The sequence below is a fragment of the Psychromonas aquimarina ATCC BAA-1526 genome (genome assembly GCF_000428725.1).
GTDB classification, from domain to species: Bacteria; Pseudomonadota; Gammaproteobacteria; order Enterobacterales; family Psychromonadaceae; genus Psychromonas; species Psychromonas aquimarina.
Genome location: NZ_AUAM01000011.1, coordinates 57672 through 150629 on the forward strand (window position 1 = coordinate 57672; position 92958 = coordinate 150629).

75 protein-coding genes (1 of these 75 cut by a window edge) are annotated in these 92958 nt (G+C 44.4%); 33 read left to right on the forward strand and 42 right to left on the reverse strand.

Going from position 1 to position 92958, the window contains the following annotated elements:
- A protein-coding gene (locus G337_RS0103900; protein ID WP_028862710.1) for an oligogalacturonate-specific porin KdgM family protein crosses the window boundary here: on the reverse strand, positions 1 to 595 show its 5' portion. 173 nt of this gene lie to the left of the window's left edge; the window shows 595 of its 768 coding nt (coding positions 1-595); the start codon lies at positions 593 to 595; its stop codon lies beyond the left edge, outside the window.
- Positions 596 to 972: 377 nt separating this feature from the next.
- On the opposite strand from G337_RS0103900, the gene G337_RS0103905 reads away from it, so the two are divergent.
- Entirely contained in the window at positions 973 to 2256 is a 1284-nt protein-coding gene (locus G337_RS0103905; protein WP_028862711.1) for a phosphatase PAP2 family protein, read from the forward strand.
- Positions 2257 to 2297: 41 nt separating this feature from the next.
- Here G337_RS0103905 and G337_RS0103910 read toward each other — a convergent pair whose 3' ends face one another.
- Genes G337_RS0103910 through G337_RS28545 form a run of 4 tightly spaced genes read right to left on the reverse strand, consistent with a single transcriptional unit; the run spans position 2298 to position 5021 of the window.
- Complete coding sequence (locus tag G337_RS0103910) at positions 2298 to 3284, reverse strand: metal ABC transporter solute-binding protein, Zn/Mn family (protein ID WP_028862712.1); 987 nt, start codon at positions 3282 to 3284, stop codon at positions 2298 to 2300.
- On the reverse strand, positions 3277 to 4167 hold the full coding sequence (locus tag G337_RS0103915; protein ID WP_028862713.1) for a metal ABC transporter permease: 891 nt from the start codon (positions 4165 to 4167) through the stop codon (positions 3277 to 3279). Before G337_RS0103915 ends, G337_RS0103910 begins: the two co-directional genes overlap by 8 nt.
- On the reverse strand, positions 4164 to 4871 hold the full coding sequence (locus G337_RS0103920; protein ID WP_028862714.1) for a metal ABC transporter ATP-binding protein: 708 nt from the start codon (positions 4869 to 4871) through the stop codon (positions 4164 to 4166). Before G337_RS0103920 ends, G337_RS0103915 begins: the two co-directional genes overlap by 4 nt.
- 9 nt (positions 4872 to 4880) lie before the next feature.
- A complete protein-coding gene (locus tag G337_RS28545; protein ID WP_157619203.1) occupies positions 4881 to 5021 on the reverse strand; it encodes a hypothetical protein in 141 nt (46 codons plus the stop codon).
- Between the two features lie 202 nt (positions 5022 to 5223).
- On the opposite strand from G337_RS28545, the gene G337_RS0103930 reads away from it, so the two are divergent.
- The gene (locus tag G337_RS0103930; protein ID WP_157619205.1) at positions 5224 to 7020 is read left to right on the forward strand and encodes an ABC transporter ATP-binding protein; all 1797 of its coding nucleotides are present in this window, start codon (positions 5224 to 5226) and stop codon (positions 7018 to 7020) included.
- 68 nt (positions 7021 to 7088) lie between these two features.
- Here G337_RS0103930 and manA read toward each other — a convergent pair whose 3' ends face one another.
- From manA to G337_RS0103975, 9 genes are all read right to left on the reverse strand, one after another.
- Complete coding sequence (gene manA / locus G337_RS0103935) at positions 7089 to 8279, reverse strand: mannose-6-phosphate isomerase, class I (protein WP_028862716.1); 1191 nt, start codon at positions 8277 to 8279, stop codon at positions 7089 to 7091.
- Positions 8276 to 9469, reverse strand: coding sequence for an MFS transporter (locus G337_RS0103940; RefSeq protein WP_028862717.1), 1194 nt, complete (start codon positions 9467 to 9469; stop codon positions 8276 to 8278). Before G337_RS0103940 ends, manA begins: the two co-directional genes overlap by 4 nt.
- A 53-nt stretch (positions 9470 to 9522) precedes the next feature.
- Positions 9523 to 12018 carry a phosphoenolpyruvate--protein phosphotransferase gene (gene ptsP, locus G337_RS0103945; RefSeq protein ID WP_028862718.1) on the reverse strand — a complete coding sequence of 832 codons (2496 nt, stop codon included), beginning with the start codon at positions 12016 to 12018 and terminating at the stop codon, positions 9523 to 9525.
- Positions 12019 to 12020: 2 nt separating this feature from the next.
- The gene (locus tag G337_RS0103950; RefSeq protein ID WP_028862719.1) at positions 12021 to 14615 is read right to left on the reverse strand and encodes a glycoside hydrolase family 38 N-terminal domain-containing protein; all 2595 of its coding nucleotides are present in this window, start codon (positions 14613 to 14615) and stop codon (positions 12021 to 12023) included.
- 99 nt (positions 14616 to 14714) lie between these two features.
- Entirely contained in the window at positions 14715 to 15830 is a 1116-nt protein-coding gene (locus tag G337_RS0103955) for a PTS fructose transporter subunit IIC (protein ID WP_028862720.1), read from the reverse strand.
- Positions 15830 to 16138 carry a PTS fructose transporter subunit IIB gene (locus tag G337_RS0103960; protein WP_028862721.1) on the reverse strand — a complete coding sequence of 103 codons (309 nt, stop codon included), beginning with the start codon at positions 16136 to 16138 and terminating at the stop codon, positions 15830 to 15832. Before G337_RS0103960 ends, G337_RS0103955 begins: the two co-directional genes overlap by 1 nt.
- Positions 16139 to 16148: 10 nt before the next feature.
- Positions 16149 to 16577, reverse strand: coding sequence for a hypothetical protein (locus tag G337_RS0103965; RefSeq protein WP_157619207.1), 429 nt, complete (start codon positions 16575 to 16577; stop codon positions 16149 to 16151).
- A 190-nt stretch (positions 16578 to 16767) separates the two neighbouring features.
- A complete protein-coding gene (locus tag G337_RS0103970) occupies positions 16768 to 17877 on the reverse strand; it encodes a carbohydrate porin (RefSeq protein ID WP_028862723.1) in 1110 nt (369 codons plus the stop codon).
- A 99-nt stretch (positions 17878 to 17976) separates the two neighbouring features.
- The gene (locus G337_RS0103975; RefSeq protein ID WP_028862724.1) at positions 17977 to 18444 is read right to left on the reverse strand and encodes a hypothetical protein; all 468 of its coding nucleotides are present in this window, start codon (positions 18442 to 18444) and stop codon (positions 17977 to 17979) included.
- Positions 18445 to 18829: 385 nt separating this feature from the next.
- Here G337_RS0103975 and G337_RS0103980 point away from each other — a divergent pair, with 385 nt between their 5' ends.
- The 4 genes from G337_RS0103980 to G337_RS0104000 all read left to right on the forward strand — a co-directional run bounded on the left by G337_RS0103980 (position 18830) and on the right by G337_RS0104000 (position 24074).
- Entirely contained in the window at positions 18830 to 19525 is a 696-nt protein-coding gene (locus tag G337_RS0103980; RefSeq protein WP_028862725.1) for a hypothetical protein, read from the forward strand.
- Positions 19526 to 19528: 3 nt separating this feature from the next.
- Complete coding sequence (locus G337_RS0103985; protein ID WP_028862726.1) at positions 19529 to 21601, forward strand: metallophosphoesterase family protein; 2073 nt, start codon at positions 19529 to 19531, stop codon at positions 21599 to 21601.
- Between the two features lie 68 nt (positions 21602 to 21669).
- Entirely contained in the window at positions 21670 to 22530 is an 861-nt protein-coding gene (locus G337_RS0103990; protein ID WP_028862727.1) for an endonuclease/exonuclease/phosphatase family protein, read from the forward strand.
- Positions 22531 to 23105: 575 nt separating this feature from the next.
- Positions 23106 to 24074, forward strand: a complete 969-nt coding sequence (locus G337_RS0104000; protein ID WP_028862728.1) for a porin — start codon at positions 23106 to 23108, stop codon at positions 24072 to 24074.
- Positions 24075 to 24135: 61 nt separating this feature from the next.
- Here G337_RS0104000 and G337_RS0104005 read toward each other — a convergent pair whose 3' ends face one another.
- From G337_RS0104005 to melA, 5 genes are all read right to left on the reverse strand, one after another.
- Complete coding sequence (locus G337_RS0104005; protein ID WP_028862729.1) at positions 24136 to 25305, reverse strand: cyclic di-GMP phosphodiesterase; 1170 nt, start codon at positions 25303 to 25305, stop codon at positions 24136 to 24138.
- 353 nt (positions 25306 to 25658) lie between these two features.
- Positions 25659 to 26903 carry a carbohydrate porin gene (locus G337_RS0104010; protein WP_028862730.1) on the reverse strand — a complete coding sequence of 415 codons (1245 nt, stop codon included), beginning with the start codon at positions 26901 to 26903 and terminating at the stop codon, positions 25659 to 25661.
- Positions 26904 to 27064: 161 nt separating this feature from the next.
- Positions 27065 to 29599 (reverse strand): hypothetical protein, encoded by a 2535-nt coding sequence (locus G337_RS0104015; protein ID WP_028862731.1) that lies wholly within the window; start codon positions 29597 to 29599, stop codon positions 27065 to 27067.
- Positions 29600 to 29772: 173 nt separating this feature from the next.
- Positions 29773 to 31155, reverse strand: coding sequence for a melibiose:sodium transporter MelB (gene melB, locus G337_RS0104020; RefSeq protein WP_028862732.1), 1383 nt, complete (start codon positions 31153 to 31155; stop codon positions 29773 to 29775).
- 46 nt (positions 31156 to 31201) lie between these two features.
- Positions 31202 to 32551, reverse strand: coding sequence for an alpha-glucosidase/alpha-galactosidase (gene melA, locus G337_RS0104025; RefSeq protein WP_028862733.1), 1350 nt, complete (start codon positions 32549 to 32551; stop codon positions 31202 to 31204).
- 394 nt (positions 32552 to 32945) lie between these two features.
- Here melA and melR point away from each other — a divergent pair, with 394 nt between their 5' ends.
- From melR to G337_RS0104080, 9 genes are all read left to right on the forward strand, one after another.
- On the forward strand, positions 32946 to 33950 hold the full coding sequence (gene melR, locus G337_RS0104030) for a transcriptional regulator MelR (protein ID WP_028862734.1): 1005 nt from the start codon (positions 32946 to 32948) through the stop codon (positions 33948 to 33950).
- A gap of 77 nt (positions 33951 to 34027) precedes the next feature.
- Complete coding sequence (locus G337_RS0104035) at positions 34028 to 34489, forward strand: GNAT family N-acetyltransferase (RefSeq protein ID WP_028862735.1); 462 nt, start codon at positions 34028 to 34030, stop codon at positions 34487 to 34489.
- Between the two features lie 166 nt (positions 34490 to 34655).
- Entirely contained in the window at positions 34656 to 35324 is a 669-nt protein-coding gene (locus G337_RS0104040; protein WP_028862736.1) for a hypothetical protein, read from the forward strand.
- Positions 35325 to 35514: 190 nt separating this feature from the next.
- Positions 35515 to 38496 (forward strand): hypothetical protein, encoded by a 2982-nt coding sequence (locus G337_RS0104045; protein WP_028862737.1) that lies wholly within the window; start codon positions 35515 to 35517, stop codon positions 38494 to 38496.
- Positions 38497 to 39420: 924 nt separating this feature from the next.
- The gene (locus tag G337_RS0104050) at positions 39421 to 39660 is read left to right on the forward strand and encodes a hypothetical protein (RefSeq protein ID WP_028862738.1); all 240 of its coding nucleotides are present in this window, start codon (positions 39421 to 39423) and stop codon (positions 39658 to 39660) included.
- The gene (gene yidZ, locus G337_RS0104055; protein WP_028862739.1) at positions 39635 to 40600 is read left to right on the forward strand and encodes an HTH-type transcriptional regulator YidZ; all 966 of its coding nucleotides are present in this window, start codon (positions 39635 to 39637) and stop codon (positions 40598 to 40600) included. Before G337_RS0104050 ends, yidZ begins: the two co-directional genes overlap by 26 nt.
- Before the next feature lie 72 nt (positions 40601 to 40672).
- The gene (locus G337_RS0104060) at positions 40673 to 41728 is read left to right on the forward strand and encodes a hypothetical protein (RefSeq protein ID WP_028862740.1); all 1056 of its coding nucleotides are present in this window, start codon (positions 40673 to 40675) and stop codon (positions 41726 to 41728) included.
- Between the two features lie 193 nt (positions 41729 to 41921).
- The gene (locus tag G337_RS0104070; protein WP_028862741.1) at positions 41922 to 43718 is read left to right on the forward strand and encodes an ABC transporter ATP-binding protein; all 1797 of its coding nucleotides are present in this window, start codon (positions 41922 to 41924) and stop codon (positions 43716 to 43718) included.
- Positions 43719 to 43902: 184 nt separating this feature from the next.
- Positions 43903 to 46077, forward strand: coding sequence for a TonB-dependent hemoglobin/transferrin/lactoferrin family receptor (locus tag G337_RS0104080; RefSeq protein WP_028862742.1), 2175 nt, complete (start codon positions 43903 to 43905; stop codon positions 46075 to 46077).
- 196 nt (positions 46078 to 46273) lie between these two features.
- Here the strand turns inward: G337_RS0104080 and G337_RS0104085 are convergent, their stop codons facing one another.
- Complete coding sequence (locus tag G337_RS0104085; RefSeq protein WP_211235777.1) at positions 46274 to 46672, reverse strand: hypothetical protein; 399 nt, start codon at positions 46670 to 46672, stop codon at positions 46274 to 46276.
- Between the two features lie 783 nt (positions 46673 to 47455).
- Between G337_RS0104085 and G337_RS0104090 the strand changes: the two genes are divergently transcribed.
- The 3 genes from G337_RS0104090 to G337_RS0104100 all read left to right on the forward strand — a co-directional run bounded on the left by G337_RS0104090 (position 47456) and on the right by G337_RS0104100 (position 49680).
- Positions 47456 to 47896 (forward strand): hypothetical protein, encoded by a 441-nt coding sequence (locus G337_RS0104090; RefSeq protein ID WP_028862744.1) that lies wholly within the window; start codon positions 47456 to 47458, stop codon positions 47894 to 47896.
- Positions 47897 to 47994: 98 nt separating this feature from the next.
- The gene (locus G337_RS0104095) at positions 47995 to 48702 is read left to right on the forward strand and encodes an AraC family transcriptional regulator (RefSeq protein WP_028862745.1); all 708 of its coding nucleotides are present in this window, start codon (positions 47995 to 47997) and stop codon (positions 48700 to 48702) included.
- Positions 48703 to 48801: 99 nt separating this feature from the next.
- Positions 48802 to 49680 carry a DMT family transporter gene (locus G337_RS0104100; protein WP_028862746.1) on the forward strand — a complete coding sequence of 293 codons (879 nt, stop codon included), beginning with the start codon at positions 48802 to 48804 and terminating at the stop codon, positions 49678 to 49680.
- Between the two features lie 61 nt (positions 49681 to 49741).
- Here the strand turns inward: G337_RS0104100 and G337_RS0104105 are convergent, their stop codons facing one another.
- Entirely contained in the window at positions 49742 to 51586 is a 1845-nt protein-coding gene (locus tag G337_RS0104105) for a leukocidin family pore-forming toxin (protein WP_211235778.1), read from the reverse strand.
- A 475-nt stretch (positions 51587 to 52061) separates the two neighbouring features.
- On the opposite strand from G337_RS0104105, the gene G337_RS0104110 reads away from it, so the two are divergent.
- Complete coding sequence (locus G337_RS0104110) at positions 52062 to 54290, forward strand: transporter substrate-binding domain-containing diguanylate cyclase (RefSeq protein WP_028862748.1); 2229 nt, start codon at positions 52062 to 52064, stop codon at positions 54288 to 54290.
- A 22-nt stretch (positions 54291 to 54312) separates the two neighbouring features.
- On the opposite strand, the gene G337_RS25565 is transcribed toward G337_RS0104110, so the two are convergent.
- Complete coding sequence (locus tag G337_RS25565; protein WP_084605274.1) at positions 54313 to 54444, reverse strand: winged helix-turn-helix transcriptional regulator; 132 nt, start codon at positions 54442 to 54444, stop codon at positions 54313 to 54315.
- Between the two features lie 231 nt (positions 54445 to 54675).
- On the opposite strand from G337_RS25565, the gene G337_RS0104125 reads away from it, so the two are divergent.
- Positions 54676 to 55347, forward strand: a complete 672-nt coding sequence (locus G337_RS0104125) for a glutathione S-transferase family protein (protein ID WP_028862749.1) — start codon at positions 54676 to 54678, stop codon at positions 55345 to 55347.
- A 73-nt stretch (positions 55348 to 55420) separates the two neighbouring features.
- Here G337_RS0104125 and G337_RS29010 read toward each other — a convergent pair whose 3' ends face one another.
- The 6 genes from G337_RS29010 to hutW all read right to left on the reverse strand — a co-directional run bounded on the left by G337_RS29010 (position 55421) and on the right by hutW (position 61386).
- Entirely contained in the window at positions 55421 to 57130 is a 1710-nt protein-coding gene (locus tag G337_RS29010; RefSeq protein WP_028862750.1) for a hypothetical protein, read from the reverse strand.
- Positions 57131 to 57332: 202 nt separating this feature from the next.
- Positions 57333 to 57887, reverse strand: coding sequence for a hypothetical protein (locus tag G337_RS0104135; protein WP_157619209.1), 555 nt, complete (start codon positions 57885 to 57887; stop codon positions 57333 to 57335).
- A 65-nt stretch (positions 57888 to 57952) separates the two neighbouring features.
- The gene (locus tag G337_RS0104140; protein WP_028862752.1) at positions 57953 to 58717 is read right to left on the reverse strand and encodes a type 2 periplasmic-binding domain-containing protein; all 765 of its coding nucleotides are present in this window, start codon (positions 58715 to 58717) and stop codon (positions 57953 to 57955) included.
- Between the two features lie 221 nt (positions 58718 to 58938).
- Positions 58939 to 59475: a heme utilization protein HutZ gene (hutZ, locus tag G337_RS0104145; RefSeq protein ID WP_028862753.1), complete on the reverse strand. Its 537-nt coding sequence runs from the start codon at positions 59473 to 59475 to the stop codon at positions 58939 to 58941.
- A gap of 5 nt (positions 59476 to 59480) precedes the next feature.
- The gene (gene hutX, locus G337_RS0104150; protein WP_028862754.1) at positions 59481 to 59990 is read right to left on the reverse strand and encodes a heme utilization cystosolic carrier protein HutX; all 510 of its coding nucleotides are present in this window, start codon (positions 59988 to 59990) and stop codon (positions 59481 to 59483) included.
- 13 nt (positions 59991 to 60003) lie between these two features.
- Complete coding sequence (gene hutW, locus G337_RS0104155; protein WP_028862755.1) at positions 60004 to 61386, reverse strand: heme anaerobic degradation radical SAM methyltransferase ChuW/HutW; 1383 nt, start codon at positions 61384 to 61386, stop codon at positions 60004 to 60006.
- A gap of 137 nt (positions 61387 to 61523) precedes the next feature.
- Between hutW and G337_RS0104160 the strand changes: the two genes are divergently transcribed.
- From G337_RS0104160 to G337_RS0104185, 6 genes are read left to right on the forward strand one after another with little or no spacing between them, the layout of a single operon-like run.
- On the forward strand, positions 61524 to 62240 hold the full coding sequence (locus tag G337_RS0104160; protein WP_028862756.1) for an energy transducer TonB: 717 nt from the start codon (positions 61524 to 61526) through the stop codon (positions 62238 to 62240).
- Between the two features lie 2 nt (positions 62241 to 62242).
- Complete coding sequence (locus tag G337_RS0104165) at positions 62243 to 62944, forward strand: MotA/TolQ/ExbB proton channel family protein (protein WP_028862757.1); 702 nt, start codon at positions 62243 to 62245, stop codon at positions 62942 to 62944.
- On the forward strand, positions 62941 to 63360 hold the full coding sequence (locus tag G337_RS0104170; RefSeq protein WP_028862758.1) for an ExbD/TolR family protein: 420 nt from the start codon (positions 62941 to 62943) through the stop codon (positions 63358 to 63360). Before G337_RS0104165 ends, G337_RS0104170 begins: the two co-directional genes overlap by 4 nt.
- Positions 63360 to 64205 carry a heme/hemin ABC transporter substrate-binding protein gene (locus G337_RS0104175; protein WP_084605276.1) on the forward strand — a complete coding sequence of 282 codons (846 nt, stop codon included), beginning with the start codon at positions 63360 to 63362 and terminating at the stop codon, positions 64203 to 64205. The genes G337_RS0104170 and G337_RS0104175 overlap by 1 nt, the downstream gene beginning before the upstream one ends.
- Positions 64206 to 64238: 33 nt before the next feature.
- Positions 64239 to 65273, forward strand: a complete 1035-nt coding sequence (locus G337_RS0104180; RefSeq protein WP_028862760.1) for a FecCD family ABC transporter permease — start codon at positions 64239 to 64241, stop codon at positions 65271 to 65273.
- Positions 65274 to 65275: 2 nt separating this feature from the next.
- Positions 65276 to 66079: a heme ABC transporter ATP-binding protein gene (locus G337_RS0104185; protein ID WP_157619211.1), complete on the forward strand. Its 804-nt coding sequence runs from the start codon at positions 65276 to 65278 to the stop codon at positions 66077 to 66079.
- 14 nt (positions 66080 to 66093) lie between these two features.
- Here the strand turns inward: G337_RS0104185 and G337_RS0104190 are convergent, their stop codons facing one another.
- Entirely contained in the window at positions 66094 to 67134 is a 1041-nt protein-coding gene (locus G337_RS0104190) for a LacI family DNA-binding transcriptional regulator (protein WP_028862762.1), read from the reverse strand.
- 409 nt (positions 67135 to 67543) lie between these two features.
- Here G337_RS0104190 and G337_RS0104195 point away from each other — a divergent pair, with 409 nt between their 5' ends.
- The 3 genes from G337_RS0104195 (at position 67544) to G337_RS25575 (ending at position 72190) form a co-directional block, all read left to right on the forward strand.
- Positions 67544 to 69337 carry a glycoside hydrolase family 36 protein gene (locus G337_RS0104195; protein WP_051302938.1) on the forward strand — a complete coding sequence of 598 codons (1794 nt, stop codon included), beginning with the start codon at positions 67544 to 67546 and terminating at the stop codon, positions 69335 to 69337.
- 111 nt (positions 69338 to 69448) lie between these two features.
- Positions 69449 to 70837 (forward strand): melibiose:sodium transporter MelB, encoded by a 1389-nt coding sequence (gene melB / locus G337_RS25570; protein WP_037027062.1) that lies wholly within the window; start codon positions 69449 to 69451, stop codon positions 70835 to 70837.
- Positions 70838 to 70954: 117 nt separating this feature from the next.
- Complete coding sequence (locus tag G337_RS25575; protein ID WP_051302939.1) at positions 70955 to 72190, forward strand: sugar MFS transporter; 1236 nt, start codon at positions 70955 to 70957, stop codon at positions 72188 to 72190.
- Between the two features lie 168 nt (positions 72191 to 72358).
- On the opposite strand, the gene add is transcribed toward G337_RS25575, so the two are convergent.
- Positions 72359 to 73354 (reverse strand): adenosine deaminase, encoded by a 996-nt coding sequence (gene add / locus G337_RS0104210; protein ID WP_028862764.1) that lies wholly within the window; start codon positions 73352 to 73354, stop codon positions 72359 to 72361.
- A gap of 185 nt (positions 73355 to 73539) precedes the next feature.
- Between add and G337_RS0104215 the strand changes: the two genes are divergently transcribed.
- Positions 73540 to 74205 (forward strand): Crp/Fnr family transcriptional regulator, encoded by a 666-nt coding sequence (locus G337_RS0104215; protein WP_028862765.1) that lies wholly within the window; start codon positions 73540 to 73542, stop codon positions 74203 to 74205.
- A gap of 30 nt (positions 74206 to 74235) precedes the next feature.
- On the opposite strand, the gene G337_RS0104220 is transcribed toward G337_RS0104215, so the two are convergent.
- Genes G337_RS0104220 through G337_RS0104230 form a run of 3 tightly spaced genes read right to left on the reverse strand, consistent with a single transcriptional unit; the run spans position 74236 to position 76078 of the window.
- Entirely contained in the window at positions 74236 to 74466 is a 231-nt protein-coding gene (locus G337_RS0104220) for a hypothetical protein (protein ID WP_028862766.1), read from the reverse strand.
- A gap of 15 nt (positions 74467 to 74481) precedes the next feature.
- Positions 74482 to 75090, reverse strand: coding sequence for a short chain dehydrogenase (locus tag G337_RS0104225; RefSeq protein ID WP_028862767.1), 609 nt, complete (start codon positions 75088 to 75090; stop codon positions 74482 to 74484).
- Positions 75091 to 75103: 13 nt separating this feature from the next.
- Positions 75104 to 76078 (reverse strand): haloalkane dehalogenase, encoded by a 975-nt coding sequence (locus G337_RS0104230; RefSeq protein ID WP_028862768.1) that lies wholly within the window; start codon positions 76076 to 76078, stop codon positions 75104 to 75106.
- Positions 76079 to 76184: 106 nt separating this feature from the next.
- Here G337_RS0104230 and G337_RS0104235 point away from each other — a divergent pair, with 106 nt between their 5' ends.
- The gene (locus G337_RS0104235) at positions 76185 to 77036 is read left to right on the forward strand and encodes a LysR family transcriptional regulator (RefSeq protein WP_028862769.1); all 852 of its coding nucleotides are present in this window, start codon (positions 76185 to 76187) and stop codon (positions 77034 to 77036) included.
- Between the two features lie 126 nt (positions 77037 to 77162).
- Here the strand turns inward: G337_RS0104235 and G337_RS0104240 are convergent, their stop codons facing one another.
- From G337_RS0104240 to G337_RS0104255, 4 genes are all read right to left on the reverse strand, one after another.
- The gene (locus G337_RS0104240; protein ID WP_028862770.1) at positions 77163 to 78368 is read right to left on the reverse strand and encodes a hypothetical protein; all 1206 of its coding nucleotides are present in this window, start codon (positions 78366 to 78368) and stop codon (positions 77163 to 77165) included.
- Between the two features lie 12 nt (positions 78369 to 78380).
- Positions 78381 to 79205, reverse strand: coding sequence for an outer membrane lipoprotein-sorting protein (locus tag G337_RS0104245; protein ID WP_028862771.1), 825 nt, complete (start codon positions 79203 to 79205; stop codon positions 78381 to 78383).
- A gap of 17 nt (positions 79206 to 79222) precedes the next feature.
- Positions 79223 to 81568, reverse strand: coding sequence for an efflux RND transporter permease subunit (locus tag G337_RS0104250; protein WP_028862772.1), 2346 nt, complete (start codon positions 81566 to 81568; stop codon positions 79223 to 79225).
- 86 nt (positions 81569 to 81654) lie between these two features.
- The gene (locus G337_RS0104255; protein ID WP_028862773.1) at positions 81655 to 81936 is read right to left on the reverse strand and encodes a hypothetical protein; all 282 of its coding nucleotides are present in this window, start codon (positions 81934 to 81936) and stop codon (positions 81655 to 81657) included.
- Between the two features lie 159 nt (positions 81937 to 82095).
- On the opposite strand from G337_RS0104255, the gene G337_RS0104260 reads away from it, so the two are divergent.
- Entirely contained in the window at positions 82096 to 82989 is an 894-nt protein-coding gene (locus G337_RS0104260; protein WP_028862774.1) for a LysR family transcriptional regulator, read from the forward strand.
- Positions 82990 to 83094: 105 nt separating this feature from the next.
- Here the strand turns inward: G337_RS0104260 and G337_RS0104265 are convergent, their stop codons facing one another.
- From G337_RS0104265 to G337_RS0104285, 5 genes are all read right to left on the reverse strand, one after another.
- Complete coding sequence (locus tag G337_RS0104265) at positions 83095 to 83673, reverse strand: DJ-1/PfpI family protein (RefSeq protein ID WP_028862775.1); 579 nt, start codon at positions 83671 to 83673, stop codon at positions 83095 to 83097.
- A gap of 56 nt (positions 83674 to 83729) precedes the next feature.
- The gene (locus G337_RS0104270) at positions 83730 to 84692 is read right to left on the reverse strand and encodes a sugar kinase (RefSeq protein ID WP_028862776.1); all 963 of its coding nucleotides are present in this window, start codon (positions 84690 to 84692) and stop codon (positions 83730 to 83732) included.
- Positions 84693 to 84842: 150 nt separating this feature from the next.
- A complete protein-coding gene (locus G337_RS0104275) occupies positions 84843 to 86324 on the reverse strand; it encodes a DUF2264 domain-containing protein (protein ID WP_028862777.1) in 1482 nt (493 codons plus the stop codon).
- 291 nt (positions 86325 to 86615) lie between these two features.
- Positions 86616 to 88220 (reverse strand): sulfatase family protein, encoded by a 1605-nt coding sequence (locus tag G337_RS0104280; protein ID WP_028862778.1) that lies wholly within the window; start codon positions 88218 to 88220, stop codon positions 86616 to 86618.
- Positions 88221 to 88237: 17 nt separating this feature from the next.
- Positions 88238 to 89488 carry an anaerobic sulfatase maturase gene (locus G337_RS0104285; protein ID WP_028862779.1) on the reverse strand — a complete coding sequence of 417 codons (1251 nt, stop codon included), beginning with the start codon at positions 89486 to 89488 and terminating at the stop codon, positions 88238 to 88240.
- 262 nt (positions 89489 to 89750) lie between these two features.
- Here G337_RS0104285 and G337_RS0104290 point away from each other — a divergent pair, with 262 nt between their 5' ends.
- Positions 89751 to 92819 carry a chondroitinase family polysaccharide lyase gene (locus G337_RS0104290; protein WP_028862780.1) on the forward strand — a complete coding sequence of 1023 codons (3069 nt, stop codon included), beginning with the start codon at positions 89751 to 89753 and terminating at the stop codon, positions 92817 to 92819.
- Positions 92820 to 92958: the final 139 nt, after the last annotated feature.

Below are 92958 nucleotides of genomic sequence, written 5' to 3' on the forward strand. Positions count from 1 at the left end.
ATTCACCACGGCCGCTCATATCAACTTTACCGTCTCTATGAATCCAGTTTAGCGACACATCAACTAAGTCAATAGCATAACCAACTGTTAAGTCAGTACGGTGAACACCGTTTTTAAACTTAATTTCATCTGTTTGACCCTTTTCCGTACCAGTCAATGTATCTTTCTGGTAGTCATAACGGTAGCGTGCTGCTGTGTATAAACCGAAATCAAAGTCATAACCGCCCTTCAGGCCCACTTTATAAGTATTACCTTTGTCTGCATTAAAGTTAATACTGCCAATCTGCAGATCATTAATGATTGTACGGTCTGACGGGAAAGTCACAGCAACTTGAGGCTGAATCCAAAGATTATCGTTTAAGTCGAACTTCCAAGCTGATTCAAGTGTTATTTCTTTGCTTTGATTCTTAGCATTGTTTTTATTGGCATGTGCATAAATATACTCAGCGCCAAAAGATAGTCCGTTATCTAACGCATAACCCGCTTTAAAAGTAGATTCGTTAACACTGTCTTGTGAGATTTCAGTTTGGATTCCAGCAACCGCTGATGCAGAAAATAGAGCAGAAGCGATAGAAACAGCTAGTAGTTTTTTCATATTTGTTACCTGACAAGTAAAAAGAATTAAGGTTTGATGTGGAACGACCGAGATAATATTGAGTTCAACATCAAACGTCAAGAGTTACTTTCAAAAAAGTTCAATTTATTTTCGATCTTTTTTAATCTCACCTTGGCAAAAACCTTATCTAAAACCCCGTCACACAAGAGGTCTATATACATATTCTCTTCTTAAGTAACCTGCTCTGTATTTTCATATAATCACCAAACAATTAGTTTGACATTAAATCGATTATTATTTAACCTCTCGCAACTTAATTTGGTGTGACATAAAACGTTAATTTAAAGACTCACTGAACTACAAAATAAACTAGTGATATTTCCACTGTGGCTAAAACAAAACATCCAGGGTTGTTTATGAATAAATTTTTTACTATCGGTCTATTGACCTCTGTTATCTTTCCCTCCGCGGCCTTCAGCGCAAATAACATTGAATACTCAGTTAATGATTCAATTGTTGAAGCAGGAGATATGGTGCAGATACTGGTTCCTGTGACCGGTTTATTTGCAGCCTGGATGCACGACGATATGGAAGGAGCAAAGCAGTTGACCTACTCAACGTTCAGCACGCAGCTGATTATTCACGGAACAAAAAATACGGTCGGCCGCAAACGCCCTAACGGCAGCAGCTGGAACTCATTTCCTTCAGGACATACTGGAGCGGCTTTCTCCGGCGCTGCTTTTTTACAGTCAAGATATGGTTCTGAATGGGGGATCCCGGCTTATGCGGCCGCGAGCTTTGTCGGCGCCAGCCGTATCTACGGGAATTATCATTTTGCAGGAGACGTAACAGCGGCAGCCGGAATTGCTTTTTTAATGAATCAGTATTTTGTTTCACCTTATCGGATGGAAGGTGTTTATTTTAATGCACAGCCCACTAATGACGGTTTTGCGCTTGGTGTTACAGTAATGAATAACGCTTTTGACAAAAAAGAAAGCAGGAAAGTAAATAAACTGAGACGCACTCCAATAAAGCATCGTCTTGAATTAGGTATCGGCGCCAATCTGACTGACAGCGCTGCAGAATCCGGGGTTGATCAGTATCTATATGATGCACAGTTAGTAGATAAGCTGCAGCCCTTTGCTTATGTTAATTATCAGTATGCCTTAGAGAATAATAATGAGTTTGAACTGGAGTTTAATCCTAACGAAACCAGACGCAGCGGCATAGTCAGTGAAGATTTTGAATTTGACGGACAGTCATTTTCCAGAGGCCAGGAGGTCTTCAGCGCATTTCGTCACTGGATGCTCGGCTCTAATCTTTATAAAGGGTTACAAGTAACGGATAATTTAGAAATAAATGTCGGTTTAGGTATGTATGTACATATGTTTGGGTTTGACGCATCAAAGGAAGGCTCTACAGAAACGGCATCGGATCAATATTGGCGGGCAATGCCGAGCGGCACGCTGAAAGGAAAATACTCAATAACACCTGCATTGTCGACTCTGGCTAAAGTGCAGTGCCAGTTTTGGGAAAATGACAGTTATCTTGCCGCTGAAGCAGGTATCAATTATCAGATAAATCGTGAATGGGATATGGGCTTAAAATACGCTTATTCAAAAACAACACTGGAAAACAGCCAGGCCAAAAGCAGCTATAGCGGTAATGCAGTCATACTTACCTTTGCCAACCATTTTTAAGCAGCAGAAAAGATCCTGCTGCTCTTATTATTTATTATTTATTATTTCAATGCCTTAACCAGTGAGGATGCATTATGTTCCATCAGTTCCAAATAACTGGAAGCCCCCTGACCTGGATTAGATAACGCATCCGAGAACAATTTTCCGCCAACCTGCGCATCTGTATCTGCACTTATCTGTTCGATAAGACGGTTATCACTGATATTTTCCACAAAAACCGCTTTGATTTCATTTTTACGAATCTGATCAATCACAGCGGCAATATCAGCCGCACTGGCTTCAGACTCAGTACTTGTTCCCTGTAATGAGTAAAAACTTACTTTATAGTCACGCTGAAAATAAGCAAATGCATTATGGGGAACAATCACCTTTCTCTGTTCCTGCGGAATAGAGGCAAACATCGTCTTTATTTTACTGTCCAGAGCATTAAGTTTCTGCTCATACACAGCTAAATTGTCCTGGTAATAAGAAGCATTATCGGGATCAATGGAGCTTAAAGCGTGGCTGATATTAGCCGCATATATTTTTACATTTTTGATACTGTGCCAGGAATGAGGATCTATATCATGATGATGCCCATGACTGTCTACATGCTGGTGCTCATGTTCGTGGTCATGATCGTCTGCATCTTCATTCTCATGGTGTGCCTCATGTTCCTGATGCTTGTCATGGCTGCAGGCGCCTTCAAGAGGTGAAATACCATCTGATGCATTGATCTGCAGACCCGAGAAATGCGAAGATTCCAGTAACCGCGGCAGCCAGCCTTCAAAACCAAGGCCGTTTAATACCACCAGATCTGCAGCGGCTGCTTTTTTTACATCATTAGGTGCAGGGTTATAGGTATGCGCATCACCATTATTTCCCACTAAAGTGGTCAGCTCGATTTTATCACCGCCAATCTGCGCCGTAATGTCGCCGAGAATAGAAAAGCTGGCGACAACAGATATTTTCTCCTCAGCAGCCGCATTAACCGCGCTTAAACTTAATAACAAAGGAAGCCAGATAAAGGTTTTAATATGTTTAATCATTAGTTTGTCCCGAAAATGAAAGAGAGGTATGTTTTTTTGAAAATAAATCACGCTGCTTAACCATAATAATGGAAATGATATACAGCCCGCCGAGAACCAGAATAATTGCCGGACTGGCAGCCAGAGCAAAATGATAAGAAAGTAATAAACCGCCTAAGCAGCTGAGTGATGCACATAAAAATGCAATCAAAATCATCGACCCCAGCTGATTAGTCCAGAAGCGGGCAACTGCAGCCGGTAAAATCATTAAACCCACGGACATTAATGTACCTAACGCATGAAATCCGGCTACTAAATTTAAAACCACCAAAAGGAGGAAAATATAATGGACGGCCTCCCCCATGCGGCTTACCGTTTTAAAAAAATCCGGATCAACACACTCCAGAACTAAAGCACGGTAAATCAAAGCCAGCGCCAAGGTTGAAATGCTGGCAATAGTGGTCAGTAAAAGAAGGGCTTCATTATTCAGAGCAAGCGTGGATCCGAAAAGAACATGCAGCAGATCTACACTGCTGCCTTTAGAAGAGATAATAAGCACCCCCACCGCCAGTGATAACAGATAAAATGCAGCCAGACTTGAATCTTCCTCTGCCCTGCTGTGACGTGCAACAAAACCCGATAATAAAGCCACAATGCAGCCGGCAATAATACCGCCTATGGTCATGGCAAAAATAGAAAGCCCGGAAACCAGGAAACCGACAGCTGCGCCGGGTAAAATAGCATGTGCCATTGCATCCCCGGTTAAGCTCATTTTTCTTAAGGTAAGAAAAACACCAATCGGCGCAGCGCTAATACTCAAAACCAGACAGCCCCACAGGGCTCTGGACATAAATGAATAATTTGAAAAAGGTTCGATAAATAGTTCAAAAAGTATGTTTATCATAATTCATTAACCACGGCGGGATGAAAACCGGCTTTACACATATTATCCTGCGTTAATACCTGCTCAGTCGGCCCTTTGGCGATCAGCCTGCCGGCAAGCAGCAGAGCTTCCGGGAAATACTGCTTTACCAGGTGCATATCATGGATCACAGCAATCACCGTTTTACCTGCAGCATGACAGGCCTGGATAACAGCAGCCAGATCCCGGGTAGTGTGCATATCAACCGAGTTGAAAGGTTCATCTAAAATTAAGATCTGTGCATCTTGAATCAGCATTCGTGCAAATAACATACGCTGAAACTGCCCGCCGGAAAGCTCGCCAATCTGCTTATGTTCACTGTTTTTAAGCCCCACCTGACTTAAACAAGCCGAAAGCTGTTTATTTAAAAGCGGTGTAAACGCCCGCCAAAGTCCCGTTTTTCGCCATGTCCCGGCGGATACAAACTCTTTAACGGTAATAGGGAAACTGCGGTCGACTTTTTGACTCTGCGGCAGATAAGCAATATTTTTCAAACCGTATTTTTGAAATTCAACGCACCCGGCGGCAGGTTTTAATTGACCCATAACTGCTTTAAGCAGAGTAGATTTTCCAGCACCATTGGCGCCGACAACTGCAAGCATCTCACCTTGGTGAATCTCAGTGTTAATATTTTCCAGCGCAGGAATATTTTGATAGTGCACTGTTAACTGCGATATTTTAATCACTTGCTCAGCCTAAAAATAGATAAACAAAGTTGACCAGAGCACGGACAGCAGGCTTAGAGCAATGCTTAAGCGAAAAACAATACCGCTTAATAAAATAGAGCCGGCCCCTGCTCTGCCGAAGTGATTAAACAGATTATTGAAAAGTTTCATAATATTGACTTCTTGGTTAATGATAATAGATCTCGTTTGTTATGTTATAACATAACAAGCAATGGCGCTATGGTTAATATGATTTAAAATAATAATCATCTCTCCCAAAAACCTGAATTTATCCATTATGCTTTTAACTTTATTGTTCATAGAAAACAGAATCTAAGTACAATGTGGGCAAAAAACAGGAATCATTCTCACTTTGACAGACTACAAAAATGAATTTATTGACCGGAACTGGCTGTTAAAAAAAGCCGGACAGCATAAAAAACGCCTGATCAGCGCCAATTTCATCGCAGTTATCGCGACCCTGATCAGCGTACCTATTCCGTTACTGATGCCGCTGATGGTAGATGAAGTCCTGCTTCATAATCCAGCCGGCGGCATAGCTTTTATGAATAACTTCCTGCCGGGCCAGTGGCAGCAGCCTGCAAGCTATATTGTGGTTATTTTCCTGTGCGTAATTGTAATGCGTACCACCAGCCAGGTGCTTAATATATTACAAAGCCGCCAGTTCACTCTGGTATCAAAAACTATTACTTACACCATCCGCAGCAAACTGATCGATAAACTAGGACGGATCAGTATCCGTCAGTACGAAACACGCGGCAGCGGCGGTATCAATGCGCATATTGTTACCGATATCGAAACTATCGATCAGTTTATCGGCACTACCCTGAGCCGTTTTTTAATAAGCTTTTTAACTGTGCTGGGCACGGCAGTTATTTTATTGTGGATAGACTGGCGTTTAGGTTTATTTATTCTGCTGGTAAACCCGCTTGTGGTGTTTTTCTCACGTAAATTAGGCTCTCGGGTAAAACATCTTAAAAAGAAAGAGAACCAGTCCTTTGAGAAATTTCAAAACCGTTTAATCGAAACCTTAGACGGCATCTATCAGCTGCGCGCTTCTAACCGGGAAAAAGAGTTTCTTAACCAGCTTAAGAATCAGGCCGATGATATCCGCAGCAGCGCCGATAAATATGCCTGGCAGAGTGAAGCTGCCGGTCGTTTCTCCTTTTTACTGTTTTTATTAGGTTTTGAACTGTTCCGGGCCGTCGCTATGTTAATGGTATTAATGAGCGATTTAACCATAGGTCAGATTTTTGCTGTATTCGGCTACTTATGGTTTATGCTTTCTCCGGTACAGGAGCTGCTGAATATTCAGTTTTCCTGGTACGGCGCAGCTGCCGCCATCAAACGTATTAACTCATTGTTACAGTTAGAAGAAGAGCGCCGTCCGGTTAGTAAAGTAAACCCGTTTATTAACAGCCGAAGCATCGATATAAAAATTAACAATCTTAACTTTTCTTACGATGCAGAAAGCCGGGTATTAAATGATCTGTCCCTGCATATTCCGGCGGGAAAAAAAGTCGCACTGGTAGGATCCAGCGGCGGCGGAAAATCAACGTTAATTCAGTTATTAATCGGTGTTTATCAGCACAGCGGCGGTGAGATTCTGTTTAACGGTCAGAAAAGCACTGAGATAGGTTTTGATATAATCCGCGATAATATTTCCGTGGTACTGCAGCAGCCGGTCCTATTTAACGACAGTCTGCGAAATAATTTAGCTCTGGGAGCAGCCTACGATGACTCACAGTTATGGCAGGCGCTGAATGTTGCGCAGCTCAGTGATCTGATGGAACAGCTGACCGAAGGGTTAGATACACAGCTCGGCCGTCAGGGCATACGTCTTTCCGGCGGGCAGCGCCAGCGTGTTGCTATAGCACGAATGGTATTAAGCGATCCGCAGTTTGTGATTTTAGATGAGGCGACTTCAGCACTGGATACCGCAACCGAAAGCGCCCTGCATCACGCCTTAAATACCTTTTTAGCAGGCCGCACCACTCTGATTGTGGCGCACCGTTTATCGGCAGTAAAACAGGCCGATATTATCTATGTATTAGAGGAAGGCAAGGTCACGCAGTCGGGTACACATATTGATTTAGTTGAGCAGGACGGTTTGTACCAGACCCTGTACGGCACGGTTCAGTCTCACTAGGTTTAAGCACAGAAGAATGCAGTTGAAATTTGCATAAATTTCAACTACATATAATACAATACGGTCGTTTAATTATAGGCTCGAGCTAACTGCCCGGAACTGCTGACCTGATAATCAACGGCATAAGCAGGTATAAACAGCGATTCACCTTTATTAATTGTTATTGTACTTCCATCCCCGTGATTCACTCTAAGCGGCGCATCAACCGCAAAGATAATTTCGGCACTGTTAACCTTTACACAAAGATCCTCTACGTTATCTGCAATACTCAACTTAAAATCGGCGGCAGGAACGATATAATTCTGCCAGCCGGCATCTGCCTGCGGTTTTAATAACAGCTCCTCAGCCGCTTTGCTGCAGAAAAGAGTATTAGCCAGCAGTTCCGGCACATCAATATACTTAGGAGTTAAGCCCGCCCGCAGTACATTGTCGGAATTTGCCATAATCTCCAGCCCGGTTCCTTTAATATAAGCATGCGGTGTACAGGCATCCAGAAACATCGCCTCTCCCGGCTGCAGTGTCAATACATTGAGCATAAGCGGTGAAAACAGTCCAATATCCCCGGGATACTGCCGTGCTAATTCAGCAATTAAAGCAAACAAAGGCAGGTGCCGATTATTATGCGCATAAACTATTAATGCCTGAACAGCACGGGCTTTATGTTCACCTTCAAGTAATAACATTGCCTGGAAAAAGTTCTGCAGACCACCTGCTGTTAAATCAGAGGCAAAAGCCTGCAGCAGCGGCTTTATTTCCGGGATATCAATAGACTGAAAGTCTTCTACTATCTGCTGCATATTACGAAAGCCGTTCATTGCCAGATATTCAGTCAAAGCAAAGACAACCTCGGGTTTATGATTGGCATCCTTATAGTTACGATTAAAAGCGTTATGCGGGATCTCTAATTTATCTTCTTTTGCAAACCCGGCCTGCGCCTGCTGTTTATTTGGATGAACCTGTACAGACAAAGCCTTCTCAGCAGCCAGAACTTTAAACAGATAAGGCAGCTGGCCGAATTCATGCGCTGTTTTTTCGCCTAAGATCAGCATTGGATCCTGTGCTATAAAGTCAGAAAGCTTTATTAAATCATCTCCTACCGACAGCTGTGAACAGCCGTTGGCATGCGCGCCCATCCATAATTCTGCCTGCGCCTGCTGAGCTTTATTCTGAAAAGCAAACAGATCCTGCATGGCGCTTTTACTGCCCCAGTCATAATTTTGAATAGTGTTGCTCATTTTATAAAAAGGCAAATAAATCATCCGCGAATCTCCTGGTTATATAACTGCTGAGCTGCATTTTTCCTGCTGTAAAAACTGTAAATTAAAATAAATAGATAGCCGCATAAGGGCACCATATAACTCATTCTTACACTGCTTAAATCAACCATCACTGCCTGTATAAACGGCACAATTCCGCCGCCAATACCGCACATAATCAGAACCGCAGAGGCGCTTCCGGTAAGAGCACCTAAGCCCTCAATTGATTTCGAGAAGATAACCGGATACATAAAGGAGTTGCACAAGCCGACTAAAATTAAAGCCGCACCGCCGTAAATACCACTGTTTAAAACGGCAAAAATAATCAGCAGCGAAGCACAACAAGCACTTATACCTAATGCCTTAGAGGGCTCGATGTACTGACTGAATGCACTATAAACAAAACGGCCGAACATTGAACCGGCCCAGTACAGGCTGATCAGAGTCATTGCCTTAGACGGCGCAAGCGCGGCAATGTTTTCATCGGTAAGATAACTGATGGTGACAGTGCCGAGACTCACCTCAACACCAACATAAACAAAAATAGTACAGGCACCGAGCATAAAATTTTTCTGCTTAAGCAGCGCCTGCATCTGCCCGCTGAAATTACTACGCAGATCACTTTTGAAATCCTGAATATTACTTTTAATGATAACAAGCGCCAGCGTTAAAACAGCAAAAGCGATACCGAGATAAAGATTAGCAATGCCAAAAGCAGCCAGAGTCAGACCGATAAACAGTGGAGCCAGCGTTGTGCCCAGCGAGTTAATCGATGAAGTAAAAGTTAATCTTCTTGATGCCGATGCAGCTTCACCAAGCTGGGTCACATAGGGATTAGCAACAACCTGCATGGCCGCAACTCCCAGTGCGAGAATAAAAATAGCAGCAAGTGATCCGCTGAATGAGCCGAAAGAGACAGCAGAAAAGAACAGAGCAGCCCCGACAGCTGTAAAAATCAATGACATTGATAAAGTCATTTTATAACCGCATCTGTTCATCACTATCGATGTGGGGATGCATGCCAGAAAAGGAGCCAGATAAAAGGCAATCTGCACAAACATTGACTGCTTGTAATTCAAGTTAAACAGCTCTTGAAAGTGCGGCACTAAAATACTGTTTGCAGAAGTCAGCAGACCCCAGGTAAAAAAGGTCATTGCCAGCAGCATCAGGGTAAAAGTACGATTATTTTTCATATGATATTAAAGCCGGTTCAACCCAGGCATCGGGAATAACCGGCCTTCCTTAGTTAGGCCGCAATGGTTTCCTGCAGAGTGTGGAGAATGCTTTCCGGGTTATCAGAATCAATCAGCGAACTTCTGAAATCTTCATGCATCAGCTTGCGGGCAATCTTAGAAAAGATTTTCATATGCGTATCGTCACTATCATCTTTACTGACGGTCAGCATAATCACCAGTTCAATACTGGTATCATTCCCCCAGTCGATCCCTTTATCTAAAGTCATTACCGATACACTGTTTTGACTCACATGTTCCGATTTACAGTGCGGAATAGCGACAGAAAACCCCAGTGCCGTTGAGAATACCGCTTCACGGTCCCAGATTGCTTTTTCAACATTACCGGCAACAGGAATACGCAGCTCGGCTTCAAGATTATCGGTTAAGCGTTTAATAGCCTCCTCTTTGCTGGAAACAGCCTGCTTAGTAAAAATAAGCGACTTGCACATAATCGGCATCTGCTGATCAGCAGCCGTAAATTTCTCCACCAATGCTGTGACTTGTGCCGGATTATCCGCATCAATCGCTTCTGCAAGAAGTGCCTGACAGTCTGAAACATTAAGTGCACAAAGCTGCTCTTTTGATTTACCGATAAGTGATGCAGACATACTGAAGTTACGTAAACCGGCCCCGATCAGCAGCGGCTGAGCAGTCGGATCAGAAGCCATCTCACCACACAGGCTGACCCGCAGCCCTGCCTGATCCGCGTTAGCAATAATATCGCGCACCAGTCTCAGAAAACTCGGATCCAGGTGATTATAAAGGTTAGCTATATTCTTATTACCACGGTCACAGGCCAGGAAATACTGAGTCAGATCATTACTGCCGATGGAAACAAAATCGATATAAGAAGATGCTTTTTCCAGTAAATATAATGTGGACGGCACCTCCACCATAATACCCAGTGATACCTTAACGGTTTTATTACTATCGGCACATATTTCCGCAGTAACAACATCAAGCATATTGCGGATCCATTTGATCTCATCAAGATTTGAAATCATCGGCACCATAATCGAGACTTCGCCAAATTCGCCGGCACGAACCAGTGCTCTAAACTGGGTTTTGATAATATCTTCATACTCCGGATACATACGTATCGCCCGGTAACCCAGGAACGGATTTTCCTCTTCAGGCAGTCCCATATATTCGCAGGGTTTATCACCGCCGATATCAAGTGTGCGGATAACGGCTTTTTTACCTGCCGCATTTTCTACAACAAACTTATAATGCTCGAACTGCTCCTCTTCAGTCGGCGGCACAGCACGTTCACAAAACAGCATTTCCGTTCTAAACAGACCGATACCGTCGGCCCCGGCTTCTAAAGAGGAGAGGATCTCGTTAGAGGTAACAATATTAGCTGAGATGTTTAGCTCGACCTGGTCAGAAGTAGAAACAGCCGCACTTTTAAATTTAGCTAAACGTATTTCAATCTTCGCCTGTTTAACAGCTTCCAGCTGATAATATTTGTTGGTCATTTCATTGGCGTCAGCAATAAGTACACCGGCTCTAGCATCAACAATCACTTCCTGCGCAGCGCTGCACAGCTGAACAGCCTGCTCGACCCCCGTTAATGTCGGGATATTAAATGAACGGGCCAGGATCACCGTATGTGAAGTATCACCACCGTCGCCCATCACCAGACCTTTAATCATCTCTTTCGGCAGGGCTAACAGCTGGCTTGGTGTCAGCAGACCTTCAGAAATTAACACACTGCCTTGTGTCAGATTCAAATCACTACTGATTTTTTCACCCACAATATTTTCAACAATTCGATTAGCAATATCACGGATATCCAGTGCCCTTTCACGCAGATAACTGCTTGAACTGCCTTCAAGTGTCTGACAGATTTCATCACCAGCCAGGGCAATCACCGCAGGCGCATTAAATGCATCTATATGTTTGCTGATAGTATCCTGCAGCTGCGTATCCTTGATAATTGCCAGGTGCGCATCTAAAACCGCCTTAGCATCCGTATCTGCATGCTCTATTTCATGCTCCAGCGCGGCGGTTGTTTTAAGCACAGCACTGTTAATCACCTTGCTGTTTTCACTGCTGTCAGCAGCAGGATACTGTTCGGCAACACTATGCAGATCAATCTTGCCGATAATAACCGGCTTACCACGGCCGATACCGCTGCTGGCAGCCTTGCCGCGCAGAAACTGCGGCTGCGCTTTTTCTAAGAACAGGGGTAAATCCTGCATGGTATCAGCAGCGGCAGTCTCTACAGGGCCGTCGATATCTGCAAGTTCATTCTCTACAAAGCTTTTAAAAAAAGTATAAGCCTGCTGTTCATCAGCGCCTTGGAAAACAAATTGACACTGGTCATTAAGCAGGATGTCGGCGCCGATCATAGACAACACACTTTTGGCATTGGCTTTACTGTCTTTGCTTTGGTTAATAATAGTAATTTGTGCTTCAAACTTAGCAGCACGCTGTTCAATTTCTGTCGCAGGACGCGCATGAATGCCGTTTACTAACGGGCAGATAAACTGGAAATCTAGCATAATTATTTCTCAACTTTTAAAGTAACAGGTGTACATGGAAGCACCTTAGTGCCTGAATTATCTTGTCTGCTTTCCGCTAAATTGACGCGGCAGACGGAACTGCTGCTGGTAAATGTTCCCGTTTCCAGGGTGTTAAATGACGGGTTATAGGCGCGGATAATCATGTCATCTGAATTTTCCGCTTTTTTGATGGTGCTGAAATGCAGCTCAGTGTCCCACTCAAACAGACTGACTTCATCTGCATAGGAGGCGGCATATTTGTTCATGCGGAATCTTGACCAGTCAGTACCGACATAAACAAGCGGCTCCGTTTTCAGCTCTTCGGTTAATTTCCAGAAGGTTTTATCACTGCCGTTATGCTGCGGAATTAATGTCAGTTCGAACTCGTGACTGCCTTGAATCTGCGAATCAGGAGAGGGAAGTACCATGCCTGATGCACGCCCCGGACGATAAGTCAGATCAGCCTGGCCCAGCCAGCCGACACTGCGCAGCAGAGTGACCGCAATGCAGTCCTGCTTTTCTTCGTGGATCTGATACTCGCGAATACCATCAGCAACAACCGCCAGTCCGTTTCTCTGATCATTCATAATCACAGTGCTCTGCATCGGGTATAAAGCCACCGGCGCTTCGGTCCACTTTTCCTGCTCCCAGAGATCCATGGCCGCCGGACGGTTTTCCCGCGAAATCAGACCAAAAGGCTGATCTGCACAATGAGAAGTGCGGCTTACCTGCGTCGGGAACAGCAGCTGAATACGGTGATCTTCGATATTGTTATGCACAATTACCTTAGCATTAACAAAGGGTTTGTCTGCGGCAATGGTCAGCTCCAGTTCAACCAGCAGCTGTGTTGTGCATTTACCCGTACGGCGCTCGCTGATGTTTTTAGGCACGCAAAGTGTGTGGCTTAGTTTTAATGTACTGCTTAATTCCCCTTTAAAGGTGCGGCAGCTGACCGGCTGACCGATACTGCTGACTAAACAGTCTTTCTGCAGTGGTGAGAAGTTATAGTTATCACCCTCATCAGAGCCGTCGACTAATTCAAAAACATTGCTGTAAATAATGCCTGAGCGCTTGTCTGTTAAAGTAATTGAAGCATCATCATTCAGTTTAAGCTGCAGCCATTCATTACTGATTTCATGCTCATTAACTTCCACAGGCTGTACATTTCCGGCAGCCGGCAGGTTTTCATTGAGATATATTGTCTTATAACCGTATGCAGGAATATCTTTAACATCTGCCTGTATGGTTAATTTTCGATACCAGGTTGTGGTGGTCTCATTAGACAGTTCCTGAATAATGGTCGACATATCCTGCTTAGATTCAGCAGTAATCTGGTAGCGGACAGGTTCACCAGCAGCATCACTCAGTGAAAATGAGGCTTGCGGCGTATAGATAACAAACTCGACAAAACTGTCGCGTTTTTTAGGAATGCTGTTGAAGATAATGATTTTAGTGCCGTCCTGAACAGCTTTAATACCGTCGCATAACTTTTTAAAATTAAGTTCAATAAGCTGCTGCGCTACTTCAATACCGGACTGCAGGCGGTTTGCCACCATGCTGTTAACACGGTCTGAGTTACAGCAGCCGATACTGTCATGGGCATGGCTTTTCATCGCTTCACGCCAGATATTATTTACTGCATTCTGCGGGTACGGCAGGCCGTTAAACATATTTAAAGTCAGCAGCGGCTCTAAATAACGGCTCACTGTTTTCTCAAATTCAGCATTTAACAGTTTGATATCCATACGCGTTGAGAAAATACCACGGTGAATTCTCATATATTTAGGCGATAATAATTCACCTTTAAACAGCGGCAGGTGATTACTGTTTTCCTGCAGTTCATCAAAAAACTGCTCAAAGCTGCTGTTTATAAAGTTAAACTCCTTCTGCCCCGCATTTATCTTATCCAGCATGCCCGGCACCTGATATTCAAAGGGTGACTGGTCGTTGCCGTTGGGCAGCATAATGCACTCGGATGCGGCAAATTCACTCTGCTTACGCGCCTTTTCCAGCATAACCGGCAGCGCTTCAAGCGGCTCCGTCGGCAGCCATTTGGCACATCCGTAACCCCAGGGCAGAACTGCGGCAGTGACACTGCTGCCGTTTTCACTCTGCCAGTTAAATTCAGTTGTACTTACTTCATGTTCAGACCAGCCGCGCCAGATAACCGCCCGATCAATATCGAACTCATTCAGCAGCATAGGAAGCTGTTCCATCTGTCCGAATGAATCGGGCACATAACCAATATTCATCACCGGCCCGAATTTTTCAGCGTCATTAATACCCAGCAGCAGATTGCGTGTCATTGACTCTGCGCTCACCACCAGAAAATCTGTCTGACTGTACCAGGGACCAATTAGAATGCGCCCTTCCTGAATTAATTTAGTAATTCGCTGTTTATTTTCCGGAGCGATTTCCAGGTAGTCATCCAGTACCACCGTCTGTGCATCCAGCGTAAAAGGCCCTAGTGCCGGATCGTTTTCAAGGCGCGAAGCCAGATCATCCATAAAGTAATAAAGTAATGCTTTGGAATCATTTTCGGTAAAGTACCACTCACGATCCCAGTGAGTATGCTGAATTAGATGAACATTTTTCATATATCGCAGATGAGCAGAAGCCCACTCCATTTAATGAGTAAAAAAATTAATAAGAGAAAAAAGCCGCCCGTTAGTGCACGGCTGTATCAGTGATATGAACTAGCGTTTAAGCGCGAATTTTGGAGCTGCGCTTACTGGTTTTTCAGGAGTCTTAATTGCTTCACCGGTGAAAAACAGTAATGAACCCACAGCAATAATGGCCGCACCGACCGCAATAGAGATGACATAAACAAACCAGCCGTCAACAGCTAACCAGCCGTAAAAACCTGAAATAGGCGCTTTATTCACAGCCCCCAGGCCGACAGCCATAGCGGCACCGACAGCTGAGCCGATTACATTAACTAAAATAACTTTAGGGTTGGCGATAGCAAACGGGATTGCCCCTTCCGATACACCGATAAAACCCATTAATGTAGAGGCTTTGCCGGCTTCCTGAAGTGACTCAGGGAAACGGTTTTTCCAGATTAAAGTAGCAATACCCAGGCCAATCGGCGGGATAATAATTGCCACCTGAGCCGCTGTATTAGGATCGTAAATACCCGATGCCAGCAGCGCCATTGCCGTAGTAACAGCCGCTTTATTAACCGGACCGCCAAGGTCGAATCCAACCATGCCGCCGATAACTGCCGCCAGCACAATTTTATTAGTTCCGCTCATCGCCAGCAGCCAGTTTTCTAATCCGCTGTTTAAACTGGAAAGCGGTGCACCAACGATATACATCATAATGACACAGACCAGCAGCGTGCCGCCGACGGGTATCAGGAAGATAGGTCCGGCTGAAGCCAGCGCCTGCGGCAGTTTAATTTTGGCCGCCAGATACTTAACAATATAACCCGCTAATAAACCTGCAACCAGTGCACCAAGGAACCCCGTACCGAGATTAGAAGCTAATAGGCCGCCGATCATACCCGGCGCAAGCGCCGGACGGTTAGCGATTGCAAAAGCGATATAAGCGGCCACAACCGGCAGCATAAATGATAAAGCCAGGCCGCCGAAACCGTCAAAATCATGGAAAAGACGCACAAACATATTTGCCGACTCGCTATGAGCTGCGTCCCAGATATTATCGATTCCGTACATAGAGGCACCGATACGGGCGATGCCCATCAGTACTGCCCCGGCAATAATAAACGGGAGCATGTAGGAGACACCGGTCATAATGGCATTTTTTAATTCAATGCCGACGGATTTTTTTTCACTTTTAAATTTACTCATCAGTTAAACTCCTTAATGAGAGCCTCAAATAATGCATCTCCGTGTTTAATAGGATCTGCTACGCTGCATTCAATTTTAGGGATATCAGCAAAACGCTCCAGATCGTTAACAGCAACATCTGCGGCCAGAATGGCGGCATCTGCACGGGCCAGATCTTCAGCTGTAATAATATTATCAGCCCCCATACTGCCCTGTGTTTCAACCTTAACTTCCAGGCCGAGTGCCTTACCTTTAACTTCCAGTGCTTCTGCCGCCATAAAAGTGTGTGCGACGCCAGTAGGACAAGCTGCAATACATACGATAAACATAGATGTTTCCTTAATTTAATTTACTGTAAAAAAAAACACAGCGCCTTGTCGGGAGCTGTGTTTTCATGATTTTGTTTAATGTAAAAAAAAACACAGCGACTGGCAGGAAGCTGTGTTTAATCGGGGTAATAATTTTATTTACAGAAAAAGCCGCGTCTTCAAGAACTGAATACTGGCAGATTTTCATAATAGTAATAAAACAAACTGTGACAATAAAAGATAATGTCGTTAACGTCTGCTGGATAAACTTAGAGATACAAGAAGCATTCTGCGTAGAAAGAGAAACTCCCAGACTTTCCCGCTGCTTATTTTTACGGGTTAATAACAAAGAAGCGCAGGACCACATTGCAGACCATTGCTCAGAAACAGATTCTGCCGGCTGAGTTGTTTCATTATGCTTTATGCTGCAGGCTTCACTAAACTGATTACTTTTCTGCACAATAAAAAAATCCACAACGCAGCTTAGCAAAGATATAAAAATACCTCTGCTAAAAATAAATACTGCGTTAAGAAAATGTTTCATTGGATATAATCTCTCTCGTAAAGTGCCGGCATAATACAAAATAAAACTATTAAAATATGTGATTAAATTCACGATTTATTGCTGTTATAAATAATTGAATAATGGTTTAGAAAAAGTATTTAAAACGAACACGTCCGCCAAAATCATCCCCTTCAGCAAAATTACTGGCAAGCGAAACTCCTTTATCAGTAAGGTTGGTATGATAAATACCCAGATAGATTGAAAAATCATTTACATCAAAAATATCAGCAAACTCATAGGAGCTGTATACAGTCTGAACTTCAACTTTACCGTCATGCCAGCCGGAAGCCGCATCAAAATCATTTACACCGTAAATATATCCAAGCCCGAAGCCTTTCCATAAAACATTCATAGCCAGAGTGGAATCTGTTTCATTAAGTGCATCAAGGTAAGCGGCATTTACATCAACTGAAAGATCATTTTTTGTGTAGTTGGCTGTTAGACCATAACCGATACGGTTACCGACATCGCCGTCACTGCCGTCTGCAAATATAACTGCATCTTTAACTAAATTGGCTTCCATTGCAGCGGCCAGGCGGAAATTATTCATCTGATAAGCAACAACAGGACGGACAATAATAGAATCACTTGAAGCTTCAAGCACTTTACCGTGATAAGTATCTGCAAATAACTCGCTGCGGTCGCCAACCATGGTGGAAACTTCAGTATATAAATTACCAAATGTATGGTTATACATTACCTGCCCAGCCTGCCCTCCACGGCCGCGCCCCTCTTTCAGCTGATACATATAACCGGCATTATCCGTATAAAGATCATTGGCTGTATCTCCTGAATATTCCAGGAAGGTATCCTGACCGACCGGGAACATATCATATGCCTCAAAACGCCCTAAACGCAGTTCCCAGCTGTCTTTCATTCCAAAAGAAAACCACGAATCATCGAGTTCAACTTCACCGGAAGTATCCATTAACGGCTCAGCTTTAAATTTTAAATAGTGACCGGATTCGGTTTTACGCTCACCGGCAAATTCAAGAAGAATACGGCCGGTCTGATCAAAATGCGAATCGTCTTCACCGGATGATGCATCACTTTTTTCTTCATAATTCAAATCAAACTCAACATCCCCGCCGATAGAAAAACTGCCCTTTTCATTATCGATAATATTAATACCGGCGACGGCTGAGAATGAAACGGCCATAGCGGCGACTGTAATAGATAGTTTAAAAAATTTCATAAATAAGATTCCAAAGTTATATTTTTAATAGTGTCTGTTCACGCAGATATTGTGCGCAGACTGATAATCTGCCGGGTTAAAATGCTCAGAAGATATGATCTACATAGGCGCCTCCTTCATTTTTCTACAGGCGAAAAAAAACACAGCGGCTTGGGGGCGGCTGTGTTTTCCTGGTGTGGCTATAGTCTTGAAAATAAGAGCACTTTTTTCAAGAATGCTGTACTGACAAATTTTAATAATATTGATAAAACAAACGCTTACAATAAAAGACAGGCCGCTGATCGTCTGCTGCTGCAGATTCACATAAAAAGCATTCTGCGCTTTTTGTTTCAAAATAGAATCACTGTTCAGGGCATATCGTCTGTTGGAGCAGGAAAGTAGAGATGCAGCGCTGGACCAGAGTGCAGACCACTGCTCGGACTGCAGATCTGTTTCACTGTCCGTCATTGTGCAGCTTTCTGTCAGATGGTTACTTTTACGAAGAATAAAAAATTCCACAACACTGCTTAGCAAAGATATAAAAATACCTTTGCTAAAAATAACTGCAGCGTTAAGAAAATTGTTCATCGAATATTATCCCTGTCGAAAAGTGCGGGCATGGTACAAAATAAAAGAGTAATAATTTGTGAAGAAACGCACAAATTCTGCACAGTCATTTTCCATAAACAGCCCAAAAGACATTATTTTTTTATTCTTGCAGAGCACAAAAAGGTCTGTAAATCGACAGCAGAGCCTTGCTGTCTGTGGATTAAAACAGACAGATAAAAACAGTACAGGCGGATCATAAAAGAGCGTAAAGTTGATTGCTAAAAAATATTTTAGTGACAACTTCTCTCTTAAACTCGTAAAAATAAATTTCAGAGACTTATTTTAATATGTGATGAGAGTCTAAGATGTATTTAAAAAATTACTGTTATGATAATTAGGAATTTACTAATAACGGGCAGTAAAAATGATAAAAAGATTAAATTTTTTAAAAAGCAAAGTGACACGGGGGACTGATATTTTAGTTCCTCTTGCCGCTGTGTTTTTTAAAAATATCCTTTTTTTATTTTTACCCCAGGAAGCAGATCTGAATAACCACGCCTCAGAACCAGACAACGAAAAAGAGATCTATGATATCTCCTTGCAGTGGAGTGAGTTATGGTCACGAGTCAGTGAACAATGCTTTACAGCTAAGCGCTGCCGGGCGCATTCAGGTAATCTAAATGCACAGGAAACTCATAACAGTGTTGTTAAACTGCGCTGCGTTAAACATGCACTGCTGACTCATATCGGTAACGATTCAGCATCAAGCCAGATGCTCAGCTGCTACAGAAATGCCGGAGAACCAGCATTTTCTTTCTACCTTATCTCCTGTTTAACTTTCTCTTTTCAAACCATTTTCCTCAAAGCAGCTTCCCGTTTTACCCTCTCTTTACAGACAATTACTCTCAATCTTATTTCACAGTTAACCACCTGTTTTCACATAACTTTATTAATTATTTATCCCGGCCGTCAGTCTCGCTTCATAAAATATTTGTATCACCTTGTGCATTTAATAACAGCCTGCTTAGCTGCGCCTTTCAGCAGACAAAAAAATTCAACAGACACCATCTCTATTCACAACCATCCCTTGTTAATTAACAACAGTTCCCTAAGGAAATGAAAAATGAATCAATTAACCACAAGCAGTTTAGCTTCTCTGCTCCTGTTCAGCTCAGTAACAGCGGCAGAACAAGTCAAAGTCGCCTTTATGCCCGATATACACTTTCATGATGTATACGGTCAGTTTGAAGACGGCAGCTATCAGGGCATTAAAAATAGTAAGAGCGGAGAGTATGCAACGATCCGCAGTATGTACGCGCAGCTGACCTCTACTCGTCTGTTTAATGAAAACTATTTCACCTTAATTGCAGCACTCGATGATGTGGTTAAACGCGGCGTAAAATATGTCTCTTTACCTGGTGATTTCAGCGATGACGGGCAGTCTGTTAATGCCCGGGGATTACAGAAAATTCTCGACTCCTACAGCAGAGAACACGGCATTCAGTTTTTTGCGGCTCCCGGTAACCATGATCCGGTTCGTCCCTTTGGGCGCGCTAGCGGTAAACCAGACTTTTTAGGTCAGGAAGGTAAAACTCAGCGTATCTTCAGCCGCGGCGCTGAAGAATGTCAGGGATATCAAGGTGACTCTGCAGTAATCGATGCCGGGCATGAACTGCCGACCATCTGCAGCGAAGAGATCCGCGAGTTAGGTTATAAAGGATTGATGGACGAACTGGGAGACTTTGGTTTTTACCCGCAGCCGGACTATGTCTACTGGGAAACGCCTTATTCCAGTTACAGTGAAAAAAACTACAGTTTTGAAACCGCCAGTAAACAAGCATCTTATACACAGCGTCAATATGAAATTTGTCATCAGGGGACGGGTGGTGAATACAAACAGCAAGGTTATTCGGCCTGCACCTCTGTGCCGGATACCAGCTATCTGGTCGAGCCAGTTGACGGGCTCTGGCTGCTGGCCATTGACGCCAACGTTTATATTCCCCAAGCCGATGCGGATCTTAGTCAGCCGCAGGCTGCCGCTAATTTCGCCGGTTCCGGTGATGCCGGTTATAACAAAATGCTTACCCATAAAAAGCATGTTATTGAATGGATGAAAGAGATAGTTAAGCGCGCTGAACAGCAGAATAAAACACTGGTTGCCTTCAGCCATTTCCCGATGACTGAGTTTTATAACGGCGCGGCTGAAAGCATCGAAGATATCTTTGGTCCCGGCAACTTCCAGATGGCCAGATCTCCTAAGGAGGATGTCAGCAGAGCATTAGCCCAAACCGGTATCAAACTGCATGTCGGCGGCCATATGCACTTTAATGATACCGGTGTTAAACGCTATGAAGACGGCAGTTTTCTATTCAATATTCAGGCTCCGTCAATGGCGGCCTATGTGCCCGCTTACAAACTGCTGACCTTTAAAGAAGCTAAGCAGGTTGAAGTAGAAACCGTAATACTGGATGAAGTGCCTCGTTTTGATGAACTGTTTGAACACTATCAGCAGGAGTGGAAACATCTCAAAGCGTCAGGTTCGGACAAGCTGTGGAACAAAGAGATACTGAGCGCGCATAACTACTATGAATTTACCAACTGGCATATTACCGAACTGACTCGTATGCGCTTTCTTCCCGAGGAGTGGCCTTGCGATTTAAAACAGATGTTGTTCAGTTTAGACGGCAGACAGATGCTTATCCTTAGTCAGCTGCAAAGCCCGATCAGTCAGGAGCAGGTTACAGCCCTCACCAAAGGATTTCAGGCAATAGAGATTTGCCAGGAGCAAAGCAGAAGCTTTGCACCAGAGCAGATCCCGGATCCGGCCTTTAACAAAGCATGGCGGCAGGCATCCGAAAAAGCAGCCGCCCTGGCAGCTGAATCTAATCTAAATCTGCAGGAATTTGCAGACTGGAACGGCTTTGATCTGGCAGTGGACTTCTACCGTCTGCGCAACGCTGATGAACTGGCATTTAAAGATGTACAGCGCGGCAGAATCCCGCAGTACAGCCTGCTGGCAGAAACTCTTGCACAGCACCTTAACTCAGAACCGATTAATGCCGACAGCCCGTTCGGCACTGTCTTCAAACAGCGTTTCGGCGGCTTGTTCGGTATTTTAACTAAATTTTCCAACGGCAATCCAAGTGATCATTTCACACTGGATCTAAATAAAGGAACGATCAAAGACCTTAAATAATACAGATGATTTTAAATTAACCGGGGCCTAAACAGGCCTCTATACATAACTTTAAAAGGTATTAGAAAATGAAAAAAACAGCAGCACTCTTATTATTCGCACTGGCAGCCCCGTCATTTGCGGCGGATTTTAATGTTATGAGCTTTAACGTTCGAAACAGCAAGGACAGTGTGGCAGGCAGCAGTTACGATGGAAAAAACACCTGGGAAAACCGCAAAGAAATTGTTGTCTCTATTTTTGAAAAGCAGCAGATTGATATTGCAGGTCTGCAGGAGCCCTTTAACGATCAGCTTATTTATCTTGCTCAGAATTTACCTGATTACGGCTGGGTTGGTGTTGCCCGTGACGACGGCAATACAAAAGGCGAAGCGGTGCCTATTTTTTACCGAACGGATAAATACGTAAAACTGGGCGGAGGCACGTTCTGGCTTTCAGAAACCCCGGGAGTTGTAGCAAGTATCGGCTGGGATGCAGAACTGCCGCGCATTACCAGCTGGGTAAGATTAGAAGAAAAAGAGACAGGTAAACGGGTACTGGTCTTTAATGCTCATTTTGATCATATCGGTAAAACAGCACGCCAGGAAAGTGCACGTTTATTAAGTAAAAAAGCAGAAGAGATTATCGGCAGCGGCTCTGATGCGGTGATTGTTTTAGGCGATCTGAATTTTGAAAGAAGCGACACTGCTTCCTATAAAGCGCTGACCGATCTGTTCGACGATGCAAGAACTGTCACACAGACACCATTTAAAAGCATTGATAAGCATGACTATACCTACCATGGTTACGGCAAAGAACCCACTGAAGATATTGACTACATTTTTGTAAACGATCAGCTGAATGTAAATACCTTTGCATATAAGAATGTCATAAAAGACGGCATATATGCATCGGACCATTTACCTGTAATTGCCAATATAAGTTTCAAGTAGCAGCAAAGCAAATACCCAGGGAGGACTTATTTCCTCCCTTCTACACGATAAGCAGGCGCTAACATAATAGAAATATAATACTGTGCTGCCGAGCATGTTCTGCACATTTTTATATGCAGAAAAATGTAAACAAGCGGCTCAAAATAAAGGAAAAACAAGAGAAGTGTAAAGATAGTGTAAAGATGGTTTTCACAATGATAGTTAAGATGGTACAAAGCGTCCCGTAGCCATAAAGAGATAGTGCAGCCTATTTTTATGACTACAGAAAATTGATATTTCCGACCAGTTTTACGATCAGTTAAGTCACCTCGCTTAAAATTTTAGGTAAGTGATGTTGAATATCAGGATGTTAAATAAGAAAGACATCAGGGTATTCAGCTCGTTATTTAATGAATCAAATTCAAACACCGTCAGAACAAATTCTATCAATAACTCATTTCCTGTTCACTCTGCTGTTTGAGACAGAAGGGTAATCAGGGCTGTAAAAAAGAAGCTCAAAATAAGAGCTCTATTATAACCACAAACAGGGAGATGCAGATAAGCACTCCTTATAACTAAGAAAGGCAACAAATATAATGAAAAAAACTCTTCTAGCACTAGCCGTTATCAGTGCATCTGGCACAGCAAATGCCGGCATCACTGTTTATGAAACAGAGGCTGTTAAAGTCGACTTTGCCGGTGCAGCTGAAATTCAATACATCCAGGAATATGCACCGGACAGTGAAGCACATTTTCGTCTAGATGACGGTGATCTTTCACTTAATACAACAATTGCAGTCTCTGAAAAGATCAATGCCGTAGCAGGTATCGCATTTGAAATGGAATCAGGCGATGTTACCAGTGATGAATTATGGGTAGGTTTAGGCGGTGATTTCGGTACGCTTACTTTTGGACGCCAGAACTTATTTGCCGATGATTCCGGTATTGCTAAAGATTACGAACTTGCCGGTGAAGGTATTGATTTTGTACAGGATAACGGCGATCAAGTTGCTAAATATGTATTCGATAACGGCCGCTTCTATTTAGGAGCAGCCGCTCTTTTAGAGAGCGATGGAAAATCTACCACAGAAAATCAGACCACCATTTATGACGGCCGTATTGGTGCCCGTTTCAACGACTTAGATGCACGTGTTTATTTTTACTCGGGTGACAATGTTCATTCGAATAAATTTGATATTTTCAACGGCGGCATGAATGTTGATATTGACGGATACAACGCAGAAGTAGAATATACGTTTAATGATTTTGCATTTGCTGCTTCATTCGGCCAGGTTGACTACCAGGCTTCCAGTGACCCTGCGCTCAAAATTGAAGTGGATACGGCCGCTCTAGCCGGTTCATATATTATGAATAAAACGACCTTTGTACTGGGTTACACTTACTGGAATCCACAAGAAAACGGTATTGATGATAAAACTTACGCCGTCTACGCCAATGTAACTCAACAGCTGCACAGCAACGTTATAGTGTACGTCGAGGCAGGTCATTCTGATCTGCAGGACTCGAAATTTGCTTACCTGGCAGGTATGGAAGTTCGTTTCTAAATATAAGCTAAGTGTAAATACTTAAGCAAAGCGGCATTGGACGCTGCTTTACCCAAAAGAACTATCCCTCATGAGCTAAAAACTCCATAATCGTCTGCATATCTAAATCAAAATCATCGGCTCTGACACACTTCACTATCTGTTCATCTTTGGCGGCGGCTAAATCGATCCCCTGTGCAATTTCAAAATGCTTCGGCTGCAGGCAGTAAAACGGTTTCACCCAGGGACGAATAGGATCTTTACGGTTAAGAAATTCAACAATCGCTAATCTATTTGAAGTCAGCTGCACCAGTGCTCCTACCGGGTAAACCCCCATACAGCGGATAAATGTATCCACTAAACCTGCATCCAGCTGATGATTTTCAGCTAAGGCGCGTAAAATACTGAACGCTTTAACTTGAGAATACCCCTGCTTATAACAACGACTTGATGAGAGCGCATCAAAAATATCACAGATCGATATCATCCGGCCGTAAACTGAAATCTGCTCCTCTTTAACACCGTAGGGATAACCGATACCATTAAGTTTTTCATGATGCAGGGCTGCAGTCTCTAAACTCAGTTCACTGATCCCCTGCGTTGTTTTAATAATATCAATAGAATGGACAACGTGCTGCTTCATTACTGCAAACTCATTATCCGTTAATCTGCCCTCTTTATTTAGTATTTTAGCGGGTGTTTTCACTTTACCGACATCATGCAGAAAAGCACCAATAGCCAGCTGCCTGACAATCTCTTTTTCTAACTTCATAAAAAAAGCAAAAATAGTGACCAGCACCGACACTGCTACGGAATGCTCCAGTAAATATTCATTTTTGCGGCGAATATTAAGCACGCAGGCAAGCGCATTAGGGTTATCAAAGATAAGAGCCATAGACTCATCAGTGATTTCACTCACCGGTGCCAGATCTAAAGGACAGCCGTTCTGGGCATCATGAAATAATTTTTTCTGGATATCTTTAGATTCATCAAAAACATGCCTTGCTTTAACCACTTCTTCCTGGAAAAAAATTCTGCTTTTCTCTGCGGGTAATAAACCAGGTTTAGTTGGTGCCCTTTGTTTACTGGTATCAATAAGAACACGTTTTACACCTTTACTTCTAAACCCCTTAAGGATATTTTCATTTTCGATCCAGCCGGCCTTAGCCAGGTGAAATTTTCCTTTCGGGGAAGTAATATCCAGAATATACATACCAACACAAACTTCAGAAATACGCTGCTCAACAATCATGATCTGCAACTCCATTGTCCAAATATCTCGCTACCGCACCTGCTTTATAGGAGACTATTTAATGATGTCGATAATATATAATATAGACCGTTATTAGACCCGCTGCGCCGGCAGGAAAAACACAAACTGCACTGAATAAAGGAAGGGATTAGTACGCTTTGTTATCTGTTTGAGTTAACAGCTTAAATTTTAAAAAATGCTCAACAGGCCCTAATAATAAAGAAAATATTTTGTATTAAATGATTTAAGTTATACCCTGTGTATAACAGACGGTCAGGTCGGCAAACTTTTTCCGTCTGTTTAAATACCCATGTTACCCGGCCTATTTATGAGTCACCTCATATTTAGGCTTTTTACCACCAGGCTTCCCACATTGCACCGACAGCAAATGTATCCTGCTCTCTCTCATAATTGTTTTGTGAATAATTCACCTCATTATCCGCTTCACCAACTGTTGCATAAAAACGCAGCATCGGACGCTCACCGCTGCCTTTACCAAAGCTGACATTCTGCGACAGTGTTACTTTCCAGGCACTGTTTTCACCGGAATTATTAAAATCAACCAGTGAATAACCCGCTTCTAACCAGGTAGAATGCACGTTATTCCAGAAATACATAGGGCGGACAATGGCACTGTAGTTAGTGCGGTCCTCACTTGAATCCTTTTTATTTTCAAGATTATGGTAAGCGGCCAGATACTCCATGCCGACGTTTTCACTTAGCGCAACATTACCTTCAAGGCTGGCATATAAAGTGGTTAAATCTTCGCTTTTTGCAAACACTGTATTGTCAGCATTATCCGCATAACGCAGCACCAGCTGGTTTGAACCTTTTGACCAGCTGCTGTCAATCACCGCGCCAATCTGGTAAGCAGTGCTGCTGTTCTGATTAATCTCATTGCCTGTCTCTAAGTCATACTCAGTACTTTCAAAACCATAGTTTGCCAGTAAGCTCAGATCGATAGATTCGCTTAAACTGATACCGTGCAGTTTAGAGGTAAACGCATAATTACCGCTGTCACTCACCCCGTCAACTTCAGCAACACCGGCCAGATCCAGCTTCAAACCACCCAGATCTAAATTATAAAAACCAGCCCCCTGGCCGTCATGCTGCATCCATTTATAATCATTAAGCGCCTGTGCTGGACGCTGGTGGAAATCCCGCCCTGCCCATAAATACAGATCCGGCTGAGAGGCAAAAACATTTGTCGCCCCTGCATAGAATTTTTTCAGTCCGATCTCATCACTCCAATGCTCCATCATCAGCACAATATCCCAGACAACCCCGTCATCTGATTTAAACGCTTTAGAAAACTGAAACTCACCGCCGTTTCCTTCGTTACCTAAACGCCCGGTTGCATTACCAGCAAGCTGGCCGTCGGCAGTGACATATTCAAAAAGATCATCGGTGTAGTGCAGGCCGTAACGAGCATAACCGGAGAACACCACACCCTCAGCAATATCTTCAGCATTTGCAAGAACCTGCTTCTGCAGATCATCAACCTTTTGACTCTCCGGAGTTTCATTCACATCCGCAGCGAATACCGTCACAGGTAATAAAGCGGCCGCAACAGCAAGCGGTAGTCGTTTATAATTCATTGTTTTTCCTCATTTAAAATATACTTAAAAAGTGTTCTAGTGAAAATTCTGCAAAAAAAAAGCAACTACCTGCTGCTTTTCATCACATGCTCCCCGACAGGTAAACTGTCGGGAAAAATTATTGCTTAGCCTGTGCGGCTCCCTGCCAGGCACAGAATGCTTTAGTTAGAGACTTCAACAGTAAGAGCTGCAGAGGGAGCGACAGTGACTTCGATATAACTCACTAACACACCGTTAACCTCTTTCTGCTGTGCAGGCTGAGCGGCTCCGTTAACACTAAGCTGCCCGTAGTCACCGTAGAATCTTGCTTCCCAGTTCAAAGGTGCCTCAGAGTTGTTAGTTAAGGTGGTACTGGTGATACCGTCATGCCTTACCGCTAATTCCTGATCGCCAATCTGCAGATACTGCACTTCTAACCAGCTGATATCCTGCGGCAGATGCGAAGCAGTAACCACGGCATTGTTGGCTGCATCAGGTTCAATGCCCATCAAGCCTTCTATGGTATGAGAGATCAAAGTAAATGAAATTTCCGGGTAATCGCCGTTGGTTCCCTGTGTCGGGCGCTCATGCGGCAGGTCGCGCACACTGATGATATATTCCATCCATTTCCAGGCTTCTTCATTACGGTTGTAAGGGAAGAAAGTTTCCGGCAGATAAGTGTAAGCTTCGATATTGTGCGGTGCTTCAGGCGTTGAACCGATACCGTCACCAACATTGGCAGAGATAAAGTCCAGGTAGTTATCATTTCTAGGGCCCGGCTCAGTAATGAGTTTCATCGGCATAAACCAGCTGTTCTCTTTACCGAAATCATTCAGGCGCACACCGTCTTTCTGAACAATATTGACGTAGTTAGCTTCGGGGTTATTAATATCCGCCACGCTCCAGTCTTCATTGAAAAACTTTTTAAATTCTTCAGTTTTAGTACGCCATTCCTGTGCACTGCTGGTTTCACCGCGTGCTTCAAGCATCGCCGTATAAGCGACCATTGCCTGATATTGAGAGCCTATACCGTCACCGGCTTCAATCGGGAACTCACCGCGCTCATTATAAGTTGCGGAGCCTTCAAAGATGCCGCCGTAACCTTCAGCAACTCCATTATTGGTCTGTGTATCATGCAGGTAAATATAATCGGTCATGACTTTTGTGTAGAAAAGCCATAACTGCTCATCTTCAATATAACGACGGTCACCAGTCCACAGGAACTGCTCATAGGCTTTTTCGATAAACTCAAACTGCGCCGGCACTTCCCTTACAAAGTAATCATCATGCACGTAATCAATGGTATGCGGGCTGCCGTCAAAGTTAATCGCCCATAACGTATACCATTTACGTGATTCCGTAGAATGCTCCGCAAAGATTTTAAACATCGAGAAGTTCTCATAATCTAAACCGGCCAGTTTCGCTCCGGCAGCCTGATGCAGAAAGTCTCTTGAATAAAATGCGGTTCTGTCATAATAACCAGCCCAGTAAGAAGGCAGATAATCTGCACGTCCGCTGCCGTCATTATTATTTTCATCACGGTTGACCAGACCGTTTTTGCCGGTCATTACAAACTGATTGGTTTTATCGATCGCCCAGTTAAAAGAGTCTTCCAGGCTTTTATTCGATGAGCTGATTGCCACCTCTTTATCTTTAACAGTTACAGCAGCCGTCCAGTTTTCAGTTCTGCCGTCTTTACCGATCAGCTCAATAGTGACGGGATCAGTGAAATCAAGTATATCGCCGGCGCTTACTGATGAAGCTGAATCCTGTGATACGCTCATTTCACTTACCGTTAAACTGCTGATATCGGTGTTATAGGGTACAAAAAACTCAATTGTCTTATTATTTTTATTAATGCCGGTTTCTCCAGACTGTTTATCCACAGCAAACTGAATAACCTGATTAAATACGGGCAGTTCCTCTTTGTTCGTTTTTGACAGCTTAACGTTATCCACATTTACCGCACTGTCATTCGAACCGCTGAAGAATATTTTGATCTGTTCGCCTTTTTCCAGCGGAATAGTTGTTACTTTTGAGTATTTATACTTGTAGCTGACAGAGGCGGTACGATTAATTAACACGTCATCAAACAGATTTTTTATACCAAATTCTGCATTAGCACCTGTGCTGTTGATATAAGCAGACAGATCATAATAAGCGGTCTCCGGAACGGTAATCGTCTGGGTAATGCCATGATCTGCACCGATAGCGATACGTCCGCGGTTTTCTCCCTGATAAGTATATGAGCCTTTGATATTCGCTACGTCATAAGTCCAGCCCAGTCCTTTATTATCAAAACTTGGATTATTCACAATATTGATATCTATCGGTCCGACGGCTTCACTTAAACTCGGCTCTCCGACAGTCCCGTCTTCACCAACGGCAGAGACTTCGAATTTAATGTATTTATGGAGCTGATCCTGCTCTATCAGCAGCGACTCTTCCGTCGCTCCGGAAATAGGCACATAATCAGCATCTTTAGAATCAGAAATCAGCCATCTTACGCTGGACACTTCTGCACTGCTCTGCCCCTCTTTTATGTCAAAATTTCCCTCTAAAATCGTGCCTATCGAGCCCATGCCTTTTACGCTGAGGTTTTCAGTCTCCGGCCCCGGATTTGAGCCGCCGTCACCACCTCCGCTGCTGTCATCATCGTTACATCCGCTGAGCGCCAGCGCACCGGATAGAGCAAATGCTAAATATTTCAACTTCATACTTTTCTCTCCAAAATTACATCAGATTCGTTTTATGCTGTTTGCTGTTACACTTACCGCCAAATTCAGGCAGTCAAATACCCTGCCTTAAAATACAGCGGCATAAACAGGCATTTAATAGAAATGGATAAAACAGACAGGCCGGCATTTCTGCACAGCCTGTCCGTTATCTGTTAAGACTGAGGTACTGCAGCACCGTCGTATTTCTCTTCCAGATGGGTCTGTACCTTCTGATGGTAAGCACCGTTTAATTTATAGAAACGGAAGTAAATAACCAGCGTGATGGCAAAGAACAGAGCAGGCAGACCAACCATGGTGCACTGCATGCCGAAGACGGTATCGGCGGACTGCTCAACATTAGGCACGTAATCAACTAATGTCAGTGCAATACCGATAAAGAAAGCAGCAAAGGCAGAGCCGGCTTTGACCACTAAAGTCTGTACCGAATAAGCAATACTTTCACAGCGTACACCTAATTTGTATTCACCGTAGTCCACAGTGTCCGCTACCATGATCACGTTAAGTACCCAGAACAGTGCTGTACCTATCTGCAGCAGTATGCCGGCAGCTGAAATCAGTAATATGCTCTGCTGGTCGTACATACCGATATAAATCAACACACCGCTGCCCAGGATAGGGAAGATTGATGCACCGGCCCAAAGTTGGCGACGGGTGAATATCTTAGCTAGTTTAGGGAATAACACCAAAGTGATAAGGTTTGCGATACCAGCATATGCCATGTAATACGGGAACAGATCCGGATCACCAACAACATAAGTGAAGTAATAAACTGCGAACGCCATAATAATATTAGTTGCAGTATTGTAAGAGAGCGCCATAAATAACAGGCTGCTCAGCTGGCTGTTTTTGTAGATAAGCGGTAACATTTTCTTCAGCGGAACTTTCTCTTCAACTTTAGTATCGTCTAAGTTAGCAGTCGAGTAGCGTTCTTTTACATTACGCAGAGTGATAAATGTCGACAGGGCAAAACAGACAATTAACACTAGCGTAAGCATTTGATAACCAAAACCTTTATCATCTCCACCAACATAGTCGACAAACGGCATCGCAATCGCGGCGATCAGGATCCATGCTAAGCTGGCAAAAAAACGCGGGAAAGGAACCAGTTCTTCACGCTCACGCTTATCCAGCGTCAAGGTAGGTACCAGTGACCAGAAAGGAATATCCATCAGGGTGTAAGTCATGCCCCATAAAATATAAGTAACCGAGGCATAAACAATAAGCCACGGCCCTTCAATATAATGAGCCTGGAACAGCATATACAGCACAATAGAGTTGGCGATAGTACCGATCAGAATCCAGGGTTTAAATTTACCCCAGCGGCTGCGGGTATTGTTCACCACCCAGCCCATAATAGGATCATTGACTGCATCCCAGATCCGTGCAACTAAGAAAATCGTCCCGACCACGCCCGCAGAAATACCGGCAACATCGGTGTAGTAAAACATCAGGTACATATAGACGATGGTGATAGCAAAGTCTTTACCAAAAGCGCCAAAGCCGTAACTCAGCTTTGTCTTCATTGTTAAACTCATAATTTTTCTCCTAAATATGCCCTCCACAACGGAGGGCATCAATTTATTAACTATAAATCCACTCAGGCAGCCAGCCTTGATGGGATTCAATCAGATCGTCAACCAAAGCGTAAATCTCATCGATTCCCAGCACGGCAGCTGTATGCGGGTCTAACATAGCAGCATGGTAAATGCTTTCACGTTTCTCTTCGGTAATCGCTTCTGTCACTAAGGTCTGTACATTAATATTGGTGGTCATCAGCGCCGCCAGGTGACTCGGCAGACTGCCGACAGCGGTCGGCTGGATACCGTTAGCATCAACCAGACAAGGCACTTCAACACAGCAGCCTTCAGGCAGATTAGTGATCAGGCCGTCATTACGTACATTGCCGTAAATCACACTCGGCTCGCCGCTCCAGATGGAGTTGATAATCACGCTGGCGTATTCATTTGAAGCCGGTACTTCAACTTTGTCACCGTTTTTAAACTCCTGCAGATCATTTTTCCAGTCAGCAATCTGCTCAACGCAGCGTTTCGGGTATTCATCCAGCGGTACCTTGTAACGCTCAATCAGATCCGGACGGTTAGGTTTAATAAAGTAAGGCGTATATTCTGCAAAGTGCTCAGACGACTCAGTCACAAAATATCCGAGCTTTTTAAACATCTCGTAACGGACCAGATTCTGGCAGCGCAGATGATCTTTACGAGGTTTTGGTGCATCACCGCGTTCAAAAGCAGCCAGCATATCCGGGTAAACACTGACGTAATTACCCTGAGCATCTTTTTTCTCCAGCGACAGGTAATAAGCCATATGATTGATACCCGCACAGGTATAACGCAGCTCGGAAGCATCGATATTAAGATCGTCCGCCAGCTCTTCAGCCGTTCCCTGAACCGAATGACATAAACCAACCTGCTTAATATGCGGGAACTTTTTATACATTGCCCAGGTATTCATTGCCATCGGATTTACATAATTAAGCATTACCGCATCCGGACAGATCTCAGTCATATCTTCACAAAGTTTCCATAGATGCGGGATAGTACGCAGCGCACGCATAATGCCGCCCGGGCCCAGGGTATCGGCAATCGTCTGCTCTAAACCATGGCGCTTACAGACATCAAAGTCAGTCACAGTACAAGGTTCATAACCGCCGATCTGAAATGCAACAACCACAAAGTCTGCATCCTGAAGGGCTTCCTGCTGACTGGTATGACTGCTCAGCTGACCACGGGCTCCGGCTGTATCCATCAATTTGTTAACCACTAAATGCGATTCTGCAAGACGGTCCGGATCAATATCCATTAAAGCGACATCTGCATTTTTAAGTGAGGCTTTATGGAAAATATCGCCAAGAATATTTTTCACAAAAATCGTAGAGCCGGCGCCGATAAAGGCTATTTTCGGGTTTTTCATGTTACTTGTATCCTTATTTCATGTTATTTCATTTCGTTTCGATAACAGCATCATTACATAGTGTCGATGAGCTCATCTCCTCGAATAAACTTATCAATGTCCTGTTTTCTCAGATCGCTGTTAAGGCAGTAGAAAATCTTAGGAAATGGGACAAATTTAAGCAGATAACAGATGTTTTCAGCATCACTATGCCCGATGAATAGAAGCCCTATAAACAGAGAAAACAGATGAAACCTGAAATGCTTAGATAAGCATCAGATAATTAAAGGATTTATCCTTTATATCAAGAAGTTATAATGTCTTTTAGAAGTTTTCAGATTATGATCCCTGTCCGAGTTTAATTCGCCATAATCTGCTACATATAAAGGATTATATTTTTAACTGCGGAATTGTGATGAAAACACCGACCGACCCTGAATTAACTCTGGAAACCATGGACGCCTATTCAACGGAAAGTGTAACGATCAGCCCCCTGTCGCTCTATTCATCCTATGATCAGATTGATGTTGAACTACGTCCTCCCCATGAGATGCCGGGTTATCACTGGCACGGGCAGGTTGAAGTCAATATCCCCTTCGGCGGTGATGTCGAATATATTATCAACGGCCAGCCGCTGCTCCTTAAAGCTGGTCATATATGTCTGTTCTGGGCCTCGGTGCCCCACCGTTTAACCGATCCCGGTCAAAGTCATAATATGGGCATAATCAATATCCCCATACACCTGTTCCTTTCCTGGCCGTTGAGCCGTGAACTGCTTAACCAGATAACCCACGGCGCGGTACTGCAGTCATCCCGCCCCGGGCTGGTCAGTGAGTTTGAGCTTGAACGCTGGACAACGGAAATGGATCAGTCGACTCCGGGGCGCCAGCAGCTGGTCGCGGATGAAATCTGCTTAATGCTTAAGCGCATCTGTCTGGACGGCTGGGAGCGTCTATTAAGCAATCAGTGTGATAAATCCAATAAGCAGGGAGTTTCCAAACACTCGCAGTTTTACGTGCGTCAGATGCTTGCTTATATTGCAGCACACCACGACACTGCTTTAACGGTACAGCAGATAGCGGATCATATCGGCCTGCATGCTAACTATGCGATGGGTTTATTTCAGCGTGTTATGCAGCTGACCATTAAACAATATATTACAGCGATGCGCATCAACCATGCCAGAGCCCTGCTCAGTGATACAGACCGCACCATTCTGGATATTTCACTGACCGTAGGTTTTAATTCCAGCAGCCGCTTTTATCATACTTTTCAGCGTTATTTAGGCATAACACCAACCCGCTATCGAGTATTAAGCCGTGAAGATCACCGCTGGCTGCAGAAAGGCGTCAGTCCGCTGCAGAATCTCGAAAAAGGCGCCTGTGACGGCAGAAACCCGGTGGGAACATCTCTCAAATAAACAGCTAAGCAACTGTTATAAAATAACAAATTTATCTTATAAAATGCGGCATCAATAAAAACGGAGGCAGGAAAAATATGTATGAATGGCACTGTAAAAAATATGATCAGCTTTCACTGGATGAATTATATGAAATACTGAAAATTCGCCAGGAAATTTTCATTGTCGAACAGGATTGTGCTTATCTGGACGCCGACGGCCTGGATAAAAACTCCTGGCATCTTTTTGCACAAAGATCTGATGACCCGCAATCCAGGCAGATAACGGCTTATTTACGAGTTGTATTTCCAAAGCATAAATATCAGGAGCCCTCTATCGGGCGTGCACTGACCAGCAAAGAGAGCCGAGGTACGGGTTTAGGAAAAGAACTCACTAAAAAAGCCCTGCTGCTGATTGAAAAAGAATATCCAAACCAAGTGACCCGCATCTCAGCGCCGCAGTATTTACAGCGGTTCTATGAAGAGCTGGGTTTTACTGCGGTATGTAAACCCTATGATGAAGACGGTATCGCCCATATTGAGATGCTTAAGAGCAAATAAATAAACAGTTAAGGCGTTTATTTGTTTTCTGTTCAGTACTGTTAATCCCGCCTTAACGGAACAGAACTGACAATCCATCAGCTGCCAGATTAAAAAACAAACAAATGTGACTTGCGTCACAGAAACACTTCCGTATACTCCTCCTTTTGCTTTGAAAGGAGTTGTGATGAAACACCTGTTAATAATAATTTTTCTGCTGCTGAGCGCATGCAGCGGCGAGGGCAGTACGGCATCACTAATACAGCAGAAATCCCCCCATCCGGGACTAGCGGCTGAGAACCTTCAAGTCAGTTATGCAGAAAACAGTACTATTATCCCTACTTTCAACGGGCGGCTGGGCAGTGTAAGTTACGCACTAGCAGATGGTGCAAGTGATGATATTGTACAGATCAACCCGAAGACACAAAGCCTGACCATATTAAATGCCGGTACTACTCAGTTAATCGTTACTGATAACGGTAACGACCTGTACAAACCGGCCAGCAGTACATTGAATATCACCGTCAGCAAAGCACAGCGTCAGCCCCTGAGCGGCAGTGACCTGACTTATGCATATGCAGAGGGGCTTATTCATCAGGTTAATGTCAGCGGCGCTAAAGGGCAGTTAGATTATGCACTGAGCCCGGATTATGCGGATGATGTTGTCAAAATAGGCAGTGCGGGTTCACTGGTGATCTGGCGGACAGGTCAAACACAAATCACAGTTAAAGACGACGGCGGACGTAATTTCCTGCCTGCAGAAACTCAGTTTAAAGTAACCATAAATCAAACAGAATCTGAACCGGCGCTGTATACAGATATTAGCCATAAAGCCTGGTGGTACGGCAGAGGCTGATAAGAGCCAGGTAAAACACTTCGGGCTTACTCTAGGTGCTTGTTATTATTACAGAATTAACGATAACCACGTTATTTTCAATCCGAATACCGTCTCCTTACGATTCAGCTTACAAACCCATACAATTCGTAACAACTTCTATGGTGCTCAATATGTATACTGTTTTATTTTTACTTAAAATGGAGTTTTAATGAGATACCTGATTCTATTCTTTTCGCTGTTATTAAGCGCGTGCGGCAGTGACAGCGGCGGCGGCAGCGCACCAGCAGTACAGCAGAAATCCCCCCACCCGGGATTAACTATTAGTGACATTCAGGTCAGTTACGCGGCAGACGGCACTATTACTCCGACAGTCAAGGGTCTTCTGGGCAGTGTAAGTTATACACTGGCAGGCGATGCACTTAATGATGTTGTGCAGATCAACCCGCAGAGTAAAAGTCTGAGCATATTAAATGCCGGCAGCACTCAGTTAATCGTTACCGACAGCGGCAGCCGCCTGTATAAACCGACCAGCAGTTCTGTAAATATAACCGTCAGCAAAGCACAGCGTCAGCCTCTGCTGAGCAATGATCTGACTTATACATATGCAGACGGATCAGAACATCAGATAAATGTCAGCGGCGCAAAAGGAAAATTAGTTTACCAGCTGAGCCAAGATCAGACTGATCAGGTAGCCGCAGTCAACGGTACTGGTCTGCTGACGATTTCGAATGCGGGTCAAACTCAAATTACAGTTAAAGATGACGGCGGGCGTAATTATCAAGCAGCAGAAACTCAGTTTAAAGTAACCATCAATCAAGCTGAGTCTGAGTCTGCGCTGTACACAGAGATAGCTAATAAACCCTTAGTTATGGGCGGGAAGCTGCTTCCCGTGTACACAGGGACTCCGGCAAAGAATATCAGTTTTAAATTAGCCGCAGATGCAGACTCAGAAGTTGCGCAGGTACATCCGGAAACCGGTGCAATGAATATCCTAGGTGCAGGTGAAACTGCAGTTGTAGTGACTCAGAGAGCACAGGATAACTATCAGGATATCGCACCGCAGACTTTTAAAGTGCAGATCAATAAAGCAGACAACACGCTTTTTAATATTGATGATGTCACTATCCCCTACGGATTTGATGAACAGCCGACGTTACTGATTACAGGTGTTCAAGGAGTTCTTAATGCTGAAATTGTCGACGGTGAATCAAGCGATGTAATTTCTATTATTGATCCGGTCAAGGGGCAATATAAGTTTGAAGGTATAGGCAAAACCAAAGTCAGGGTAACTGACTCAGGTGGAATTAATTACAATAGTCTAGAAAAAACAATTACCGTAGAAGTCAAACGTATTAGTGCAGCGGATCCGCTTAAAGCATTAGACCTTGATAGTGACTATCAAAAAGATAAAGTAATCAAACCCCAAGTTATCGGTAAAAAAGGAAATCTTAGCTTTGCACTAGCGCAGAACAGCGCGCAAGGTGTTGTTAGTATTAATTCTGAATCAGGTGAGATCACCGTATTAAAACCAGGCACAGCAGAGATTGCAGTTAGCGATGACGGCGGTTTGTTTTATGCGCAGCAAAACACTACATTCACGGTCAGTATCAGCAAACTCACTAATCATCTTTTCAGTGTCGATAATGATCAGATCGATTACATTGCAGACAGTGTCTATCTTCCTAAAGCTAAAGATGCTCAAGGAGAGGTCAGCTATGCTGTTGCTTCAGGATCTGACAGTGGTGTTTTAAGCCAGGATGCTGATACTAAAACCATCACCTTAACAGGGGCCGGCCATGGTGTGATCACAGCCACCGATGCGGGTAATGACTACTACCTAAGCCGTACAGTTAACTTTCATGTAGAAGTAGCAGCTGCCGACGGTACTTTAAAAGTATCTGCAGTCAGCGCAGTATATTCTCCAGATAAGGCGGTCAGTATCCCTATCTCAGGGGTTGTCGGACAGCTGACCTTTGCTCTTGAAAACGGTCAGCCTGCTGATGTAGTGACTGTCAATGCAGCGGCTCGAACTGTTATCATCAAAAATGCGGGAACAACCTCTTATACGGTTACCGATTCGGGTGATTCAGGAACGGCGGCCAGAAGCGTAAAATTAACTGTATCTATAAGTAAAGCTGAAGAAAATTCAGCACTGAGTATAGATAATGCTCTGATTAATACCGTATACGCAGCAGATAAAGAGCTGGCATCATCAGTGGTAACAGGTAGAGCGGCAGATAGTGTCGTGACCTATTATGTTGATTACGCAGAACAGCAGGTCGTGACTGCCGATCGCAATAACGGAAACCTGACCGTTAAAGGGGCCGGCAGAGCTGAGGTACAAGTAACAGAAAAAAGCCGCAACTATAACGATACTAAGCTCAGGTTCACTGTTAATGTAAGCAAAGCTGATCACCCGGGCTTAAGCCTTAAAGACGACTTTCCCGGAGCATCATTTTATCCGGGAGTTAAAATAGCCGCGCCTGAATTCAACAACCAGTTCGGAAAAATGAGTTTTGAACCGCAGTATACTCTTAATGCTGAATACTATGAGTTTGCGGCAGACGGTACCGTGACCGTACAAAAGTATCCGCGTTCTGGTGTAAATAATTATATCACTATCACTGCAGCCGATGACGGCGGAAAAAACTATAAGCCGGACTCGAAGGGGTATATAACCTACATTAACCCGATTAAAGAAGGTACCGGTGAACAAAGTGTCCTTACTTTTGACGGTACTAGTCTGCCGATACTGTCACCTGCCGATGTGGCAGCCGGTGATCTGACCTACTTTGCAGCTTTCGACAGCCGCGTAGAACTGCAGAGCGAAGGACTGTTTTCTAAGAAAACGGTAGTAATATGTACAGGACCTAAAACTTGTAAACTGATGACTATCCGCCTGCAGACGACCAGTGACTGCCCGGACGGCAGTAAACTGGCTTATCCAATCAGCAGTAAAATTCGTTATAACTGTCCAAATATGCAGCAGCCGACAACATCTGAAGTCACCGTGAGCTTCGATAAGGACGATGCTTATAATCAGTCAATTCCGGCAGGAACTTATCACTCCAAAGAACCGCTTATACTGGTACATTATGCTAAACCATACCGTTCTGGCGGCGTAGTAGAAGCCGGTGATATTAAGGCTAGAGCATGGTGGCTGATCAATGTCGACTTCACAGTAGAATAACTGACAGCTCAGCCGCATAAACAATACCAGCCCCTGTGATCCGCAGGGGCTTTTTTACAGGCATAACCAGTAGGCCTGGAACTCTATCAGTTCAATACATCTGCCGCCCGTTATACAGCTCCGGCCTTATTGATCATTTTCATCATACTTTTACCACCGCCTGTATGTCGCAGATGGAAATACCTGTTGTCATAAAAGCAGCTCGTACGCAAACCACTTACCAACTATCATTTGAGCCTGTCGCAAAGTTAACGAAGTAAATCGAAGGGTTAATAATATTTCGGCATCTTTAAGGTGCATTAAACGGTTTCTTTTATTGGCCCCGTTTTATTATTGACGGTTATCTCTATGTTCCTTATTGATAGCTAGTTCGACTTAAAAGCTGACAGTCAGAGATAAGTGTCCATAGGCACGAGTTACCGTGTAGTGATGTTGGATATCATCACATACTTATCTGTAGTAGAGGCGCTAATCATTTTAGCATCCTGCTGGTTTGTAAATAACGCTGATATTTGTAAAAGAATAACAGCTTAACTTTAAGTTCAATAACAGAGGTATCACTATGGCGTACTTAAACCAAACTACTAACAATAACGAAGAGGCTACAGAACAGCCAGCACCAGCAAAAGACTGGAAGTTCAGAAGAGTCTACTACTAGATAGAGTGCTTAACTCAAGCTTGCGCTAAGGCGGCAGGCTTTATGATAATCATTTAACACCAGATATTTGCTTATTGAAGCTGTTGGGCGAACACCACAACAGCTAATTCCGACATAGCCTTTCAAATTGTTTATTGGTCGAAATATCTGATCGCTAGGTGGGAAGTTAGTTCAACTTTTTATCCATAATTCAGATTAGTTATTCAATGAATTTATTCGCTTTCGGCCTGCTGTGTGCTGGATTTTAAATCGGGTTTGGCATAGCTATGAGTCAGGCGATCAATCCGTTTTCTCTGCGTGCCGGCATAGCAAGTTCATTGCTTCGTATTGCTCAGATCTGTACCCCTGCTTTATACATTTTGGTTATGAGTCAGCTAGACGTAAGTGCTGTAAATATGCTGGTCTTTATATTAGCTTTCGGTGGAGTTATTAGTTTTATTCTAATATTATTAATTCATTCTCCTGTCCATGGCTATGCAAATGAAAAAATCGTTAGCACGTCTTGATCTTAACTTGTTGTTCACTCTGCAGCTCTTATTGAAAGAACTGAGTGTGTCTAAAACGGCCAAAAAGCTGAATGTTACACCTTCATCGGTGAGCAAATCACTTAATAAGCTTAGAGACTGGTTTGATGATCCTTTATTTATCAAAACTCCTCAGGGTTTCTTCCCAACTCTTCTTGCCAGAAGCCTAGAGAGCGAACTATCAGTCTGGCTGCAGATGGGCAGTCAGATTATAGCTAAACGCAGTGATGAAATACCAAAAGGTGTGCACTTCAACCTGGCAATGGAATCACCATTTCTACTGGTCAAGTTTAATGAACTGACTAATCACATTTACCAGAAATACCCCGATGCAAAAGTGAAGGTCAGTAACTGGGATTATGATTCGCTAGAATCTATTATCTGCGGAGAAGCAGACATTGCCTTTACAGGCAGAGAGAGCCACCCCCGTTCAAAAGAATCATTAGATTCTTTACCATACTTTATCGATTTTGAAGTCTTATTTTCTGACCTTCCTGTGGTTTATTTACATAAAAATCATCCAGCATTACAGGAAGAGTGGAGTATAGATACATTCCTCAAATACCCGCATATTAATATAATCTGGGAAAAAAGCGATACCTGTGCTCTAGATGAAGTTATAGCGGATCTAGGGTTAACACGTAATATAGCTCTGACCATGGCAAGTTTTGAGCAGTCTCTGTTTATGGCGGCTCAACCTGGACAGGAGATGATCACTACTGCACCTCAATACTGTCAGCATTACAATCACCACATGCACCCTGATTTGGTTAATTTGCCAATCCCTTTAGATAAAGAATTTCAGGAAAAATTAATCATTCCTTTCACTATGATCTGGCACAAACGCAACAGTCATAACCCCAAAATTAAATGGCTTAAACAGACGATTAAAGACCTCTACTGTTTAGAAAATTCACGATAAACTGTAAAGAGCGCCATAAATGCTATATCAGTAAGCCCTATTCATATTCAAACAGCTGGATTTGCCAATACCATGACATCCCGTAGATTAACCTTATTCATTCTTCTTATTGCAGGCTTTGGGTTTCTGCGATGGAGTTATGGGGTATTTTGGCGTAATAATGAAGAATTAGGCGCAATAGTAAAGCAGCTGCAAAACAGTCTGCCGGCAGCTTCCCCGGTCAAAACAATTCAGAAAAAGCCGCTTTCTTCTCCAGAAAGTAATTCCCAGAATAAGCCGCTCACCTCTAAGCGGTCAATAACACACAGTAAACCGCTATCGACTATCAATGCCTGTAATACTCCCCCGAATGAAGAGTTCAGACACAACAGCAGCACAATAATATCTGACCATTTTCTAATAAATATCAATGCACAAGGATTATCTGACTCTTTTAAACATAGATTGATAAAAAAGCTGGATGTAATTTTTGAAACCTATGCCGAGTTAATTGATGCTGAAAACTTAAGAACGGTTCGCTTGAACATCAACATATTTAAAGACAAACAGAGTTTCAATCAATATATTCAAAAAAACGGCCATTACAGCAGCACTATCACAGGCGTATATTTTCATCATACTGGTTCAGCTAATATTATTTACAGAGGTGAAAAACAAACCATGCAGACAGCACTGCACGAGTCGGTTCATGCCATAAATCATGCGCTTATCGGCCGTACACCAGGCTGGCTGAATGAAGGGATGGCAGAATATTTTGAGCATACAGCAAGTGATCCTGGTGCTGATTCAGCTGCTGTTGTCTCTGACTGGACAGACCATAAAGGAAACTTCAGATATAAACAGTTTGATCTGCCTATTCTGTTAAGCCACGAGGATTACTGGTATCAAGATGCAGATGAAGATAACCGGAAATTATATGCGAACAGCTGGTTATGGATAAATTACCTTATGGGCTCCGATGCAGGTGTAAATGTTTTATCGTCGGTTTTAAAACAAGAGTTACAGGATCCCTGCAGCATTCTGGATAAAGATGCCATGTACGAATTGATCCTGGATACCTCTCCATACATAGAAAGCGATTACTTATACTGGCTGGACGAGCACTACCCAATGCTAAACTCCGAATAATAGCGCTTTAAAGAGATAAATATTCCCTATAATTCAACCCGCTGCAGCAATCTGCAATTATTATAAACTTTACGAAAAGTGATTTTAATAACAGCCCCTAAAGCCGTTTTTATCGTTTTTTTCAATTTTCCTTCTCTATTCTCTGATTATCAGTACAATGCTGACAAACATGCGAATAGGAACCATTCTCACCTTGAAAAATAACAACAAAACTATTAACTGGCCCTGGTTAGTCGACCAGGCAAAACAGTACAAAACACGTCTGATCTGGGCAAATATAATTGCCCTTCTGGCCACCGCAGTCAGTGTCCCGATTCCACTATTAATGCCGTTAATGGTTGATGAGATCCTGCTTAATAAACCAGGCTCAGGCGTTAATTTTATTAATCACTTTTTACCCGAAACACTGCAGCAGCCGGCTAATTATATTGTGATTATTTTTCTCTGCGTGATTGTGATGCGCACACTCAGCCAGCTGCTGAATATTCTGCAGAGCCGCCAGTTCACCCTGGTTTCAAAAACCATTACCTGCACTATCCGCAGCAGAATGATCGACAAATTAGGCCGGATCAGTATTCGTCAGTATGAAACCCGCGGCAGCGGCGGCATTAACTCGCATATCGTCACGGATATCGAAACCATAGATAAATTTATCGGCACCACCTTAAGCCGCTTTATTGTCAGCTTATTAACTGTAATCGGTACTGCGGCCATTTTACTGTGGATAGATCTATATTTAGGCCTGTTTATTTTATTGGTAAATCCCTTTGTTGTGTACTTTTCACGTAAATTAGGAGCACGGGTAAAAAATCTAAAAAAGAAAGAGAATCAAGCGTTTGAAAAATTTCAAAACCGTTTAATCGAAATCTTAGACGGCATTTATCAGCTGCGTGCTTCTAATCGTGAAAAGGACTTTTTGAATGAACTTAAAAGCCAGGCCGATGATATCCGCAGCAGTGCAGACAGATACGCCTGGCAGAGTGAAGCTGCCAGCCGCAGTTCATTTTTATTATTTCTGTTAGGCTTTGAACTGTTCCGCGCGGCTGCAATGCTGATGGTGTTATTTAGTGATTTAACTATCGGGGAGATCTTTGCCGTATTCGGTTACCTGTGGTTTATGTTATCACCGGTACAGGAGCTGTTAAGCATGCAGTTCTCCTGGTACAGCGCCTCTGCCGCTATTAAGCGTGTTAACACCCTGCTGCAGCTCGAAGAAGAACAGCGCCCGCCCAGTAAAGTGAACCCTTTTATTAACTGTCAGGCCGCCGAGGTCTGTATTCGTAATATCAGCTTTGCCTACGATAATGAAAACCGGGTATTAAACAATTTATCATTAACCATTCCTGCCGGTAAAAAAATTGCCCTGGTCGGCTCCAGCGGCGGCGGCAAGTCCACTCTGATCCAGCTTCTAATCGGTGTTTATCAGCACAGCAGCGGAGAAATTTTATTTAACGGTGAAAAAAGCACAGATATTGGTTTTGATATTATTCGTAACAACATCTCCGTAGTACTGCAGCAGCCGGTATTATTTAACGATACATTACGCCATAACTTAGCGCTGGGCGCTGATTACACGGATCTGCAGTTGTGGAAAGCACTGCAGGTTGCGCAGCTTGATGATGTTATACAGCAGCTCAGCGAAGGTTTAGATACCCAGCTCGGCCGCCAGGGTCTCCGTCTTTCCGGCGGACAACGCCAGCGTGTAGCAGTCGCACGTATGGTTTTAAGCGATCCGAAGTTTGTTATTCTGGATGAAGCCACCTCGGCACTGGATACCGCCACAGAAAGTGCCCTTCACCATGCACTTAATAACTTCTTAGCCGGCCGCACCACGCTGATTGTGGCGCACCGTTTATCTGCGGTAAAACAAGCCGATATTATTTACGTTTTAGAAGACGGGCAGATAACACAGTCAGGAAAACATACTGATTTAGTACAGCAAAACGGCCTCTATCAGACACTCTACGGCACTGTTCAAGCCGCATCATAACACACTCTTCCCGATAAAAAAGTGCCGGCTGCCTGCCGTTCCGGCGCTTTTCCAACACCGCGTAAAGCAGCCGTGACAGCTGCAGTGTTAAAAAGTTTCACTTTTCTAATGATAATGATAGCAATTATCATTCGCATTAAATATACTGCACGGCATCTTAAACTATGACGCTTAAGGAAATAAGATGTCGGCTAAAAAAAGTATATTATGCACAGCAGTCTTAATGGCTTTATCAACTAACAACTACGCTGCCCAGGTAAGCACATTTGACGAGGTTGTTGTTTCAGCAACCCGTACCGAACAGAGCATTAATGATGTTTCCAGTTCAATCAGCACCGTTTCTGCTGAAACAATCGATAAAACCATGGCCGGTGATCTGAAAGAAGCGCTGCAGTATACTCCAGGTGTTAACGTCAACGGTTCCGGGCGCTTCGGCATGTCCGGCATTAACATTCGCGGCATGGACGACAGCCGCGTTAAAATCATGGTGGACGGTGTTTCCCTGCCGGCTCCATATAACCCCGGCTCTAACGAGCAGCGTAAATACCCGAGCACCATTGAAGTAGATACACTGCAGGCTGTTGAAGTTAATAAAGGGCCTTCTTCTAGTTTATACGGCTCCGATGCGCTCGGCGGCGCAGTAATAATGCGTACTAAAAACCCGGAAGATCTGTTAAAAACAGAGGGCAATGAGCATGCCTTCTCAGTAAAAACCGGTTACGACAGCGTAGACAGCAGCAGCAAAACTACCGCTTCATGGGCAATGCGTGAAGATAAGCTAGAAACACTGCTGATGCTGACCTACAAAAACGGTAATGAATATCAGACCCACGGCAGCGGCGCAGATATTATCGGTGAAGAGCGCGGCGCGGCAGATCCCGCTAAGCAGGAAATAGGCAACGTACTGGCAAAATCCTTTTACCAGCTGAATCAGCAGCACCGCCTGGGTTTAACCTTTGAATATTACCAGCAGAAATATAATGAAGATGAGCTGTCTAACGAAGGTGCTTCAATCATGTCCGGCAACATACCGCTGATCACCTACACAGACAATTTCAATGAAGATACCACGACACGTATGCGTGTCGGTCTTGAGCATCAATGGCAGGCAGATAATCAGGCATTTGATTCTTTAGACTGGAAAATTAACCTGCAGCAGACTGAATCACTGTCAAAAAACTACGATACCTCAACCGGTATGATGGGCAGCGGCAAGCGCCTGCGTGAACGTGAAGCCGAGGATAATTCCATTCAGTTCGATGCACAGTTTGATAAATTAATCGAAGCATCAAACAGCTACCACCAGATAACCTACGGCGCGAGTTTCCTGAATAATAAATTCAGCACCCGCAATGTTGACTACAAATACGACCTGGGAACCGTGACTCCCGGTCATACCGATATGCCCGATGCGACGCTGCAGCAGTGGGGTATTTTTGTACAGGATCAGGCATTTCTGTTAGAAGAAAGACTGGTTCTAACAGCCGGTTTACGTTATGACTCCTTTGAGGCGTCACCGGAAAGCAATGACGGTTTTACAAGCGAATACCCGGACAGTAAAAGTGATGCATTTACCGCTAAATTAGGAGCTGTTTACCACTTCACTGAAAGCTTCAGCGGTTTTGCGCAGATCAGCCAGGGCTTTAAAGCACCAACTATCTACGATCTGTATTACTTCTATGACAGCGGTGCAGTCATTGATCCGAATCCGGACCTTAAACCTGAATCAAGTATTGCTTACGAAACGGGCATACGTGCACACTCTGATGCGGCACGAGTGGAATTAGCCGTATTCTACAATGACTACACAGATTTCATTGCTCAGAAATATCTGGGAAAAACCATAGATAACGGTCAGGAAAAAGATCATTACACCAAAGAAAATATCGGCAGTGCTGAAATTTACGGCGTGGAATTCAGCTCAACGGTTCTGCTGGATAAAGCATTTAATGCACCGCAGGGCACCTACAGTAAGTTCAGTGCGGCTTATACCGAAGGTTATAATAAAGACACAGATCAGGCACTGGACAGCGTTGCTCCGTTAACCGCTAATTTAGGTTTTGGTTATGATGCACCTAACGGCAAAGGCGGTGCCTTATTAAATATTAATATGGTTGCCGGTAAAGACGACTGGTCAGAGCCTAATATTCAGCCTGTAGCAGGTTATACCGTGGTTGATTTAACCGCGTATTACCGTCCGCATCAAGATGTCACTATCCGCGGCGGACTGTTTAACGCCTTTGATAAACAGTACTGGTTATATGATGATGTCAGCGGTGTTGAAAACGGTGATTCAGGTGTAGACCGTAAAGCACAGGCAGGCCGTAATTGGGGAGTGAATGTAGCCTGGGATTTCTAATCCCTGAATTGAATATTAACAAAGTAATTTAATCAGAAGCCCTGAGTCTAAGCAGATCCGGGGCTTTTTTATGTCCTGATTTCACCTCGTTCCCATGCAGAGTATTACCTCGTTCCCATGCTCTGCGTGGGAATGCATAGTTTTATGCTTGATACAGTAAGAGGCTGACAATCTAAATTGACTTCCAGATGCAACTTTATAATTGGGCGTAAATTCTTTGCATGCCTCGGTCCTCTTGTTTATAACCACGTGGATTTAAATTAAATGTCTTACCTGTAAATTGAAGGTTAGATATTTTAGAAACGATACACATATTCCACTCATGATCAGGTGTTATGTGCGCTCCTTGCGTTTGAAAGCACCTTAGTACTTCATTTCCTGCAGTTGAAATACCAACAGCACAAGGTTGAACAACTCTTGGTAACCCACTATAAGTAAACGAAATTTCTTCGCGATTATTGATTGCTTGAACAATAGAATTAATCATTATAATTCCCCCATTAATTATGGTTTTGTAAAGTAATTTTGAGAGTCTTGTTTTTTGATCTAAAAGGCGAAACATAAAACTTAATCCCAAATCCACTTTAAATGCCATTGCGCCAACATAAACATCTTAGGTAAATCAGTAAAACTAACCATTACGACCTATTACACCACAATAAAAATAGGATGAATTCTCTAATGTTCTTAACATATTTAAAGGGAGGTGATACCGCGGTAGATTTGCTTGTTTGCTGGCTTTCGCTTGCAGGCTAATGGGTTAACTTTCTTTGATAGGGTTTCGCCCTGACGGCGACTTTACTTCTCTTTCAACAGCAAAAGAGAAGTAAGCAAGAGAATGCCGTTCCGAACGTTTTTTTATCTTAATAAATAAATCCCTTTTTAACGCATCGATTCGGAACGCACATCCCTGTGCGTGCCGAACCTAGTGAAACCGTCCGGGTTTCACTTGCTAAAGGAATTGATTTATCAAGAAAAACGTAAACGGAAAGTAAGACACTAGCCAAAATGTTTGGGTTATTAGAGACAGCTTTTGTAGCTTCCCTTAATCAATTAATAAGATTCAGAAGAGAAAAAACAGTACAACCAAACCATTTATCACTCTTAACAAACGCCTGCACCAAGCCAATTCGGCTAGGGGCTGCACTGTGAGTTGTGCGCCAGCATAGTGTCACGCACAAAACTATCTTTACTTTAAATTTTATTGCTGTTGATAAAAAGTAAAGTCGCCGGCAAGGGCGAAACACCAACGATTATAAAAATCGAAACTGCCAGCTTTTGTTTATCGAAGGCTGATTTCATATCTCATTAAGGTTTGCTGAACAATAAGAATAATGATTTAATCCACGCCTGAAAATTATCAAATTCAAGGATGAAAATGAAAAAATTAATTACCGCCTGTATGGGTGTACTGCTGATCAGCGGCTGTGCTCTTAGCAAACCAGGCGCAGATGAAGTTGCAGCCGCTTATCAGACAAACATAAACTCTACAGAGAAAGAACTTATACGAGAGCAAGTAGTTGAAAAGTGTTCACTTGTATCCTATAAAGAAGGAAAGTTAAAAATCAGCTGCCGTTTAACTGGCGATGTGCTTATTTACGATATTCGTCTTACAGATAATCGCTGGCAATGGAATCCTCAGGCAGCAGCGATAGTGACTAAAGAATTTCTAACCAATTTTTGTAATGACACTGATAATAATCCCCCCCTCCAATCCGGCTTTGCTTTGTTAATTAACCTTCAGGGTAAAAATGGTTTCGTAGGCAAAATTAAGACTATAGAAGATTGCAAAAGCCTTGAACTTGCACAGAATAAATAATAGATAGCTAAGACCTTTTATTCTAACTTTAGGTTACGCTTTTTGAATATCGATCCGCACGGCGGGGAACTGCTGATAAATAGGAGTTTGCTAAAGTAATGCTTAATCGTCTGTCAATCCGTTCCTACACCAGCCAGATGCGCGGTCATTTTCATGACTACCATCAGCTGGTACTGCCTTTACATGGTTCAATTGAAATCAAGGTGGGAGACTACAAAGGAATCGTGAGTCTAGGTGACTGCGTTATCATCAAAGCAGGTCAAAGGCATGATTTTCGAGCAAACGAAGCCGCTCGTTTTATTGTCGCAGATATAGATAGTTTACCAGACAAACTATTAACCTCTACTGCAGACAAGTTTCCAGTCAATGCCCCTTTGCTGGCATACCTTCAATTCATCGAGAAACAGCTTGAATATCAGGTTCATCAATCTTTAGAAGATTTAAGCTTTGAGCTCTTCTATCAACTTTTGATTCAGCAGGAGTTTTCACTCAAAGTAGATCCGCGTATTGAACGAGTGATTGAACTGCTCAATCAAGATCTTAGCCAGACATATCATATTGAAATGCTTGCTAAAACAGCATGCCTAAGCACAACCCAGTACAAAAAAGTCTTTAAACAATGCATGGGAAGCAGCACGCAAAAGTACATCACCCAGCTTAGAATGGAAAAAGCGAAAGCGCTGCTGACTCATACTGACCTTCCGGTGCGTATCGTTGCTGAACAAGTTGGTTATCATGATCTGTCAGCATTCAGCCGGCGTTTTTCGAGTTACTTTGGACAATCACCAAAAGCTTTCAGCCGTTAACAATGCCCTTACAGCCAACAAAAGCGTCTTCCCGGCAAACTCTACTATTAAAATCATTGTTACCATAACTGTCCTTAATACTCTTCAGGAAGTTACATCATGGCAACTATCTATGGCCTTAGCGCTGTAATATTATGGGGGATGCTCGCGCTCCTTGGCACTGTTACAGTAGAAATACCGGCATTTCAATTACTCTCCTTATGCTTCTGCATATCAGCATTAATTATTGTGATAAAACGTATTATCAGCAGAAAAGCAGTTTTCAAAAAACCGTCACTGACCGTTAACCAGTGGCTTTTCGGCACAGCCGGATTATTTGGCTTTCATTTCTGCTACTTCATGGCAATGAAATACGCACCAGCCATTGAGGTCAGCTTAATTGTCTATATATGGCCTCTGCTGCTGGCGGTATTTGTTGCGACCAAGCAGTCACTTTTAAAAGCTTTATCAGGAGGCTGCGCTGGTTTTATCGGTATCAGCTTTATTATTATCGGCAACGGTGATTTTTCATTGGATTACAACTACCTTACAGGTTATTTACTGGCAGCTGCCTGCGCACTTATCTGGTCGAGCTATTCCTGGTATTTATCAAAATCAAATAATGATGTCGAAGATATCGCCTGGTTATCTGTGGCAGTCGCACTGCTTTCATTCCTTGCTCATCTTCAGCTTGAACCGAGCAGCTGGGATTTTACCCTCAGCCAATGGGCGGGTATTATTCTGCTTGGCTTAGGGCCTGTCGGCGGATCATTTTATTTATGGGATATCGGCTTAAAACACGGCAACAAACAACTACTTGCTTCATTAAGTTTTAGTGCGCCGCTTATCTCGTCTTTTGCTTTATATGCTGCCGGGTTAAATACCTGGTCTTTCAATATAACCGCGGCCGTCGGGTTAATTTTAAGCGGCGCGCTGATAACCAACATGAAAGGTAAGCAGAATTTGAAAGTATTGAACCAGCACAAACAAAGTAAATAATTAAAAAAAAGCATCCAGGTTGGATGCCTTTGCTTTCCTGCTTTAAAAAGCAAGACTGATGCTAAAAATCAGTATTTTTTTCTACCGTTGATGCACCAAACACATTAACGTAAGAAGTGTACGTATCTGTATTTACATCACCATCATCACTGCCTATAACAGGTGTCAGTAACAATTCACCCGTTGTTTTATGGTGTCCTAAATATTCCTGAGTAAACTTATTCTGCAACTGACTGCTGTTTTCCTGCCACTGCCAGCGCTGACTTAAGTTCGCACCACATCTCTGCAGACGACTGAGATCTTCAGCATCTAAACACTGCTTAGTGTTTTGCGCACTGACGTACTGCCCTGTACTGCTGTAGATAAATGCCTGCTGGAAATCATCTTCACTGCACTCTTGAACCGTTACGTTTTGCTGATTATCAGCAGAGATACATTTACTGTTGAAGCTTGCCAACTGCAGGTTCACAGGACGACCGCCGGTGAATACCGGATGATCCCAGTCAACCACAAAACTTACTCTCTTGTTTGCCCGCCTAACCTGGTTATCACTGTCTTTAGAGTAATAAGTACGCACACCAAAGAACCCGGTTACATAGGTATGATACCTAAAGCCGGTAATATCTACCGCAGAATCAAGGGTTAAGGTTGTTGTACCCGTTGCTTCTGGCGATGCCTGGTAGATCACCTCCATTTTTGGTGTAAAACTAGCGTAACCAATGGGGTTAACAAGACTGGTATCTGCCGGTAGTGTCAAGCCGGCAGTATAACCATGGATCGTTGTTTTTTTAATGGATTCAGCAGTTGGATACTGCTCTCTCGCCCATTTAAATTCAACATGTTTAGAGTCATTAGTGTTACGCTCAACCCGGTAATCACTGGTATCGAAGGAGAGCCATTTCGACTCACTCCAGCTCGCATTAGCATCGAGCTTGCCCTTAGGACCGTCTTCGCTGACCTCTACACCGCCGCTGATCCCGAAATTAAATGTGGAAACTTCTTTGTGGCTGTAATTCGCATTGAGGTTTGATGCAGGCACAGTTCTTAAAATATTGGCTTTGTCATTCGATGCATTGAAATTAAAGCTGTAGTTTCTTGCTATTGCAGTCGTAACCAGCTCAGCTTCATTGCCGCCCTCAGGCCATGGAATACCGCGCATCACTAAGACATTCTTATTGATTTGATGATTTAGATGAATGCCGGCTCCGGTGCTTGAATCATCAATCGCAATCCGTACTATTTTAGCATCCGGCGTTGAAGTTCCGGCAGCCTCATATCGTAAGGAGCGCTGTAAATTAACCTTATAAATTAATGATATATGTGCATTATCACAGGCATAACGACTTTGTACCGGTCCCAAATATGTGTTCCATGTTAGATTACATTCGTAATCATAGATAGGCCGTTTAGCATTAAGGTAAAAAGCCACGTTTGGGATAGAGTCATCAGCTGCCGGCAGAGAGAGGCTGCGTTTTACACGTGATTTTGATGCCCCTTCCAGCAGCTTAATATTTTCATCATCTTCACCTTCTAGCTGCGAAAACATCAACTCACCTTTATATGCGCTGATAACAATCATATCTCCCGGCATTGCCAGCCCCAGACTTTGCCGTAATTTATCTTTAGCGATACTTTTATCCGCCTCACTGTCAATATTACTGAAGTCAATCAGGTAGCGCTTATTTTCATTTAAAACCTGTGTTTTTACCTCTGTTAATGAGGGCGGCATAACCTGCTTGTCGAGCAGAAACTCTGCATTAACATAATTCACTGAACCTGCATCCTGCAGACTGCTCAGCATATTAACAGCAGAGCCTGCCGGCTCATCAATCCCTGCCGCCCAGCTCCCTGAGGCCATAACTCCCATCATAGTAAGTGTCACCAGACTGGTTTTCCATTTCATCATTGCTTCCCTTCTTATGTAGTTTAATAAACAGTTCAAAAGTATTGTGATTGATCCGCTGTGCCAGGCTAAAACACTGCCCGTACAACGAAATTTCGAATTGACAGCAAATGCTTTATGGTTCACATCTTGTTTTTACTGTAAAAACAAGCACTGCTCATAAGCTCACTTTTCATGCAGTCGTATCGAAAAGACATCTTATACAAAACAATAAAATATAAAATTACAGCCTATTACACTCAGCTCTTTTATGGCTAATATCCCTGATATGAAAAGAAAAGCCCAATAGTCCGCCATTTCCTTTTCCTTCGGCAGACTTTATCCTTCATTCAGATCCCTCCTCACAATTTATACTCTGCTGCTTGGTTATAATCAGCCTGTACATGGCAGTTTAATTAGCTGAAAAATCATTGAATCTCGCATCATAGATGCCGTAATAGTTTTCTCGTGAAAAAATCTATAGGGATGAAAATAGTAGATGCGTAACCATAGTGGTTATCACATAAGTAAAAACTCTGTTCTGCTCATAAAACAGTTTTGTTTTTACCTGCTGTTATTGTGCTTTTTTACTAGCGCAGCAGTTTCTGCGCATCAGGTTCCTATTTCATTTTCTCTTCAAGAACAAAAGTTTATTGACAGCCATTCCGAGGTTGTCCTAGGCAGTGACCTTGAGTTTGAACCGTTTTTTATTAAGAAAGCAAGTGGTGATATCACCGGGCACGATGCAGAGATATTACAGTTAATTTCCGAACGAACCGGACTGAATATCCGTGTTGAACTCGGGGTTTGGTCTGACATCCAGAGGAAAGCTAAAAACGGCAGGCTGGACGGTCTGGCAACGGCCATATTTGACAAAAGCCGGTTACAGTGGTTTATCCCCTCTTACCCTTATATAACAATGAGCAGCCTGGTACTGGTAAGAAACGGTAATCCGTTAAAAATATATAGTAAAAGTGATCTGAAAGGTAAACGGATAGCCCTGCAGCGGGGTAATTTATTGTTTGATAAACTATGGCGCAAATTCGCACCAGCGGCAGAGCCGGTCTATTACAATACAATGCCGGAAATAGTACAGGCGCTTTCATCCGGTGAAGTAGACTTTACTATTATGGATGAATCAGTACTTTATCTCAGCCGTAAGGTCGGCTTGGCCGGCACAATTGAGGGCGTTTTTTCTGTCGGCAAACCATTCGAATTAATTCTTTTTCTTAATAAGGAGCAGCCGGAGCTGCAGTCAATTATTAATAAGGGTTTAAACAGCATTAGTGAACAGGAACGCATTGATATAAGGAACCGCTGGTTTAAACAGGAAGTTGCCGGGGTGAACAGCAAGAGCCAGTTCAAATTAACTGATGCAGAAAAGGAATACCTTACTTTTAAAGGCAAGTTAAATATCTGTGTGAATTCCAGCTGGATGCCCCTGGAACAAATGAATGAATATCAATATACGGGAATCGCTGCAGACTTCTTTACTATTTTTGCAAAAAGATTAGATATCCATTTTGAATTTCAGACATCTAAAAACTGGAATGACAGCAGAAATGCACTAAAAAACCATCGTTGTGATCTTATTTCACTTTTTGAAGCTTCAGATAAGCACTCTGACAGCTTAACTTTTACAGCCCCCTATGCCGCCTCTTACTACACCCTTGCTACTCAAAATAAGCACGCTTATGTTAATGGTTTTAAAGGTAATATTAATAAGAAATATGCAATACACCATGGGCGAATACTGCTCAAAAAACTGCAGAACAGATATCCTAACTTAGATATTGTAGAAGTAGAAAATGCTGAAAGCGGCATACGGCTGGTCAGCAGCGGCGAGATTTTTGCGTATATTGATACACCGGAAATCATTAATTACACGCTAAAAGAGATGAATATTAGTAATGTAAAAATCAACGGCCAGCTTCCGCAGAAGCTTGAATTATCACTCGCTATGCGTAGTGACGAAAATCTGCTTCGCTCAATATTTCAGAAAGCAGTTAATTCAGTTGATCACGAAGAGCGCCAGAGAATCTATAATAAATGGTTCACCATCGAAGTAAAAAAAATCATTAACTACAAACTTCTAGTTTACATCTCCCTGGGGTTTATCAGCTTTCTTATAATATTTTCATATTGTAACCGACGTCTGCGCAGAGCTAAAAAAGAAACCGAACAAGCACTGTTTGAAATTAAAAACATCAAATTAGATTTAGAAAGAAAAAACACTCTACTGCAGAAACTGTCTGTAACAGATAAACTGACTCAATTGTTTAACCGCAACAAGCTGGATCAGGTATTACTGGATATGATTAAACATAACCAGCGTACCCCTAAGAATGACGGTGTGATCATCATAGATATTGATTCATTTAAGTCGATCAATGATACCTATGGCCACCCGGTTGGAGATGAAGTACTTGTAAATACAGCCATGGTGATACAAAAATCCATGCGTGAAATAGATGTGGTGGGACGATGGGGAGGAGAAGAGTTTTTGTTAATCTGCTCAGACATAAATGCACACGGCCTGTATGAACTGGCTGAACGAATTCGTAAAAATGTCGAAAACAGCTCATTTATCCCAAATAAAACCATAACCATTAGTATTGGCGCTACTTTACTGACAAGCGTAGATGATCATAGATCAATTCTATGCCGTGCAGATAAAGCACTGTATCAGGCTAAAGAAAACGGACGAAACAGGTGTATTGTTATTTAATCCCAGTGTGACTTTTTATGAATTAACCATGTGCCTGCTGATACTCTTTTCCCCTGTCACATAATAAATCCAAGGCTGGATTTAACTTTTCTGCCAGCTCGGTAGAGCTGTATTCAACACGCGGCGGGATCTCTGCATAAACCTTGCGGCTCATCAGCTTATCCTGCTCTAAAGCGCGCAGCCGCTGAAATCTGAAGCGACACCTGTCTTAGATTCTTTTTGTAAATTATTTTCTCTATGTAACGGCACTGAAACTGTCATTAGGCACCTTTAGGAAACTAGCTGAGCAACTGGTGACTACTTGTTTATTCAACTAGCCGCCCCTATAGTAACTATCAGCAATATACCAAGTGTCATTAGTAATTACTCCATAAGGAAATAAACAATGTCATTAACAGCACAGCCTATTGAACTAATCAGCTTTAAACTTTGCCCTTTTGTACAGCGCTCAGTGATCACCCTGAATAAAAAAGGGATCGACTACAAAATCACCTATATCGATTTAACGGATAAACCGGACTGGTTCTTAAAAATATCCCCTTTAGGTAAAGTACCGCTGCTAAAATATGGTGATGACGTGTTATTTGAATCAGCGGTAATTAATGAATTTTTAGATGAAATTACCGCTGAACAGATCATGCCGGCTGCCCCCCTGCAGAAAGCCAAAGACCGAGGCTGGATTGAATATCTCAGTCAGGTCACCATGAATCAGCATATGCTGATGGTCGCTGATAACCAGGAAGACTTTGAAACACATAAAGCATCATTAACGGAAAAACTGCAGCGTTTAGAAAATACAGTCAGTAGCGACAGTTTTTTTAACGGCCCGCAATTCTCGTTAGTAGACAGTGCATTTGCACCGATATTAACCCGTTTAGACCTGGTTAAACGCTTTTTTAATTATGATTTATTAACTGACATGCCCAGACTGCAGGCTTTATCTGCATTATTAATTAACCAGAGTTATGTAAAAAAATCAGTGGTAGAAGAATTTGACGAAATTATGCTGGAGTATTTAAAAGATAAAAATAGTTATTTAGCTGCCCATTCATTTTAGAAAAGCAGATATTCAGCCGAGCTTAAGGGCAGAGTTAACAATACATAGAAAATCATTATCTCTGCCGATCAATTTATGCTGCAGGTGCAGCTTCAACAACCGGTGCGGCTTCAACAACCGGGGCTGCTTCCACAACCGGGGCTGCTTCAACAACCGGGGCAGCTTCAACAACCGGGGCAGCTTCAACAACCGGGGCAGCTTCAACAGCCGGTGCGGCTTCAACAACCGGGGCTGCTTCCACAACCGGGGCAGCTTCCACAACCGGGGCAGCTTCAACAACCGGGGCAGCTTCAACAACCGGGGCAGCTTCAACAACCGGTGCAGCTTCAACAACCGGTGCGGCTTCAACAACCGGGGCAGCTTCAACAACCGGTGCAGCTTCGGCAACCGGTTCAGCTTCGACAGTCGGTGCAGCTTCAACAACCGGCGTTGCTTCTTCAGGCGCGGCTTCCACAACTGGTTCCGTTCCTGCTGCCGTTACAGGCTGGGCTTCGGGCTGCGCAGTTATTAACGGTTCGCTTTCAGGCTTCAACTGCGGAGCGGGCGGCACTGCTCTCTGCGCAAGCTGTACTTCTAACTGCTGTTTATAAGAGTTAATCAAAGTCTGCAAATTGATAACTTGGAAATCACTGCGCTCTAACTGTTTAAGCAGTTCACTGTTTTTACTTTCAGCAGCGGCGGTTAATGCGGCCTGTTGGTCATTAGCCGATTTTAATGCCTCAAGCTCACTATCAAGCACTGCGATCTGCTTTTCTAACTGTTCTTTGTCTTTGTTTTTATGCAGAGTATTTACCGCATCAACAATCAGCCTGCTTTGTATTTTTATCGGCTTATCTCTATAGTCTGAACCATTAAGTGCTTGAGAAACATTTAACAGCTTTCTTTCAAACTCTAAGACCAGCGGTTCAAATTTTTCATCTTCTACACTCGCCAGCAGTTTAACTTCATTAGCGATATTTGCAGTGTGTGACAGTTCAAACTCAGCCGCCAGCTCACTTTTTTCTATCGCTTTTAAATCACGCGTATTAGCGGTAACGATATTTTCAAGACTGCGGACTGCCGCCTGTGCTTTGGCAAAACTGATCGTGGCATAATAATGAAAATCATCTTTTTTAAACATCTGCAGTTTTGTCTGCAGGGGAACAACAAATTTTTCTAGGACAACTTCAACTTCCAGCTTTCTGGCTTTTTTAAGAAAAACTACCTGCTCAGCCTGGGCTTCAGCAATCTCTCCCTCGGCAACATATTCATACAGTTCGCTATAATCACGATAAACAGCTCGATAGTTATTGGCAGAAACAATAGATGCGCCGATCTCTTGTAAATACAAGATCTGTGCTTGGGCGTCAGACAATACTTGATCCGCCAGCTCTTTAATCTTCATCAGTGCGGCAAACTGCTTTTCAACTTTTAATAAACGCTCAGTAAATACCTGTGCATAGGTGGAAGATGAAAAGAGTGAATAACTTTCAGCAGCCTTAGCAGGATCAAGCGCAATAACCTGATACACTTCTTTTGTTTCCCCCCAGGTTTCCTGAAGATCAGAATATAAATCCGCAGAATAGACTTTTAGTTTCTGTGATTCTTTCAAAGTCTCCTGCCATATCTCATATTGTCCTTTAGACTGCTCATACATAGAAAAGGCGCTGACAGCAGTTTGCTCCTGATTAGAGCTTCCTGTTTCACGCGGGGCTTGTGCCGTACTTTGACAGCCGCTCAGAGCAAACAGTGCAGTTAGAACAGCGACTGCCGGCAGGTGTTTGATTACTACTTTATTATCCATAATTTATCATTCCTTTTTCTTACCTATTTCAGCAGAAAACTGCCTGGACTGTACTTAAATCACTGTCCAGACATTTGATATAACCTTTTCTTCACTTTGAAGGAAAGGGGTAATTTTTGATCTTATATAAAAAATTAAGCTCCGAATCTTTTTTAGAATAATAGACCGGTTTGCAGCAATTAAAAGAAGACAATGCCTATCATCACTGCTTCTTCTTCACTGAACGTTTAACGTATGGTTTAAAGCTGATCCCGATACATTGACCATTATCATCTTTGACAACACAGTCCCAGAGACGATCATCCTGCTTTATCGTGCCCTTTTTGCGCGGATTATTCCAGATACACGGGCAGGGAATTATCTCTTCTGATTTGATTTTTCGTAATGCCAGCGACTGCTCCCAAGTATAGATTTCACCGGCGATCAGCTCCGTTGGTGCATCAACCTTAGCTTTAACAGTTGGAGCTAGTTTTACACTTAAACAGATGCCGTATTTATCTTTTTCAGCACACAACCAGTAACGCTGCATATACAAATATTTAGGGTTATCGATATCTGCATCCGGCTGGTTCCAATGTGCTGTTGAAGGAATCAGAAGATAATCTTCATTACCCTGCTTTTTTAACAGCATCAGATCGTACCAGGTGTAAGACTGATCTGCATTGACAGCGGCAGACGCTAAACAAGGGGTTAGTAAAAAAAGGATCATTAACAGACAGGTTTTCATCGCTTGTTCTCCATTTACAAAACGAATCATTAACATACAAAAAAACAGCGGAAGTTATTGTAAGGCTGATCAATAAAACATATTTTAGCAGCAGGCTATTCCATCTCTATGGCCAGTCTAATTCTGTGCAGTGTTCCATCATCCGTCATTGCGCGCAGAGCCTGCTCCAGCTGTGGAATATAAGCGGCGTTTTTCTTATGCACATAGGGAAACAGCTCAAATTCAGAGATCACTGCAGCTTCTTGTATTCCTGCATCTGCAAAAAAATTATTGAGAATAACACGATTGCTGATTGCCGGGCCGGCAAGATACACACCGACTTTTCCTAACTCCAGCAGGCGGAATATTTTCTGCGGCTGGTAAAAGTACTGCTTATTTTCAGCAGGCAGCCCTGATACCTCCTGTTCGGCTTTCTTGCTGCCGTGCAGATAAGCAACGGTATAACCCATTAACTGAGCGTGCTTTATAAGAGTGTCCAGGTCCGAGACATAACTGAGAATTTCGGGATCTTTAGCAAAAAGAGTGTGCTGCACAGTGATAACCGGTACAGCAACCATAGATAAATTAGGGAACTTTGACTGCAGACCTTTTACTCTAATGCCGACGCCGTCTAACACGCCTCGATTAGCATCATGAAGCGCCCTTTTTTTCGGCAGCACTTTTATGACACACTCTATGCCTGTTCTTTTAGTCAGTTCTGTTAAAACTTCATCCATATAAGAGATCAGAATACCATCGTTATCCGGCATGCTGAACAGCAGCTTAGCGGCAGGGCTCGACTCATCTGCTCTAGAGGAGTTAAAAGAAGCATCAGTAAGCATTAACAGGGTCACTGAGAAGAAAAGAAACAGCACTTTCATGGATTTTTAATCCTTTATCCAGGCATGAGTTATGAGCGGCTAATAATGTAGACTGCCCGTTACACTGAGTCTAGCGAAAGGCGGTTAATTACTCCATTTCTTGGTTAAAGAAAAATTTTTGATATTAGAAGCGAAAAGTTTGCGGCAGCGGTAAAAAACTAAGCAGAGAAATAAACTGCCGGCAGATAAAACCGGCAGTCTGAGGAGAACAATTTATCTATTTACGCAGTTTTCTGCTCAACCTTAGTATGGCCTTTATCAAGGTGTACAAAGTCCACTAAATCATTGTCGCTCACCTGGTAAGCCTTGCCGAAACCTTTAACAAATAAACCGTTCTTCGGCTGCAGCCGGATCAGTTTAAAATCTTCTAAGCCGCTTAAACTGTCAATAATCTCACCCAGAGACTCTTTCATTACAGAAATAACCTGATTCCATTTTTCTGATTCACGCTCAATCAGCTGGGCATCGGCATCAAAAGTTAAACGCATGCGCGCAAAAATAGTTTTTGCAGTCGCTTCATCTTCAATCAGCATTAATGAAGCCTGCGGGTTTTCCATCAGGTTGCGCGTATGGCGTGCAATTTCAGAAATCAGTACATAATAACCGTCTTCCAGGGAGATAAACGGAGCATAACTCACATTCGGCTTACCGTCTTTACATACCGTCGCCAGCTGCAGTGTTTTTTTACTTTCACGAAACTCTTTAATTTCAGGACCTAAACGACTCTGCAGGCGCTCTTTTTTTATTTCAGCATTCATTATTATTATTCTCCGAATTGTGTTTTTAACTGTACAAATTTTTCAATCTGCTCCGGGAAAAGCTGACGTTTTTCGTCACGCCCCAGATAAATTTTAAAAATAGACTCGCCCTGCTCGGTAAAAAATCCCAGATAATGACTTTCACTGCCCATAAAGGGTTTGCTGACCAGAGCAATATCTGTGACTAAATCAATACGTAAATGACCGTGCAGCTGCCCTTCTCTGCCCATCAGGTTGTAATAACCGCGGGCGTTTTTCCCCTTTGGAAAAGGCGCTTTCACCTCAAAGATTGAAGAGCATGAATGTACAATCGTAGTCACAGGTCCCCAGCCGGCAAGCTCAGTTAATACTTTTTCACAAAAAGAACCGTCAATTCGAGTTGTCATTGCTTTTGGAAAAGCAAAAACCACCTGTGCTTCACTTACCTGCAGTTCTGCTGCAATGGCACTAGGCAGTAAAGCCGGCTCACGTTCCAGTACTGCCAATACCTGTTCTTTTAACATTGCTGTAGACATTATATTCTCCGCTTTAAGCAGCCGCATGCTGCTGTTTATTATTAGTATTATTGGCATCCTGCTGTAATACAGTGATTAAATTCTGCGCCAGTGTCACCGCCCAGAACTGTCCCGCTAACGTCAGGCTTAAATAGTCCTGCTCAACCTCCACTAAACCTTTTTTCTGCCATTCATCAAACAGCGGCAGGCAGTATTCAAAGAGATCCGAACCGCTCACCTGCCTCAGTGCAGAGCGTGATACAACCCCCCGGTCAAAGGCTGCGGTGATCTCTTTATGCACTGCGGCATCGGACGACTGCAGACTCAGCATGGCGACTGAATGCTGCTGCGTCTCAATTGATTTAAGGTAGTTTTCCAGGGTGCGGTCCTGCATTACAGAAAGGCCGTTGACATTGCCGCCGGCACCGCAGCCGAGCGGCAGTACAGCAGCTGTAGTTTTAGCCAGACTGTTATAAATACTGCGTTCGCGGTTACTGGTCGCCCAGTGACCGACACTTAGACGTTTGATATGGTGTTTACGCATAAAGTGCACACCATACTCAAACATTTTCGCTTTAGCCGCCGTATCAGCAGGGGCAGGCAGGCTGCCTTTTTCAACCATAGCCTGCATCGGCATACCGCCTAACTCCACCAGCTGATAAAGATCCACGCCATGCACGCCGGATTCTAAAAAGTCCTGCAGATCCTGTTTCCAGATATCCATGGTCTGATAGGGTAAACCGTACAGCAGATCAATGACGATCGGCGCGGCATTCACTGCACTTAATTCCTGTAGACGGCGCATCAGAGGTTCACGGTCATCCAGGCGTTTTGCGGAACGGCGCACCTTAGTATTAAAGCTCTGCACACCAAATGAAAAGCGGTTAAATCCGCCTTCCAGTGCATTCTCAAAAAGAGAGTCGTCAAAACGGTTAATGCGTCCCTCTAAGGTGATTTCACAATCCGGGGTTAAAGGAAAATAACTGCGGATAGTTTTACCTAAAATAAGCAGCTGCTCGGCAGACAAATCGGTAGGTGTGCCGCCGCCGACATACACAGCTTGAAAAGGTGCTGACTGTGTCCAGGGCTGCTGTGCCTTCCAGCGGATTTCCTTAAGCAGAGCGGCAAAATAATCGGCAATCATGGTTTTACTGGCGGCATGCTGGAAAAAATTACAATAGGTACAGCGCACCCGGCAGAACGGAATATGAATGTATAAACATCTCTGCTGCGCTGTATCGCCAGGCTGCTTTAGCGCTTGTTCAAAGCGGCTGACTTGCTCTTCCCTGGGAATTACTGCAGCACGGCCTCCTGCATGTGCTGATTTTTTTCTGCAGAAAGCAAACTGTAATGGAGACGGTGTACTGATACCCGTTATCTCTTCATTTAAGTGCTTAATGTTGAGTCTATTTTTCATATTGTCACTTCTTTTGATGTGATTTTCGAGGCAAATCATAGCTGCAGGAAAAAGAGAATGCAAATGATAATTGATATCATTGCAAAACTAAGTGATAATCACTGCGATTTGAAAACAACAGCCATAAGGAGTCGATTATGAATCTGCAGCGATATTTTATTGCCGGAAGTTTATCTCTGGTTCTACACACAGCAATGTTCTGGTCGGCGGCTGAAAACAAAGCTTATGCGGTCCCTCTTGGTACAACCTCAACGGCCGTGTCGCTGAATTTTACGTCAGTGAAACCACCAGGCAGCGAAACTAAAACAGCACAGGCAGCACCAGAGAAAAAGGCGCCTATAGAAAAGCCGCAGAAGAAAGCGCTGGAAAAAAAAGTGACCAAGAAGAAAACAGCTGAAAAGAAAATAACAAAACCAAAAGCAGCTGAGCAGAAAACAGCCAAACCAGCCGCGCCCCCCGTTAAAAGCAAAGAAAAAACAGAGCCAGTCGAAACAGTCAAAGCTGAGCCTAAAGAAAAAACTCAAGAGACTAAGCAGGAAAGTGCGCCGGCACCTTCCGGCGCCACGGAGAAACCGCAGCTGGTAGAAAAACCGCGTTTTCAGTCTCCTCCCTCTCCGCCTCGTTATCCGCGTCTGGCTAAACGTAAAGGCATTGAAGGCACAGTCACCTATGAGGTGTGGTTAGATGAAAAAGGCAGACAGATTAAATTAACTCTAAAGGATTCATCGGGCACGCAAATGCTTGATGCAGCGGCTTTACAAGCCATTGAAAAATGGAAATTTTCTCCACATAAGGTCAACGGCCAAGCCATTGCCCAGCGCGTTTTTGTTCCTATTAGATTTAAACTGGATTAACCATGGAAACTATCAGTAATCTCCAGCAGCAGCTCGGCTTAATGAGCTGGCCGCTGTTAATATGCTCCGCCATTACCCTTACCCTGCTGCTGGAGCGCTTCGTGCAGCTGCTGCTCTTTACCCGCCTCGGGCCGCAGAATATCCAGCAGCTGCTGGGCGAAACTAATGCGGCTGATCAGCAGCAGTTAAATAAACTGGCGGCAGACTTAAGCGGGCACCGTGCATTGATGAGCCGCGGCATAGCAATGCTGATCAGGCATCGACATTTCCAGAAACCGCTGCGCGAAGACGCCGCCGGCATGTGGCTGCAGCAGAAACGTCAGCAGCTGCGCACCGGTTTGAAACTGTTAGCCTTAATCGGTGTTCTCAGTCCGTTAATTGGTTTGCTGGGTACGGTAATTGGTTTAATCGAGATGTTTAAAGCGGTTGCCCAGAGCAGCGGCTCAATTACGCCTAATGATCTTGCCGACGGCCTGGGTATTGCTATGCGTACCACGGCAGCCGGATTAATTGTTGCCTTACCGGCGATCTCCGGCGCGCAGCTTCTGGGGTTATGGGCAGATAAAATTATCAGCAAATTAGAGCATTCGCTTAATTACTGCAATTTATGGATGGAAGGCATCACTCTTACAGAAGCAGCTGCTGATAAGAAAACCGTGCAGCAGCCGTCCGTCTGTACAGAACAGCCGGAGGCACAGATATGATCCGCATTACTTCTTCTCTCACAGAAGATGAAATCAAGCCGGATCTTACCCCGCTGCTGGACATTATCTTTATTGTGATGGTTTTTCTGCTGCTGACCGCCAGTATTAAACTGCAGTCATTAGAGGTGCAGCTGCCGACTTCTGATGTGCAGGCCGATACGGCGCTCAGTGATAACTCGGTAAGTATTAATATTCTCTCGCAGCAGCCCTACTGGGCCGTACAGGGAAAGTCATTTGCAGACTGGCCGGATTTCACCAGTGCTTTATTAAAAGCGGTTAAAGACAAAAAGCAGCCGGATATTGTCATTGCCTCCGACAAAACTGCACACATCCAGCATATGGTGAAATTATTCGCTTTTCTGCAGGAAAACAACATCCAAGCAACACAAATATTAATTGAAGAGGAAAACAGATAATGACGACGATTAAAGCATTTACGCTGCTGGGCACGATACTGGCTTTCAGCAGCCCTTTTTCCTACGCACAGGAACGTATTATCAGCGCAGGAGGTTCGGTCACTGAACTGATTTATGCACTGGATGCACAGAAAAGTTTAGTTGCCGTTGATGTCACCAGTCATCTTCCCCAGGGGCAGGTTTTACCGAAGGTCGGTTATCACCGCCAGCTTTCCGCCGAAGGGTTAATCAGCCTGAAACCAACACGTTTAATCGGCTCCGATGAGATGGGCCCGGAATCAACGCTGCGCCTGCTGAAACAGTCCGGTGTCAGCGTGGATATTATTAATACTGAAGCCACAGTTGCCGGATTATTAAAACGCGTAGATCAGCTTGCCGAAGTTACGCATAGCGAAGACCGCAGCGCACAGCTTAAAGAGGAAATAAATCAAACGGTTGCATCACTGCAGGCTAACCAGCCGCAGACACAGGATAAAAAGAAGGTACTGTTTCTGCTGATTCATGAAGGCAGACCTGCCAATGTCGCCGGCAGTGAAACAACTCCCGATGAAATTATCACTCTGGCCGGCGCTGTTAACCCGGCTGCTGAGCAGCTTAATGCCTATAAACCCTTAGCCATGGAATCCCTGGTTAAGATGCAGCCCGATGCTGTTATTGTCAGTCAGCGCAGTGCAGATAAGTTTGGTGATATTGATGCCGTTATTGCTGCAGTGCCTATGCTGGCGGCCACTCCGGCGGGTAAAAACAGAGCGGTAATGACCATTAACGGCAGCGCGCTGATCGGCGGTTTAGGTTTATTAAGCCTGGATGAAGCAAAACGTTTAAATAAGTTTTTATACCAGTAGTTTTTACATTCACTTTCTTTAACTGAGTTTTTTATGCTGTTACGTCGTTTACCTTTATCTTTATTAATCATACTGGGCCTGGTTATTTTAACCCTTACGGCAGCTTCCTCAATTGTGATCGGTCCGATGTCGATTTCAATGCGTGACAGCTTTACCGGTTTATCTCCCTGGGCATCTGATCTGCCGGAGCATATTCAGATGGTTATCCATCAGATACGTCTGCCGCGCACCTTACTGTGCATGATAATCGGGGCTATTCTCGCTCTAAGCGGCGCAGTAATGCAGGGCTTATTTCGTAATCCCCTTGCTGAACCGGGCATTATCGGTGTTTCTGCAGGTGCGGCATTAGGGGCAGCCCTGGCCATTGTTATTTTTGCGGATATCGGCACAGCTTATCCGTTATTAATGAATATTGCCGCAGTGCCTTTCTTTGCTTTTCTCGGCGGTGCATTAACCACTATTCTGGTTTATTCACTGGGCACCAGTAAATTCGGTACTTCTGTTTCAGTTATGCTGCTTGCCGGTGTCGCAGTCAGCGCGCTTTCCGGAGCGGCTATCGGTTATTTAAACTTTATTGCCGATGATCAGATGCTCCGTGATTTATCCCTGTGGTCCATGGGCTCTCTGGCAGGTGCTACCTGGTCAAGCATACTGCTGGCCGCAGTCACTCTGCTCCTGCTGTTTACTGTTTTTATGTATCACGCCAAAGGTTTAAACGCCCTGCTGTTAGGGGAAGCAGAGGCAGGACATTTAGGCATTGATACGCAGAAATTAAAAAGAAGAATGATCATACTGGCTGCCGCCGGTGTCGGCATTACCGTCAGTATCTCCGGGGTGATCGGTTTTATCGGTTTAATTATTCCGCACCTCGGCAGAATGTTATGCGGGCCGGATCATAACCGTCTGCTGCCGCTGGCCGCTCTGCTCGGTGCACTGCTGTTAACCGCGGCCGACATGGTAGCCCGGGTCGCCGTTACACCTGCCGAACTGCCTGTGGGTATTGTTACCGCTATGATCGGCGCACCTTTTTTCATCTATTTGCTGTTTACTCAACGCGGAAGAATCTGATTATGACAACAATTAATAACAACTCGCCCGCAATTTCCTGTGAACACCTTTTTTTAAACCTTGGTGGTAAACAATTATTAGACGATCTGTCCTTAACCATACACACAAGCCAGGTAACCACTTTATTAGGCCCGAACGGTGCCGGAAAAAGCAGCCTGTTAAAAATATTATGCGGTGAAACAGCCTATGATAAGCGGGCGCAGAGCAGTATCCGTTATTTCGGCACAGCACAGTGTGAATGGCCGAAACAAAAGCTGGCGGCACATTTAGGGGTGCTGCCGCAGCAGAGCAGTTTAAATTTTGCCTTTACCGTTAAAGAAGTGGCCGCATTAGGTTTACTGCCTCTGGGTCTGGCTCCGCAGCAGGCGCAGTCGGTTCTGTCGGAGAAAATGGATAAAACCGGGATCAGCCACCTTAGTGACCGTTTATACCCTTCGCTTTCCGGCGGAGAAAAACAGCGCGTGCATCTGGCACGGGTATTAACCCAGATCAGTCAGTCGCGGCATCAGACTATTTTAATGCTCGATGAACCCACTTCAGCGCTGGATCTGTGCCACCAGCATAATACCCTGAATATTGCCCGGCAGATGGCCGATGCCGGAGCAGCTGTGATCGTGGTACTGCACGATTTAAATCTGGCGGCCCAGTATTCGGACCGCATCATTGTACTTAATGAAGGAAAAATTCAGGCAGACGGCACTCCCTGGCAGGCGCTTAATGAAACTATGATTAAAGCCGTATACGGCCAGAAGACCTTAGTATCTAAACATCCGCAGGCCGATTACCCGGTGGTTTATGCGGCTTGAAACTTCGGCTGCATTTAATGTCTGCACAAACTTGAAGCCCGCACCACCAGCTCCACAGGCACTACAACAGACTTATTATGTTCCGGGTCCAGCAGCGCGGCTATAGTACTGCGAGCCATAGCTGCAAAATCCACTTTCAGCGAAGACAGAGGCGGATGCTGGAAGTCATTAAAATAGGTGTCATCAAAGCCGACAATACCAAGTATATCCAGATACTGCGCATCGATTTCACGCAGCTTTCTAATAAGACCATAGGCCACAGCATCGGAGGCACAGACAACTGCTTCCGGTCTAGGAGACATCTTAATAATCTGCTCGGCGGCATGGGCTCCGGCCTGCTCGGAAAAATGTCCGGGTATTACAACGGGGGACGCGCCGCACTCCTGCATTGCCCGGCAGTAGCCCTCTTCTCTCATACGCGCAGAGCGTTTATCCGCATCACCGCCGATAAAACAGATAGACTTGAAACCTTCTTGATGAAGATGATGCGCGGCCTGATAAGCCCCCTGACTGTCGTTTGTATATATATTGACAGCCGCTTTGCTCTGGTCAATATCCCGGTCAATAACTGCAACGGGAAAGTTCTCCGCAACCAGCTGGTCAATAAAAGTAACCCTGTCCGGAAGCCCGAGAAAAACAGCTGCGGTAATACTTTTGGATTCAAAGGATTTTTTAATACTGCCTTTTATTTCCTGTTCATCTTCTCCATGCACCAGCAGCTCAACCATCATACGGTATCCGCACTGACTGGCGGCCATAATGAAATTGGAAATAACCCCCATCACATAGGGGGAGCCAAGACGGCATAAGGAATCCGTTTGTGTATCGGTCTCGGAAGCATAGATATAAAGCGCCACCACACTTTGTGCTTTGCCCTTAAGCACCTGAGCAGCTGCATTCGGCGTATAACCGTGCTTCTCCATTACCGAGCGTACTTTATTCTTAGTTTCTTCCGGGATATCCGGATAGTTATTAACAACTTTAGAGACAGTGCTTCTCGATACACCGGCCAGTTTAGCAATTTGAGCACTGTTGATTGTTTTCGGGTTAGCCATAAAAAGTATCTGCAAAAGGAGTAAAAATTTATTCTACCATCGCATAAAGCTAAACAAAATCCACCTATACAGCGCCTGTATTATGTAAATTCATCAAACAGTGATCGAAATACTCCGTTGAACGACAGATAGATACAAAACAAGACTTTAGTATAAAAATGCAGTTTAAATCCAGCACAGGTCTTTCTATAGGCTCCTATGCCTGACCGTGAAGCATTTCCACAAAAACACCCCGGCTAATATTTGACCGGCGTCGCAGTTTGTTAATTATGTTGTCATTTCAGGCAAATAGATGTCGCCACGAACAGCTGTTCGGAGTAATGTGGCGAACAGCTGTTCGTGAGTGCGGAATATTCTTCCCTGAACGAACAAACATCACTAATCAAATTAAACGCAAAGGATGTTACACATGAAACAATCACTCAATACCGGTCAGTTATCCGTTCATCTGCAGGCCGGGGCGGCAGATGCCCCTCTAGAAGTAACACTCAGCGAGCGCAGAGATAATGAAGTTGTGTTTATTGATTTCACAATCACCTCAAAACAGTCGGTCACTTTTCCTGAAGCAGTGCTTGATGTTCATTTCCCGTTTGTGAATATGCATTCCTGCTGGACCCCCTGCCTGTACGGCAATCCGAAATCTATTCGTAATAAAGGCATACCTGAGTGGTGGCCTCATTATGACAGCCAGATCAGCAAAGCGGCTCCGGTGGGCTGTTTCTACAGTCAGGATGGTGAAAACCGTCTTGCTTATGCCCTGTCCGATGCCAATGAATCGGTAAAAATTCATGCTGGAGCTTATGAAGAGGAGCGTGTCGGACGTATCCGCATGCGTTTATTCAGCAGCCCTTCTATACAGCGCAGTGAATATCAGGGGACATTACGCCTGGATCTGAGATCGGTTCCCTACTATGAAGCAGTTGAAGATATGTCCAGCTGGTATGAACAGCTGTTTAATAATCATCAGATGCCCGTGCCGCAAGCGGCGCTTGAGCCGGCCTATTCCACCTGGTACAGCTTCCATCAGAATTTATCGCAGCAGAAGATTGAAGATCAGTGCCGTCTTTCCTCAGAAATCGGCTGTAAAACAATTATTCTTGATGACGGCTGGCAGACAGAGAATAACAATCGTGGTTATAAATACTGCGGTGACTGGCAGGTCGCAGAAAGCCGCTTTCCTGATATGCGCGGTCACGTAGAACGTGTTCAGGCTATGGGCATGAAATATATCCTGTGGTTAAGTGTGCCGTTTATCGGACAAGGCTGCAGGATCTGGGATGAATTCAAGGATAACCTGCTGTTTTACAGTAAGCAGAATGAGTGCGGCACCCTGGACCCCCGCTACCCGGAGGTACGCAGATATCTGATTGATACCTATCGACGTGTTGTGACAGATTATAACCTCGATGGCCTGAAGCTTGATTTTATTGATGAATTTAATATGTCACAGGCAGAAGGCAGCGCACTGAAGAGCGATCCGGCGCGTGATACTGAATCTCTGCCGCAGGCTGTGGACAGTTTAATGACGGGCATCAGAGAAGCCCTAACGCACATCAATCCGGAAATTATGATTGAGTTCCGTCAGACTTACATTGGGCCGATGATCCGTAAATACGGCAATATATTCCGTGTACATGACTGTCCGAACGATTCAGTCATGAACCGTATGAGTATTATAGATCTGCGTATGTTCTCGGGCAATACCGCCGTGCATTCCGATATGTTTATCTGGTCAAATGAGGACTCTGCTGAAAGTGCCAGTCTGCATTTTATCAACACCCTGTTTTCTGTACCGCAGATATCGCCGGATATGAAAGAGCTCTCTTCTGAGCACCTGCATATGAGCAGACACTGGCTGAGTTTCTGGCGAAGCAACAGAGATCTTCTGCTTAAGGGTAAGCTGAAATCCTCTTATCCGGAAATGCACTATCCGCTTATTGAAAGCCAGCTGGGTAATAGAAAAATAGTCACAGTGCACGCCCGTATGGTCAGTGAAATTTTCAACAGTGATGAACAGGAAGTTATTCTGATCAACGGTGCCATGGAAAACAGCCTGTTTGTCAAACTGCCGCAGGCCGTTTCTGTCGGGGCGCTTACCTATGACTGTCTGGGTAATATGGTCAGAGAAGAAGCTCTGAACCTGGATAAAGGGCTCAATGAAATTGACATGCCCAAATCCGGTTATATCGTGCTTCGTAAATAAGACTGACTGCAGTAAAGTCAGATAACTCACGGGGATTTATCCGGCTTTTAAAATTAATGGTTTTAAATCAACATATTTATCAGTCTGGTAAATATGATCTGGAGAATAGTAATGAGTGCAATGATTAGAAAAGACAAAGTCGGCATGCCGACAAAACTGGCTTTTGGTTTCGGCGGGTTTGGTAAAGATTTCGGCTTAGTGGTAGTAAATACGTTTCTGTTTTTTTACTACACGGATGTTGTTGGTGCTTCAGCGGCATTTATAGGTTCGGTTTTCCTTGGCGCGCGGATCTGGGACACAATAAACGATCCGCTCCTGGGTTATCTGGTTACTAAAACGAAATCACGCTGGGGAAAATATAAACCCTGGATTTTTATCGGTAATATTCTTAATGCACTGTTTATTGTTGCGCTGTTTTCAGCCCACCTATTCTCCGGTACAGAGCAGCTGATTTATATTGTTATCACCTATGTCGGCTGGGGTATGACTTATACACTGCTGGATGCCCCTTTCTGGTCACTTATCCCGACCATAACTCTGGATAAAGGCGAACGCGAAAGACTGATGCCTTACCCGAGACTGCTCGCTTCGTTAGCAAATTATATTGCCAGCGGTGTAGGAGTGATGGCGGTCAGTAAACTTGGAGCAGGTGATGACGGCCATGGTTTCATGCTGTTTGCAGTAATCAGCGGCGTACTGGCTGTTATCAGCGCTACTGTTACCTGTATCTGGACTGAACAGTCCTTTGAAGAAAATACTCAGACAGCTAAACCGTTAAAGATAAAAGATGCCCTTAGATTAATTTTCAAAAATGATCAGTTTGTTGTACTGCTTTCACTTGCCCTGCTTTACAACATTGCCGCCAATATGACCGGCGGACTGAATCTGTATTTCTACACTTATGTGCTCGGTGATCAGAGCCTGTTCACTACCTATATGCTTTGGGCTGGTATCTTCGGCACCGGCTCCCTGCTGATTTTCCCGCAACTGATGGAGCAGTTCGGCAGAAAATTCGTATTTTCTGTCTCTCTGCTGCTGCCGGTTGCCTCCGCAGCTATACTCTATCTGGTCGCCAATTATGCGCCTGAATCTAAAATGCTTGTATCAATAGCAGGTATAACCGGCGGCGTTTCCACTGCAGTTTACTGGCTGATGGTGCTGCTGATGGTTGCCGACACCGTTGATTATGGTGATATGAAAATGGGTATCCGCTCAGAAAGCGTCTCTTATTCTGTGCATACTCTGATCAGTAAATGTTCCGGCGCTTTAACCGGTTTTCTGATCGGCATCAGCCTGACCATGATCAGTTATGTGCCTAACCAGGAGCAGACAGCAGATACGCTGCAGTCCCTGCAGCTGATTTATCTGGCGCCCGCTTTACTTTGCCTGATTTCCTACTTTATCTATATCAAATTCTACCGCCTTAACGATCACGAGTTAGATAAGGTTCAGCAGAATCTGGAAGAGAAATACGCAGCAGATACAGCAGAAGCACTCTGATTTAACAGAAAAATAATGACGGCTAAAACTTATTCAGCCGTCATTCAGACGTATTTAACCTCCTGCCGCAAACAGTCCTCTAATACGAATAATCAACCACTTTAAAGGAAGCTTAAAATGCCTTTATCTAAATCTCAGCCGCAAAACCGGACTACTGCGGCCCTGACATTACTGAGTTCAGTATTTTTTATCTGGGGATTTCTGACCTCGCTGAACAGTGTTTTAATTCCTCATCTGCAGCAGGTATTTCAGCTTAGCTACAGCGAATCTATGCTTATTCAGGCAGTCTTCTCATCCAGCCCTCTGCTGATCAGCCTGCCCGCCGTTAAACTAATGCACTCAATAGGTTATAAAAACACCCTGCTTTTCGGGCTGGCCTTAACAGCTGCCGGTGCATTAGCTTTTTATCCGGCAGCCGACGCTTTTTCCTACCCTCTGGTGCTGCTGGCAGTGCTGATCACTGCGATGGGCGTCGCAGTTCTGCAGGTTGTCGCGAATCCCTATGCGGCGGCACTGGGCGACAGGAGCACGGCGGCTTCCCGGCTGACCATGGCTTCCGGTATCAACTCTCTGGGAACAACCATCGCCCCCTATATCGGCGCTCTACTGCTGTTTTCGGCAGCAGATCTGTCAGCACAGGATAAAGCAGAACTGGTGCAGGGCCCTTATCTGCTGACAGCCGCCGTCATAACAGTACTGATAATTATTATGAAAATAAGCTTTATGCCGGAGCCGCGACAGGTATCAGTAAAGCAGAAACAGAAAACATTTCCCGCATGGCGCTATCGCCATCTGCTGCTCGGCATGCTGACCATCTTCTGCTATACCGGAGCCGAGGTCAGTATAGGCAGTTTTCTGCTTAGTTATCTTAATCAACAGGGAGATTATTCGACACAGACGGGTGCCAAACTGGTTGCATTATACTGGGCAGGCGCAATGACAGGACGGTTGCTCGGCCCCTTTGTATTTCGTTATATCTGCGCCCGTAAAGTACTGTTTATTAATGCACTTACCGCGGCAGCTCTAATACTTTCTGCTGTTGTTTCTCCGGGCATTTCTGGAGGCTGGGCGCTGATTGCTGTGGGCCTGTGTAACTCAATTATGTACCCGGTGATATTTTCCATTGCTCTGGACAAGCTCGGGGAAAGTACAGCTCAGGCTTCCGGCATGCTGGTAATGGCAGGTGTAGGCGGCGCCGTTCTGCCGCTTATGCAGGCACTGCTGGCTGACAGCAGCAGCCTGGTTATTTCCTTAATCATTCCCGCAATGTGTTACGCCGTTATTATGGCTTACAGCCTGTTCGGCTGGAGACCCTGTCTTTTAGGTGCGGGACAGAGACTGCAGGTCGAATAGAGATATAAAAGCCCTGTGAACAGGGCTTCTTTGTTTAATTTAAAATCTATCAGCAATAAGCTGATTTCTCCTTACTCATATTTACCGTCTACAGCATGAGTAATTGTTATGCTCTTTCCGCGTAGGGCGATAGAATTGGGCTATTCGTTCACCATCAATAGATACCTGTTACTTAGCAAAGTCCATCAGCTCAGCTTTCACCGCATCATCCGCAAATGAGTGCTCAACGCTCTGACGGTAGATCTGGTAGTAATCTTCAACACTCAGCCCGAACACTTCCATCACCTTACGAACTTCATCGGTCATGGTGGTGTTAGACACTGTGCGGTTGTCGGTGTTGATGGTTACAGGAATGCCGCCCTGGTAGAACTCTTTCACCGGGTGCGCAGCAAACACTGGTACGGCTTTGGTCTGTACGTTACTGCTTGGGCAGGTTTCCAGGGCCACCTGATCTTCTTTAACGCGCAGGTAAGCCTGCTCGTCATCGCGGATCGCGATACCGTGACCGATACGCTCTGCGCCCAGCATAGTGACCGCTTCATACACGTTCTGACCACAGCCCTGCTCACCAGCGTGAATCGTAATGCGGTAGCCTTTCTCCTGAGCGTACTGCGCATACTCAACGTAATCGTGGCTGAAACCGTCCAGTTCACTGCCTGCCAGGTCAAACGCTGCCACGCCTTTACCCAGAAATTTCACACCCGCGTCGATCACCGGCTTAATGGTGTCTGACGGCATAAACTTCACCATAGACAGGATAACGTTACCCTTAATGTCGAACTGCTGCTCAGCACGCTTCATGCCTTTAACCACCGCTTCGATGATCTCCTCGTAGCTCAGCCCCTGCTTGGTGTGAAGCTGAGGAGCAAAGCGCACTTCCAGGTACTTCACGTTCTCGTTTGCTGCGTCTTCAAACAGCTCAAATGAAATACCCTCCAGTGCATCCGCAACCTGCATCACAGATACCGGCAGGTCAAAACGGCTCAGGTATTCCGGCAGATCCTGACAGGTTTCTGGTGCGATCATCATATCGCGGATTTCATCCAGGTTATCGCTTGGCAGCGAGATACCCTGCTCTTTAGCCAGCTCCATCAGAGTCTGTGGACGAAGGCTGCCGTCTAAGTGGCAGTGAAGGTCGATTTTTGGAAGATCAAAATATTTCATTGTAGTTATTTCCGATATTTCATTAATTTTCGAGTTAAATACTGGCAAGCATAGCCTTATCTGGGTCTATACGCCGAGCTTGAGTTAAAACAATACTAGCTAACTCGCTGATTTGGCGACACGACAATTGTCGGGTGGTACAATTGCAAGTTCACAGTTTTTAAAGGTATCTGCAGAGAAACGCTATGAACAAAGGGGAAATCTTAAACGAAGGCCTGGAGAGGCTCCGCCAGATAGCAAAGAGCGGAGAGTTTCGCACAGTCTATCTCGATAAAGATGACTACATCATCCGTCAGCACCAGGAGCTAAACGAAGTCTACTGGTTCGATGAAGTTCACTTTGTGGTAAACCATACTGCCCCTAATGGAAAAACACTCAGCATGGGCGAGTTCTTTATAGAGAACCATCTGACCGGTGAGATTGAGTTTTTCTCAGAAAAGCAGTGCCAGTTTGACGTGATCACCATGGCTCCCACTGAGATGATCGCCATTCCCAAAGAGCGTTTCACCGAAATCCTGCTATGCGAGGCCAAGGTCGCTTTCTGGCTCAGCCACAATATGTCCGGAATGTACCAGGAAACCATGGATATCGCGATTGAGCGCTCCCTTTATCCGCTTAAGTTCAATATTATCAACGATATTGTCAGAAACCACGCTTCAGCTGCCAGGCCGAAACGCCACAGCTACATGTATCAGGAAGCGCAGCGTTTTGGCTGTACAGAGCGCGCTTATACCCGGGTTATCAGTGAGCTTATTGATGAAGGCATGCTGACAAAAGGGCCGGATAACCGTTCGGTGATCCCGGTGGATATTGAGATGCTGGTGGAGTATATAGAGAGCTATCATCGCTAACACGGTAAAAACCGGATTCCGGGCTTCTATTTAACCGTCCTCAAGCGCTACATCGGCAATCATCTCACCGTTTCGCTGCACTTTCAGGCGTTGATAGATTTTATTTGGCAGCGGCAAAGTCAAAGACGCGGTGATCTGTATTACCGGCGGCATGCTGGTGATGGCTGGTGTAGGCGGTGCCGGACAGAGTCGGCAGGTCGAATAGAGATATAAAAGCCCTGTGAACAGGGCTTCTTTGTTTAATTTAAAACCTATTGGCAATAAGCAGATTTCTCCTTACTCATATTTCCCCTCTACAGCATGAAATACTTTACCGCTGCTTTGACCTGCGATACTGGCCTGATAATACGAAGCTACATCTTCTGCCGCAATCCCGGCAGTGCTGTCCATCCCCAAAAGTTCCATGGTTTCTTTAACGAAACCAGGACTCACTGCGTTAATTCTTTTATCATCTTTAAGCTCTAATGCAGCCGCTGCAGTAAAGGCATTAACCGCAGCACAGCCCATACTGATCGCAGCAGTTCCCGGTTTAGGCTTAACCGCTGACTCACCAGATGTCAGGGTAATCGATCCGCCGTGATTAAGATAATCCAAACCTATGCGTACCAGGTTTACCTGCCCCATCACTTTATTTTCCAGTACCATTTGATACCCCGAGTCAGGCGTCTCCTGCAGACTGCCCATTTCACCATTACCCGCCATGCTGATAATGGCATCAACCCTGCCGCTCTGCTCAAAAAGGTCTTGAATAGATTCCTTGCTTTCAATATCCACCGTTAAGCCGCCGCTGCTGTGGCCTACGGCGATCACTTCGTTATCCCGGCTTAATAAATTAACCACAGCCTGACCAATAATACCGTTTGCACCTACTGCTAAAATTTTCATCTGTTTTCCTCTGTTAAAACCGGGTTTGTTGTAACCAGCTGATCAATAAAGAAGCCAGCTGCGGGGACTGATCTTCCTGTAAGAAGTGCGAGGCGTTTTCTATGGTTTTATGCGGCTGCCCCTGTGCACCTTTAAAATTATTTTGAAATTTTTTGTCATAGCCCTGATCAGCCAGAAAGGGATCTTTATCGCTGAACAGAGTCAGCACAGGTTTATGCCACTGTTTGAGTTTTGACCAGTCGGCATTAACAGCATCCAGTTCAGAGGCAACAATCTCCGGCATCTTTCTTGGTGCGGCATAATATTCAGCAGTAGGGAAAGGTGCATCATAAGCGAGCATTTCAGCTGAGCTTAACTCTCTGGTGGTCAGCGTTTGAATGATTTGACCTATCTGCAGCTGCCCGGCATGTCTGAAATAACCGGCCCAGTTACCGTAATTAATATTAGCGGCAAATTTTTCCAGACTTGGTTTACCGGCAAAAGCAGCCAGCAGCTTCAGTATTTTCGGCACCATAAATTTTTCCAGCCCGCTCATTTCCGCCAGCGCAGTATTAGAAACTACCAGACGATCTAACCACTGCGGCTCCTGTGCCAGCACTCGTAAGCCGATCATGCCTCCCCAGTCCTGAAAAAAAGCAGCCGCATGTTTAATACCCAGCTGCTGTACAAAACTGCGCATCCACTTCACCTGATCTGCATAGGTATGACTGTCCGAGCTGACAGGTTTATCTGATTTGCCGAAGCCGATTAAATCCGGGGCAATAACACGGTAACCGGCATTAACTAAAAGAGGGATCATATGCCGGTAAAGGTAGCTCCATGAAGGCTGACCGTGAAAAAGAAAAATAACTTTATTACTGTTTTTCCCTTCATCAAGATAATGCATACGCATACCGTCTACCTGCATATAGTTGGCTTCAAAGGGATAATCACTCAGGCCTTGAAAAGCCTGTTCGGGTGTCCTCAGGGTATTGCTTTTTAAATTCATTAGACTGCCTTATTTAATGACATTTGACTGCTTAAATACACTTTAGGACAATAGATGGTCAGAAAAAAGCATAGCTTTTAGTACATCACGGTCATATAATTTGACTATGGTGAATTTAGAACATTTACAGGTTATTGAGACGATTTGTGCGGAAGGCAGCTTTCAAAAAGCCAGCGAAAAACTGCATAAAGTACGTTCGGCTGTCTCCTATTCAGTAAAACAGGTAGAAGCCTATTATGATATTGAAATCTTTAACCGCAAAACCTACCGGCCTGAGCTCACTGCGGAAGGAAAAATTCTGATTGTACAGATCCGCCGTCTCTTGAAACAGGCTGGTGAATTTGAGACCTTTGTTAATGAAATGAAAGGGGTAAATGAAACGGAGCTAAGGCTGGGTGTGAATTCGACTTTTCCATTAGATAAAATTACCGGCTTATTAACCTCCTTAAAACAGGAATTTCCCAACACCACAATTCATCTTGAAATTGAAGTCGCTTCCGGTGAAAGAATGCTGCTGGATAAAAAAGTCGATATTGCTATTTATGGTGCGCCCAGCCGCAGCAAAGCGATTGATTATAAACAGATTGACAGCATCAGTATTCCGCTGCTTATTTCTAAACAGCTGCCTTTAAAGAGTACTGAAAATGTGACTGAAAGCGATCTGGCGGCTTACCCGCAGGTCATTGTTAAGTCTTCAGACGGTCAGTCCCCGGATACAGACATTATTGATCAAACACTGAAATGGTATGTAACTGATCTGCACACTAAAAAAAACTTAATCACTGCCGGGCTCGGCTGGGGCAGACTGCCGCTGCATTTCGTTGAGAAAGAGATACAAAATAAAGAATTAATCTGCCTGGATACGCTGGGGGATATTAATTTACCCGTCTGCATCGCCAAGCTGAAAAACACAGTACTCGGGCCGGTCGCCCTTAAAATATGGAACCACTTCCTATAGGAAAATAGTTTATTCTTACTATCCTGAAAATCTAAAACAAAAAAGCCTGCAGCAGCATCTGTCAGAGCAGATCCAGATCACTGCCAATAACTTCCCAGATACTACTGCTGACCTTTTCTTTTAAATTTAAAAATACCAGTCTAAAGAAACCTGTAAATGATCATCATCTTTCAGGCTGTACAATTGATCTGTATATTCACTACTCTGCAGCATCCTGAAATCCAGATTTGCTTTAAAACTGTCACCGAAACGACGGCTTGCTTCAACTAAAATACTGAAGGCGTTATGATCTAAATCAGTGCTGAATCCCATTAATACCTCGCTGTCCTGCATGTCGTTAAATGCGATACGGCTGCCCAGAAACAGATCATTTTGAACATTCGCTCCAGCCGAAGCTCCCGCTTCTCCACGAGAATCCCAGCCGTATTCCATTAACAAGCCTAGATCTGTAAATGAATCAAAAACACCTACATAAGTATATTCAAAGCCTGCCTGTACAGCCCCGAAGTCTTCGGCTTTGGTGCTGCGGTATATTGACTCAAATTTCCATAACCAGTCATCTATGGTAGCCTGAACATCAATGCCAAGCTGATCCATCTGATTATAATACTGCCGCAATACCAGCGTTTGCCCGTTTTGAGCGGGTGTCAACAGCGGATCACGGTTAGTACCATGAAACCAGTAACTTCCGATATCAAAATCACCCAGAACATGCGACCAGCGGGCGGCAAAATCTATATGCTTATCTTCAGCAGATGATTCATAGCTTACATTGTTTTTATCAACCACCAGCGGACCACGTAAACGCCCTTCTTCACCAGGAAATGTTCTTTCACGAAATCCCGGCAGCAGGTATAAATCGATAATTCCCCAGTCCCTAACCAGGGACAGATTAAGCATCTGCTGACCAAGTTTATCTTCCCCGTCAAAACCTTCAACACCATCAGTTTGATTAATCACATCAACCAGATGCTGAAACTCGGTCACTCCCCAAAACTCCTTACGTATGCCGGCTCTGAATTCCCAGTCATCTCCGACATGTATATAAAACAACTCGCGAATATCACCATGAGTCCGCTGCTCATCTTGAGCATCGAAACGATAAAACGGCGTGAATACCAGACTGTCGACGCCGTCATTCCAGTTCCAGGTAAATTCAGGCTCTACAGAGAAAGAGGTCTGCCAGTGTTCAAACTGCTCCTCGTACTGCCCGCCTGCAAAAAAATAACGCTCTTCTATACCTATTTTCCCCGAGTACTCGAACTCAGATGCAGATATATTAAAAGCCAGCAGCAGAGCGGCCGCTGCTGCCTTTTTTGTTAAAAAGTTCATTGACATAGCGGCTTACCGAGTCCTTTTCAATGCATTGCGGTTGAAGTCACCTTCGCTTAAGCCGTTGTTAAACGTGTAGTTATTCCATATTAACTCGGTACTTTTACCATTTTGATGATTAATCATCTGCATGCTGCGGGCACGCCAGAATTTACCGCTATACTGCTGATAATCGACATAAGTTAAGGTTTTCAACAGTGAATTTTTACGATCGTAATAATCGATCTTGTGCACCAGGTATTCCTGCTGATCAATCCAGACGACACGACGAGTGTAACCAGAATTTTCATCAACGGGGAACTGCTCCACCTTAAAGAAGTCTTTAGCTGCAATTTTCTCATTACCTAAATACTTATAGCTGTATTTTTCGACTTCAAAGGAGCTGAAGTCTTCAAATGAAAATTCAGAGCCCATAAACGGGCCCGATTTATTACGTGATGAGATACGCTTTACACGCTTTAAAGAAGGCAGATATAACCATTGATCATCTGCTTTTTCAGCATGTGAATAACTCAAAAATGCAGAGCCTTTCACATCCTTCGGTTTATTAAATACCGTAAGACTTTTATCACCGTCCCCCAGCTGCTCCAGTGATTTGATTTTAATTTCACGCACGCTCTCCTGCCCCTGCTCATTGCGTAAAATCATCAGCATATCTGCTTTACTGTCACCCCAGCCGCTGTCTCTGTTTTTAACCTCTACAGAAATATCCAGACCTTTCCGGCGCGCATTCTTTTCCTGATCGGTTTCCTGCTGGGAAACTGCAAAACTGCTCAGGCTCGCCGCAGCCAGCAGCGTCGTGATTAAAACTGTTTTCAAACGTCCTTGATATAACATAATTTTCTCCAATATTTTTATAATGTCGGCTGACTAGGTGCGGGTAATTCAACGGCATCGCTGCTATGCGCTGCTTTTCTATTTTTCATGTTGTCCAAAGCGATAAGCAGAGGCGGTAAAAACAAGAAATCAATAATCAGTGCGGCTAAAATGGTGATCGCGGTTAACATGCCCATATCACCGTTCAATTTAAAACTGGACTGTGCCAGCACTGTAAATCCAGCGACTAATACCAGGGTAGTTATCCATAGCGCTCCCCCCACATGAGCAAAGGCATAATGGACAGCGTCGGCCGCATCGCTGTTGTTATTTCTGCGGGCGTGCAGGTATTTACTTAAGAAATGCACGGTATCATCTACAACGATACCCAGAGTCATACCTATCACCATAGACAGGCTCATGCCTATCTGACCGTTGATTAACGCCCAGATACCAAAGGCTACCGCCGCCGGCAGTAAGTTTGGTAACAGACTGATCAAACCGTAACGCCAGCTCTTTAAAGCAAAGCCTAAAATAATTGAAATAACGATCAGCGCGGCGACAGTGCCGACTAAACTACTGACTATGCTTTTCTGACCAATATGGGCAAACATAAAACTTGGACTGGCAGTATCCAGCTCATACTGAGGTGCATTACTTTTAAACCAGGCTTCCAGTCTCTCGCCAAGCTCAATCTGCTGGCTGCTGGTTAAATTTTTAAAGGTAGCAATCAGTTTGGTGGAAGATTTATCCACGTTCAGCTGCGTATTTAAATCCAGTCCGTAGGGCAGGGACATTTCATACAATAATAAATACTGGGCGGCCATTTCCTGCGTTTCCGGCAGTTTGTACCAGGCAGGATCATCCCCATGCATATTTTTATTCAGACGTTTAAGAACATCAGTAAGGGTATTAACATGATCTGTTTCCTTCTGCCCCCGCAGCCAGTCACTAAACTGATCAACAGTTTTCAAAAACTGCGGATCATTAATACCGCCGGCGCGGCCCGATTTAACCGACAACTCTAACAGTGTCAGACCGGACAAATTTTCCTGCATGTAATCGGTAGCGCTTCTGAAGGGAACACTACTGTCAAAGTATTTTACAAAGTCATCATTTATTTCATTCTTGGGAATAAAGACAGCCAGAACAATTACACAAACACTGATCACAGGTAACAGCAGGCGGCGTTTAGTAATCACCAGATCAGCCAGTCGAGCCATATTATTTTTCTTACCCTCTGCCTGAACTTTTACTCGTATCGGCAGCACAGACAGTAACGCAGGGAAGATCGTTATTGAGAAAATAAATGCCAGCATGGCCCCCATAGCCACAATATTACCTAAGTCCCGATAAGGGGGAATCTCAGAGAAATTCATACTTAAGAAGCCTATTGCCGTGGTAATACTAGTCAGAAACACAGGCTGCAGATTAATCTTTAAACTTTTTTGAATAGCGGAGGCTTTATCGGCCCCATGGCGCATTTCATAGAACATAGACGCTAAAATATGGATGCAGTCGGCGACTGCCAGGGTCAGGATAATCGTCGGTGCAGACGCAGATGCGCCGCTGAGAAAGAACCCCATCCAGCCGGCTAATCCCATGGCCCCGGCAATGCTCATAACAACAACCAGTACTGTCGCAAAAGTGCCTGAAATGGTTCTTAATAAAAACCCTATGGTGATCACCACAATTAAAAACATTGCAGGTACCAATGTGGAGCCGTCCTCTAGAGAGGACTCAGCAAAAGCATTGTTCAACATCACCATGCCCGATAGGTAAACCTGCGATCCGGGATTCTGAGCAATAAAGTCATCTTTAAGTTTACGCACATAACCGGCAACCTGCGGCACTTCAGCTGCAGGATCTAATCCCGGCAGTTTCACTGAGACATCAACAACTGAAACATGTCCGGATGCAGAGACAATCTTGTTAACCAGCTGCGGTTCATTTACCGCAGCCTGCTTAATCCGGCTGATATCTGAGGCACTTAAATTTTGTGCATCCATCACCAGATCTTCAACAATCAAGTCGTCTTCTTCGGCATAGGTATATTGAAAATTAGTTAATGAATTAACCCGAGTTGAGTAGGGGATCTGCCAGCTCGCTTTAGTCAGTTTTTTCAGCCCGGCAAGATGCTCCCTGGTAAACACATCGCCCTCTTTTGGAACAACAATAAAAGTGACATTGTCACTCTTACTGTAAATTTTCTGCATGGATTCATATGCAGTTAACTGCGGATTACTTTCATCAAAGAAAATACGGTAATCACTTTTAAAGACCAGCTTCTGTGCACCGGAAGCCGCTAATATGGTAAAGGCCAGAAATGCCAGTATCACCCATACAGGGTGCCTGGCGGCAAAGCCGAAAAATTTATCGATCATGATTTCTCCAATAATGATTTTTTTGTTTGATTAATAAGTACGGCTGAAAGCGGCTGCTTTGCCGTCTAAAATGGTTAGCAAAGCAGTTAAGATGGAACTGCAGAATCAGCGCTGTAGTAATTTACTAAGGGCACAGGCCGAGGGGCTGCTGTGTAGTGGATTAAACTGTTCAGGAAACAGAGTGCAGCTTTGGCTGCATGTATGAGGTCTGCTGCCGGCAGCTCAAGGGAACTGACTTCAAAGTCGGCCTGTAACAGTACGGAACCGACATCGGTAAGGTGATTTTTCTGCGCTGCTTCAGGCGCTGGTACGCCGATATTCGCAGTGGCATTGATGCTTAGGTTGTTAACCTTCTTTTCAATATTCATTTCCATTTCCCTTGGCTTTCAGATTTTCCTTTTATTTAATTTAACACCTTCAAATAAAACACAGAACTGCCTATAATTGCTGATTGCCATTCCGTTTTTGCACCATCAGAGAAGGCAGACAGCGTGAGTTTCAATTAGATGACAAGGATGGAGATATAGATGAAGGTATTTGAATGGGATGACCTGCGCGTTTTTTTAGCTGTTTTGCGGGGTCGTTCCATACGTTCGGCCTCCAGATTAATGGGTGTAAGTCATTCAACTGTATCGCGGCGGCTGCAGGCTATGGAGTCGCAGTTAGACTTGAAACTTTTTGTCCGCCTGCCGGAAGGATTTGTTTTAACCGAAATGGGAGAAGCTTTAGTAGAGCGGGCCGAGCGGGTTGAAAGTGAAATTCTCAGTATGGAGCGTGAGATTTTCGGCCGTGATGCATCTTTATCCGGCCTGATTCGTATTTCCATGGCGCCGCATGTAGCGCAGCATCTGGTGATGCCACATATTGCCGAATTCAGCGCACTATACCCGGATATAGAGCTCGAGATTGACGCTACCTATGAAGTCGCAGACCTAAGCCGGCGCAATGCTGATATCGCGATCCGATTTCAAAAAGAGCCGGATGACTACCTGACAGCTCATCGGCTGCCGGATTTTGCCAGTGCTGTTTATGCTGCGCCCGACTACATTGCCTCACACAGCTTTAACGGCCGGGAGCCCAGCGGACACTGGGTTGGATGGGCACCTAAAGAAACTGTCGCAGCCTGGAACCGCGATTCACCGTATGCTAACTGTAAGGTACAGCATTGTGTATTAGATCCCTATTCTCATCTTCAAGCCGTAAAATCAGGGCTGGGAATTTCAAATCTTCTCTGCTTTATCGGCGATACTGAACCGGGACTGGTTCGTCTACCTGGTCAAACTAAGTTAAAATTCATGCCGGCCTGGATACTGACCCATCCGGATCTAGTTTCAACGGAACGTGTGCGCGTATGTGTGCGTTTTCTGCTTGAAGCAATATCCAAGCATGAGCAGCAGCTTCGCGGACAGATGGTGTCCTGAACAATAGCGCAGTAACAGTACGGCCTATTATGCTGGCGGAGAAGTTAGTCGCACTAAAAAAGCCCTGTCAACAGGGCTTCTTTGTATAATTTACACTAGCAGCAGTTAAAGCGGCCAGTGATCAAAATAGATATGATCCGCCTGCCAGTCGACCTTATCCGGATTATCTGTCAGGAGCATTTTAGCCACAGTAAAGGCAAACTCAAAGCTGACTCCTAAACCTTTACCGCTGATAAAGTTACCGTCAATAACCACTTTCTGATCCAGGAAGTTACCGTCACTGAACTTCTTATTAAGGCCCGCACCTGTGGTGTAGTTACGCCCTTCCAGTAAATTATGCGCGGCTAATACTTTCGCGCCTGATGAACACAGTGCACAGATATATTTCTGCTGCTCAATATGTTTTTTAAGGAAATCAATCACCATTGTATTGGTTGAGAGATTATCAGTGCCTTTCGGACCGCCCGGCATCATCACTGCATCATAGGTCTGATTATATTTATCTTTAAGGGTGTAATCGGCACTGATACGCGTTTCAAAATAGGTTTCCAGTGCAGTAGTCTGCATGCACGACAGGACATCCACTTTAATATCTAAGCGGCGCATAATATCAATAAATACAACAGCTTCACCCTCTTCAAAGCCATCAGCCAGCAGCACTGCTACATGTTTTACCATTGTCATCATTTCTCCTAATCTTTAATCAGTTCAGCAGCTGCAGAAAAAGCAGCCGCCGTTGTTTATTCATCATTTTTAGTTCTCATAGAATCTGTCAGGTGACTTGTATGCTCATTAGAAACAATCGCCCCTTTGTGCTGAATCACCTGTGCAGCTAAGCTGTTGCCCCAGTAACAGCATTCCGCCATATCCATACTGGCGCACCAGGCGGCCAGGTAGGCTGCATTAAATGAATCACCGGCAGCCGTTGTATCAACAACATTTTCAACACTGTCTCCGCAAACAAAACCGTGCTGGTTATTCTGCGACCACATAGCGCCGTCGGCACCGAGTTTCACCACCACCTGCTTAATACCTAAATCATGTAGACGCTGCGCAATGTCTCCCGCATGTAAGTTCTTCCGGTCCAGCAGCAGTTCTTCATCATCAGCAGTCACTAAGGCAATATCGCTCAGCTGATAAAGTTTATCTAACCACTCGCGGGCCTCTGCCGCATCAGACCATAAACGCGGGCGGTAATTTGAATCCACCGCGATTTTTACACCCTGTGCTTTCAGCTCCGCTAATATCTTTAACAGCTGCGTTTTGCCGGCTTTGGGTAAAACAGCTAAGGAGATACCGGAAAGATAAATAAGGTCGGCATCCGCCAGGCTGGTCATTTTCGAAACGAAATCCGGGTGCTGACACATATAACGGGCAGCTGAATCATTGCGCCAGTAGTGAAAACTGCGCTCGCCAAAATCATCAGTCTCAATGGCATACATACCGGGTAATTTATGAGGGTAGGTCATCACCAGAGAAGTATTAATACCTTCATGCTGCCAGTGATAAATCATACCGCGGCTGTAATTATCCGTGCCTAAAGCCGTTATATAATAAGGGTTAAGAGAAGGCAGCAGGCGCGATAAATACACTGCTGTATTTAAGGTGTCACCGCCGTAATTCTGAGCCTGAGCTTCAAATACCCGGCCGCTCAGTTCAATCATGCATTCGCCGATAACGGCAATTTTTCTGTTTTTTCTCATTGCAGGGTTACTCACTGAGTATTATTAAGAGTATCTATAAAAACGAATAACGGAAGTATACAAAACTACAAAGACCTTCACTAGCTTTCAGTTGCTTTTACCGCAAAAGAAAATGAAACAGATCGATCTGTATCACATAACCCTTTGTAATCAGAAAAAATGGCTCATTTTCGATGAATAACAGGTTACTCCCTTGCGCAGCAGATTATTTTTAGGTCTCTTCGCCCGGCCGGTTATTTTTTCAGATAAACAGTCTACCCAGGTTGGTTTAATTAACCGCCGTAATAACGGCGACTGCAGTTCGGTGTATTCACTTTGGAAAATCACCACAACTTCCTGAGTAGCCGCCGTACCCATTACCCGTGCCTGAATAGTAGGAAGCGCAAAGGAAAAATCTTCCTGTTCAACCGGCAGCGGAGTTTCCTGCGCCTGCCATAAACCGCTTCTGTCACCGCAGTAAACAGCGATATTTAATGCGCGTAATGACCAGAAACTACTGGCCGGACCGCTGTAGTTGTCCACCAGGCGTACATCATCATCAAATAACCCCTGTGTCGGAGCACCGTTAACAAATGCGCCGTTAGCAATGAAATAACGCAGATTACAATGAAATGCACGCCGTGCTTCTCCGGCAGTCAGCGCATCTGAGCCCTGATCCACAGCAGCCAGCAGCGGTGCAGAAGCGGCCAGGCGATAACAGGCGCTGCGCCCGAAAAACGGCATGCCCTGCGGGGTGAAAAAATAACGGTATCCGGCGGCAAAATCACTCAGTGACTGGTGAATAAACTGTCTGTCTAAGTGCGGATCAATCTGATCTAACCAGTACAGGGAATAAAAAAATCCCCATGCATTGTAATAATCATAATTGCCTTTGGCGCCGTCTCTGAACCAGCCGTCACCCACATAAAACTCTTTTACGCGCTGATATTTTGTCTGATCAACGCAGTCTTCTCCGGTTAAGGATTTAATAACAACCTGCACCGTAAGCGGGAACAGATGCCAGTTGTTATCCACTGTCTGACAGTGATTGACCTGTTTGAACCAGCTGAGCACCTGTGTCTGCTGCCCGCAGTTAAAACTGTCCCAGACCTGCTCTTTAGAAAGCCATAAAACCAGTGCTAAATCAGCACTTTCACATACCCGCTGATCATAATCATGAAGCTCTCCCCAGTAACCTGGGTGCTCCGGATCTGTACCGGCGAGAAAAGCCTGCTTCAGTATTTTTACAACATCAATAACGCTGCCGTCCAGGCCTTTAAGCACATGACCTTCTCTGCCGTTAGCATGCAGCCAGACAGCCAGTGTCGGCAGCACCCGGCTGACTCCTTCAAGTGCATCGGTTCTTGCTGTCTGCTGACTTGGCCGTCCGGGATAATAAGCATGGCTGTAGTCCCACAGCGCATAATGATTAAATGCTTCAGCAACATAACTGACCAGCTGCTCACACTGATATTTTAAGTCCTGCTGATCCCGCTGAAATAAATCGCGGATCTGTTGATCATGCTTATTATAAGCAGGTTTACGATTTTTTAAGCGGATTATATTTTCTTTAAAAAGTTTAAAATACATTCCGGCATCTGGGTGTTCATAGGGGATTTTTGGTCTTGGTGCCGCGCTGATTATTTTACTCATAAATTAATCTCGAACTTCATGGTGTCGAAGTGAAAAAAAAAAGCACATAGGGTCCAATACCTGTGTGCTTGAAAGCCGGATGCAGATCAGCATCCGGCGGCAGGTATTTGTTACCTGCTGTTCAGTGGTCATAGCAAACTGATTAAGTAGATGGTCAGTTTTAGGCGTAGGAAAAATCAATACTAGCAAGGCATTAATTGATGTAACTAGTTATTCTAATTACGAAATTAATAACGAAGATAGAATTGATTTTAACCAGCATAAAAGAGCAGATACTTATTCAGATTGGTATCATTCCGCCGCTGAATCGGTTATTACTTTATAACGATCCTGGCCCCAGGCAATCGGTGCAGGTTTGTCTTTTACCCAGGCGTAAAATGCTTTTCTCAGCTCTTTCACTTTTTCCGGATATTTTTCAGCTAAGTTAATTGATTCAGCCGGATCTTTTGAGTAGTTATATAGTTCAAACTCAGCATTGCCGTCATCGTAATAATGCAGCGACCAGTTCTGATCTTTTATCGCCCATTCACCTTTAGAGTGTTTTTCAATATACGGGCTAGGTTTAAACTCCTGCTCTTCAAAAGAGATCCATTTCCAGTAATGATTCCAGAACTCGCCGCTTTCAGGTGAATAATGAAAAGCACGAGGACCGGCCCAGTACAGGTATTTATGCGGTTCCTGCTTTTTACCTTGAAGCAGAGGCATAATATTCTGACCGTTAACATCCATCTCACTCGGGATGTCAATATCAGCAGCCGCCAGTGCAGTCGGCAGAATATCCATCGCAGAGATCATAGTGTTGTTTACCTGACCTTCCGGCAGCTTACCTTTCCAGTGCGCAACAAACGGAACATGCACACCGCCGCGGTAACGCGTGCCTTTAAACGCACGATCCATACCGTTCATCGGCATTGGAGATTCGAATACCGCCCCGTTGTCAGACAGGAAGAAGATAAGTGTATTTTCATACTCTCCCATCTCTTTGAGCTTATCTATAATCCTGCCGATACCTTCATCGGAGGCATTAACATGCGCGTAATATTTATCAACTTCAACATTACCGGTATCAAAACGGTCCATATATTTGGCTGGTGCAGGCTGCTCCAGAGGAATATGAGGAACGCTGAACGCAAGGTTTACAAAGAAAGGTTTATCACCGGATTTTTCAATAAACTTAATTGTTTCATCGGTTAAGTTATGAGTGATATAACCCGGCGACGGTACATTTTTACCGTTTTGGAATACCGCAGGAGAGTTGTATAAAGCCACACCCGAAGCGTAATAACTGTATGAGTAGTCAAAACCACGATCTTCCGGCCCGAAGCCTTCTTCAGCAAATGAAACTTCATTTTCATGGTAGTCACGGCTGCGTGTATTTTCCGGCACTAACTCTTTACGTACCTTAGCATTATGCCATTTACCGATATTAGCCGTGGTATAACCATTTTCATTCATCAGCTCAGGCAGTAATTTGATATCCAGAGGAATACCCAGTTTGGCATCATCATTACTGTAAGTACCAAAGCTGTGCGGGTTACGGCCGGTCATCATACCAGCACGTGACGGACCGCAGACCGGTGTCGCCACGTAGGCATTGGTCATTCTGATACCTTCATTTGCCAGCTCAGTTACATTAGGCATAGAACGTTTCGCCGCATCGTACAGCGTATCGAAGTCTCCTTCATAACGCACCGGCACAGGACGCTTCTGGAGCGTTTCTTTATCAACCTGATCGAGCATAAAGTCCAGTTGTGCAGTGCCGAGATCATCCATAACAATCAGCAGGACGTTGGGTTTTTCTGCATCTTTGGCGGCAAAAGCCGTCACCGGTGCAGCAGCGCAGGATGCTGCGATCAGCCCGGCCAGCAGCGTTTTCTTTGAGGTAAATCTTTTCATTGTTACTCCTGTTGATTTTACTTGCTTGGTTTTAAATTTGCGATGACCGGCATTACGTCCGCAGCTAAACCGCCGCGCTTAATTTCCTGGGTCATCAGATGCATAGCTGTGGTGGTGTGTTTAAAAATGCGCTGGTATGAAGGGCATAAATAGTTGTGCTTAAATTTTTCACCTTCAATAGAAGTGATACGGTGCTTAGGACAGCCGCCGTGACAAAGTGCCTGCACTTCGCAGCTCCGGCACCTGCTGGTTAAAGTCTTATATTTAGCTTCACCAAAACGTTTCTGCTGCTTGCTGACCGCCATTTTAGTTATATTATTCTGGCGGATATTACCTAGTTTATTAGCCGGATAAACATAATGGTCACAGGAGTAAAGATCGCCGTTAGCTTCAATAACCATTGCCTGGCCGCATTCACGCGACTGCACACAGACAGATGCGGGATAACCCATCCAGGTGGCGAGAATACTGTCAAACATACGCACGAATATTGTGCCGACATCTTCTTTAATCCACTCGTCAAAAACCTCGCTCATAAACTGACCGTATCCGTCAGCCGGCACTGAGAAATGAGTAAGTGACGGATCGGCAGAAGGTGAATAATGCCCGCTGTTTTTCTGCTGACAGCTTTGGTCAACTTCAACAATGGGAATAAACTGCAGATGCTTAGAGCCAAGTGATTTTAATAACTGATAGGTCTCTTTACCTTTATCCCAGTTCTGATCATTAATCACGGTTAAGGTATTAAATTCGACCTTATATTCAATCAATAACTCAATGGCACGTTTAACACGTTCAAAGGTCGGGTTGCCGTTCACTGAAATTCGGTATTTATCATGCACCTCAGGCGTACCGTCAATCGATACACCGATTAAAAAATTATTTTCCGCGAAAAACTGTGCCCACTGACGGTTAATCACAATGGCATTGGTTTGAAAGCTGTTGCTGATATTTTTTCCGTCGGCATACATTTTCTGATATTTAACCGCATTACGGTAAAAGTCTAATCCCGCGAGTGTCGGCTCACCGCCCTGCCAGGCAAAATCAATATCATCACTGTCTTGTGAGCGGATATAGTCGCGGACATAGCGCTTCAGCGCGGCTTCTGTCATATAACCGTGAGTTTTACTTTTCTGCTGCTCTGATATTTCCGGCAGGATCCCTTCTTTTTCAAGATAGAAACAATAATCACATTTCAAATTACAGTGATAGCTGGTCGGTTTAGCCATCATATGAAAACGAGCTTGTGGTAAATGTGAATTTGTCATAGCAGAACCTTTTGAATGCTTTCGTATTAACATACAACCAACTATACGTAAGTATTCGTAAGGATAAAATGACGACGATCACAAGTCTAAAAATGTAAAGATCAAAAATTAAGCGCACAAATAACGACCAGCTCAAAAAACATGAACAAAAGACAACGAAAGATCAACTTTACCGCGCAGTTGTGAATTTGATCAAAAAACCTTTCTTTAGCTTTCGATAAACTTTCGAAACTTTTTTACAACACAGAGAAGGGAAATATAAATGAGAGTTAGTCTGAATAAGTCATTAGTAGCATTAAGTGTTTTTGTTGCACTGTCAGCCTGCCAAAACGAAAGTGAGGTCGTAGATTCAGGAGATAATTCAAACCTTGAACCCGGCGGCTATATGTACTTTTTTGAACAGGGTGTGCCTGAGTCGATCACGACCTCCGGTTCCCAGGCATTAGCAGTCACTACAGAGCACTATAAAGACGGACAAAGCTCTCTAGAATGGGTTTTTGATGCACAAAGCCAGCTTACCTTTGATCAGGATATCGGTTATAAAAATGACGATGACGAGATCAGTCCTTATACCTTTATGGCCTGGATATATAACGAGAAAGCGGTTGATAAAGAGCTGACCTTTAGTTTCGGCACCGCAGGCTCAGAAGATGCTAACTTTAAATACTCCCTTGATTTCCAGGGCTGGCGAGGCATATCGGTTCCTTTTCGAGATATGGACGGCACTCCGGCAGAAGGTATGAATCAGATGGTAATTACTGCACCGGATGAAGCCGGAACCATACTGCTGGATCAGGTGATGATGTCAGTGCCCGTTGATAACCGCTACCCGACACCTGATTACCATCAGCCTTTTGTTAATCCGGGCGTGAAGGATATGGCCAGTAAAAACTGGACGGCACTGTTAATGTACGATCAGATGCTCCGCGAAGCACAGCCTGAATTTAATTTCGATACTGAATTTGACGATACTCAGGGAGACAGCGCCAGCCTGTATGTTAATTTTGATCATCATATCGGGGTCAATGAAAACAGCACCATCAGCCAGGAAAAAATTGATGAGAATCTTGCAAAATACACTGAGTTTGAGATCTCCTATAACCCGGACGGCACGGTCAAGGGTAAACCGCTGACTCACCCTAACGGTCAGAGTTTTCTAAAAACAGGTATTGTCAGTGACGAAACACTGGAGATGCTCCTGGATACAGAATCAATCAGAACACTGGGTCAGGCAATGAAGGACAGTGCCAAATATCTGCGCACTACTAATCTCTCCGCGGCAAACCGCGCCGCGCTGGAAAGTGTATTTCTTGATGCTACACGCTATGTGCTGACCCAGGGCTGGGAAGGAGGCTCAGGTTATCAGATAATTACTCATGTAGGTTATCAGACCCGCGAGTTGTTTGACGCTATGTTTGTCGCCCGTAATCTGCTGGCTGATAATCAGCTGCTTGAAGGTGCCCAGCAGTCGATGATGTGGTTCAATGCCGCCGGTCGAGTCTATGAACCCGGCGAAGAGATTAACTCTTCCAATGTAGATATCCTTAATACGCAGCTGCAGTGGATGATCAAAAGCTTCCTGTTATTACCCGATCAGGCAGAGCGTGAAGCGATGCTGACTCAACATCAGGAATGGTTAAGCAAAACACTGCTGACCTCCGACGGATTAGCCGGCGGGTTTAAAACAGACGGCTCTACTTTCCACCACTCACAGCATTACCCGGCTTATGGTAAAGACGCCTTCGGCGGTTTGTCCGGCGCCATTTACGGTCTTGGAGGCAGCCCTTTCCAGATCAGCGAAGAATCACACGAGCACACTAAAGATACCTTGATGACTATGCGTATTTATACCAAGGAGCTGATTACACCGATTGTATTAAGCGGCCGTCACCCCACCGGCGAGCAGAAAATCACTTCAACTCCTTTCAAATGGATGGCACTGGCCGGCTCGCCGGACGGCAGCGAAACGGTCGACTCCGAACTGGCGGCTGCTTATGCCAACCTGGCGAAACTGTCTGATTTTGAAGAAGTGGATGCAGAGGATGAACCTGTCGGTGTATGGGCGATGAATTATGCTTCAATGGCAATGGCCCGCGGTCAGAGCCCGGCCGACCACGAAATGTCCTGGCTGGCAACCGCACGCGGATTCAGCCGTTATCTGGTCGGCAATGAAACCTATGCAGCTAATAATCTCTACGGCCGTTATCTGCAGTACGGACAGCTGGAAATCACACCGTCAGATTTAGACAATCGGGCCTTCAGTCATGACGGCTGGAACTGGAATCAGTTCCCCGGCACCACCACGATTAATCTGCCTAACGAGCAGCTTCGGGCTGTATTAAACCAGCTGCCGGATGCCGGTGTTGAAGAGATGCTGTTATCCACAGAGACCTATTCCGGTGCCAACACCCTTGATAACAGCAATGCAATGTTTGCCATGAAACTGCACGGCCATAAAAAATATGAACAGCAGAGCCTGCGTGCCCGCAAGTCCTACTTTATGTTCGGCAATGAGATTATTGCCCTGGGATCCGGCATCCAGAACAGCGACAGCCAGCATCTTACCGAAACAACCCTCTTCCAGCACAGTGTTGCTGATCTGGAGCCGGTTGAGATCAATGATAATCCGGTCAACACCCTCGGCACAGAAGAGATCACGACTGAAGATGTCACCTTCCTGGATCCTGCCGGCAACCGCTATTACGTAACAGCAGGCGGAGACGAGCAGGTGCGCTTCACCTACCAGGAGCAGTCCTCTAATGCCCAGGGTGACGCTTCACCAACCAGCGGGTTGTTTGCAGCTGCAGTTATTGAGCATGGTACAGCACCAACCGACGGCCAGTATGAATACGCCATAAAAGTGGAGGCTCAGGATAATATCAAACCAGTCTACACGGTTCTGCAGCGCGATAATCAGGTACATGCGGTACGCAGTGCAGATAATGTTGAAGCTTATGCATTTTTTGAAGCAGCCTCAGGTGTTAACGGCGACTATATTACCGCTTCTAATACCCCTTCACAGGTAATGGCCAAATCTTTGTCTGCATCACAGCTGCAGTTAAGTGTGGTGAATCCTGACTTAGCAATATACAGCGGTCAGGATCCGGATCAGATTGATGAGAACGGCGAGCAGGTAGAGGTAAGCATCTACAGCCGTCCTTGGCGTTACGATCTGTCTCAGGTCATGACCACCACTGTCACCGTCAAGGGCCTGTGGGAGTTATCACTGCCTAACAGCAATGTTCAGACAGCAGTAAAAGGCGAAAATACCGATGTCACGGTAACCACCATTGATGCAGCCCCGCAGAAATTTGCCTTAACTAAAAAATAACCATTCAAAACTCAGTACCCGTTACAGCTTAGGCTGTAACGGTCATACCAATTCCATTAATTAGGTGATCTATTTAGGCGTAGGAAAAATGGATGAAAGCAAGGCGTTGATTGCAGTAACTAGTTATTCTAATTACAAA

Excerpts from the sequence above, each read along its gene's own strand:
- G337_RS0104180 (WP_028862760.1), top strand. The coding sequence starts at position 64,239 with ATGCTGTTACGTCGTTTACCTTTATCTTTATTAATCATACTGGGCCTG.
- G337_RS0104275 (WP_028862777.1), bottom strand. The coding sequence starts at position 86,324 with ATGAGTAAAATAATCAGCGCGGCACCAAGACCAAAAATCCCCTATGAA.
- G337_RS0104085 (WP_211235777.1), bottom strand. The coding sequence starts at position 46,672 with ATGGCATTTAAAGTGGATTTGGGATTAAGTTTTATGTTTCGCCTTTTA.
- G337_RS0104280 (WP_028862778.1), bottom strand. The coding sequence starts at position 88,220 with ATGAAAAGATTTACCTCAAAGAAAACGCTGCTGGCCGGGCTGATCGCA.
- G337_RS0104005 (WP_028862729.1), bottom strand. The coding sequence starts at position 25,305 with ATGATTGTTGAGCAGCGTATTTCTGAAGTTTGTGTTGGTATGTATATT.
- G337_RS0104015 (WP_028862731.1), bottom strand. The coding sequence starts at position 29,599 with ATGAAGTTGAAATATTTAGCATTTGCTCTATCCGGTGCGCTGGCGCTC.
- G337_RS0103980 (WP_028862725.1), top strand. The coding sequence starts at position 18,830 with ATGATAAAAAGATTAAATTTTTTAAAAAGCAAAGTGACACGGGGGACT.
- G337_RS0104010 (WP_028862730.1), bottom strand. The coding sequence starts at position 26,903 with ATGAATTATAAACGACTACCGCTTGCTGTTGCGGCCGCTTTATTACCT.
- G337_RS0104095 (WP_028862745.1), top strand. The coding sequence starts at position 47,995 with ATGCTTAATCGTCTGTCAATCCGTTCCTACACCAGCCAGATGCGCGGT.
- hutX (WP_028862754.1), bottom strand. The coding sequence starts at position 59,990 with ATGTCTACAGCAATGTTAAAAGAACAGGTATTGGCAGTACTGGAACGT.
- G337_RS0104225 (WP_028862767.1), bottom strand. The coding sequence starts at position 75,090 with ATGAAAATTTTAGCAGTAGGTGCAAACGGTATTATTGGTCAGGCTGTG.
- ptsP (WP_028862718.1), bottom strand. The coding sequence starts at position 12,018 with ATGCTAGATTTCCAGTTTATCTGCCCGTTAGTAAACGGCATTCATGCG.
- add (WP_028862764.1), bottom strand. The coding sequence starts at position 73,354 with ATGAAATATTTTGATCTTCCAAAAATCGACCTTCACTGCCACTTAGAC.
- G337_RS0104245 (WP_028862771.1), bottom strand. The coding sequence starts at position 79,205 with ATGTTATATCAAGGACGTTTGAAAACAGTTTTAATCACGACGCTGCTG.
- G337_RS0104105 (WP_211235778.1), bottom strand. The coding sequence starts at position 51,586 with ATGATGAAATGGAAAACCAGTCTGGTGACACTTACTATGATGGGAGTT.
- G337_RS28545 (WP_157619203.1), bottom strand. The coding sequence starts at position 5,021 with ATGAAACTTTTCAATAATCTGTTTAATCACTTCGGCAGAGCAGGGGCC.
- G337_RS0104040 (WP_028862736.1), top strand. The coding sequence starts at position 34,656 with ATGAAACACCTGTTAATAATAATTTTTCTGCTGCTGAGCGCATGCAGC.
- G337_RS0104060 (WP_028862740.1), top strand. The coding sequence starts at position 40,673 with ATGACATCCCGTAGATTAACCTTATTCATTCTTCTTATTGCAGGCTTT.
- G337_RS0103960 (WP_028862721.1), bottom strand. The coding sequence starts at position 16,138 with ATGTTTATCGTATGTATTGCAGCTTGTCCTACTGGCGTCGCACACACT.
- G337_RS0104125 (WP_028862749.1), top strand. The coding sequence starts at position 54,676 with ATGTCATTAACAGCACAGCCTATTGAACTAATCAGCTTTAAACTTTGC.
- melR (WP_028862734.1), top strand. The coding sequence starts at position 32,946 with ATGAAAACACCGACCGACCCTGAATTAACTCTGGAAACCATGGACGCC.
- manA (WP_028862716.1), bottom strand. The coding sequence starts at position 8,279 with ATGATTTATTTGCCTTTTTATAAAATGAGCAACACTATTCAAAATTAT.
- G337_RS0104110 (WP_028862748.1), top strand. The coding sequence starts at position 52,062 with ATGCGTAACCATAGTGGTTATCACATAAGTAAAAACTCTGTTCTGCTC.
- G337_RS0104050 (WP_028862738.1), top strand. The coding sequence starts at position 39,421 with ATGAGTCAGGCGATCAATCCGTTTTCTCTGCGTGCCGGCATAGCAAGT.
- G337_RS0103905 (WP_028862711.1), top strand. The coding sequence starts at position 973 with ATGAATAAATTTTTTACTATCGGTCTATTGACCTCTGTTATCTTTCCC.
- G337_RS0104160 (WP_028862756.1), top strand. The coding sequence starts at position 61,524 with ATGAATCTGCAGCGATATTTTATTGCCGGAAGTTTATCTCTGGTTCTA.
- G337_RS0104260 (WP_028862774.1), top strand. The coding sequence starts at position 82,096 with ATGAAGGTATTTGAATGGGATGACCTGCGCGTTTTTTTAGCTGTTTTG.
- G337_RS25565 (WP_084605274.1), bottom strand. The coding sequence starts at position 54,444 with ATGAGCCGCAAGGTTTATGCAGAGATCCCGCCGCGTGTTGAATACAGC.
- G337_RS0103975 (WP_028862724.1), bottom strand. The coding sequence starts at position 18,444 with ATGAACAATTTTCTTAACGCTGCAGTTATTTTTAGCAAAGGTATTTTT.
- melB (WP_028862732.1), bottom strand. The coding sequence starts at position 31,155 with ATGAGTTTAACAATGAAGACAAAGCTGAGTTACGGCTTTGGCGCTTTT.
- G337_RS0104270 (WP_028862776.1), bottom strand. The coding sequence starts at position 84,692 with ATGAGAAAAAACAGAAAAATTGCCGTTATCGGCGAATGCATGATTGAA.
- G337_RS0104035 (WP_028862735.1), top strand. The coding sequence starts at position 34,028 with ATGTATGAATGGCACTGTAAAAAATATGATCAGCTTTCACTGGATGAA.
- melB (WP_037027062.1), top strand. The coding sequence starts at position 69,449 with ATGAGTGCAATGATTAGAAAAGACAAAGTCGGCATGCCGACAAAACTG.
- G337_RS0104265 (WP_028862775.1), bottom strand. The coding sequence starts at position 83,673 with ATGACAATGGTAAAACATGTAGCAGTGCTGCTGGCTGATGGCTTTGAA.
- G337_RS0104140 (WP_028862752.1), bottom strand. The coding sequence starts at position 58,717 with ATGAAAGTGCTGTTTCTTTTCTTCTCAGTGACCCTGTTAATGCTTACT.
- G337_RS0104290 (WP_028862780.1), top strand. The coding sequence starts at position 89,751 with ATGAGAGTTAGTCTGAATAAGTCATTAGTAGCATTAAGTGTTTTTGTT.
- G337_RS0103970 (WP_028862723.1), bottom strand. The coding sequence starts at position 17,877 with ATGAAATTTTTTAAACTATCTATTACAGTCGCCGCTATGGCCGTTTCA.
- G337_RS0104255 (WP_028862773.1), bottom strand. The coding sequence starts at position 81,936 with ATGAATATTGAAAAGAAGGTTAACAACCTAAGCATCAATGCCACTGCG.
- G337_RS0103990 (WP_028862727.1), top strand. The coding sequence starts at position 21,670 with ATGAAAAAAACAGCAGCACTCTTATTATTCGCACTGGCAGCCCCGTCA.
- G337_RS0104230 (WP_028862768.1), bottom strand. The coding sequence starts at position 76,078 with ATGAATTTAAAAAGCAATACCCTGAGGACACCCGAACAGGCTTTTCAA.
- melA (WP_028862733.1), bottom strand. The coding sequence starts at position 32,551 with ATGAAAAACCCGAAAATAGCCTTTATCGGCGCCGGCTCTACGATTTTT.
- G337_RS0103955 (WP_028862720.1), bottom strand. The coding sequence starts at position 15,830 with ATGAGTAAATTTAAAAGTGAAAAAAAATCCGTCGGCATTGAATTAAAA.
- G337_RS0103950 (WP_028862719.1), bottom strand. The coding sequence starts at position 14,615 with ATGAAAAATGTTCATCTAATTCAGCATACTCACTGGGATCGTGAGTGG.
- G337_RS0104170 (WP_028862758.1), top strand. The coding sequence starts at position 62,941 with ATGATCCGCATTACTTCTTCTCTCACAGAAGATGAAATCAAGCCGGAT.
- G337_RS0104165 (WP_028862757.1), top strand. The coding sequence starts at position 62,243 with ATGGAAACTATCAGTAATCTCCAGCAGCAGCTCGGCTTAATGAGCTGG.
- G337_RS0104100 (WP_028862746.1), top strand. The coding sequence starts at position 48,802 with ATGGCAACTATCTATGGCCTTAGCGCTGTAATATTATGGGGGATGCTC.
- G337_RS0104175 (WP_084605276.1), top strand. The coding sequence starts at position 63,360 with ATGACGACGATTAAAGCATTTACGCTGCTGGGCACGATACTGGCTTTC.
- G337_RS0104090 (WP_028862744.1), top strand. The coding sequence starts at position 47,456 with ATGAAAAAATTAATTACCGCCTGTATGGGTGTACTGCTGATCAGCGGC.
- G337_RS0104215 (WP_028862765.1), top strand. The coding sequence starts at position 73,540 with ATGAACAAAGGGGAAATCTTAAACGAAGGCCTGGAGAGGCTCCGCCAG.
- G337_RS0104190 (WP_028862762.1), bottom strand. The coding sequence starts at position 67,134 with ATGGCTAACCCGAAAACAATCAACAGTGCTCAAATTGCTAAACTGGCC.
- G337_RS0104285 (WP_028862779.1), bottom strand. The coding sequence starts at position 89,488 with ATGACAAATTCACATTTACCACAAGCTCGTTTTCATATGATGGCTAAA.
- G337_RS0104000 (WP_028862728.1), top strand. The coding sequence starts at position 23,106 with ATGAAAAAAACTCTTCTAGCACTAGCCGTTATCAGTGCATCTGGCACA.
- yidZ (WP_028862739.1), top strand. The coding sequence starts at position 39,635 with ATGAAAAAATCGTTAGCACGTCTTGATCTTAACTTGTTGTTCACTCTG.
- hutZ (WP_028862753.1), bottom strand. The coding sequence starts at position 59,475 with ATGAATGCTGAAATAAAAAAAGAGCGCCTGCAGAGTCGTTTAGGTCCT.
- G337_RS0104135 (WP_157619209.1), bottom strand. The coding sequence starts at position 57,887 with ATGATTCGTTTTGTAAATGGAGAACAAGCGATGAAAACCTGTCTGTTA.
- G337_RS0104250 (WP_028862772.1), bottom strand. The coding sequence starts at position 81,568 with ATGATCGATAAATTTTTCGGCTTTGCCGCCAGGCACCCTGTATGGGTG.
- G337_RS29010 (WP_028862750.1), bottom strand. The coding sequence starts at position 57,130 with ATGGATAATAAAGTAGTAATCAAACACCTGCCGGCAGTCGCTGTTCTA.
- G337_RS0103910 (WP_028862712.1), bottom strand. The coding sequence starts at position 3,284 with ATGATTAAACATATTAAAACCTTTATCTGGCTTCCTTTGTTATTAAGT.
- G337_RS0104185 (WP_157619211.1), top strand. The coding sequence starts at position 65,276 with ATGACAACAATTAATAACAACTCGCCCGCAATTTCCTGTGAACACCTT.
- G337_RS25575 (WP_051302939.1), top strand. The coding sequence starts at position 70,955 with ATGCCTTTATCTAAATCTCAGCCGCAAAACCGGACTACTGCGGCCCTG.
- G337_RS0104080 (WP_028862742.1), top strand. The coding sequence starts at position 43,903 with ATGTCGGCTAAAAAAAGTATATTATGCACAGCAGTCTTAATGGCTTTA.
- G337_RS0103940 (WP_028862717.1), bottom strand. The coding sequence starts at position 9,469 with ATGAAAAATAATCGTACTTTTACCCTGATGCTGCTGGCAATGACCTTT.
- G337_RS0104235 (WP_028862769.1), top strand. The coding sequence starts at position 76,185 with ATGGTGAATTTAGAACATTTACAGGTTATTGAGACGATTTGTGCGGAA.
- G337_RS0104045 (WP_028862737.1), top strand. The coding sequence starts at position 35,515 with ATGAGATACCTGATTCTATTCTTTTCGCTGTTATTAAGCGCGTGCGGC.
- G337_RS0103985 (WP_028862726.1), top strand. The coding sequence starts at position 19,529 with ATGAATCAATTAACCACAAGCAGTTTAGCTTCTCTGCTCCTGTTCAGC.
- G337_RS0104240 (WP_028862770.1), bottom strand. The coding sequence starts at position 78,368 with ATGAACTTTTTAACAAAAAAGGCAGCAGCGGCCGCTCTGCTGCTGGCT.
- G337_RS0103915 (WP_028862713.1), bottom strand. The coding sequence starts at position 4,167 with ATGATAAACATACTTTTTGAACTATTTATCGAACCTTTTTCAAATTAT.
- G337_RS0104195 (WP_051302938.1), top strand. The coding sequence starts at position 67,544 with ATGAAACAATCACTCAATACCGGTCAGTTATCCGTTCATCTGCAGGCC.
- hutW (WP_028862755.1), bottom strand. The coding sequence starts at position 61,386 with ATGAAAAATAGACTCAACATTAAGCACTTAAATGAAGAGATAACGGGT.